The sequence below is a fragment of the Proteus sp. NMG38-2 genome, assembly GCF_020640995.1.
Classification (GTDB): Bacteria; Pseudomonadota; Gammaproteobacteria; order Enterobacterales; family Enterobacteriaceae; genus Proteus.
In genome coordinates this window covers 1-115,343 of record NZ_CP085481.1, presented here as the reverse complement: position 1 = coordinate 115,343, position 115,343 = coordinate 1, and the positions used below count along the sequence as shown (strand labels likewise).

The following is a 115,343-nucleotide window of genomic DNA, read 5'->3' as shown; positions in this document are numbered from 1 at the left end:
CCTAAATCACCGACTTTGGCAATAAGCTTACTTTCAACCCAACTATGAATATCTTCTGCATCACTTTGTAAAATAGATTGTGGGTTTGCTGTTACTTCTTCTGATAATTCATTTAAAGCTTGCTCAAGTTGAGCTTGTTCATCTTGCGATAATACACCCACTGTGACTAACGCTTTAGACCAAGCTACTGAGCCAAAGATATCCTGTTGTGCCAGTCGAAAATCAAACCGCAGTGAATCATTGAATTGTTTAAACCGTTGATCAGCTTCCTGACTAAAACGTCCACCCCAGAGTGCCATAATCGCTTCCTGTATTTATTCTGTGTAATAAAAGAGAGTAAGAGTGATGCTTGTTAGCACCACTCTATTGCCTTACGTTATTTCTTGCTCAGTGCACGAATACGTGATGGCAGGGAATACAAACGGATAAAACCTTCAGCATGACTGTGATCGTAAACTTCATCTTCACCAAAGGTTGCAAATTCCTCAGAGTACAGGCTATTTTCTGATTTTTTCTGAATGGCATTCACATGGCCTTTATAAAGCTCTAAAACCACTTCGCCATTCACATCTTTTGCCAGCGATTCCGCAGCCGCTTGTAGTGAAGCACGGATTGGCGTAAACCAACGACCGTCATAGGCTACATACGACATCTCTAAACCGAGTTGTTGACGCCATTTAAACGCATCCCTATCAAGAACTAGTTGCTCAACACCACGCAGAGCAGCCATCATGATAGTGCCCCCTGGAGTTTCATAGCAGCCACGAGATTTCATTCCCACTAAACGGTTTTCAACAATATCAATACGTCCGATACCGTGCTTAACACCTAATGTATTTAATGTATCTAAACACTCGAAAGGTGATAGTGTTTTACCGTTTACCGCGACAACTTCACCCGCTTTAACTGTAACAGTGACTAATTCTGGTGTTTCTGGTGCTTTCTTAGGATCGACAGTCCATGCCCAACAATCTTCATTTGATGCATTCCATGGGCTTTCTAATACACCACCTTCCGTTGAGATATGCCATGCGTTTTCATCGCGGCTATAAATTTTCTCAAGTGTAGCCGTAGTGGGAATATTACGGATTTTCAGATAATCCAGCAGTGCTTCACGAGAACGTAAATCCCACTCTCTCCAAGGCGCGACGACTTTTAGTTGCGGAGCAAGAGCTGCATAGGTGCTTTCAAAACGAACCTGATCGTTACCTTTACCCGTTGCGCCATGAGCAACAGCATCAGCACCTAATTTTAATGCCAATTCTACCTGAGCTTTAGCAATAACTGGACGTGCCATTGAAGTACCTAATAAATAGCTACCTTCATATAAAGCACCGGTTTTTAACACAGGATAAACATAGTCTTTGATAAACTCTTCACGTAAATCAACGACGTAACACTCAGATGCTCCTGACGCTAACGCTTTCTGTTCTACGCCAACTAAATCATCACGGCTTTGCCCAACATCAGCAACAAAAGCAACAACTTCACAGTTATCGTAATGCTCTTTTAACCAAGGAATGATCGCCGAAGTATCTAATCCGCCTGAGTACGCTAGTACGATTTTCTTAATACCTTTAGTCATAGTGATAACCTTCAATTCCTAATTTGTTTAAATTCAGCCAACTATCAAATAGTGATAAGATTTATAGAGTCATTTTTAAGCTAAAATACGGGTGCCTACTGCAACACCATTAAACAGTGCGGTTAGTTTTTCAGCATGGCGCCAACTGGCAATTTCAACGGGTCTACCAAGTGTTTTAGCCGCTTCTAACGCTGCATTTACTTTCACAATCATGCCGTCAGTGATAATGCCTTGATCAATTAATGTCTGTGCTTTTTCGGCTGACATCTCTGCTATCTTTTGACCTTTACCATCTAAAATGCCACTAACATCTGAAAGCAACACTAAATCAGCACCCAATGTTTCTGCGATAGCGGTTGCAGCTTGGTCTGCATTGACATTCATCAGCTCACCTTTCTCAGTCATACCGATAGAGCTGATAATAGGTAGATAGCCTGCCCCCAGTAATAAATTAAGTAAATCTGGAGAGCCGGGAGTTGCATTTCCTACATGGCCTAACTCTTCATTAATTTGAGTGACTTTTGCTAATTGCCCATCACCCAAAGAAAGCCCCACCCCATTAAGCCCAAACTGAGTTGCCCACGATAACAAGGTCTTATTGGCACTTCCGGCCAATGCTCCTGTGATGATATCTATCTGATCAGCGGGTGTAACACGCAGGCCTTGCTTTTTCACGACAGGTAATTGCAATTTACCCATCAATTCATCCACCAAACAGCCACCACCATGTACGATGACCAAAGGGCGAGAGTGTGTTGAACGATATTGTTGTAATGCGGTGAAAAAACGTGTTAGCGCTTCTTCGTTATCAAGGAGTACACCACCCAGTTTGATAATTAATGGTTCCATGAAACTTCCCTACTCATTATTTAAATAAGTGATTCGGTTTCAGCGAAACCAAACCGAATATTCATACATTGCACCGCCTGCGCTGCGGCCCCTTTTAACAAGTTATCTTCAACACCTACCACAATCAGATGTTCACCTTGTTGAGCAAACCCGATATCACAAAATGCAGTTCCTACCACGGCTTTTAATGCAGGTAATCCTTTGTCATAAACACGCACTAATGGCTTGTCTTGATAAGCTTCATCAAAGACTTGTCTGATTTTCTCTTGCGTCACGCCTGGTTTTAACTTACAGGTGATAGTGGCTAAGATCCCTCTGGCAAAATTGCCTAAGTGAGGGGTGAAAATCACATCAATGCCCAGATGTGTTGCAATCTCAGGTTGATGACGATGAGTAAACACACCGTAAGGTTGCAAACTCACTTCACAAAAACTGCTGGTTAAAGAGGCTTTTCTACCCGCACCACTTACACCGCTGGTGGCATTAATGACTGGCCATTGCGCGGTATCTAACAGTCCCGCTTCCGCTAAGGGTTTTAATGACAACTGAGATACCGTTGGATAACAACCCGGCACAGCAATTAATTGCGCCTGACTGATAATGTCAGCATTCCATTCAGCTAATCCATACACTGCCTGTGATAACCAATCTGTATTCTTATGCTCGAATCCATAGTATTGTTGATAAAAATGCTTGTTTTGTACTCGATAGGCACCCGATAAGTCGAACACCACACAACCTTGCTCTAAAAAAATCGGGGCAATATCATGGCTGACCTCATGGGCTGTTGCTAAAAAAACGATATCAATATTTTCAGCCGCTTTAACAACATCAACCATTGGCTCTAAAGGGAGATCTACTAAGCCACGATATTGAGGATGAAGTTCAGAAAAGCGCTTTCCTGCATCTGCACTTTGAGCTGATACCATCAGTCTGCTCAAATTCACATGAGGATGCTGCTGAAGATAGGCGGCTAATTCAGCGCCAGTGTAACCACTTGCTCCTACAATCAGAGTATTTAACATGTCATTCTTACCTTGTACTATGAACACAAACCGATTAATGTATTTTTATTCAAAAAAAGTGCATGAATATTGATACTATTATGAAGAAAGGCTGTCAACAGTGAATATTAAATTACCTACATTTATTGAGATTTATCGTCAATTAATTGCAACGCCCTCTATCAGTGCTACAGATGCTAAGAACGATCAAAGCAACGAATCGCTGATTAACTTGCTTGCTAATTGGTTGGAAACATTAGGTTTTTCAATTGAAATTCAACCTGTACCTGAAACTCGAGGAAAATTTAACCTTTTAGCAACATTAGGAACAGGAAAAGGCGGGTTATTACTCTGTGGTCATACTGACACGGTGCCATTTGATGAAGGTCGTTGGACACAAGATCCTTTTACACTGACAGAAAAAGAAAATAAGTTATACGGCTTAGGCACTGCAGATATGAAAGGCTTTTTTGCTTTTATTCTTGATGCATTACGAGATGTAGATACTAACACGTTAACTCACCCTCTTTATATTCTCGCCACGGCAGATGAAGAAACCTCTATGGCAGGTGCACGTTATTTTGCCGCCAATACAACAATCCGCCCTGATTTTGCCATTATTGGCGAACCAACATCCCTAAAGCCGATTCGTGCTCATAAAGGGCATTTATCAAATGCAATACGCATTACAGGGCAATCAGGACATTCTAGCGATCCAGAAAAAGGGGTGAATGCGATTGAGCTAATGCATGAATCCATTACTCACCTTAGTACACTGCGCGATACGCTAAAAACACGCTATAACAACCCTGCATTTGTTATCCCTTATCCGACCATGAACTTTGGTTATATTAATGGTGGTGATGCAGCAAATCGGATTTGTGCTTGCTGTGAATTACATATGGATATTCGCCCATTGCCCGGGCTTACATTGCAAGATTTAGATGATTTACTACACGAAACATTAGCGCCCGTAAAAGCACGTTGGCCGGGGCGCTTAAATGTTGAAGCACTACATGATCCTATTCCCGGTTATGAGTGCCCGACCGATCATAAAATGGTTGCAGTCATTGAAAAGTTATTAGGTGAGAAAGCACAAACGGTGAACTACTGTACTGAAGCGCCATTTATTCAAGATCTCTGTCCTACCTTAGTATTAGGCCCAGGTTCAATTGAACAAGCCCACCAACCTGATGAATTTATTGATATGGCATTTATTGAGCCAACTCGTGAATTGATGGGACAATTAATTGAAAACTTCTGTTTAACAGAAAAAACGCAATAATAAAAAACCCTATCGGCTTATGTTGATAGGGTTTTTATCTTCAATTAATACTCTAAATAATTCGAGTTACGGGTAGGCGATTAGCGTAACCAATTAGTTTTGGCTAGTTGAACAATTTCATCACCTCGACCATTAATAATCGCTTTCATCATATACAAGCTAAAACCTTTTGCCTGTTCAAACTTAATTTCAGGAGGCATAGAAAGCTCTTGTTTTGCAGTTACCACATCCACAATCACGGGGCCATCATGTTCAAAAGCCTCTTTCAGTGCCTTATCCAGATCTTCACCTTTTTCAACGCGAATACCTTTGATACCAGATGCATTAGCAATGGCAGCAAAATCAGGGTTATGCAAATCTGTTCCATCAGTTAAATAACCACCAGCTTTCATCTCCATCGCCACAAAACCTAATACGCTGTTATTAAAAATAATCACTTTCACTGGCAAATTCATTTGCGCTAACGAGATAAAATCGCCCATTAACATGGTGAATCCACCATCACCACACATTGCAACAACTTGGCGTTTTCTATCTAATGCTTGTGCACCAATAGCTTGAGCCATCGCATTTGCCATAGAGCCATGATTAAACGAGCCCAGCAAACGGCGTTTTCCATTCATTCCTACATAACGAGCCGCCCACACTGTTGGTGTTCCGACATCACAGGTAAAAATGGCATCATCATTTGCCAACTCACTCAATTTGCGTGCTAGATATTGTGGATGAATAAGTTCTCGTTCACTTGGTTGTGCAAGTGCATCCAAATCTTGTCGTGCTTTTGCGTAATGTTTCAACGAGGCATCAAGGTGAGAGGTATCTGTTTTCTCTTTTAAACGAGGCTGTATCGCATTTAGTGTTGCTTTAATATCACCAATCATTGCCATATCGACATGACAATGTGAACCGAGGCTGCTTGGATTAATATCGATTTGAATAATATTGGCTTTTGATGGATAAAACGCACGATAAGGAAATTGTGTTCCTAATAGCACCAGTGTATCTGCCTTTTCCATCGCATGATAACCTGATGAAAAACCAATTAATCCTGTCATTCCTACACTGTACGGATTTTTCCATTCAATGTGCTCTTTGCCTCGTAATGCATGTACAACAGGTGCTTTTAAAGTTTGAGCCAATTTAATCACTTCATCGTGTGCCTGAGCGCACCCTGCACCACACATTAAAGTAATATTTTTTGCGTTATTCAGTGCATCAGATAATTTTTCGATTTCAAAACGATTAGGCATAACCAGTGGAAACTGCAACGGATACCAATTTTCATGTGCATCTTCTGGAGCCGGTTTTAGCGCAACATCTCCCGGTAAAACCACAACCGCTACCCCTTTTTTCAAAATCGCGGTTCGCATAGCGATAGCGAGAATTTGCGGGATCTGCTCTGGGTTTGAGACTAATTCACAATAATGACTGCATTCACGGAAAAGCTCTTGAGGATGAGTTTCCTGAAAGTAATTGCTACCAATTTCAGCAGAAGGAATATGCGCAGCAATGGCTAGCACAGGAACATGATTACGATGGCAATCAAAAAGTCCATTGATAAGATGTAAATTTCCCGGTCCACAAGAGCCCGCACAAACCGCCAATTCTCCATTGACTGCGGCTTCTGCGCCTGCAGCAAATGCGGCCACTTCTTCATGGCGGGTTCCCATCCACTCAATCGTTCCCATCTTTCGCAAGCTATCACTTAATCCATTGAGAGAATCGCCTGTCACGCCCCAAATACGTTTTACACCTGCATTATGGAGTACTTTAGCAATATAGGTTGCAACTGTTTGCTTACTCATGGTGATGTCTTTCCTCAGTTTTGGGTGAATTGTATCTCTGTGAGCTAAGCCTATTTCCTTGTGTTTTTTGATCTCTGTCCTTCACTTACTTACAGAGAAATTTGTTTCATTAACTCAAATATAAAGAATAACACCAATCACTATAATGTCACTGTCGTGATAAAGTTAGCATCGGTAAAAAATGTAAAAATAAAATATCACTTACAAATACATTCATTAAATTTATAATAATCGCATTAAATAAGAATATATCTCATTAATAACGTATTATTATTTACTAAATAATGGACAAAAGTTATTTATAGGATTATTTTAATAATTAAAATAATTTTTAATTATAGTTTTTCACATCACATCTTTATTAACAATTAAGCTGACTCATTTCAGCCTTACCCACTGTCTTTATTAAAAAATTTAACTTTCTTCTATTTGTTAATAAATTTATCACCATTGTATTATTTCATACTCCATGAAAAAGAGGTATGAAGTAAACATGACATTGGTCACGCTACCTTTTGCTTTTTGTCCTCTAAAATAAAGCCTGATTATTTTTCGACGGAGATTAACGGATGGACAAAAGTAGAAGTCCGATAAAGGTTTTCTTTATTAGTATTCTGGCAGTCCTTTTCTTGATTTTTATTTCACAATACGTGATTGGTAAAAAAGAAATTAAGATTGGCATTGCAGTAATACCTATTCTACCAATGCTCTTTGCTGTCATTATTGGTATGTGTATATCTGCTGGATTTACCCGTAAAAAAATTAAAGTATGGGGTAAATTATTTACAGAAAAAGAAGAAGGCTTCTGCGGTAAAATGGTGGGTTTTAGCCTACTTATTTTAGGTACGCAATATGCAGGAATGATTGTTCCTAATATTAAAATGATTTTAAGTGTCGGTGTTCCTTTATTTGTTCAGGAACTCGGAAACTTATTACCTGTATTAATTGCAGTTCCATTAGCAATTAAATTTGGATTTGGTCGTCGTGCAATTGGTGCTTGTTCATCTATTAGCCGTGAACCTTCTATTGCTGTAATTCAAGGTAAGTTCGGTACAGGCTCACAAGAATATATTGGTGTATTAGCCATCTATTTATGTGGTTCTGTTATTGGTACTTTGTGGTTTAGTGTATTAGGTAGTATTGCTCCATTAACAGGATTACACCCACTTGCACTCGCTGCAGGCTCTGGCGTGGGTTCTGGTTCAATGTTAAGTGCTGCATCAGGTGCGTTAATTAATGGTCTTGATGAAGCATTAGCACAGCAAGTATTAAGTGTTGCCGCTGCATCTAACTTATTATCATCAGCACTTGGCGCACTGTCATTAACCTATTTAGGTTTACCTCTTTCAGAAAAAATTTATAAAATTTTCACCAGAGGCAAAACTGCATGAAAAATATAATTATTGATATGAAATTTGTATTCGTTGCTATTTTACTGGCAATGTTTACTCAGACGTTAACATCAGGGATCGCTCTTTATGCAATGTGGGATAGCTTTATTGCTATGTCATTAGTGGTATTTATTTCACTCGTTGCAAAACATTATTTACCTTCATCTTTACCAACATTTGCTTATGCAACAATTATTGGGATACTTATTTGTTTACCCGAAACACCAGTAAGAGATTTCTTTATTAGTTCTATTGGTAAAGTCTCTTTCTTATCTTGTTGTGTTCCTTTATTAGCATTTGCTGGTTTATCTGTTGGTGGTCAATTAGAAGAACTTAAGAAAATGTCATGGAAAGTTATTCTTATTTTCATGATTGTTTCAACATGTTGTTTCTTTGGAGCATCAATCGTCGCGCAAATTGGATTTACTATCCAGGGAGTTATCTAATGAATAATATTTATAATGTCAGTGAAAAACTCTTTCAATTAAATGACTTTAGTAAAAAAACACGACAAGACTTGCACAAAATACCTGAGTTATCAGGTGAAGAATATAAGACATCAAAGTATTGCCGTGAATTAATGGAAAGTTTTGGTTATCAAATTAGAACTTTTGATGGATATACCGGTTTTACTGCTGACTTAATTGTTAATGCTGAACTTCCATTAATTGCCATCCGTGCTGATATGGATGGATTAGAAATGCCAGACTTAACTAATAATGAACATAGCTCAATTCACCAAGGCTGTGCGCATAACTGTGGTCACGATACTCATATGACCATGGCATTAACCAGTGCAAAATATCTTGCCGAAAATAAAGAAGAGATGAGTGCGAACGTCCGCTTTATTTTCCAAATGGCTGAAGAAGATATGCGTGTTCCTGGTGCTGAAAAAATGGTTGAAATGGGTTGCATGGAAGGCGTTGATGAAACCTACGCACTTCATAATGATGCAGCTATTGAAACTGGTTGTGTACGCTTTAATGATGGCGTGATGTCATCTTATGGCTCAGCATGGACATTAGATGTTTATGGCGTTTCTGCACATGGTTCAACACCACACAAAGGTTTAGATGCCATTCGCGAAGCGACTCGCTTAATTGATTATATGGATTATGTTGTTGCGAAAAAAACAGATCCATTTAGCCCTGCAGTCTTTGGTTGTGGCATGATCAATGGGGGAACTATCCCTAACGCATTAGCTGACCACGTTCAAGCTCGCGGTACTATCCGTTCTATGGATGAAAATACTGACCAAGTACTGAAAGCAAGTTTTGATGAAATTGTGGCTCGTAGTACAGCTGGTGGATTTAAAACCACATTAAGTTATAGCGGATATCCTGCTGTTGTGAATCATCCAACTGCGCATCAGCGTTTATTAGATGCAATGCGTAAATTCTTACCTGAAGAGAATATTGAATCGAACGGTAAGCCAATGACAGGCAGTGAAGACTTTAGCTACATGGTTAACGCGACTAAAGGCAAAGTCGGAGCCATGTTCTTCTTAGGAAGTGGTAACCAAGCGAAAGGAATTAATAATTACCTTCACGCAAATCCTTATTTTGTCGATGATGATTGTTTATTAGTTGGTGCTCAGATTTTTGTTAACATTCTGACCCGCTAATCTTTTATTATTCTGCCCAAAGCCCGTTATTGCCCCCGCACAACGGGCTTTTTTCTATTCTGATCTGATGTCTATTCTGCAACGCTATTATTGATATTTACAGAGCGTAAATCAGGTAATTCTTGGTAGACCTCTTTACTATGCCATTGGCTTTCCCACTGCTCTGGCATCTGAATAATATTTTTATCAATATGAGGAGCATAAAGAGAAATAAACTCATGCATATAATCTTTCATATGCGTATGTTTACTGACACAGATATGGGTATAACTCGGTTGTACAAGATGATCGATGTTTATACATTTTAATGCACCACTATCTTCCGTTTCATCATAAGAAGCCGTTGCAATAACACCAATACCTAAATGACGCTTAACGTAATATTTAATAATCTCTGTATCCGTTGCCGTTAATGCTACTTTGGGCTTAAGATTATTTTTATAAAATACCTTGTCTAACTTCGATCCCCGAGTAAAACCAAAAACATAAGTAATTAATGGATACTCAGCCATTTGTTCAATAGTGACTTGTTCATCATCTTGTAATTCAGCAAGAGGATGGTCATAAGGAACGAGTAAACTACGTGTCCAGCGATAACAAGGCAGAGTAATTAAATCTTCATACAAGTGCATAGACTCTGTTGCTATAGCAAAATCCACATCACCATTTTTGACCATTTCCGCTAATTGAGCTGGTGCTCCTTGATGAAAATGCAAGGAAATATTAGGGTAATAACGCCGAAAATGGTCAATAACATTGGGCAATGAATAGCGAATTTGGGTATGTGTTGTCGCAATATGCAAATCAACTTTTTTATTACGATCTTCTTCAGCCACAATGCTTTTAATTCGATCAACTTGCCCGAGAATATCGCAGGCAATTTTATGCACTTCTTTACCCATTGGGCTTAATGCCAATAAATTATTATTTTTACGGACAAACAGAGACACACTGAGCTCATCTTCTAATATTTTGAGTTGTTTACTAATTGTGGGTTGAGAGGTGTAGAGTTTTTCAGCCGCATTAGTAATGTTGAAATTATTTTTTACGACTTCAACAAAGCTTTTCAGTTGATTAATGTTCATAGAGGTACCTGGGTTAATCTGCACAAATGCGCGGTTAATTATTAATTTTATAAATTTTTATTCTAAATATGAGTAATAGATAAACTATCTTTAATATCTCTATCGTGATATCTCGTCATACTATCTTGATTTAATCTTATAATAAGAATAGCGAGATCTATTCTATTATCCACACATTCACTTTAACTATTCGAAAGAATAATAAAGCAAAATAAGGTGTTATTATTTTCTACTTATCTATCAACCTTTGTATTATGCACAATACTCATACAAATGCGTTAGCCTGAATCAAAAAAATAATAAACCAGCCTAACACCATGTTATTAAAATAGAATTTTAATTTTTACTTCACGATTTTATTGCAAACACATTCCCTTCACTTAAGCTAAATTTACAATCACTAACACCATAAATTTTACAGAAAAGCAGAATTACGTTATGATAATGATCACATTTTAATACTTAGAGGCTATGTTTTGTTATATCAAAACAACAAAGAAAACTTCCTATTATCTTATTCAATCTCATCTATACTTAATAAATATTCTCTTATCTATTAGCTTAATATCACTATTTAATTTTGGTAGAAGTAAGCTGTTTTTTAGTGAATTTTTATCACTCACTCTTCTCGCTAACAAATAGTCACTTCATTTCTTTTAATTAATTGAATAACAAGAAATTACGAATACCTTAATAAAGGTCACTTAATATGAAAATGAAGAAAAAAAGAAATAAACCACTACAAATCAATGACATAACCATTATTGATGATAGTAAGCTCAAAAAAGCCATTACTGCTGCCGCATTAGGTAATGCCATGGAATGGTTCGATTTTGGTGTTTATGGCTTCCTTGCTTACGTTTTAGGTCAAGTCTTCTTCCCTGGAGCATCACCTGGCGTACAGATGATTGCGGCTCTTGCCACTTTCTCTGTACCTTTCTTGATAAGACCATTAGGGGGTGTTGTTTTTGGAATGCTAGGGGATAAATTTGGTCGTCAGAAAGTGTTATCTGTCACCATCATTATTATGGCACTCAGTACGTTTGCCATCGGTCTTATCCCTGCATATGAAACCATCGGTATTTGGGCACCAGTCTTATTATTACTTGCCAAGCTAGCACAAGGTTTCTCTATTGGTGGTGAATATTCAGGAGCAGCAATTTTCGTTGCTGAATACTCACCAGATCGTAAACGTGGATTTATGGGAAGCTGGTTAGATTTCGGTTCCATCGCCGGCTTTGTCATGGGTGCGGGTGTTGTTGTACTTATCTCAACTATTTTGGGTGAAGCCGCATTTCATGAATGGGGATGGCGTATTCCGTTCTTCTTAGCATTACCGTTAGGTCTTATTGGCTTATATTTACGTCATGCTTTAGAAGAAACACCTGCATTCCAACAACACGTTGATGCAATGAATAGCGACGACCGAAAATCTATTCAAGATCCACCTCGTGTTTCATTACGTGAAATCGCATCAAAATATTGGAAAAGTTTAACCGTATGTGTAGGTTTAGTGATTGCCACTAATGTCACCTACTATATGTTATTAACCTATATGCCGAGTTATTTATCTCATAACCTAAATTATTCGGCAGATCACGGTGTACTGATCATCATCGCGATTATGATAGGTATGTTGTTCGTACAACCTGTAATTGGGTTATTGAGTGACAAAATTGGCCGTAAACCCTTTGTTATTGGCGGTAGTATTGGCTTATTTGTCCTTGCTTACCCTGCGTTTATGATGATTAACAGTGATGAAATCGGTTTGATTTTCTTAGGATTATTAATTCTTGCGGTTTTACTTAACTGTTTTACAGGAGTAATGGCATCCATTTTACCTGCCATATTCCCGACCCATATTCGTTATAGTGCATTAGCAATCGCATTTAATATCTCAGTATTAATTGCGGGTGCAACACCAACAGCAGCTGCATGGTTAGTTGAAGCGACCGGTGATTTGTATATGCCTGCTTATTATCTGATGATTGTTGCCGTTGTCGGTTTGATCACAGGGATTAAAATGATCGAAACTGCCAACAAACCGTTACGTGGAGCAACACCGGCAGCATCTGATAAATCAGAAGCTAAAGAAATTTTATCAGAGCACTATGATAGTATTGAACACCGTGTTGAAGATATCGAAGCGGAAATTGAAGCATTGCAGAAAAAACGCCAAGCCCTTATCGATCAACATCCTAAGTTAGATTAAGAGAGGTTACATGCACCCGTCCCCTGTTCATTTAGTTTGGTTTCGTAATGATTTAAGAGTGATGGATAACAAAGCACTCTTTAACGCTTGCCAAGATAAACACGCACAGGTGCATGCCCTTTTCACTATTACGCCTGAACAATGGAAAGCCCATCATATGGCTTTGTCATGTCAGGCGTTTATTCATGATGCATTACTTAATCTTTCGATATCGCTGGCAAAACTTAATATTCCACTAACATTAGTGATTAGCGACACTTATTCAAATGCCGCCAATGAAGTCGCACACTATTGTCAACAACATCAAGTTACCGCGCTTTTTTTCAATCACCAATATGCCCTTAATGAGCAACGCCGTGATAAAAAAGTCACGGAATTACTAGAGAACAAGACAACCGTTTATGCCTATCATGACAATGTGTTTATTCCACCGGGTAATGTAGTCACCCAACAAGGAGAGATGTATAAGGTTTTTACTCCCTTTAGAAATGCGTTCTTGCGGCTCTTTTTTTCACAAGATAACGCTTCGTTACCTATTCCAGAGATCAGAACACATCAAAAAGCAGTATCACCTTTAAAAGCCCCGTTGTTTTCACTTGAAAATATAAGCTCACCCTCTTTTATCGCCACTGAAGAAGAAGCACTTAAACGCTTAAAACAATTCTGTTATGAAAGTGCCCCACATTATGCAAAATGGCGGGACATTCCTGCAGTAGATGGCACAAGTCGATTATCCCCTTATCTTTCGATTGGATTATTGTCTATTCGCCAATGTTTTAATCGCCTATACCAAACAGAGCCTGATTTTTTAGAAAACAGTGCATCAGGTGCTTTTGTGTGGTTTAACGAATTGGTTTGGCGAGAGTTTTATCAACACTTAATTGTGGCTAATCCCCATTTATGCAAACACATCGCCTTTCAGCTTTGGACAGAAAAAATTAATTGGCGCAATGATAAAGAGGAATTTAATGCTTGGGCACAGGGTTTAACCGGATTTCCTATTATTGATGCTGCCATGAGACAACTTAATCAGACAGGTTGGATGCATAACCGTTTACGTATGCTCACAGCAAGTTTTCTTATCAAAGATTTGTTAATTGATTGGCGTTGGGGTGAACGTTATTTTATGTCACGACTTATTGATGGCGATTTCGCATCAAATAATGGTGGTTGGCAATGGGCCGCGTCCACAGGAACCGATGCAGTACCTTATTTTCGAATATTCAATCCCACAACCCAAGGCCGTAAGTTTGATCCCGATGGCGAATTTATCCGTCATTGGCTTCCTGAGCTAGCCAATGTGCCTAGTCGGTATATTCACACACCTCATGAATGGGCAGCAAAAACTAATAATCCTCTTGATTATCCATTACCGATAGTTGATCACGCCAAAGCACGAATAAGAGTGATTGAGTCTTATGAAGAGGCAAAAAAAGGGTAAGATAGTAAAACTTTATTTATTGATAACTGGCTCAATCTTGTGAAAACACCCCAAATTTCTGTCATCGTTCCTATGTTTAATGAAGCGTCTCGTATTACGAGATTATTGGATAGTGTGATCACTCAAACTTTCACCGATATTGAAGTCATTATTATTAATGATGGTTCGACAGATAATAGTGCTGAAATCGCAACGTCTTATTGTCAAAAAGATGCACGTGTAAAGATTCATCATCAAACTAATCAGGGATTATCTAGCGCAAGAAATACAGGTTTAAAATATGCCCAAGGCGAATGGATAGTTTTTTTTGATAGTGATGATTTTATTAAACCTGAATTACTTGCACATTGGTATCAACTAGCCGTTACGCAACACGTTGATGTTTTAATTGGCAATGGCGAACGATTCAATCCAAGTGATCTTAAAAAGCACCAAAGACCAATCCATCAACGACAACCTTATCAAAAAGTCATCAAAGGCAGTGAGTGGATCATTTATGCCGTCACTCAACATCAATGGCCACATTTCGTTTGGTTGCAATTAATCCGGCATGACTTAATAAAAAAATACCAACTTCGATTTATTGAGGGGCTTTATCATGAAGATATTCTGTGGACAACACAATTAGCACTTTTTGCAGAGCGAATAGGTTTTGATAACCAACCTCTCTATTATTACTGTGCTAATCCTGACTCTATTACACGTAAACCCGATCCACAAAAAGAAGCCAAGCGAACACAAAGTTATTTGCAGATAATCTTACAACTATTAAAAGAAGCCGATAAACAATCTGATCAGTTATTAGCAAAAGCACTCCGCCAACAGGCCATTCGTGAGTTAGGCAGTTTTTTTATTCTTTTTCGTAAATGTTGTGATGCAAAAAATCAAAAAATAATCGCAAAACAATTTTCTAGTTGCTCTTTATTTTCCTCTCTCAATAAAGGAGTAACTGATTGGCATCAACGCTGGTTTATTTTTCGTGTTAACTGCATTTTATTTATCACATCTTTAAAATAAATAAGCATAAAAAAAACAGCGCCTAATTGAGCGCTGTTTTTAATTTTTAACTCGTGAAGTACTAACCAGTATTTCGCATACCTGCCGCAATACCAGCGATTGTAACCATTAGCGCTTGTTCAATTCGAGGATCAGACTCGCTATGAGTACGAGAGCGTTGCAATAATTCAGCCTGAAGTACGTTTAATGGATCGGTATACACATTACGTAGTGCAATAGATTCCGCAACCCATGGTAAATCAGCCATTAAGTGCTCATCTTTTGAAATTGCCAAGACACTCTTTATATCATCGGAAAGTTGTTGGCGTAATTTCGCTCCTAATGGCCATAAACGCTCTTCAACTAAACGTTGATCATAATATTCCGCTAACCATAAATCCGCTTTGGCATACACCATTTCCAACATAGCAATACGTGTATTGAAGAACGGCCAGTTTTCACACATATCGTCTAATACCGCTTGTTTTCCGCTATCAATTTCATGCTGTAATGCAGCACCAGCACCTAGCCAAGCAGGTAACATTAAGCGATTTTGTGTCCATGCGAAGATCCACGGGATAGCACGCAAAGTTTCAACACCACCCGTTGGGCGACGTTTGGCAGGACGTGAACCAAGCGGTAATTTTCCTAATTCCCCTTCAGGGGTTGCCGCCCTAAAGTAAGGCACAAAATCTTCTTGTCCTCGAACATAGTCACGATACATTGCACAAGAAACATCAGACAATGAATCCATCACTTCAATCCAAGGAGCTTTAGGCTCTGGTGGTGGCAATAAATTTGCTTCTAAAATCGCGCCTGCATAGTGAGCAAGGCTGCTGATTGTCACTTGTGGCAAACCAAACTTAAAGCGGATCATTTCACCTTGCTCAGTTACACGTAGGCCACCTTTCAGGCTTCCCGGTGGTTGAGAAAGTAATGCCGCATGAGCTGGCGCACCGCCACGACCAATAGTACCACCCCGTCCATGGAATAACGTTAATGTCACGCCTGATTTTTCACAGAGTTTGATCAACGAATCTTGAGCTCGATATTGTGCCCATGACGCAGCCATCACACCGGCATCTTTTGCAGAGTCTGAATAGCCAATCATCACCATTTGCTTGTCATCAATTAAATCGCGGTACCATGGAATATCAAACAAACGCGTCATCACGCTTTCAGCGTTATTTAAGTCTTCAAGTGTTTCAAATAACGGCGCAACAGGTAAGCGAATATCCGCACCCGCTTCTTTTAATAAAAGTTTTACTGCTAATACATCAGAAGGCACTTTTGCCATTGAGATGACATAAGAAGCGATAGAATCTTTTGGTGATTGTGCAATAACACGGCAAGTCTCAAAGACTTCTTGTGTTGGGGCGCTAGGTTGCCAATTTGTAGGAATAAGCGGACGCTTAGAGTTTAATTCTTCCAGTAAGAATGTTTGTTTTTGCTCTTCCGACCAAGCTGCATAATCCCCCAACTCTAAATATTGTGTTAATTCAGAGAGCGCTTCTGTGTGATTGGTACTTTCTTGACGAATATCCAGTTTAACCAGTTGTAAGCCAAAACAACGGATACGACGTAATGTATCTAATAGTTGCCCATTAGCAATAATACGCATACCGCACTGAGTCAGCGATTGATAACACGCATATAGCGGTTCCCAAAGCTCTGCATTATCAATTAATAACTCTTCAGGTGGCAGAGATTGTTGGCCTTTAATGCGTTGTTCTAAATAATCGCGGGTCACTTGTAAGCGAGTACGTAACTGTTTAGCAATTTCACGATAAGGCTCTGCAACTTCAGCACCACCCGCCAATTCACGTAGTTCAGGTGTACTTTCTGTCATCGAAAGTTCTGAAACAAGGACTTGGATATCATTTAAGAATAAATCAGCGGCTTTCCAACGGCTTAATAGTAAAGCGTGGCGTGTGATCTCAGCTGTCACATTTGGGTTACCATCACGATCTCCCCCCATCCATGATGTAAAACGAATAGGTGAGGCTTCTACAGGTAAGTTGTAGTCTATCGATTCTTTAAGTTGTTCATTAAATTCACGTAGGAAAGCGGGAACCCCTTCCCATAAGCTATTTTCAACAACAGCAAAACCCCATTTTGCTTCATCAATTGGCGTTGGACGAATTTTTCTAATTTCATCTGTGTGCCATGATTGAGCAACTAACTGGCGTAAGCGACGCATAATATTCGTGCGTTCATAATCGGCTAAATCATCATGATCGAGTTGAGATAAACAAGTATTAACTTCAACCAGCTTATGGATCAGTGTACGACGTGCAATTTCGGTTGGATGCGCCGTTAATACCAGCTCAATAGAGATTTGTTCTACGGCTTCTTTTAATTGTGCATCCGTAAAATTCTTATCTTTCAGTCGAGAGATTAATTTTGCCAATGCCACCGGATTACTCGCAGCTTCACCATGAGGTGAAATGCTATGGTATTGTTCGGCTACATTCGTCAGGTTCAAGAATTGATTGAATGCTCTAGCAACAGGTAATAATTCATCATTAGAGAGATTCTGTAACGTGAGTAGCAGCTTTTGTCGCTGCACTTCATTACCTGCTCGTGATGATTTAGATAGTTTTCGAATAGATTCAACCTTATCTAAAATTTCTTCACCAAGTGCTTCTTTTATCGTATCTCCAAGTAGCTTGCCAAGCATACTGACATTGCTACGCATAGCAGAATATTGTTGATTCATGAGACTCCTGACCTTGTCTTTGTGGCGGTAACAACATGCATCTTCCTATCAGAAAAGTCATGTCCTCCCAGTTGTGTAATTAACTTTCATTTCTAATGTGACTTTATTTTGATTTTTGTGATAAGCCACACTGCTTTTTTTACTTAGCCTACTATTCATATCAGAAAATAATCGTTTTGGGGGATTTTTCTGAAATTTAATTACGACTTTAGTCTTATAAGAATGGCTAATATTCGTGTTGTTTTAGCTCAATTTTGCCAAGAATAAGGACATTTTTTCGTTTCTTATCCACTAAGAAGAGTTTTTTACTAGAAAGGAGGGAATACGTGAAAATTTATCTGGCGAAAAATTTAGATGATTTTTTTTAATATTGATAATTTGTCTGGTCTATTTTTACTTTTTAGCCTACTTCTCTGATGTGTTATAACTAATAGCGCTATCTCATACCTTATTTTTCTTATCTTTTTTTACTCACTCTGTCAGATTAAGATTTTTATTATCAAACAGGTTTAACGCTTTATTTTGTTTTTTCTTTACATTTATTATCACTCAAACAAACCCAATTTTGTTTAAAAAATCAAATTCAACATCCATAACATTAAAAATGCTCAAATCGCACTATTACTATTTTGGTTATCAGACTGGGGAAGCCAATGAAAAATGAATTAATTAATGCACTTTCTATTATTAAATCTAAAAAATGGGTCGATTTAACACACAGTTTTGATAAAGATTCGCCTCACTTTTTTATGTTTGATCCCGCGCAGTTTAAAACCCTTTTTGATTATCAAGATGGCTTTTTTGCACAGCAATTTACATTTCCAGGTCAATACGGTACGCATATTGATGCACCTTGCCATTTTGTTCCTAATACTCGCTATCTGCATGAATTAGAACTGAAAGAATTGGTACTCCCATTGATTGTTATTGACCAATCAGAGCGTGCAAAAATTGACGCTAATTTCTCATTTTCAAAAAATGATATTCTTGAATTTGAAAAACAGCACGGTGAAATTGAAGCGGGTACTTTTGTCGCATTACGTACTGATTGGAGCAAGCGCTGGCCTTCACAAGAGGCAATGGATAACAAAGATGCTGAAGGAAAAAATCAAATTCCGGGTTGGGGGATTGATGCTCTCAAATTCTTATTTGAAGAGCGAAAAATAAAAGCCATTGGTCATGAAACATTTGATACAGATCCAGCAAAAGAATTCCATAAAAACAATGCGTTATTAGGTGAGTATTACGTATTGGAACAGGATACTTATCAAATTGAATTAATGACTAATTTAGATCAACTTCCCACTCGTGGGGCTGTTATTTTTAACATTGTAGCCAAACCCAATAATGCTAGTGGTTTCCCTGTACGTTCTTTTGCTATCTTGCCTTAAAAACGAATAAAGCGCTGAAAATTCAGCGCTTTAAATTAAGAATAACGAATTGTTCTTTCAGTAAATTAAATTGTCTGTTGTAAAACACGTGGTAAATCGAATTGTACTCTTAATAACGTTCAAATACGTTGTAACTGTACTTCAACTTCCACTCAAGACGCTTAAATTTCACATCATGAGCTACTGACAATAGTTCTCTTTAGCTTGATGGTTCACCTCCGTCATTTCATTTCTTAGTGGGACAATCTGTCTTACTACTTTTGACATCAATCGCTCCTTTGTGACTAGAGATGCTTCAAGTATAGCCAAAGAATTTAAAAAAATTGAGTGATATGACACAAAAATGATAAAAAGTTATCAGCATAAAATAACCTACTGATAACCTTTATAAAAAAGAAATAATTAAATTATAGTAATTGAGAAAGACGGTTTAAATCTGATTGAATTGCGCCAGCGGTCACATCTCTTCCTGCTCCCGGCCCTCTTATGACCAGTGGATTATCACGATACCAACGACTTTCAATCGCAAACAAATTATCTCCGGGTAACAATGAGGCCAGTGGATGATCTTTTCTCACTGCTTCCACACCCACTTTGGCTTTTCCATTGGCATCAAAACGCGCGATATACCGCAATACCATATCCATTTCATTTGCTGCTGCTAATCGCTGTGCCATCTGCTCATTGATCAACGCACTGTTATCAAAGAATTCTTCTAGAGAACCCGTCTCAGCTTGTACAGGCACTAAAGATTCAACTCGTACTTGCTCTGGCTCGATGTCATAACCTGCTTCACGAGCAAGAATAACCAACTTACGCATGACATCTTGTCCTGATAAATCAATTCGCGGATCTGGCTCTGTTAACCCTTGTTGCCATGCTTGTTCCACCAATTCACTAAACGGCACAGAGCCATCAAATTGTAAGAATAACCACGATAATGTACCTGAGAAAATACCACTAATTGATAAAATGGAATCGCCACTTTCACGTAAATCGCGCACTGTATGGTTAATCGGTAAACCAGCGCCTACAGTGGCATTATATAACCAGTGACGGCCAGTTTTAGAGAAAGCGTCTCGTGTGGTGCGATAGCGCAAACTTGATGCAGAGCCTGCAATTTTATTAGCGCTAATAACATGAAAACCATAGCTGGCAAAATCTTCATAAGATGCAGCAAGGGACTCATTCGCCGTAATATCAACAACCACTAAATCATCATAAGGGTGTGCTCTCATCCAAAGATAAAGTGATTCTTCAGTATGTTCTGTGGCTTCTTCATCAAAAAAAGCCAAGGCACGACTAGGATCAATGCCTTGATAATCAAGTAAACTACGACGACTATCAACGACACCCGCAAGAATAAATTCAAAATCACTGCGTGCGGATAACGGCTCTTGTTCACGAGCAAAAAGCTCTAACCAACGAGAACCAATATTTCCTTTACCAAACAGCACTAAGCCAATTTGTTTTTCAGCTCTAAATAATGTTTGGTGTAAACCTTGTAATAGATGCTCAGTATAATTGCGCAATACAGCGACTAAACTGATGTTATCTTCAGCATGCCAAATAAATTCAACTGGTTGATCTTTAAGTTGCTGATAAAAACGATGGCAATGCAGTGGATTTTTACACACACCTGCACCAACTAACGCCACTAAAGAGAACCCTTCACGTAAATGTAATTTACCCGGCAAAACCGCGTCTTGTAATACATCTAAAGCACTGTTAGCCACTTCACTGGTATAACAAAGTTGTAAAAGTTGGCTGTCTTTATCCACGCCAGTTGCTAAAGGACGAATTTGCGCACGCTTAAGTAATTCATCAACTTCTTTTGCTACTTGCTCAAAGTTTTGATGGGATGAGAGTTGTAGCTCAATTAAACAAACATCGTCGTGGCTTGTGACTATCTTCGCACCAGTTCCTGATGCTAAGACACGCTCTATGCGTGTAGAACCCTGCTCTGGTTGATAACTACAACGAAGTTGCAAATCAATGTTACTACCTGATACGGGTTGCAATGTACGTGTATGTAAAACTGGGGCGGCTAAACGCGCCAATTCACTGGCTTCATCTAAACGTAATAGAGGTAATAAGCAAGCATCTTTAACTTTACGTGGATCAGCGCTATATACCCCCGCAACATCACTCCAAATTGTCACTTTTCCAACATCAGCTAACGCACCGACTTGCGTCGCTGAATAGTCACTGCCATTACGCCCCAATAAAACCGTTTCACCTTGTTGGTTACGACTAATAAAACCAGTGACTACAAAACGGCTTTCAGGATGCTTGGCTAATAGTGATTGCAATAATGGCCGAGATAACGTTTCGTTCACTTGAGGCTGTGCGGCTCTTTCAGCACACAAAAATTCACGGGCGTCTAACCAAACACTCGGTAAACCTTGTTCAGTCAGTAATTTTGCCATTAATTTCGCAGACCAAATTTCACCATGACCGACAACTTCGGCATAAGTCGCATCTGTAATAGGTTTATCAAGCAAATAACTCAAACGTTCGAGATCAGCAATAAAGGCTTGAGAGAGAAGTTCCGCATTCTCTTTTGAAAGAAGTCCTTCAATTAATGATAATTGGTAACGTCGTAATGTTTGCTGAACCTGATGCGCTGAAATGCGATCACTTTGACTCAGTTTGAGCCAGCTAATTAGCTGATTAGTTGTTGATCCTGCTGCTGAAACCACCATAAGATCATTAGGTTGGCTATAGTTTGTCATGATATTCACGACACGTTGATAACATTTTATATCTGCAAGACTGCTACCACCGAATTTATGTAACTGGCGGCAAATCGGTTCCGCCTGTTGTTTAATTGCCACTACGCTCATGATCCATGGTTACCTTTTAGTTGCTGCATCAAACGCACTTTGCAAATCGTTAATTAAATCCTGACTATCTTCAATACCTACAGAGATCCGAAGCAATGAGGGACTGATCCCCGCTATTTTTTTCGCCTCATCTGACATACCTGCATGTGTCATCGTGGCAGGGTGACAAATTAAGGTTTCTACCCCACCTAAAGATTCTGCCAGTGTAAAGAGTGTTAATTGAGATAAAAAGAGTTTAATCACCGCCAATCCTCCTTTTAACTCAAAACTTAACATCGCACCGAAACCTTGCTGCTGTTTTTTTGCTATTTGATGGCCTGCATGATTTTCCAGTGCGGGGTAATATATTTTCTCGACTAAAGGTTGTGTCTGTAAAAAGGCCACTAATGCCTGTGCATTTTCTTGTTGAAGTCGAATTCGTGGCACGAGGGTTCTTATACCTCGTAATAATAAATAGCTATCAAACGCGCCAGATGTCACACCGATATTATTTGCCCACCAGCTTAACTCCTCAAGCAATTTCTGACTCTGACAGATAACAACACCTGCCACAATATCAGAATGCCCATTAAGATATTTTGTACAGGAATGCACAACGATATCTGCGCCTAATGTTAGCGGCTTTTGCAAAACAGGGCTCATAAAGGTGTTATCCGCCACCACTAAAGCCCCTTGTTGATGAGCCAACTCACTGATCTTTCGAATATCCGTTATTCTCAGTAATGGGTTGCTAGGTGTTTCAATAAAAACAATTTTAGGCTTGTGAGCCAAAGCTTGTTGTAATGCAACATCATCATTTTGATCAACAAAAATGACACGATAAGCTCCACGTTCTTGTTGACTATTAAACAGGCGATAACTCCCCCCATAACAGTCATGAGGTGCAACAATGACATCACCTGGTTTAAGAAAAACTGTGCAAATTAAATGAATAGCTGACATTCCACTACTTGTGACAACTGCACCTACGCCACCTTCTAGTTCTGCTAATGCTTTTTGCACCATATCGCGTGTTGGATTACCTCGGCGAGAATAATCATGGTCACGAGGTTGATTAAATTCTAAAAAATTATAGGTACTAGAAAGATAGATAGGCGGTACTACACAACCAAATTGTGAGTCTTCATTTAGCCCATTATGGATAGCAATTGTTGCTGTTTTCTTCGTCATACAGGCACCTTGTCACAGCGATAAGTGGGAAAGTCGACAACAGCATATCCAATTAGACACCAAGACGTCAATACATCTAGACATCTAAACTCCTTTACGGATAGATTAAGTAATGAAATAATAGCCAAATTAAGGATATCACCAGTGACTATTACTTTTTCTCTCACCTTCAGTCAGAACAGTCGGTGGTTTTAGAAAAGTCATGATAAACTGGTATCGCCCATCAGAATGTGGGTTAACCCTATTCTGACTTCAACTAAATGATATTAATAAAGGTAATCCATGGCTGAATGGAACGGTGAATATATCAGCCCTTACGCTGAGCATGGCAAAAAGAGTGAGCAAGTTAAGAAAATCACGGTTTCAATTCCGTTGAAAGTGTTGAAAATTTTAACCGATGAACGCACTCGCCGTCAGGTTAATAACCTAAAACATGCAACCAATAGTGAATTATTGTGTGAAGCATTTTTGCACGCATTTACCGGACAGCCTCTCCCAAATGATGAAGACTTACGTAAAGAACGTAACGATGAAATCCCTGAAGAGGCAAAAGAAATAATGCGCCAGCGCGGGGTTGATCCCGATACTTGGGAGTATTAATCAGCGTCGATTTATTGACTTATTGCTTGATTAACACGAACAAAAAAGCCCAAAGCAAAAACTTTGGGCTTTTTTTCAATTCCAAACTGTCCGCAAGATATTAGGCTTTGCTGATATCTTGTGACAACAAATATCTTATTTGCTGCCTGGGATTTTGAAGCGTTTGTTGAACAGATCAACACGACCACCGGTTGCAACATCACGTTGTTTACCAGTATAGAATGGGTGGCATTTGTCACAAACGTCCAGATTCAGGTTATGACCTGCAGTGGAGTTGATTTTCATAACGTTACCGCAAGAACAAGATGCAGTAATTTCTTCGTATTTAGGATGGATATCTTTTTGCATGGAAAACCTCTACTAAGGCCGTGTCGCCATTCAGCCCACAGCCGAACACCACACGTCGTGTTGATTGAAATTAAGTGTTTGGTAATTTATCTACCAAAGGGGGCGGATCATACAGAATATCCACTAAACGCGCAATGAAATCTGCACACTTTTTGTGATATTCTTAACGTCATCTTTTCGCTAAAACTCTCGGAAACCCTGATATGACTATAGTTCAGGTAATTTTACCTGTACCACTGTTCTCCTCTTTTGATTATCTGTTACCAGAAGGGATCGATGCGCCTGTTGTAGGTAGCCGGGTGATCGTGCCTTTTGGTAATAAACGCCGCTCTCTTGGTATTGTCAAAGGACTCAGTACACACAGTGAGTTTCCTATCGAAAAGCTAAAGCCTATTGATGAGATCCTTGATAGTGAAACACTCTTTCCAGGTGTTTTATGGGATATGTTAAATTGGGCATCGGCTTATTATCACTATCCTTTAGGGGAAGTGCTTTTTCATGCCATGCCTATTTTATTACGACAAGGTAAACCCGCTGAATTTACTCCATTATGGCAATGGTATGCCACAGAAGAAGGAGCTAATCTCGACCTTAACAGTTTAAAAGGGGCGAAAAAACAACAACAGGCCTTAGCTGCGCTTCGCCGTACACCTTTATATCGCCATCAGCTTGATGAATTCGATATCACCACTGCAACACTCAATAACCTAAAAAAGAAAGAGTTTGCAGACTTACGCCCAATACAACCCGCCCCCATACATTGGCACAATGACTTTTCAGTGCAAGGTGAACGCTTTAAATTAAATACGGAACAAGCTATAGCGGTTGGTGCCATTACAGCTCAAGCTGATCAATTCTCACCTTGGTTGTTATTAGGGATCACCGGTTCAGGCAAAACAGAAGTTTACTTAAGTGTATTAGAAAAAATTCTCGCACAAGGTAAACAAGCTTTAGTTCTAGTACCTGAAATTGGCTTAACACCTCAAACAATTCGTCGTTTTAAGGCTCGCTTTAATGCCCCAGTGGATGTTTTGCATTCCGGATTAAATGATACTGAGCGCTTAGCCGTTTGGTTACGAGCCAAACGTGGTGATAATGCGATTATTATTGGCACGCGTTCAGCACTTCTTACCCCTTTTCAACATCTTGGTATTATTATTATCGATGAAGAGCACGACAGCTCTTATAAACAACAAGATGGCTGGCGTTACCATGCTCGGGATTTAGCGGTATTCCGTGCAAAACAAGAAAATATTCCTATCGTGATGGGAACAGCAACGCCATCAATTGAAACCAGTTTTAATGTTGAACAGAAAAAATATCAGCAATTAACACTCACCCAACGAGCAGGCAATGCGAAGCCCGCAACCGAACACTTAATTGATTTAAAAGGGCAACCACTCACAACAGGGCTGTCTCCTATTCTTATTAAAGCGATAAAAGAGCATCTAAATGCAGGAAACCAAGCCATGCTCTTTTTAAATCGTCGTGGATTTTCACCCGCATTGTTATGCCATGAGTGTGGATGGATAGCAGAATGCCCTCGCTGTGATCACTATTACACGCTACATCAAAAGCATGGCATGTTGCGTTGCCATCAATGTGATAGTCAACGACGAATTCCAGCGCAATGCCCACAATGCGGTTCAACGAATTTAATGCCTGTAGGGTTGGGAACAGAGCAACTTGAACAAGGGATTGGTGAGTTATTTCCTGATACGCCTGTAACACGAATTGATAAAGATACCACCAGCCGTAAAGGGGCTTTAGAGCAACAACTTGATGATATTTACCAAGGTGGCTCTCGCATTCTTATTGGTACACAAATGCTAGCCAAAGGGCATCATTTTCCCGATGTGACTTTAGTGGCTTTACTGGATGTTGATGGCGCTCTGTTCTCCAGTGATTTCCGTGCAGCCGAACGCTTTGCCCAGCTTTATACACAAGTATCAGGCCGTGCAGGCCGAGCAGGTAAGCAAGGCGCGGTATATTTACAAACTCACCAACCTGACCACCCTCTTTTATTAACGCTATTAGAAAAAGGCTATGATGCTTTTACCAAAGAAGCCTTACAAGAGCGACAAGCCACCTTCTTACCGCCTTACTCCAGCCATATAATGATCCGTTCAGAAGATCATAATAACCAACGTGCACCTCAATTTTTACGGCAACTCAAACAGTTTTTTGAACAACATCCAATGCGAGATCCCCATTTATGGGTTATGGGGCCGGTTCCTGCTATTCAAGCTAAACGTGGAGGGAACTATCGTTGGCAATTATTGCTACAACATCCTTCGCGGGGTTATTTACAAAAACTAATGTCCGTCACTTATCCTCAAATTGTGGCTTTACCTGAGAGTAAGAAAGTGAAATGGAATATTGATGTTGACCCAACAGATTGTTAATCGTCTTTTTATATCTATTTGAATATATTTCAGTCAAATTTATGTTGAGAATAAAATTCTGATTAAATACTAGTTACAGTCCAAGACTATTTATCAATTTTGCGAACTAACTCATAAAAACGATTGGTATCACACTTTTTATGCAAACTAGGTAACAGTATCTATTTAAAAAGCGGGTAGAATAACAATTTAGAATATTTCTCGAATTAAAACCGTCGATAAAATCTTTTTTTGAGCACCGGCGGTTTTTTTGCAAATAAAAAAGCAATCGTTTAACTAAACCATCCAAAAGGGAGGTATGGGGTTTGCAACAGAATAATAAAGATAATACGCAAGCAACAATGAAAGATGTTGCCCTTGCAGCCGGCGTGTCCACAGCAACCGTGTCACGTACTTTAATGAATCCGGAAAAAGTATCCTCACAAACCCGTCAGAAAGTTGAACAGGCTGTTCTTGACGTGGGCTATTACCCACATAACCTGTCAAAAAATCTTAAGCGCAATGAGTCAAAAACGATCCTTGTGATCGTCCCTAACATCAGTGATCCTTTTTTTACTGATGTTGTGTGTGGCATTGAAGAAACTGCGGCACAACATGGTTATCTCGTTCTTATTGGTGATTGTAAACATCAGCAAAAACACGAAAATGCATTTATTAACCTCATTATCACCAAACAAATTGATGGTATGTTACTGCTTGGTTCACACATTCCTTTTGATGTTTCCAAAGAAGAGCAGAAAAACCTACCTCCAATGATCATGGCAAATGAGTTTGCACCTGAACTTGAGCTACCTACTGTTCATATTGATAATCTCACTGCCTCTTTTAGAGCAACACACTATTTACAGCAAATGGGTCATAAGCGTATTGCTTGTATTACAGGCCCAGAAGATATGCCTTTATGTCGTTATCGCTTACAAGGTTATATTCAAGCTATGCGTAGAACAGGTGTTCCTTTACGTGAAGACTATATTATTCGTGGTGATTTTACCCATGAAAGCGGTGCAGAAAGTCTGAAAAAACTGATTTCTTTACCTGAACCACCGACTGCCGTGTTCTGTCATAGTGATATTATGGCGATTGGCGTTATGTGGCAGGCGAAAAAATTAGGGTTAGAACTCCCAAAAGATCTCTCTGTTATTGGTTTTGATAATCTTGATATCACACGTTACAGCGAACCCGCACTAACAACGATGGAACAACCCCGTTATGAAATTGGACGTCAATCTATGTTGTTATTACTTGATCAATTACAAGGTAGACCTGTCGCACCGGGTTCTCGTTTATTAGATTGTGAGCTAATTATAAGAGATAGTGTCTGTCAGCTTAAAAGCTAGGCAAAACACACTATGTTAAGTAACATATCGTTCGTGATACCTATTCCTTTAATTATCAGCGAATCGAACTGTGGCACAACGAGACTATGTGGGACGAGGGCAGACATCTGCTCGTCGTAAAAAAACAACGAAAAGTAAAAAGGCTGCTAAAGGGCTGCCTTTAACAACACTTATCGCGGCAATCGCAATTGTGGCGCTGTTTATCGGCGGCCTCTATTTTATTACGCATAATAAAAAAGAAGTCGTAGAAACAGCACCAGCAATCACTGGGCAGCATCCAGCAAATAGTTTACCGCCTAAACCGCAAGAGCGTTGGCAGTACATTAAAGAACTGGAAAATCGTCAGGTGGGTACACCTTTATTGCCCGAATCTCCCTCTTCAGGTAGCCAGATTAATCCGAAAGCAACACTTTCACCTGAACAGCTGAGATTTTTACAACAAATTGAAGCAGATAAACGTCAACCTGCTGTTCAGTTACCCGAAGTCCCTTACAATGGGGAAGTTCCACGCTCGCAAGTGATAGTAACACCACCAGCAACACCCCAGCCTTCTGTTGTTCAACAACCAACACAGACTCAACCAGAGCAAGCACCTGCACCGGCTGTTGTTACACCGCCTAAACCTGCTGTTACTGAAGCAAACTTTTTAGTGCAATGTGGCTCATTTAAAAATACAGAGCAAGCCGAATCAGTAAGAGCAACTTTGGCTTTTTCTGGTGTTGAAAGCCGAGTAACAAAAGGCAATGATGGCTGGATACGCGTATTATCAGGCCCTTACAGTAAAGAACAAGCCAATTCAGTAAGTAGACAAGCCGCCGGTGCTGGCGTATCAGGTTGTATTCTTCGCTCTTCTGGGGGTTGAAAAATAAATTTTCTCCCCCACCTATAATTCTAATTCACATAACGGGCAGTGCTGTATTTCAAATATAAGCACTTCCCGTCTCATTTTTATTGATTAAACCAGGGGCTGACTCATGACTACAATCGTAAGTGTTCGCCGTAAGGGCCAAGTTGTAATCGGTGGTGATGGACAGGCAACGATGGGTAATACCGTCATGAAAGGCAATGTTCGCAAAGTACGCCGTCTTTATAACGACAAAGTCATTGCGGGATTTGCTGGCGGCACTGCTGATGCTTTTACTCTTTTTGAACTGTTTGAACGCAAATTAGAACTTCACCAAGGGCATTTAACCAAAGCTGCGGTAGAGCTAGCAAAAGATTGGCGTACAGACAGAATGCTGCGCAAATTAGAAGCACTACTTGCTGTTGCAGATGAAAACACATCACTTATCATCACAGGTAATGGTGATGTTGTTCAACCAGAAAACGATTTAATTGCAATCGGTTCTGGTGGCCCTTATGCACAAGCAGCGGCAAGAGCCATGCTAGAAAATACTGAGCTTTCTGCACGCGAGATCGCTGAAAAAGCGCTGAGCATCGCTGGAGATATCTGTATTTACACTAACCATAATGTCAACTTTGAAGAACTCTCTTCAAAAGAGTAAGGATTTGAGAGCATGTCTGAAATGACTCCTCGCGAAATAGCCAGCGAACTTGATAGATTTATTATTGGTCAAGATAAAGCGAAACGTGCTGTGGCAATTGCCCTACGTAACCGCTGGCGTCGCATGCAGCTCGACGAAGCGCTGCGCCATGAAGTAACACCTAAAAATATTCTGATGATTGGCCCTACTGGTGTGGGTAAAACTGAAATTGCACGTCGTTTAGCAAAATTAGCCAATGCACCTTTCATCAAAGTAGAAGCAACTAAATTCACAGAAGTGGGTTATGTAGGTAAAGAAGTTGATTCTATTATCCGTGACTTAACCGACTCTGCGGTCAAAATGGTGCGTAGCCAAGCGATTGATAAAAATCGTTTCCGTGCTGAGGAAATGGCTGAGGAACGCATTCTTGATGCACTTATTCCACCTGCAAAAAATAACTGGGGTGTCACAGAGCAAACCTCTGAACCTTCGGCCGCTCGTCAATCTTTCCGTAAAAAATTACGTGAAGGTCAATTAGACGATAAAGAGATTGAAATTGAATTATCTGCAACACCAATGGGTGTTGAAATCATGGCTCCTCCAGGAATGGAAGAGATGACAAATCAATTACAATCTATGTTCCAAAATTTAGCTGGGCAAAAACAAAAAGCGCGTAAGATGAAAATCAAAGATGCGTTTAAGCTGATTGTTGAAGAAGAAGCCGCTAAATTAGTTAATCCTGAAGAGCTTAAACAACAAGCTATTGATGCAGTAGAACAACACGGTATTGTCTTTATTGATGAAGTAGACAAAATCTGTAAACGTGGCGGTCAAAGTTCTGGCCCTGACGTTTCTCGTGAAGGTGTACAACGTGACCTCTTACCACTGGTTGAAGGTTGTACAGTTTCAACAAAACACGGTATGGTAAAAACAGACCATATTCTGTTTATTGCGTCAGGTGCTTTCCAAGTTTCCAGTCCTTCTGATTTAATTCCTGAGTTGCAAGGACGTCTGCCAATTCGCGTTGAACTTCAAGCGCTGACAGCAGAAGATTTTGAGCGTATTCTTACAGAGCCTAATGCATCGTTAACAAAACAGTATGAAGCTTTAATGGCAACCGAAGGGGTTTCTATTAGCTTTACTGAAGACGGTATTCGCAAAATTGCTGAATCAGCGTGGCGTGTAAATGAAACGACCGAAAATATCGGTGCTCGTCGTTTACATACTGTTTTAGAACGTTTAATGGAAGAAATTTCCTACGATGCAAGCGAACGACAAGGTCAATCTATATTGATTGATGCAGAATATGTGAAACAGCATCTGGATGAGCTTGTAGCAGATGAAGATCTGAGTCGATTTATTTTATAATCAACTTGTGCGATCCTTATCAGCAATATTTACGTGGGAGGCTTGCCTCCCATTCTTATTTTTATAATAACAACGAACATGAGTATCGAATTTCAGCATGAGCTCTCTAAATTCCACTAGCCGGACTCAAGCCTGGCTTGAAAGTTTACGACCCAAAACACTGCCTTTAGGGTTAATTGCCATTGTGACTGGCTCCGCATTAGCGTATTGGATGGGGCATTTTGAGCTACCTATTGCACTGCTTGCTATTTTGACAGCTGGCACATTACAAATTCTATCAAACCTTGCTAATGACTACGGTGATGCTGTAAAAGGTACCGATACAGAAGAGCGTTTAGGGCCACTTCGTGGAATGCAAAAAGGCGTAATAACGCCAGCTCAAATGAAAAAAGCCTTAATATTAAATGTCATCATCTCTTGTATTTCAGGTATTGCACTGATTATTGTTGCATGTAAAAAACCTGAAGATGCCATTGGCTTTTTAGTGATGGGATTACTCGCTATTGTCGCAGCCATTACCTATACCGTAGGCCGACGCCCTTATGGCTATATGGGATTAGGTGATATTTCTGTCTTAATATTCTTTGGTTGGTTAAGCGTAATCGGAACTTATTACTTACAATCTAACACCTTCGATATTGTCACCCTACTTCCGGCCACGGCCTGTGGTTTACTGTCTGTCGCCGTTCTAAACATTAATAATATGCGCGATTTAGAAAGTGATATTCAAGCGGGCAAGAATACATTAGCCGTTCGCTTAGGCCCTGCTGGCTCACGAACTTACCATACGTGTGTCATTTTTCTCTCTATTGCTTGCTTAATTATCTTCACGCTTCTGTATATGCACCGCTGGACAGCATGGCTATTCTTACTCGCAACACCGATGCTTTTATTGCATATTAAACGTGTTAATGCCGATCATTCAGGTGAAGCAATGCGCCCTTTACTTGAACATATGGTAAAAGCAGCACTACTCACTAACGTACTCTTCTCTTTAGGTTTAGTTTTAGAATAATTTAGCTCGATTGTTGATTTGACTCACTGAATTTTCAGTGAGTCTTTTGCCAACTACCCCCGTTAAGGGATATACTGGCTTTTCCTGTGGCAACCTGACGTAATCTCCTATGAAATATGATACTTCTGAACTCTGTGATATCTATCAAGAAGATATCAATGTCGTAGAACCGCTTTTCTCAAACTTTGGTGGTCAAAGTGCCTTTAGTGGGCAAATCATCACCGTGAAATGTTTTGAAGATAATGGCCTGCTTTATGACTTACTAGAAGAAAATGGCAAAGGCCGTATTCTTTTAGTTGATGGCGGTGGCTCTGTACGCAAAGCCTTAATTGATGCTGAATTGGCACAACTTGCCGTATCGAATGAATGGGAAGGCATTGTCGTTTATGGCGCAGTACGTCAAGTTGATACATTGTCAGAACTTGATTTAGGTATTCAAGCCATGGCTGCGATACCAGCGGGTTGCCCGAGTGAAGGTATTGGTGAAAGTGATATCCGCGTCAACTTTGGCGGTGTTACGTTCTTCTCTGGTGATTATCTTTATGCCGATAATACCGGGATCATCTTATCAGAAGAGCCTTTGGGCTTAGATGAAGATTTAATAGAAGAATAATTTTACTTTTATCTGCTTTCTTATGATTTAAGACACAAAAGCCACCGTCTGGTGGCTTTTGTTTTTAGGCTTTAGAGACAAAATAAAGACAATTTAAAGACAATTACTGTACGTCTTCCATTTTGCCTAACAGCGCGCGTAAACGCTCTTGCCAGCTTGATTGCTCTTGTTTTAGCTCTTCGTTTTCACGAACAAGGGCTTCGTGTGATCCTTTCGCTTCTTGAACTTCTTGGTTCAGCGCATCATTTTTTTCTTTTAACTCTTCAATTTCCATCTGTAATAACGTGATGGTATCAATAGCTTGTTGTACTTTTGATTCTAACTTTTCGAAAACTTCAAATGACATACTGTAATCCCCCATATAATCGATACTTCCGATTGTAAGTAGCCTATCAACAACTGTCTAGCATCTTCCGTGGAATTACATTCTTTTTTCAATTTATCAAAAACACTGGTCAGATCACATTACAAATGTCGATCAAGTCACTAATTAAGAGCGTTTTCACTCATTTTCTTGATGAGACACACAAATTTCAATTTCGCTTATTCTCGTTTACGCTCATTAACGATAAATTCACAGTTATCTTTTCAATTCGAAAAGAATACTAACAATAAATAACCTCTTTCAGGATAGAATATATGAGCCAGACGAAAACCTCTCTTATGGGTCAATGCATTTCTGAATTTATCGGAACTGCGTTGCTAGTCTTCTTCGGCCTTGGTTGTGTTGCTGCAGTACGTATTGCAGGAGCAGAGCTAGGACTATGGGAGATAAGTATTATCTGGGGGCTGGGTGTTGCCTTAGCCGTTTATCTTACCGCGGGCACATCTGGTGCTCACTTGAACCCGGCAGTTACCGTTGCGTTTTGGTTATTCGCTTGCTTTGAACGCAGAAAAGTTATCCCTTATATTATTGCACAAATGTTAGGTGGCTTCTTTGCCGCAGCCATTGTGTACTTTATGTACTACAGTGTTTTTCTCGACTACGAACAAGTTAATGGCATTGTCAGAGGCTCACAAGAAAGTCTCTTCACTGCCGGTGTATTCTCTACTTATCCCGCAGCTCAAATTTCCGTTGCACATGCCTTTGTTGTCGAAGTTATTATTGCCGTTATCCTTGTTGGCTTAATTTTAGCCTTAACTGATGATGGTAACGGTGTACCTAAAGGCCCATTAGCGCCTTTACTGATTGGTATCTTAATTGCCGTTATCGGTGGTGCATTTGGTCCACTAACAGGATTCGCCTTAAACCCTGCCCGTGACTTTGGTCCAAAACTGGTTGCGTACTTTGCTGGCTGGGGGGATATTGCACTGACTGGTGGACGTGATATTCCTTATTTCTTAGTTCCAATGATTGCTCCATTTATCGGTGGTATCTTGGGTGCATTGGCTTACCGTAAATTAATTGGCCGTCACTTACCTTGCGATACCTGCAAAATTGAAGACGATAAATAATACTTAGAGCAAGATTGTTGATTATCAGAACAGGTTACTAACATGACAACAGAAACAAATACATCGAATACCGAAAAAAAATACATTGTTGCACTTGATCAGGGTACAACCAGCTCACGTGCCGTAGTTATTGATCATGATGCAAATATCGTCAGTATTTCACAACGCGAATTCACTCAAATTTATCCTAAGCCAGGCTGGGTTGAACACGATCCAATGGAAATTTGGGCAACACAAAGTGCAACCCTAGTTGAAGTATTAGCAAAAGCAGATATTCCATCTGATCATGTAGCTGGTATTGGTATCACAAACCAACGTGAAACCACCATTGTATGGGATAAAGAAACGGGTAAACCTGTTTATAACGCCATTGTATGGCAATGCCGTCGTACTGCCGATTTCTGTACCCGCTTAAAAGATAAAGAAGGTGTTGAAGAATATATTCGTCAAAACACCGGTTTAATGGTTGACCCATATTTCTCTGGTACAAAATTAAAATGGATCCTCGACAACGTCGAAGGTGTTCGTGAAAAAGCAGAAAATGGCGAATTGTTATTCGGTACTGTCGATACTTGGTTAGTTTGGAAAATGACACAAGGTCGCGTTCACGTTACCGATTTCACTAACGCTTCACGTACCATGTTATTTAACATCCACTCTTTAGATTGGGATCAGAAAATCCTCGATCTGCTGGATATTCCTCGCAATATGTTACCAAAAGTTGTGCCATCTTCCGAAGTTTATGGCCAAACAAACATTGGTGGTAAAGGTGGTACACGTATTCCTATCGCGGGTATGGCGGGTGACCAACAAGCTGCACTTTATGGTCAACTTTGCGTACAAAGTGGTATGGCGAAAAATACCTATGGTACAGGCTGTTTCTTACTGATGAATACAGGTACAGAAGCCGTTCGCTCTAATCATGGTTTGTTAACAACTATCTGCTGTGGCCCTCGTGGTGAAGTGAACTATGCCTTAGAAGGTGCTGTATTCGTTGGTGGTGCGTCCATTCAATGGTTACGTGATGAATTAAAACTCATTGATGAAGCAACCGACTCTGAATACTTCGCAACTAAGGTAAACGATACGAATGGTGTCTATGTTGTTCCTGCCTTTACCGGCTTAGGCGCACCATATTGGGATCCGTATGCCCGCGGTGCTATCTTTGGTTTAACCCGTGGCGCTAACCGTAATCATATTATTCGTGCAACCTTAGAATCTATCGCTTACCAAACACGTGATGTACTTGATGCAATGCAAGCCGATTCAGGTGCGCGTTTACAATCATTGCGTGTTGATGGTGGTGCTGTTGCCAATAACTTCTTAATGCAATTCCAGTCCGATATTTTAGGCACTCGTGTTGAACGCCCTGTTGTCCGTGAAAGTACCGCACTAGGTGCCGCATTCCTTGCGGGTCTTGCTATTGGCTTCTGGAACGATTTAGAAGAAGTTAAAAATAAAGCGGCGATTGATAAAGAATTCCGCCCTGGTATTGAAACCACTGAGCGTAACTACCGTTATAACGGTTGGAAAAAAGCGGTTGCTCGTGCACAAGAGTGGGAAGATCGCGCTTAATTAATACAACGAGTTGAGAGAGAAGTAGCCTAGGCTACAAAACCAAAATGCCGAGAAATTCTATTCTCGGCATTTTTTATTTAATTGACTACACCAATAGTCTAAATAGTATGTTCTTCATGGCTAAAACGGTGAGCCAAAGGAAGCCAACAAAGCATAATAGCCACTGACATAGCGAACATAATCATACCTAAACTAAATTGATTATGTTGTGGTAATAAGGCTGAAAACCATGTTGCAACACCTGATCCCACATTTTGTAATCCACCCACCAGTGCCCCCGCAGAGCCTGCTAAATATGGAAATGGCTCCATTGCACCCGTTGTTGCTAATGGGAATAGCATACCTGCACCAAAGAAAAATAGTGCGGCAGGTACCAGAAGAGTCCAAATATTAATGATATTTAGCCAACCGGGGATCCACATTAAAATACCAGCTGATAAACAACAAAAAACAGAGTGCCACATCAGTTGTACAAAGGTTTTACCTTCACGACCAGCATACCAAGCCCCAAAGAACGCAGCAGGGATCGGTAAAATAAATAATATACTGATAGTAATACTATTTAAGCCTAATACTCCGCCCATTAAGACACCGCTTGATGCCTCAAAAACTGCAATACCTGATAATGCACAAATTAGCATAATCAAAAATGCACTGAAGGTACTATTGGAAAGCAGTAAGTAAAATGATGACAGCATTTTACGTTTCTCAACTTGTACTGGCCGAGTTTCTGGCATCCAACGATACATACAGAAAAGAACACTACTTCCCAATAATAATAAGAAGATATAACACGCATGCCAGCCAAAGAAGTGAGCCACAACACCACCAATCATCGGCGCTAATAATGGGCTAACTAAAACCCCCATGTTTAACAAACTATTAGCGTAACGTAATGCCGTACCTGTATATAAATCACGAGGTTGAGTACGCGTCATGACTCCTGCCACACCTGTTCCCATCCCTTGTAAGGTACTTGCAATAACCAGTGTGGTTAAATTTTGTGAAAAAATCGCTACCAGTGTTGATAAACAAAAAATCGTCATTCCGACTAAAATAACGGGGCGACGCCCTACTTTGTCGGAGATAGGCCCATAAATGAGCTGTGAAAAACCATAAGAAAAAAGATAAGCGCCCATTACTTGCTGTACAGCACCTGTCGGCTCACCAAAGTAAACCGCCATTTCGGCAATGACTGGAACATAGATGGTTTGTGTCATTTGACCCACAGCAACCAGTGCAATTATCAATAATAATAGATTTGCATGCTCTAACTTTCTCATTTTTTTTCTTTGCTCAGGAATTTCAAATAAATTAACGGACAGGCGTACACGACAGAGAATTTATAAAAATAAACTCTGCAAAATATACACCTTTTAAGAATGAGACTAAGTTAACAAATTTGTAGAAATTTGCGAGATAGTCAGCAATTTTTGTACATCGACTAATGTCAGAGAAAAACACCATAGTTGTCAATATAAATGTACATATTGTGTCATTCATTGACAAAAATTCAGATAAATAACATCACCACATCATCTTGATAAATAAAAAATCGCTTCCTATTTAGAATGAATAAGCGACATAAACGCATTTATCGTAAGGAGATAACCTCTATGGCAAATTGGGTGAATGGAAAAGTTATCCAAGTTAATCGCTGGACTGACACGTTAATAAGTCTTGTTGTAAATGCCCCTGTTGATAAATTTACAGCGGGGCAATTTGCAAAATTAGCATTAGATATTGATGGCGAACGAGTGCAACGTGCCTATTCTTATGTGAATGCGCCGAATGATCCTAACTTAGAATTTTATCTGGTGACTGTACCCGAAGGAAAATTAAGCCCTAAATTAAGTGCTCTAGAAATAGGGGATGAATTACTTGTCACCGAGCAAGCCAGTGGCTTTTTTGTATTAGAAGAAATTCCTAGTGCCAATACACTTTGGATGCTTTCTACAGGGACAGCCATAGGGCCTTTTTTATCGATTTTACAATTAGGCCAAGATCTGGATAGATTTGAAAATATCGTTCTTGTTCACGCGGTTCGATATGCTAATGACTTAAGTTATCTCCCATTAATGGAAAAACTTGTTGAGCGTTACCAAGGAAAATTACGTATTCAAACTATTGTTAGCCGTGAAAATCATATTAGCTCATTAACAGGTCGTATCCCTGCGTTAATTGAAAGTGGTGCCTTAGAAAAAACGGTGGGCTTAACCATTTCTCCAGAAGATAGCCATATTATGTTATGTGGCAATCCACAAATGGTAAGAGATACCCAACAACTATTAAAAGAACAACGAGAAATGCGTAAACACTTACGCCGCAAACCAGGACATATCACCAGCGAACAATATTGGTAATATGAAAAGAAAAATAAGGGCAATTTTCTCTTTTTGCCCTTATCTGATTTATTTTAATAAAAAGGATTAACGCCAGCGACGATAATCTACTTGCTCAGTGTGTTTACCAAAGTAATTTTCACTTTGATTGCCAATAAAAACACCACAATCAAGCAACATAATCATCCCGATAAAGGAAGGTAGAAAACGCCCTATCGCCCACTGCCAAAAAGGTTCTAAACTACTTGTATCAGCCAGCCCCAACATCACAGCGAGTAAAAGTAATAAAAGCCATATTCCTCTTTTATTTCTATCATGGAGTCTTTTAGTGAAAATCGCACACAAGGGATACAGAATAAAGAAGATCAATATCCACGTTACAATGGCAGGTAATGGATAAATCATGTCATTGATAATAAAAAGGCCTGAAAAAAGAGCGAAACAAACACCTAAACCTGCCCAGAAATCACGACGTCCAATTCGTCCTTTGAATGAAAATGCCCAATGTTGTAAGGTCATAAATTCTCAATAATTTACTTAATGTGTGAATTACACTGTCCATTTAGTATCAAATAATACAGACTAGCCAATAACAGCACTGACAAACGGAGGACAGATGATAAAAGAAAGTACACTTTCTACGTTATACCTGATAATCATAAGCATTGCTCTTTGTTTGCCAACTACTGTTTTTGCAACAGGGATATCTGTCGCACAAAAACAGCCCACTAAAGATGATATTGCCTATCTTAAACAGGATGCACCCGTTTTTGAGATAACTATTCCGGAGCTACGAACAAAATTCAACCAACAAAATCCGTTGCTATCACTTAATGAATATAAAATTATCACTAATCACGATATTGCTATTCCGCTTGTCAGAGCCGCAACTCGTATTACACCTTATATTTACTCTTCAGCGATATTAGAACGTGGCAGTGAAAAAATTAAAAGTCTGCAACTGACGCTTATTCATGCATCAGACTCACCTGAATTAGAAAAAATGAACCGTGAGATCACCACACAATACATTGTGACTTTGATCGCTCAATTTGACCCTTCAATAACGCCTACACAAATTCAAGAAGTTCTCGATTTGTTTGCATTTAAAAACCAAACTCCGGCTTATGTAAGCCATAATGTTGGTGCGATCCGCTATATTATTGCGCATGAAGGTGAACAATTAACGACCTTTGCAATTGAACCGATTAAGCTTTCTTTAAACAGCAAGATCGTTTCAGCTATTCCGTGATAAAAAACAAAGCTATTCTATTCATTGTTCTCTATACTGTTGTGTATCAACAGAATTCATGTTTATTAGCAAACTAAATTTAAACCACTCGGTTGGAGGAAAAGTTATGCGCCATCCATTAGTCATGGGTAACTGGAAACTCAACGGCAGCATTCATATGGTTCATGAATTAATTGCTGCACTACGTAAAGAAGTTAGCGGTGTTGCAGGTTGTGATGTTGCTATCGCACCACCCGCAGTTTACCTATGCCAAGCACGCCATGAAATTGGTGGAAGCCGTATTGCATTAGGTGCTCAAGATACAGGTGTTAACCTATCTGGTGCTTTTACTGGTGAAACTTCAGCAGAAATGCTGAAAAACGTTGATGTTAAATACGTTATCATTGGTCACTCTGAGCGTCGTACTTATCATAAAGAATCTGACGAGTTTATCGCTCAAAAATTCGGCGTGTTAAAAGAGTTAGGTTTAACGCCTGTATTATGTATTGGCGAAACCGAAGCAGAAAACGAAGCGGGTAAAACACAAGAAGTCTGTGCTCGCCAAATCGATGCTGTTTTAAATGCACATGGTGCAGCTGCATTTAAAGATGCGGTTATTGCTTATGAACCAATCTGGGCTATCGGTACTGGTAAATCTGCAACTCCAGCACAAGCACAAGCTGTCCATAAATTTATTCGTGATCATATCGCGAAAAAAGATGCCGCTATCGCTGAACAAGTTATCATCCAATATGGTGGCTCTGTGAACGACAAAAATGCAGCTGAACTGTTTGGTCAACCAGACATTGATGGCGCATTAGTTGGTGGTGCTTCACTGAAAGCTGATGCATTTGCCGTCATCGTGAAAGCAGCAGCACAAGCTAAAGCGAAAAAATAATTTTTATCTTTCTGGCTTACGCCTTTAATGGATAAAAAATAAAAAAAATCACCTTGCTGAATATAAAACCAGAAGGTGATTTTTTTGTTTTTGCTTTATGACACATCAACGACGACTTATTTCATCAAATACACCACCTGTCGCAAAATGTATTTTCTGTGCTGATTGCCAATCACCAAAAACCTCATCAATCGTAAATAGTTCGAGTTTTGGGAAACTGTTTTGGTATTTCTCAGCGAGCACTTTATCTCTAGGACGGTAATAGTTTTTTGCTGCAATCTCTTGTCCCTGTGGTGAGTAAAGATAATCTAAGTACGCGGTGGCAATTTCTCGTGTTCCTCGTTTATCGACAATTTTATCCACTACAGATACCGTAGGCTCTGCCAGAATAGAAACCGAAGGTGTAACAATTTCAAACTTATCAGCACCTAATTCATTAATTGCTAATAATGCCTCGTTTTCCCATGCAATCAATACATCACCAATACCTCGCTCAACAAATGTATTGGTTGCGCCTCGCGCTCCTGAGTCTAACACTTCAACTTGCTGATAAAGTGCTTTCACAAATGCTTTTGCTTTTTCGTTATCTTGATGATTAGCTTTTAACCCATATCCCCAAGCAGCAAGATAGTTCCATCTTGCACCACCTGAAGTTTTAGGGTTAGGTGTAATAATGGAAACACCTGGTTTTATCAGTGAATCCCAATCTGTTATCTGCTTAGGATTTCCTTTTCTCACCAGAAAAACAATCGTTGAAGTGTAAGGCGCAGAGTTATCGGGTAGTCGTGTTATCCATTGCTTATCGATACTTCCTCTTTGTGCGATCGCATCAATATCATAGGCAAGAGCTAATGTCACAACATCTGCCTCAATACCATTGATAACTGATGTCGCCTGCTTTCCTGATCCACCATGTGATTGGCGGATAGTGATCCTATCTCCCGTTTTCTGCTGCCAATACTGACTAAATGCTTGGTTATACTGTTGATAAAGTTCCCTTGTCGGATCATAAGAGACATTTAATAACTGAATATCTTTAGCCCATAAGCTATTAGAAAAAAGTAATGCGACTAAAGTCGTTGATAATAAACCCCATTGTTTAAACATATCTCTCCATCCCCTATCGTTAAATATTTAACTAGGCTGACAGAAAGTTTTATAACGATGAAATAACAAAAAGCCGATTGATATACACAACAGGAATATAACTATCTATACAAGGGATGTTAGGCAGTATTGATGGAGAATAAGATTATTAAATGAAATGTTTTCACTCGAGAAGCTACTCTGACACGCAGACAACATGTATCAGAGTAGTTCACGAATAAGGATAGTACTCAGAAAGGCTAGGGTATTACGATAACACTATTGATTAATAGAGTTTTTTCGCTGTTTCATACCAGTCAGCTTTAAAGACACGTTTCATATTCATGACCGCATCAATAATATCATGGTGAACCAGTTTTTCATTTTGAATACCAACACAACGACCGCCATAACCTTCTAATAGCAGTTGTACAGAATAAGCACCCATACGTGAGGCTAAAATACGATCGTAAGCAACAGGAGAGCCACCACGTTGAATATGACCTAACACTGTTGCACGTGTTTCATGTTTAGTTTCAGCTTCAATAAAACGAGCTAATTCATGTACATCACAAACGTGTTCTGTGATTGCGACGATTGCGTGGCGTTTACCACGTTCAATACCTGCTTTGATTTCCGCCAGCAGTTCATCGCGATCAAACGGTAATTCTGCCTCAGGCAGAACAACAAATTCACATCCACCTGCGATTGCCGCAGATAGAGTTAAGTCGCCACAATAACGGCCCATTACTTCTACGATAGAGATACGTTTGTGAGACGTTGAGGTATCACGTAAACGGTCAATTGCTTCAACTGCTGTTTCTAACGCCGTGAAATAACCAATGGTGTAGTCAGTACCTGCTACATCATTATCGATTGTGCCTGGTAAACCGATGCAAGGAAAACCCGCTTCCGTTAATTTTTTCGCACCTAAATAAGAACCGTCACCACCAATAACAACTAAAGCATCAAGCTCATTTTGTTTCATGTTTTCAATGGCAACAGCACGCACATTGTCTTCACGGAATTCAGGGAAACGAGCAGAACCAAGGAATGTACCACCACGGTTTATCATGTCTGACACGCTAAAACGGTCGAGTTTTTTCATGCGATTTTCGTATAGCCCCATATAGCCATCCATAATCCCATAAACCTCTAAACCTTCACTTAGTGCGGCACGAACAACGCCACGGATCGCGGCATTCATTCCGGGTGCATCACCACCACTTGTTAAAACCCCAATTCTTTTGATCCCATTGACCATGATTACCTCTGATTCTTATTCGATGTAATTATTGCAAAATTGTTGGAATAACTTTTTATTTCAATATCGGCTTATCTGGTGTTATTTTCCGATATCGCAAATGCTGAATTGATTCAACAATACCATTGTACGCATATTTTTTACCAGTTCATCATTATCGTACATTTTTTTTCATAAACTTGATGCGCATTAAACTAATCAGACAGCCTGTTTAAAGTTTAGACTAGTCTATCTCAAATGTGTTTCACTAATAAGTTAACACTTTTTATACAGACACTTTACTGCCTTTTTGCATTCACCTCAAAAAAACGCTATTTATGCTAAAAAATAGCATCGGCATATTTTGATAAATATTCAGTTTTTCTCTGGTACAGCATTCTATCTGACGTTTATCTCTCGATTTCGTGATGACATCCATTCAAAGAAAAAAATTATCTAAGGTACATTTGTGACCCACAACAAAGTTCTCTGGGTGATTTACCGCTTTTCAACCTAGACTGATACAGTAGAACTCACACTTAATAGGAGGTTTTATGTTTGATTTAACGGGTAAAATCGCTTTGGTTTCAGGTGGCGCAAAAGGCATTGGTAAAGGTATTGTCATCGCCCTAAAAAATAGTGGTGCTAAGGTGATTATTGCAGATATTGATGATGTTGCTGGCAATAAAACAAAACAAGAATTAAATGTTGAGTTTATGCACCTTGATGTCACTCATCAATCCGCCTGTGAAAAAGTGGTTGATGATGTCGTAAAAGAGTATGGCAAACTTGATATTCTTTGTTCCAATACTGGCATTTTCCCTCAAGCAACTATTAAAGAGATGACTGAAGCTGATTGGGATAAAATGCATACAGTAAACTTAAAAGGTATGTTCTTTTTAGTGAAAGCCGCACTTCGTGTCATGGAAAAACAAAAACAAGGTCGTGTGATTATCACGTCATCCATTACGGGAGCAATCACAGGCTATCCTGGTTGGAGCCACTACGGCGCAAGTAAAGCAGGACAACTTGGCTTTATGCGTAGTGCAGCATTAGAATATGCGCGTCATGGTATTACCATTAATGCTGTGATGCCGGGAAATATCCTCACTGAAGGCTTGCAAGCCCAAGGCGAAGCGTATTTAAATCAAATGAAGGCTTCTATCCCAACACATACTTTAGGTGAGCCAGAAGATATCGGCTACGCCGCCGCCTTCTTTGCCTCAAATGAAGCAAAATATATTACAGGCCAGACAATTATCGTCGATGGCGGACAGATTTTACCTGAATCTCCTGAGGCGTTGTTGTAGGTCAGGACAAAAAAAAGCCCCTCTCCAGAGGGGCTGCAAAAGACAGGGATGGTGTCTATGGCAAGGAAAAAACTTCGTTGTTGCTACTTACTCTCTAACTAGGTACTGCTGCACTACACTCTTACTTACTTCGTTACTGATTTTGTTGACCTTGTTGGTCAAAATCTGACATTTGCTGTTGGTAATTCTTTTCCAACTGCGCTTTCTGTTCTGGGGTTAATAACTGATACATCTGATTATGGACTTTCGCCATTTCAACATGGCGCTCAATTGCTTGTTTATCCATATCTTGCATTTGTGCTCTTACTGCTGCTTCATCAAATTGAGGTGCAGTAACTAATTTATGTATATTCTCATGACGTTGACGGTAGTTTCCGTTATATCTGTCTTGATGATGCTGGCGCATTAAATCGCGCATTTGGGTACGTTGTTGCTCAGTTAATGTGATTCCGTTAAACATATGAGATCCGCCATAATTGCGATCCATCATATGTCCACCGTTATTCATCATATGGCCACGTTGTCCGCGGTGACCTCTATAATCACGGTCGCCATGCATACCATAGCCATAACCGCAGTGATAATTACCATTATATTGTTGCTCAGTAGGCGGATTGGTATTTGCTGTTTCAGCTAATACCACTGTCGGAGCTGCTAAAAACATTGATGCTAATGCAACTACTGCTACTTTACGCATTGCTCTTACTCCTAAACTCGGTGATTAATACCGACCTAATTAATGCTACCTAAATATGTGTAATTCTTTGCTATGTGGATTACTATACCGTTGCGGCTGCAAACTAGCGTCAGAGCGTGTAAAAGAACGTAAAGTCATAGATTCGCGCTATTTATTATCGTATTTTTCTCTTGGAGGAATTGACGAATGCATAAAATCTTATTAGTGGATGACGATCGCGAATTAACATCGCTATTGAAAGAATTGCTTGAAATGGAAGGCTTTAATGTTGTAATCGCCTCTGATGGCGAACAAGCACTTAAACTTTTGGATGCTTCTATCGACTTGTTATTACTGGATATTATGATGCCACGTAAAAACGGGATTGAGACACTCAAAGAGTTACGCCAAAATTTCCAGACCCCTGTCATCATGTTAACGGCAAGAGGCAGTGATCTTGACCGAGTACTTGGCTTAGAGCTTGGTGCTGATGACTATTTACCAAAACCTTTTAATGATAGAGAGCTAGTTGCTCGTATCAGAGCTATTTTACGTCGTTCTAACTGGAGCGAACAAAAACAGACTGATAGCAATACATCTCCAACACTACAGGTTGATAAACTACAACTTAACCCAGGCCGACAAGAAGCGAGTTTTGATGACGAACCGCTAGAGTTAACAGGAACTGAGTTTACTTTGCTTTATCTACTTGCTCAGCATTTGGGGCAAGTCGTATCACGCGAACATCTAAGTCAAGAAGTGCTTGGTAAGCGCTTAACACCTTTTGATAGAGCGATTGATATGCATATTTCCAATTTACGCCGTAAATTACCAGAAAGAACAGATGGACAACCGTGGTTCAAAACGTTACGTGGCCGTGGTTATCTGATGGTTTCAATAACTTGATAAATATTCTTTATGATAAATAGTCTGTCAGCGCGTATTTTTGCAATATTCTGGCTGACGCTAGCATTAGTTCTGGTGCTAGTTATGATGGTTCCAAAGCTGGACTCGCGCCAGCTTACCCCTCTTTTAGAGAGTGAGTACCGTCAAGGTGTTATGCTAGAACAACATATCGAAGCGGAATTAGCTCAAGATCCCGCTAACGATCTCCTTTGGTGGCGTCGATTAATTCGCGCTATTGATAAATGGGCTCCACCTGGTCAGCGTTTAATTATCGTGACCAGTGAAGGACGCATTATCGGTGCTCAACGTAATGAGATGCAGGTTGTCAGAAACTTTATTGGTCAATCTGATAACGCCGATCACCCTAAAAAGAAAAAATATGGCCGTTCTGAGATGTTAGGGCCATTTTCAGTAAGAGATGGTGAAGATCATTACCAGCTTTATCTTGTTCGTCCATCAAGTAGCCCTCAATCTGACTTTATCAACTTATTATTTGATAAACCGTTATTGCTACTCATATTTACCATGCTTATCAGCACACCGTTATTAGTGTGGCTTTCTTGGAGCCTAGCAAAACCGGCAAGACAACTTAAAAATGCGGCTGATGATGTTGCGAAAGGTAATTTACGCCCTCACCCTGAACTAGAAACAGGCCCTCAAGAATTTTTGGCAGCAGGTACCAGCTTTAATCAGATGATAAGTGCTCTTGAACGCATGGTTGAGGCACAACAACGGTTAATTTCTGATATTTCTCACGAACTACGAACACCATTAACACGCTTACAATTAGCGAGTGCATTATTACGTCGTCGTAGTGGAGAAAGTAAAGAGCTAGAGCGTATAGAAACTGAAACTCAGCGTCTTGATGGCATGATTAATGATTTACTCGTTCTTTCACGCAATCAGTATAAAAACGAGTTATTACGCGAAACGGTAAAAGCCAACGAATTGTGGGATGACATTTTAGATAATGCCAAATTTGAGGCTGAACAGAGTAATAAAACCCTACAAGTCACAACACCTCCGGGAGCATGGCCTATTTACTGCAATCCATATTCTCTGGCTAGTGCATTTGAAAACATTGTTCGTAATGCCTTACGTTATTCAAATTCTCGCATTGAGGTTGCCTTTACTGAACAAAACCAAGGTATCACGATTATTGTTGATGATGATGGCCCGGGTGTTAGCCCAGAAGATAGAGAGCATATCTTCCGACCATTCTACCGAACAGATGAAGCAAGAGATCGTGAATCAGGGGGTACTGGCTTGGGGTTAGCTATTGTAGAAACAGCCGTAAGCCAACATCGAGGTCATGTTAAAGCTGATGATAGCCCATTAGGTGGGTTGAGGGTTGAGATTTGGTTGCCCAGAGCGGGTGCAAGTAATAAATAACCAATAACTTAGATAGAGTAATTAAACTATTGTATCAAAACATCATGCCATCTATTGAAGAATAGGTGGCATATTCTTTTTGTTAGCGCCTAACGATGTAATTCAGAATGATCTGGCTGAATCGACCGCTATTCCAGTATTTATATATCCTCAATCAATGCTAAAATACCCAGCTATCACTTGACCGTCTGGTTTGAAGAGTCTACTCTCAGTGCGGTTTTTAGCATATTGTTAAAGTATGCTTATATAATAAAGTCTTTATATTACAATAATATAGGGATTTTCCGAGATGAATTTTGGCGCTCTGGGGGCCGTAAACCCAGTGCGGTAGCTTTGTAGGAAAAACTATATCAAATTATAGTTTTTTTAATACAAAATATTTAATTAATACGAAATTAGTAAATATTTTATGTACATTTATTTTCTATAGAAGATAAATGTACATACCTTCTTAGGGTTTAAAAATGAAAGGTATTATTTTAGCTGGTGGTTCAGGGACAAGACTTTATCCAATAACAATGGGTGTATCTAAACAATTGTTACCTATTTACGATAAGCCTATGATTTATTATCCCTTATCTGTATTAATGCTTGCAGGAATTAGAGAAATACTGATTATTACAACACCTGAAGACCAAGATGGCTTTCAGCGTTTACTTAATAATGGTTCACAATTCGGTATTTCTATTCAATATGCAGTACAACCAAAACCTGAAGGATTAGCCCAAGCATTTATTATTGGTGAAAAATTTATTGGTAGTGATAGTGTCTGCTTAGTTTTAGGAGATAATATTTTTTATGGTCAAGCCTTTTCGCCAAAACTAAAGGAAGCTGCATCAAAAACTAATGGAGCAACTGTATTTGGTTATCAAGTAAAAGATCCCAAGAGATTTGGTGTTGTAGAATTTGATGAAAGTAAAAAAGTTATTTCGATAGAGGAAAAACCCTCAGTACCTAAATCTAATTATGCTGTAACTGGACTATATTTTTATGACAATGATGTCATTAGCCTAGCTAAAAAGATCAAACCATCAGAACGTGGTGAATTAGAAATAACAACATTAAATGAATTATATTTACATAAAAACAAACTAAATGTTGAAATGTTAGGAAGAGGATTTGCTTGGTTAGATACAGGAACATATGAAAGTCTACTTGAAGCAGCACAATTTGTTGAAACCATAGAAAAAAGACAAGGTTTTAAAGTAGCTTGCTTAGAAGAAATTGCATTTAATAATAAATGGATCACTAAAGCAGATATATTAAGGCAAGCACAATTAATGGCGAAAAACAGCTATGGTGAATATTTATTAACTTTAGTGAAATAGTCTAATGAATGACTTACAACAAAAAACAACTAATAGTTTAAAATGGAGTGCAATAGAAAGACTCTCAACACAAGCAGTACAACTCAGTGTTATGCTAATTTTAGGTCGAATGTTAGGACCTGTAGCATTCGGTTTAATTGGAATGCTGGCCATTTTTATAGCTATTTCTCAAACATTGGTTGACAGTGGTTTTAGTAATGCATTAATTCGTAAAAAAATAAAAACAGAATCTGACTACTCAACTACATTCTATTTTAATATATTTATATCATTTTTATGTTATACCACTCTCTACATTAGTGCACCCTACATTGCTGACTTTTACAAACAACCACAATTAGAGATTTTAACTAAAGTACAAGGGCTTATTGTTATAATTAATGCATTCTCTATGATTCAGAGAACAAAATTAATTATAAATATGAATTTTAAAACACAAGCAAAAGCATCTTTAATTAGTGTATTATTAAGTAGCATATTATCTATATTCACAGCATATTTAGGATTTGGAGTTTGGGCTTTAATTATACAAACATTAAGTTTTTCGATTCTTAATACTATATTACTCAACATTTATTCACCTTGGCTTCCTAAAAAAACCTTTTCAAAAAGATCATTTAAATATTTATTCAGCTTTGGCTCTAAGCTTTTACTTTCTAACTTAATAGATACAATCTATAATAATATTTATCAAATTATTATAGGCCGAATATTTTCGGCGTCTCAATTAGGGTTATTTTCTCAAGCAAAAAATTTATCCTATATCCCAGCTATGACTTTAACAAGTGTAATTCAAAGAGTTACATATCCTATGCTAAGTCATATAAACAATAGTAATAAAAATTTTGATTCTATATATCTTCTAACTTTAAAACTCACTGCTACTATTGTATTTCCACTACTTATGGGTTTAGCCATTATTTCACAACCATTAATATCAATTATTTTGGGTGAGAATTGGTCATATGCAGCGACATTACTTAGCATATTATGTGTCGGTTACATGTTATACCCCATTCATGCTATTAATCTAAATTTATTACAAGTTAAAGGTCGTTCAGATCTATTCCTAAAGTTAGAAATAATAAAAAAACTAATTGTTACAGCAGTGTTAATTGTTACGGTGCCTTTAGGCCTTGAGGCCATATGTATTGGTATTGTCGCACAATCTTATTTAGCTTTATTAATTAACACTTACTATACAGGAAAGTTGACATCTATAAATATAAAAAAACAATGCAAAAGTATATTTCCCATTTGGTTAATTACTATCATTTGTAGTTTATTAAGCTGGGGTTTATCCATCAACATTGAAAATATCCATGCCAAATTAATATTCATCCTGACTATAACACCTTTAATATACGTAATATCTATTCGTATTTTTCAATACGAATTATTTAACATTATTATCTCAAATCTTTTTAAGAAGAAAATTTAAATGGAAAAAATTACAGTTACAACTCCTTTATTTCCACCTTTAGATGAATTAACACCTTATTTAGAAGATATATGGAATAGAAAGTGGTTAACAAATAATGGACATTATCACCAATTGCTTGAGAAAGAATTATGTGAATATTTAGGTGTTAAATATATTAGCTTATATTCCAATGGAACATTGGCTTTAATTGCAGCACTACAAGCTCTGGAATTAACAGGTGAGGTTATTACTACACCATATAGCTTTGTAGCCACAAGCCATGCAATTGTTCTTAATAATTTAAAACCTGTATTTATCGATATTGATCCTATCACTTACAACTTAGATCCTAAAAAAATTGAAGAAGCAATAACAGATAAAACATCAGCAATCCTTCCTGTACATGTTTATGGAACTCCATGCGATAATGAAGCAATACAAAAAATTGCAGATAAATATAATCTAAAAGTTATCTATGATGCAGCACACGCTTTTGGCGTCAGAAAAGAAGGTGTATCTATATTAAATTGGGGTGATCTCTCAATATTAAGTTTTCATGCCACGAAAGCATACTCAACAATTGAAGGAGGTGCTATTATTTGTCATACCTCTGAAATGAAGAAGAAATTAGATCAGTTAAAGAATTTTGGTTATGAATCAGAAACTGAAATTCCCATGCTAGGTTCTAATGCTAAAGTTAATGAAGTTCAAGCTGCATATGGATTAGCTAGTTTGAAATATATCGACAGTGCAATCGCAGCTAGAAAATCAGCTGCAGAAATTTATAAAGAGAAATTATCTAAAATAAATGGTATCTCTTTTTTAAATATAGAAGATAATGTAAAATTGAATTATTCTTACTTTCCAATAATTATTGATGAAACTATATATGGTGAAGATAGGGACAGTTTATATTTTAGACTACGAGAAAATAACATTCTATCAAGACGATATTTTTATCCCTTAATTACCGATTTTGATTTTTATAAAAATCATGACTACAAAAAATATGATCTCAGTATATCTAAAAATATATCAGATAATGTTATTTGCTTGCCTATGCATCACGATTTATCTGTAGATGATATTAATTTTATTATTGATATAATTAAAGGTAGTTAAAGATAATGATTTTAGCTGTAATGCAACCATATCTATTTCCATACATAGGGTATTATCAGTTAGCTTATCATAGCGATATGTTTATATTTTATGATGATGTTAATTATATTAAAGGTGGCTATATTAACCGAAACAATATCTTAACAAAAAATGGACCTCAATTATTTACTCTTCCAGTAATCAAAGCATCTAGCTTTAAAAAAATAAATGAGCTTTTTTTTCAAGAGGATACTCGAAAAATTCTGGCATCCATATCTCAAGCATATTCTAAAGCTCCATATTTCGCCTCTGTTTTTCCTCTTATTGAAAATATACTGAATGAAAAGAATAGAAACGTTGCTCATATAGCATCTAAATCAGTAATTGAGGTATTAAATTATTTGGGTATTGATTTTAACCATACATATTCATCATTAGTAAATTATGATAATAGTAAAAATGCAAAAGAAAAATTAGTAGAGTTTTGCCAAATCTATAATTGTGGTAATTATGTAAATACTATAGGTGGTAAAAAACTTTATAATAAAGATGAATTCTTATCTAATAATATCAAGTTAAATTTTATATCTCCTGAAAAGATATATTATGACCAATATAATTGTAATCAGTTTGAAGAAAACTTATCTATTATTGATATATTAATGAATATCTCACCTAAAGAAGTAGTCAATATATTAGGAAATTATCATGTCGAATAAAAAAAACATATTAGTAATTGGTGCATCAGGAAGTTTAGGCTCTGGTATTTGCAGTGAATTAAGAAATAAATATTCAATCTATGGAACATATTGCAATAATAAAATTGAAAAAGAAAATATAACATATTTAAAATTAGATATTACAAAAAAGGAAAGTTTCAATTCAATCAAAGAGAAATTTTTTGATACTGTTGTTTTAATTGCGGGTGCTATGCCAGCAACTATGGAAGGTTATGACCCAGAAAGATACATTGACGTCAATATTTATGGCACGCTAAATGTATTAGAGTTTTGTAGAAAAAATAATGTAAAAAAAATCATCTATATAATGACATTTTCCGATCGATACGAGTATTTTTATTCGGGGATACCTATTCCTGCCGATGAGAAAGTTTCTTTAAATTATACCGGTGATCATTCAATTTACTCTATTTCAAAAGTGACAGCTTGTGAGTTGATTGAACACTATCATCAACAATATGAGCTACAAACAATCATTTTTAGAATTCCAACTGTATATTGCTACGATGATAAAATCAATTATTATGTAGATGGAGAATTATGTACAAAAGCTTATATAAAAATGATAAAAAATGTTATTCATGATAAAAAAATAGAGATTTGGGGAAATAAAGAAAACTCAAAAGATATGCCATACATAAAAGACTTTGCTGAATTGATATCATTGGCAATTGAAAATAATAATGCTCAAGGTATATATAATGCAGGAACTAGTGACCCAATATCTTTAGAAAATTTTGCTAATGCTATTATTAAAGTTTTTGGTAATAATAATCACATAGAAAAAATATATAAAGAAACTGAAATTTCACAACCGAATTTTACTTTTGACATGAAAAAAACATTTGAAACTTTCTCTTACAAACCAAAATACAAAATAGAAGATATTTTAGAAGATATCAAGAAAAATATTAAAAAAGATTTATTATACTGAGATTTGATAATGGAAAAATTGACTCCTCCAGATAATGAAAATGATATTAAAAGCTATTGGAAATATACTGACAAGATATATATTAGTTGTATTTGTATAACTTACAATCAAGAACGATATATCAAGGATACCATTGATAGTTTCCTTTCTCAAAAAACAGAATATAGATTTGAAGTAATTATACATGATGATTGTTCATCTGATTCAACACGCGATATTCTTCTAAAGTATAAGTCAAATTATCCAGATATCATTAAACTAATATTACAAAAAAAAAATCAATACTCTCAAGGAAAGAGAATCTTTGAGATTCCAGTAAAAATTTCGCAGGGTGAATATATTTGTTTATGTGAAGGTGATGACTATTGGATTGATGAATATAAAATCCAAAAACAAATAAAAGTATTAGAAGATAAAAAAAATTATAATATTTGCTTTACTCCGGCCAAGGGTCTACATACCAATATCTTTTCTGATGTATCATATTATGCATCAGAAATAAAGACCTTTACACTTAATGATGTCATTGAAGGTGGTGGAGATTTTATGCCAACAGCTTCTATTATGATCAGGAATGTTGTATTTAACAATATTCCTGAGTGGTGTTCTAAAGCTCCTGTGGGTGATTATTTTCTTCAAATATTAGCGTCACTAAATAATGGCGCTATTTATATACCAGAATTTACAACTGTGTATAGAATTAATTCTGTAGGATCATGGTCATCATCACAAAAAAAACAGACATCTAAAAAAATAATTAAATTTACAAATGATATGATGTTTTATATTGATAACTTATATGATGAAAATAAAAAAATTATTGATATAATAATCATTCGTAAAGCAAAGGCAATACAAGAAATAAATTCCTCATATCAGTTAATTTTTAATGGTCATTTTAATTTAGCAAAAAAAATGATTATTAGTTCATGGAAAAAAGAAAAAAATATAAATAAGAAACAAAGGATAATATATCGTTTTAGAAATTTTCTTTTTTTTATATATTTTGCAATGAAAATGAAAAAATACATGAAGGAAAACATAATACCTAGGTATAATAAATGATTACATCTATTCTATTTTATAATTTCATTTTGTCATTTAGTTTATTACTTTCTTTTATATCATTAAGAGTTAATCATAAATATTGTTCAATTATATTTAAATTTTCTGTATTTTTACTCTTGTTTACTCCATCGGCTTTAAGATTTAATATAGGTACAGATTATATAAATTATGAATTAATATATCAAAAAATACAAAATGGCGAAGATATAATAAACTTAGAATTTTTATATTATATGATAAATTTTATATTTTCCAAGCTTGGTCTTGGTTTCGAATATATTATTATCTTTACATCTTTTTTGTTTTGTTTACCTATAATAAAACTTATTGATAAAAGAACTTCGATATGGTTCTTCTTTTTTGTTATACTCCATTTATATTCCCCATCATTTAATATTATTCGCCAAGCAATTAGCTTGTCAATTTCTTGTTTTGCATTACACCAATTTTTTTATTTTAATCATAAGAAAAAATTTTTAATTTTAACCATTATTGCATCATTATTTCATATAAGTGCTCTATTTTCTTTAATCATACCACTTATATATAAAATACGAATTTCATTAATTCTAAGAATTATCATTATAAGTAGTAGTATAGTGTTGTCATCCATTTTAGCTAATTTTATTCTTAGGCCGGAATTTTTAAATGGAACTAAATATGCTTACTATTTATCTGAACAGTTTATGAATAAAACAGAGGTAGGAAGTGGCTTAGGAATAATTTTGCAACTATTTCCATATTTTGTTATTTCTCTATTAGGAAATTATATTTTTAGAAATCATATAAGTAAGAATGTATTAATTAATATATCTGTTCTCATCATATGTATGAAGTTTTTAATATTACAAATACAGATTTTTTCGCGACTTGAATATGTATTATATATTTTCTCTGCTATTATATTTACCGAACTAGCAAGAGTAGCAAAATATAATTTTTTAAATATGCTTTTATTCCTTATTTTTTTATTAACAGTAATATTAAGATTTGAGTCATCTTTGCTTAATGGTGAAAATGAAATCATACCTTATACTTCCATATTTGGAACTATATAATCATAGATTTAAAATGCTGAGTTCTATATCCAATGAAAATAATATACTGCATACCTTCATTACATAATTCAGGCGGAATGGAGAGAGTCCTTACTTTAAAAATAAATTATCTATTAGAAAAAAAAGATTATGATATTACTATATTAACTTATACAAATAACGAAAAAATATTTTTCGCTTTAAATAAAAATGTAAAAATAGTTAATATTAATAGCGGAAATATCATTTTAACTTACTTTAAGATGCTCTCCTTTATAAAAAAAAGTAATCCTAATTATTTTATTTCTCTAGGAGGGAAAGACAGATTTTTACTACCATTAATCAAAGATAGTCATATAAAGAAAATTCTTGAATGGCATTTTTCTTATACAACACCAATTAGAATTATTGAATCAAAAAATAGTGGTATTCTTTCACAAAAAAAAGCTTTAATAAAAATGTTTTTAAACTCCATAATTTCTAAATATAGTGATATTTTTGTTGTCCTAACAAAAAAAGATAAGGATTTATGGGCTGCTGCAGGAGTTAAAAATATAGAAGTAATTTCAAATCCATGTTCATTTAAAAACAAAAATGAATGCAAAAGAGGTCTTTCAAAAAATGATGGCAAATTAAAATTTATAAATGTTGGAAGATTGGATTATCAGAAAGGATTATTTGATTTAATTGAGATATTTTATAAATTAAAAGATATATCTTCTAGCTGGGAATTAAATATTTATGGTGATGGATCTTTATATAATTTATTAATGGAAAGAATTAACTACCTAGGTCTATCTAAAAATATAAAAATTCATAAACCAATTAAAGATATCAGTCATAAGTATGAAGACTCTGATTGTTTCGTTATGACTTCATACTATGAAGGTCTACCAATGGTACTTATTGAGTCATTATATTTTGGTCTTCCAATAGTATCTTTTGATTGTGATTGTGGACCTAGTGATATTATAAAAAATGATATAAATGGTTATTTAATAAAAGAAAGATCCATTGAAAATTATTCAAACTCTATTAGATATTTAATTAACAATAGAGCAAAACTAAGCGAACTTTCTTATAATTCAAAGATTTTATCTGATGATTATTGTATTGACCGCATTATGCCTTACTGGATTAATCTTTTGAAATAACACTTCCACTATTTAAGAAAACATATGCCAAATATTTTAATTATTGCATCAGCAGCTCGAGTAGGTGGCGCACTTACTATATTAAAAAACATATTAAATGAAGCCTTGGAGACAGAATATAATTATACGATTATTGTAGATCCAATAATCATTGAAAAATTACCTATAGACAAAAAATTTAAATATATTCCTGTTAATACTCAAAGTTGGATTACTAGAATAATTTATGATAATTTTTATTATAAAAAAATCATTAATGAAGGTGACTATTCGTTTTGTTTAAACTTACAAAATATTCCAATAAATTTTAAAGAGTTAAGACAGTTTATTTATTACCATCAACCTCTTCCATTAATTAACTATAAATTTTCACCATTTAAAATAGATGAGCTAAAACTATTTTTATACAAGCATTTCTATTTTTTATTCATTAAAATGAATAAAAAATTTGCATATAAATTCATTGTACAAACAATGTGGGTTAAAGAATCACTAGCAAAAAGATTACATTTTGATATAAATTCAATCCATATTATTAAACCCAAAATAAACCTACCTAAAATAGAGGTTAAAATTTTTAACGATGAAGTTAATTGGTTATTTTATCCAGCACAACCATTCACATATAAAAATCATAAATTCTTAATAAATATATTTCTAAAACTAGGAAAAGAATATCTAGAAAAAAATAATTTTAGATTATATCTAACTATTAGTAATACAGATTTTCCTGAACTATATCATTTAGTGAAAAAATCAAACTTGGATAAAATTATATTTTTTCTAGGTAGTTTATCTAAGGATGAAGTGATTCATTATTATGAAACGTGTAAATCTCTTATATTTACTAGTTACATCGAAACCTATGGTCTTCCTCTAGCCGAAGCAACTTATTTTGGATCATATATAATTACAGGAAATCATCCATTTTCTAACGAAATTTTAAAAGAATATCCAAATAAAATAATTTGTACTCCCGATTCTATAGATGAATGGGTTGATGCTGTAAAAAATCTAACGTCAAAAAGTAAACTCAAAAATCCTCATACATATATTCAACATGAAGGTAATGATGATATTTTAATCTCATTATTAAAAATAATTTGAAGAGTAATATTATGTTTAATCAAAAAACACTATTAATCACTGGCGGTACCGGTTCTTTTGGAAATGCTGTCTTAAATCGTTTTTTAAAAACAGATATAAAAGAAATTCGTATATTTTCTCGCGATGAAAAAAAACAAGATGATATGCGAAAAAAATATAATAATCACAAATTAAAATTCTATATTGGTGATGTTCGTGATTATTCGAGTATTTTAAATGCAACTCGTGGTGTTGATTTTATTTTTCATGCAGCAGCACTTAAACAAGTACCTTCATGTGAATTTCATCCAATTCAAGCCGTTAAAACAAATATTTTAGGCACAGAAAATGTTTTAGAAGCAGCAATTGCTAATTGTGTAAAGCGGGTCGTTTGTTTAAGCACAGATAAAGCGGTATATCCGATCAACGCAATGGGCATATCCAAAGCAATGATGGAAAAAGTCATGGTTGCTAAATCTCGTAATTTAGATAGCAATAAAACAGTTATTTGTGGAACACGCTATGGCAATGTAATGGCTTCTCGAGGTTCAGTTATTCCTTTATTTGTTGATTTAATAGGTGAAGGAAAAGCAATTACAATTACAGATCCTAATATGACACGTTTTATGATGACATTAGAAGATGCTGTTGACCTTGTATTATATGCATTCCAAAACGGAAATAATGGTGATATTTTTGTTCAAAAAGCACCTGCAGCAACAATTGAAACATTAGCAATAGCATTAAAAGAATTGTTAAATGTACCAGAGCATCCAATAAATATTATTGGCACACGCCATGGTGAGAAACTTTACGAAGCTCTTTTAAGTAGAGAAGAAATGTTAGCAGCTATTGATATGGGTGATTATTACCGTATTCCACCTGACTTGCGTGATCTTAATTACGACAAATATGTAGAACAAGGCGATTCACGTATTTCTGAAATTGAGGACTACAATTCACATAATACAACTAGATTAGATGGAGATGGAATGAAAAAGCTATTATTAAAATTACCTTTAATACAAAATTTACATACCAATAAAATTTAATTTAAGGCTATGTTCATATGAAGATCCTGGTCACTGGTGCTGATGGTTTTATTGGCAAAAATTTATGTCTCCGATTAGAAGAAAATAATTTTGAACTAATAAAAATAAACCGCAATAGTTCTAAACATGATTTAAAACTAGGTCTAATAAATGCAAACTTTATCTTCCATTTAGCTGGAGTAAATAGACCTCAAAATGAATCAGAGTTTCATGAAGGTAACGTATCTTTAACTGAAGAAATTACTCATTTTCTTATTAAAAACAATAAGAAAACACCAATAATGCTGAGTTCATCAATTCAAGCAAGTAATGATAACAAATATGGTGAAAGTAAAAAATTAGCGGAACGCCATATAGAAATGTATGGGTTAAAAACTAATGCAAACTATTATATTTATAGATTGCCGAATGTTTTTGGTAAATGGTGTAAACCAAATTATAACTCGTTTATTGCAACCTTTTGCCATAATATCACAAATGATATTGATATAACCGTAAACTCTTCAACAGCCAAAGTTTCACTGATTTATATTGGCGACCTATGTAATGAGTTAATCTCTCTATTAAATGGCAATAATAAGATAGGCTTTCAAAATATTTCACCTATTTATGAAACTACCGTCGGTGAAGTCGCTGATTTACTCTATACCTTTAAAAATAGTCGCAATACATTAGTTACAGAAGACGTAGGTAATGGTTTTGCTCGAGCACTATATTCTACTTGGTTAAGCTATCTTTCACCTCAGCAATTTACTTATTCCGTTCCTCATTATGGGGATCAAAGGGGGGTGTTCTGTGAAATGCTTAAAACAAAAAATAGTGGCCAATTTTCTTTCTTTACCGCACATCCTGGCATTACTCGCGGGGGACATTATCACCACACTAAAACAGAAAAGTTCTTAATTATTAAAGGAAAAGCTTTATTTAAATTTGAGAATATTATTACAGGTGAAAAATGCGAGTTAATTGTTTCAGATCATGATTATAAAATCGTAGAAACAGTTCCAGGATGGTCTCATGACATTACAAATATTGCCGACAGTGAATTAATTGTTATGTTATGGGCAAATGAAATCTTTAATAAAGAACTTCCAGATACAATAGCGAGACCGTTGTAATGAAAAAATTAAAAGTTGTATCCGTTGTTGGTACTCGTCCAGAAATTATTCGTCTGTCTAGGGTTTTAATAAAATTAGATCAATTTTGTGAACATATTATTGTTCATACTGGTCAAAATTATGACTACGAACTAAATGAAGTTTTTTTTACAGATTTAGGTGTTAGAAAACCCGATTATTTCTTAAATGCAGCTGGTGCTAATGCTGCAGAAACGATTGGTAATGTGATTATAAAAGTTGATCAAGTATTAGAAAAAGTCATGCCAGAAGCTGTACTTATTTTAGGTGATACAAACTCTTGTATTTCAGCCATACCTGCAAAAAGACGTAAAATACCTATTTTTCACATGGAAGCAGGTAATCGTTGCTTTGATCAACGAGTACCAGAAGAAACCAATAGACGCATTGTTGATCACACTGCTGATATCAACTTAACCTATAGCGATATTGCACGCCAATATCTTCTTTCAGAAGGGATACCCGCAGACCGTGTTATAAAAACAGGTAGTCCTATGTTTGAAGTGCTTTCTCATTATATGGAAGAAATTGATAACTCTAAGGTGTTATCTCGATTAGGTTTAGAGTCTGGAGCATTTTTTGTTGTAAGTGCTCACCGAGAAGAAAATGTTGACTCACCTAAGCATTTAATGAAATTAGTCAACATTTTAAATACTGTTGCTGAAAAATATAATTTACCAGTTATTGTATCAACACATCCAAGAACCAGAAAAAGAATTGATGACCATGGAATTACTTTCCATGATAATATTCAATTATTAAAACCATTAGGTTTTCACGATTATAATCATCTGCAAAAACATGCAAAAGCAGTTCTGTCTGACAGTGGAACTATTACAGAAGAATCATCAATTATGAACTTCCCAGCTCTTAATATCAGGGAAGCTCACGAAAGGCCAGAAGGTTTTGAAGAAGCATCAGTGATGATGGTTGGTTTAGAATGTGATCGAGTGCTTCAAGCATTAAATATACTCGCCTCACAACCAAAGGGTAATGAACGTTTATTGCGCCAAGTAGCTGATTACAGTATGCCTAATGTTTCAGACAAAGTTGTAAGAATAATTCATTCTTATACTGACTATGTGAAAAGAGTTGTTTGGAAAGAATACTAATGAAATTAGCCCTCATCATTGATGACTATTTACCCCATAGCACTCGTGTTGGGGCAAAAATGTTTCATGAGTTAGCACTAGAATTACAGTCCCATGGTCATAACATTACCCTAATTACCCCAGATAAAAACCAATCCTCTCCTTTAGTAATTGATAATTTAGATGGTATTAATATCTGGCGTTTTAAAAATGGTCCAATTAAAGATATAAAAAAAATACCTAGAGCTATTAATGAAACACTACTTTCTTATAATGCTTGGAAAGCCATTAAACATTTAATCAATAAAGATTCATTTGATGGTATAGTTTACTATTCTCCTTCTATATTTTGGGGGGGATTAGTTAATAAACTTAAAGAAAAATGCCAATGCCCTTCTTATTTAATATTAAGAGATTTATTTCCTCAATGGATTATTGATGCTGGTATGCTGAAGTCTGGCTCTCTAATCGAACGCTACTTCCGTTTTTTTGAACAATATTCTTATAAACAAGCATCTATAATTGGCTTAATGTCTAAAAAAAATCTAGATTATTTTTACCAACATAAAAATAATAAAGACTTTAAATGTGAAATTTTGAGAAATTGGGCTAATACTTGTCAATCAACCATTGTGGCTAATGGATATATTTCAATACGTAAGTCTTTAAATTTACAAAATAAGACTATTTTCTTTTATGGTGGAAACATTGGCCATGCCCAAGACATGGGTAATTTGATGCGTCTAGTAAAGAAAATGAATATATACCCTGATGCTCATTTTCTTTTTGTTGGACAAGGCGATGAAGTTGAATTAATCAAAACTTTAGCTAATAAATGGAATTTAAATAATTTCAGCTATCTACCTTCAGTTGATCAAAATAAATTTAAATTAATCCTTAAAGAAATTGACATCGGTTTATTTTCATTAGCTTCTCATCACTCCGCACATAATTTCCCAGGTAAATTACTCGGATATATGGCTAATAATATCCCTATATTAGGTAGTGTTAATATAGGAAATGACTTGCAGGAACTAGTAAATAAAGAAAATGCAGGTTTTATTCATATAAATGGTGAAGACGATAATTTATTTGAATCAGCTAAAAAGCTCCATCTTGATATAGAACTACGAAAAAAATGTGGAAATGATGCCTATAATCTGTTGTGTAAAGAGTTTTCAGTTACTTCTATTGCATCAACACTAATAGATAGGTTGAGATCTTTAAAATGAGATATATTGATAATTCATCGTTAGAGAATTTATATAAAGAAGCAAAAAAATCGGAAAGGTTACGTTCTCATTTATTATTACATAAATCCCATGAAGACAAAGTACAACGCTTACTTATTGCTTTAGTGAAAGGTAGCTATGTTGAACCTCATTATCACGAGCTACCTCATCAATGGGAAATGTTTATTATTTTGGAAGGACAAATTGAAATTACACTATATAACCATTCAGGAGAAATAAAAGAAAATTTCTTAGCTGGAGAAAATACTAATATTTCGATTGTAAACTTAGATCCAAATGAAATACATGCTCTTAAATGTATTTCTCAAAAAGCATTAATGTTAGAAGTAAAAGAGGGGCCTTTTGATCCCAATTATGCTAAAAAATTCTTAATTTAATAGATCAATTTACTATCTATAATACACCTATAAAATTAGGTTAATCTTAAAGGTCTATTTATGAAAATCACAATCTCTGGTACCGGCTATGTCGGTCTATCTAACGGAATACTTCTTTCCCAAAACAACAAAGTCGTTGCGTTAGATATCAATAAAGAAAAAGTTGAATTACTGAACAAAAAAATCTCTCCAATTACAGATAAAGAAATTGAAGAGTTTTTAGCGACCAAAGAGCTCGACTTTACGGCTACATTAGATAAAGAATTCGCTTATAAAGATGCCGATTTCGTTATCATTGCTACACCTACCGATTACGATCCTAAAACAAACTATTTTAACACCTCATCAGTAGAGTCTGTTATCTGTGATGTTTTAGAATATAATCCAAATACGACAATGATTATTAAATCAACCATTCCTGTTGGTTTTACAAAAGAAATGAGAGAGAAATATAATACGGATAATATTATTTTCTCACCTGAATTCTTACGTGAAGGTCGTGCACTTTACGATAACTTATACCCTTCTCGTATTGTCATTGGCGAGCAATCAGAAAGAGCACAAAAGTTTGCAGACCTTTTACAACAAGGTGCATTAAAGAAAGATATTGATGTTCTGTTCACTGACTCAACAGAAGCAGAAGCTATAAAATTATTTGCTAATACTTATTTAGCACTGCGTGTTGCTTACTTTAATGAACTTGATAGCTATGCTGAATCTTACGGTTTGAACTCAAAACAAATCATTGAAGGTGTTTGCTTAGATCCTCGTATCGGCAACCATTATAATAATCCATCGTTTGGTTATGGTGGTTACTGTTTACCAAAAGATACCAAACAACTGTTAGCAAACTACGACTCTGTTCCTAATAATATTATTAGTGCCATCGTTGAAGCTAACCGCACTCGTAAAGATTTTATTGCCGACTCAATTATCGCTAAATCACCAAAAATCGTAGGTGTTTATCGTTTAATTATGAAGTCTGGTTCTGATAATTTCCGCTCTTCTTCTATCCAAGGCATTATGAAACGTATTAAGGCCAAAGGTATCGAAGTTGTGATTTATGAGCCAGAAATGAAAGAAGAAACCTTCTTTAACTCAAAATTAGTTCGTGATTTAAATGAGTTTAAAGCTATGTCTGATGTCATTATTACCAATAGAATGTCATCTGTACTAAACGACGTTGAAGAAAAAGTTTATACTCGAGATCTCTTTGGTAACGACTAAACCGATTTCATATGCTCAATATCGTCTTATTTGAACCCGAAATTCCACCGAATACGGGTAATATTATTCGCCTGTGTGCTAATACAGGCTTTCATCTTCATTTGATCCAACCATTGGGCTTTACTTGGGATGATAAACGTCTGCGTCGTGCAGGGCTTGATTATCGTGAATTTGCTGATATTAAACAGCACCACGATTACTATGCTTTTTTAGAAAGTGAAGGTTTAAACCCTGATAATGCACAATCGCCAACTGGCGCACGTGTATTTGCGTTAACGACAAAAGGCACACCAGCACATAGTAATGTGAGTTATCAAGATGGAGATTATCTCCTTTTTGGGCCTGAAACCCGTGGTTTACCGCCTTATGTGTTAGACAATATGCCAACACAGCAGAAAATCAGAGTTCCAATGCTTGCTGATAGCCGTAGTATGAACCTGTCAAATACCGTTGCCGTTGTGGTTTTTGAAGCATGGCGTCAACTTGGTTATCCTGGTGCATTGTTAAGAGACTAATTATTTTTTAATCTTTGTTCCGTCCCAATAGCTAAAAGACCCTACAGTAATAATAACAATACTGTAGGGTCTTTTTTTATCTAAGATAATTTCTATTTACCATTAATATCTATAGCTGGATCAGGATGATTATTAATTAATTTTATTTTATTAAAAAGTCCATAATCATTATTATCATTAATACCATCAAAAAGATCGTAATGAATATCTAGTTGTTTACTATCAATACCTATCCAATTGGCAATACCATTGGTGAAATTTAACCCTGATTTAAATGAATGTAATTTCACCTTTTCTTTATCATCGCTTGATAATTTAATAAGAGGAATATCATAATGATATTTACTTGTATAACTTAAATTTAGTTTTATTTTATCTACTGAAAAATCATGTGATAGACCATGATCACTGAAATAAATAAGCGAAAAAGTACGTCCATTAGTTTTCATTTGCTGATCGAGTATTTTATAAACCTCTTCAATCATTCTATCAGTTTTATAAATCGATGTAACATAGCAATTTAAATAATCGTAGTTCTTATCTTCTATCTTAGTGATTAATGCGACATCAGTGATCCGTTGACATACATCAGGATGAGAGCCCATTATATGAATAACAAAAAATCTTTTTTTATTCATACTATTATCAGTTAAGAAATTTTTAAATTTTGCTAATAATTCAAAATCACTTCGATTAGATGATTCAAAACTTCCACTATTAAGAAATGATATAGCATAGCTTTTTTTAGCAATAGCAGTAACAGGTGAATCATATTTGCTAACATATCCTTGATTCGATATCCAATATGTAGATATTCCTGCTTGATTAATTAAATCAATTAAATTGAGATTATAATTTGGCGTCCAATCACTTCTATTATTTTCAGTTAACATAAGACGCAAAGAAGCAACCGTATTTGTTCCTGCAGACGTTAACCCATCAATAATAGTTGCCCGTGATTGACTAATAAATGGTGTATTATCTATTGGATAACCATACTCATGTAAATAATCTTTTCTTGCACTTTCCCCAATAATAAGCACATAATCATCATATTTAGATTTATTATAATTAAGTGTTACATCTTGCCAATTACTTTTAGGAAGCAATGTTTCTAACTGAGTAAGTTCATATTTCACTTCTTTTATGGCTATATAGAGTTTTTTAAATAATAGAAAAGGAGACTGATTAATTACCAAAATAATAACTGTAGTAATAATAAATAATTTATTTTTATAAAACTTAATATTACTTTTATTATTTAATTTATAAAACAAAAGAATACAAACTGGTATAGATAATGCATAAATCCAATTTCTTGATGGAATTAATGATAAAAATTCATTAGATTCAATTAAGTTTGTAGATAAAAAAGAAACAACGTATTGATATGAAGGATCACCGAAAGATAAACCAATAGGTGTATATATTGTATAGCAGAATATTAACATTCCACCAACTATAATAAATAGTTTTCTATATAAACTGAGCGTAATAATAAATAAAGCAAGGCTTAATATATCTAAATTTTTAGCTTGAAAACCGATACCTCTATACATCATTTTGATGGCAATAAACAAAAAAACCAGTGGTAGTAAAATTTTTATTAAAGAGATAAAAATTAATTTTAAATTAATCGAATTTTTCTTCATGCAATATTCATATTTTAGTAAATCATCACTTATTAAGAATAGGTGTTATTTGACAGTAATAAAGACACCCTTCCCCCACATCCTTTAATACCAATGCGTGAGCACCAATCACTGCATTATCACCAATCTCTATCTCACCACCAATAATCGATGAGTTACAACCAATATAAACATGGTTGCCAACTCGAATATCTGCTTTGCCATCCTTCTCTTTTACTCCAATGGTGACACCTTGCATTAACGTCACATTCTCACCTAACTGACAGTAATTAGTCAGTACGATCCCAATGGGATGAGGTAATGAAAGGCCTTTACCTATGCGCGTTCTTAATGAGATATCGTTGCAATATTTACGATTGTTTTTAGCACCAATACGAATACCTAATTTTTTAAGAAAACGATTTTTAGAAAAATAAAAGAATTGGGCGACACGCCACCAAAATAGATAACGTGAACGTTGACAGAAAAAGACGCGATGAAATAGTCTTATCCAACTAAAAGGCTTGTTATCACCAATATACTCAGCATGTAAACAAGCCTTAAGTTCAGAGAGCGTAACTTCAGTTAATGCCATTAAATGCCATCACCACATTCAAATCCCGGTACCACACCATTAAAGTGTTGATCCATATCGAGTGAAGGCTTGTCACTCGTTGGCTTACCAACAATACGGGCAGGAACACCAGCAACTGTAGTGTGTGCAGGAACTTCATGTAAAACGACTGATCCTGCGCCGATTTTGGCACCGCGACCAATCTCAATATTACCGAGTATTTTAGCACCTGCACCAATCATCACACCTTCACGTACTTTAGGATGACGATCACCACAAGTTTTACCTGTTCCACCTAAAGTCACAGATTGTAAAATAGAAACATCGTTCTCTACGATAGCCGTTTCACCAATGACAATGCCCGTTGCGTGATCAAGCATAATACCGTGACCAATACGTGCAGCAGGGTGAATATCGACACCAAAAGTCACAGAGATTTGATTTTGCAGATAAACGGCAAGCGCTTTACGATCTTGGTTCCATAACCAATGGGCTATACGATAAGCCTGTAGCGCATGAAACCCTTTTAAATAAAGTAGTGGCGTAGAGTATTTATCAACTGCAGGGTCGCGTAAACGAACGGCTGAAATATCATAAGCCGCTGATTCAATCATAGAATTATCGCTACGATATGCTTCTTCAACAATCTCACGAACAGCGATCGCAGGCATCGTCTGGGTTGCCAGCTTATTCGCCAACATATAACTTAAGGCGCTACCTAAGTTTTCATGTTTGAGTAATGTCGCATGGAAGAAACTCGCCAAAATTGGCTCACAATCTGCCAAACATCTTGCTTCATTTTTAATATGATCCCAGACTCTTTTTAGCTCTTCTAGCGACATACTCACTCTCATTCTTTTTACATTGAAGCCTAAGTAAAGACTTAGGCTTTTTATGTTTAAAACAGAAATAAATAACTATCTAAAATAGACTTAGAAAAGATTGCTGTCTATCTCATCTTTAGTGGCTCGGCCTAATAAAGATAATGCGGCTTCTTTCGCGTCTTTATGCTGATATAAAATTTGGTAGATCTGCTCTGTAATAGGCATTTCAACACCGACTTGTTCTGCTAATGCGCGAACTTCTTTGGTATTGCGATAACCTTCAACGACTTGCCCGATTTTTTCTTGGGCAGTATCAACATCAAAACCTTGACCTAGCATCATACCAAATCGACGATTACGAGATTGGTTATCGGTACAGGTTAAAACTAAATCGCCCAATCCTGCCATTCCCATAAACGTTGCAGCATCTGCACCTAATGCTTTACCTAGACGGCTCATTTCAGCAAGGCCACGAGTGATTAGTGCTGTACGTGCATTCGCACCAAACCCCATACCATCAGACATACCTGCGCCAATAGCAATCACGTTTTTTACCGCGCCACCTAATTGCACACCGATAAAGTCAGGGTTTTTATACACACGGAAACTTTTGCCACAATGGAACAACTGCTGTAACTCTTCAGAGAAGGTATTGTCCGTTGATGCAACTGAAATCGCAGTAGGCAGACCTGCTGCAAGCTCTTTGGCAAAAGTAGGGCCTGATAAAACTGCTAGCGGGATTTCATTACCTAATACTTCACGCGCTACATCTTGCAACAAGCGACCAGTATGAGCCTCAAGTCCTTTTGTCGCCCAAACAACACGTGCATCCTGACGTAAAAAGGGTTTGATCTGTTGTAATACATCACCAAAAACATGGCTTGGGATCACAACAAGAATATTACGGCTGGCTTCAATGGCTTTTTGCAAAGAAGCTTCCATGTATAAACTATCAGGAAAGGAAACATCGGGCAGAAATGCCTGATTACAGCGTGCTTGCTCTAATGCAGCAACATGCTCAGGATCATGACCCCAAAGTACAACATCATGACCATTGCGCGCTAAGGTAATCGCTAAAGCGGTGCCGTATGAACCGGCACCGATAACTGTCATAGAAGCGTTCATTAAGCTTCTTCAGCCCCTTCATTAGCGGCATCAGTTTGTTGCTGTTGTAAATAGTTCATAAACAACGCATCAAAGTTAACTGGTGCTAAGTTCAGTTGTGGGAAAGTACCACGGCTGACTAAGTTAGTGATACATTCACGAGCATAAGGGAACAGAACATTAGGGCAATATGCACCTAAGCAATGTGCTAATTGAGTGCCTTCAATACCTTCAACAGTGAAGATACCTGCTTGTTGCACTTCGCACAGGAATGCAGTTTCGTTATCCATAGTTGCAGTTACAGTGACACGCAAAATAACTTCATACACGTTTTCAGCTAAAGTATTAGAAGATGTATCTAAATCTAATTTAACTTCTGGTTGCCACTCTTTTTGGAAAACTTGTGGAGCATTAGGTGCTTCAAAAGAGATATCTTTTGTATAGATACGCTGAATTTGAAAAGTCATCTCTTGGTTTTGCTGTTCTGACATAATAATCTTACCTTTTTATATCCTTATTAATTGAATAGCAGTAAGTATAGAACTCAATCTGCTCGCTCGTTATTTTTTACCCTTAGCCAGTGGTAAATTTTCACCACTCCAGCCTGAAAGACCATCTTTTAAGATAAAGACTTTTTCAAAACCGAGTTTAATTAGGCTTTCAGCAGGTTTTGCACCTTCAATGCCTGACGGTGATACAACAATAACTGGCTGTGATTTATATTTCTCCAGCTCAGCAATATTATTATTTTTGATTTCAGAAGGCGTTAAATTGATAGAATCAATGATGTGTCCTTTACGGAATTCATCACGGCTACGGATATCAACACATACCGCATTCTCTTTATTTATCAAAGAAATCGCTTCTGTACGGGAAATATTTTTCGTCTTAGAAAAAAGCCCTTTAAAGGTCAATACAATGACCGCCACCAGCAGCGCAACCCAAACAAAACTTAACAGGGTGTGCCGGTTGAAAAATTGCATTACTTCTTGCAGCATAGGATGCAATCACTCTCGTTAGTTAAAAATAGTATCAAAGAGCCAAAGTATACCTTTGTCATGGCGCAATTACAGCCTATTCCTGCGTTTCTCTTTCAGTTTTTGCGGAAAGTTTCTCAACAATCATTTTTTTTATTGACGGATTTATGTACCATTAGCATCGGATTTATGAAAAATGATGAATTAAAAAGGTCACCCCTTTTTACTCTACAAGATCCCTCTTCAGGCAAGCTATTAATAAATCAGCATCCCTTATAATGGCTATTTACGTAGAAATCACCCTTTGCGTAAAATTCACACCTGTCTGAGAAACAACAATCTGTTATTTATTTAAAAGTATTGAGAACACGAGCATGTCGCAAACAAATCAAGTGCCTAAAATTGGATTCGTTTCGTTAGGTTGTCCTAAAAATTTAGTGGACTCTGAACGTATCCTAACCGAACTGCGTACAGAAGGTTATCAAGTTGTTCCTACCTATAATGATGCTGATTTAGTCATCGTCAACACCTGTGGGTTTATTGACAGCGCAGTACAAGAATCACTAGAAGCAATTGGTGAAGCACTCGATGAAAACGGTAAAGTCATTGTTACTGGTTGTTTAGGTGCAAAAGAGAATCAAATTCGTGAAGTGCACCCAAAGGTACTTGAAATCACAGGACCTCATAGTTACGAACAAGTTTTATCACATATTCATCACTATGTACCAAAACCTGATCACAACCCTTTTATCAGCCTTGTACCCGAACAAGGTGTCAAGTTAACACCTCGTCATTACGCCTATTTGAAAATTTCTGAAGGTTGTAATCATCGTTGTACATTCTGCATCATCCCATCAATGCGTGGTGATTTAGACAGTCGTCCAATTGGTGAAGTATTAAATGAAGCCAAAAGATTAGTCAACGCAGGGGTAAAAGAATTACTGGTTATCTCACAAGATACGTCTGCTTATGGTGTTGATACTAAGCATCAAACAGGATTTTGGGATGGAATGCCAGTTAAAACCAGTATGGTGAGTCTATGTGAACAGCTTGCAAAATTAGGGATTTGGGTTCGTTTGCATTATGTTTATCCGTATCCACATGTTGATGATGTTATTCCTTTAATGGCTGAAGGCAAAATTTTGCCTTATTTAGATATTCCATTACAACACGCAAGCCCGAAAGTTTTAAAACTGATGAAACGCCCAGGCTCTGTTGAGCGCACCTTAGAGCGTGTAAAACGCTGGCGTGAAATTTGCCCCGAATTAACCTTACGTTCTACTTTTATTGTTGGTTTTCCGGGTGAAACAGAAGAAGATTTCCAAATGTTATTGGATTTCCTCACCGAAGCACGCTTAGATCGTGTTGGTTGCTTTAAATACAGCCCTGTTGATGGCGCGAAAGCGAATGAATTAGCCGATCAAGTACCTGAAGAAGTGAAAGAAGAACGCTATCACCGTTTTATGAAACTACAACAACAAATTTCGACTGAACGCTTACAAGAGAAAATTGGTAAAGTGCTACTTGTTATGATTGATGAAGTCGATGAAGAAGGCGCTATTGGTCGAAGTATGGCTGATGCACCTGAAATTGATGGTGCGGTTTACCTTAATGAGCAGTTTGATGTTGAACCAGGACAAATCGTTCGTGTTCTTATTGAACATGCAGATGAATATGACCTTTGGGGTACTATCGTCGAATAATATCTCTCGTGGACAGCGTGATATTTTATTGCGCTGTCACACGGATTGCCTCTTTTTTCCTCTCTCCTTCTATTATTGCTTTATAATCTCTTATTAATTGAATAGATTACCTGTTAGGTATTATCTGAAATTTCGGCTTTATTTCATGTTAGCTGGTCAGTTGTTTTGTGGCATGAAATAATCTTACAAACTGTTATGAAAGGTACGTTGGTCAGATGGCAAAGAAAATGGATCTTCAAAAAAAAACACATCCGTCTTATCGTGTATTTTCTTTACCGTTAATCACGTTGCTTATTAGTACCTCGCTCTTTTCTGCCCCTCCTGTTTTTGCTAACACATTAACGGATAACCGCAATCAGCTAAAAGATCTGCAAACCACGATTGCGGAAAAAGAAAAACAGGTTCAAGAGCAACAAAAGCAACGCACAGCCCTTCTTGGTCAATTAAAAACACAAGAAACTCAAATTTCTAGTGCGGGTCGCTCTGTGCATGAAACCCAAAACCGCTTACAAACATTAGGTAAAGAGATAAAAACCATTACCGCAAATATTGCTCGCTTACAAAAACAGTATCAGTCACAGCAAGAATTATTAGCGCGTCAAATGGATGCTGCGTATCGTCAAGGTAAGCACCAAGGTATTGAGCTCTTATTTCGTGGTGAAGAAGGCCAGCGTGAAGAGCGTATTTTAGCGTATTACAGCTATATTAATGATGCTCGCAAAGAAACAATGGCAGAGCTTGCTCAAACATCAAAAGAGCTTGAAGCAGAAAAAGCAGCGCAGCAAGCAAAACAGAATGAGCAAAAGCAGGTTCTCACTAAACAGCAGCAAGAAAAACAAAAACTCGATAATGCTTTAGCTGCTCGACAAAAAACGCTGACACAACTTGAGTCAACTTTAAAAGCAGATCAGAAAAACTTAGCCACCATGCGAGCTAATGAAGCTCAATTAAGAAATAAAATTGCTCAAGCTGAGCGAGAAGCTAAAGCACGAGCAGAGCGTGAAGCCCGAGAAGCAGCACGTATTGCAGCCAAACAACGAGAAGCCCAACAGCGCGGTTCAACCTATAAACCGACAGCTGAAGAGCAGTCATTAATGTCACGTACTGGTGGTTTAGGTAAACCTGCGGGGCAAGCTATTTGGCCAATCAGGGGCTCTTTATTACACCGCTTTGGTGAGTCTATTTCTGGCTCTGGTGAATTACGTTGGAAAGGGATTGTTATACCTGCAGCTCAAGGCACCGAGGTAAAAGCCATTGCTGATGGTCGTGTATTATTAGCAGATTGGCTTCAAGGCTATGGTTTAGTTGTCGTGGTTGAACACGGTAAAGGTGATATGAGCCTTTATGGTTATAACCAAAGTGCTTTAGTGAATGTTGGTCAACAAGTTAAAGCAGGCCAATCTATTGCTTTAGTTGGTAACAGTGGTGGACAAGAGCGTTCAGCACTCTATTTTGAAATTAGACGTCAAGGAAAAGCAGTAAACCCTGTTCCTTGGCTTGGGAGGTAGGTTTGAAATTACTTGGCACATTACAACGCAAGAGTGCTTTTTTACTTAGTTTAATGTTGCTAAGTCTGGTTGTAAGTACACCTGCATTTGCAGCCAAATTAGCCATTGTAATTGATGATTTTGGTTATCGTAAAAAAGAAGATAACCAAGTTTTACAACTTCCTACTGCGGTTTCTATCGCTATTTTGCCTGATTCTCCTCATGGTAAAGAAGTGGCGACTAAAGCCCATGCACAAGGGCGTGAAATTCTTATCCATATGCCCATGGCACCCATTAGTAAACAACCTCTAGAGCGCGATACACTAAAACCGTCAATGGATCAGGCTGAAATTAACCGTATTATTCAACATGCTATTAATAATGTCCCTTACGCTGTCGGTATGAATAACCATATGGGCAGTGCGATGACATCAGATAGACAAGCGATGGATAGAGTTATTAAAGCGCTTAATCACTCAAACCTTTATTTTTTAGATAGCGTAACCATTGGTAATACACAAGCTGCCATTGCTGCTAAAGCCGCAGGAGTTCCTTCTTTGCGTCGCCATGTCTTTCTCGATAACGTACAAACAGAAGCTGAGACTCGCCAACAACTTGCTCGCGCTATTGCTTTAGCTCGAAAAAATGGCTCCGCCATTGCTATCGGACATCCTCATCCCTCGACGGTAAGAGCATTACAACAGCAGTTGCCTTTATTACCTGCTGATATTCAGCTTGTGGCACCAAGTACGCTATTAAAACCACAAATAGAAAAACCGATACAACCAGAACCGCCAAAAGTTGTGCCACCAACAGAACAACCCAAAGAGCCAAAACCTGCGTCTTGGCTAAAGCCAGCACAAGAAGCGATTATTTCGATGAAAAAAAGTACGCTAATTAATACGTTATCCAGTGGATTTAGCTCATCAGAAAAAAAGAAATTACCTGACACACCTGATCCTAATGGAATTGGTGAAGTTGAAAAATAATGCAATAAAAAAGAGCCTTAAAAGGCTCTTTTTTTGCTTAGTGATCACTCATTACTGCCAATCTAAAATAACTTTACCTGATTGACCTGAACGCATGATATCAAAGCCTTTTTGGAATTCATCGATTGGAAATTGATGAGTAATAATCGGAGAGAGATCAAGGCCAGACTGAATAAGTGCTGCCATCTTGTACCACGTTTCAAACATTTCACGACCATAGATACCTTTAATAAACAGCCCCTTAAAGATAACTTGTCCCCAATCAATTGCCATATCGGAAGGTGGAATACCTAAAAGGGCAATGCGACCGCCATGATTCATGGTGTTAAGCATGGTACGAAACGCTGGAGGTGCCCCAGACATCTCTAAACCTACGTCAAACCCTTCGGTCATACCCAATTCTTTCATAACATCAGTCAGGTTCTCTTTGCTAACATTAACGGCTCGGGTAACACCCATTTTTTTCGCGAGATCAAGGCGATATTCATTAACATCAGTGATCACCACATGACGAGCCCCAACATGTTTACAAATTGCAGCGGCCATAATTCCAATGGGGCCAGCGCCAGAGACCAGTACATCTTCACCCACTAAATCAAAAGATAACGCGGTATGTACAGCATTACCAAAAGGGTCAAAAATAGCGGCTAACTCATCAGGAATGTTGTCTGGAATTTTAAACGCATTAAAAGCAGGAATAACTAGATATTCTGCAAAACAACCTGGGCGATTAACACCGACACCAATAGTATTACGACATAAATGAGTGCGACCACCACGACAATTACGACAATGCCCGCAAGTGATATGCCCTTCACCCGAGACACGATCACCAATATTAAAGCCTTTAACTTCTTGTCCTATTGCAACAATCTCACCGATATATTCATGGCCGACGACCATCGGCACAGGAATTGTTTTTTGTGACCACTCGTCCCAGTTATAAATATGAACATCAGTGCCACAAATCGCTGTTTTACGAATTTTGATCATCACATCGTTATGACCAACTTCAGGTACTGGAACATCGGTCATCCAAATACCTTCTTGTGCTTTTAATTTTGACAATGCTTTCATATGGGAGCCTTATGCAATCACATTAAGTTGTTTACCAATTTTAATAAATGCTGCCACTGCCCGTTCAATTTGTTCAGTAGTGTGTGCTGCCGACATTTGTGTACGAATACGCGCTTGCCCTTGAGGCACAACAGGATAGAAGAATCCTGTGACATAAATTCCTTCATCAAGTAAGCGTGTTGCAAACTCTTGCGCTAATTTAGCTTCACTTAACATCACTGGAATAATGGCATGATCAGCACCCGCCAATGTAAAACCAGCGGCACTCATTTTTTCACGGAAAAGAGAGGCGTTGCGCCATAAACGAGCACGTATTTCATCTCCTGATTTCAGCATATCTAAAACAGCAATAGAGGCTGAAACAATTGCAGGGGCTAATGAATTGGAGAATAAATAAGGGCGAGAGCGTTGACGTAACCACTCAACGACTTCTTTACGTGCTGCGGTATAACCACCAGAAGCACCACCTAGCGCTTTACCTAAAGTACCCGTGATAATGTCAACTCTGCCCATTACATCGCAATATTCATGGGTGCCCCGACCTTGTGCCCCTACGAAACCCACGGCATGAGAATCATCAACCATGACGAGAGCACCAAATTCATCAGCTAAATCACAAATAGATTTTAGATCAGCAATAACACCATCCATTGAAAACACACCATCAGTGGCGATCATGATATGACGGGCATTATCTGCTTTGGCTTTTTCAAGTTGAACACGTAGTTCTGCCATATCGTTATTGGCGTAGCGATAACGTTTTGCTTTACATAAACGCACACCATCAATAATAGATGCGTGGTTTAAAGCATCAGAAATAATGGCATCTTCTGGGCCCATTAATGTTTCAAATAATCCACCATTGGCATCAAAGCAAGATGAATACAAAATGGCGTCTTCCATTCCCAAAAATTCAGCAATTTTATTTTCTAATGTTTTATGTGAATCTTGAGTACCACAAATAAAACGGACAGATGCCATACCAAATCCGTGGCTATCCATACCTGCTTTTGCGGCTTCAATTAATTTTGGATGATTAGCAAGACCTAAATAGTTATTAGCACAGAAGTTAATAACATGGCTTCCGTCAGCAACTGCGATATCTGCGCTTTGTGAAGAAGTGATGATGCGCTCATTTTTAAAGAGGCCATCTTGACGAGTTTGTTCGAGTTGTTGATTAATTTGTTGATAAAACGCGGGAGTAGACATACTTTCTCCTAAGACAGCAAGCTGAAAAGCGAAAACATAAATAGTTTGACTATAATATAGTCAATATTGTTTCTTATTCTATTCCTTTGTTCTATTAAAAACGACAAATGTAAATAAATAATGTTATTTATGTAATTAAGATCACTAATACACACTGCATTTTTTGAGAATTTCAGTCTGTTGTTCCGTGATGAATACTACCGTTAACGCTGTTCAGTGTTATTATAGACCTAGAGCTAATTTTAAGATTTTTATATGAAGGGGTAGCCACATGATTATCGTCACGGGCGGTGCAGGTTTTATCGGCAGCAATATAGTTAAAGCATTAAATGATGAAGGTTATACCGATATTTTGGTTGTTGATAACCTCAAAGATGGCACCAAATTCGTTAATTTAGTTGATCTAAACATCACTGATTATATGGATAAGGAAGATTTTATTGCGAGCGTTGTTGCTGGTGATGATTTTGGTGATATCGATGCTGTTTTCCATGAAGGTGCTTGCTCTTCTACCACTGAGTGGGATGGCAAATATATGATGGATAACAACTATCAATATTCTAAAGAGCTACTTCATTTTTGTCTTGAACGCCAAATTCCTTTCTTATATGCCTCTTCTGCTGCAACTTATGGTGGCCGCACTGATAATTTTATCGAAGATAGAAAATACGAAGCACCTTTAAATGTCTACGGCTATTCAAAATTCTTATTTGATGAATATGTACGCCAGATTTTACCTGAAGCAGATTCGATGATTTGTGGCTTCCGTTATTTTAATGTTTATGGCCCTCGAGAAGGACATAAAGGTGGCATGGCAAGTGTTGCATTCCATTTAAATAACCAAGTAAATGCGGGCCAAAATCCAAAATTATTTGAAGGTAGCGAAACCTTCCAACGTGATTTTATTTATGTTGGAGATGTGGCTGCGGTTAATTTATGGTTCTGGCGTAATAATGTATCCGGTATTTTTAACTGCGGTACAGGCCGTGCGGAATCATTCCAAGCTGTTGCCGATGCCGTTATTGCTCATCATAAAGATAAAGATCTCTCTATTGAACATATTGAGTTCCCTGAGAAATTGAAAGGTCGTTACCAAGCCTTTACTCAAGCTGATCTAACAAATTTACGTAAAGCAGGTTATTCCGCACCTTTTAAAACAGTTGCTGAAGGCGTAGAGCTTTATATGCAATGGTTAAATCAAGGTAAGTAATCACTGTTTATGAAAATCTTTGTGGTAGGGCCGTCATGGGTCGGGGATATGATGATGTCCCAAAGTCTTTATCGTACATTGAAAGCATTACATCCGGCGGCAACAATTGATGTAATGGCACCTGCATGGTGCCGTCCATTACTGGAAAAAATGCCAGAAGTTGATAATGCGATCCCAATGCCATTAGGGCACGGTGCTTTAGCCATTGGTGAACGCCGTCGCTTAGGAAAACAATTAAAAGAGAATGGTTATACTCACGCTTATGTATTACCTAACTCGTTAAAATCTGCCTTAGTCCCTTTCTTTGCAGATATTCCTAAGCGCACAGGTTGGCGTGGAGAGATGCGTTATGGGCTATTAAATGATTTGCGACCTTTAAATAAAGAAGCATTTCCTTTGATGGTTGAGCGCTATGTTGCGCTAGCTTATGACAAGCAAAAGGTGCAAAAAGCGACTGATTTACCTCAACCTTTATTATGGCCTAAGTTATCAGTTACCGAAAACGATATTGCTACCACACTAAGTCAATTTTCATTATCTACCCAACGCCCTGCGATTGGTTTTTGCCCAGGCGCTGAATTTGGCCCTGCAAAACGTTGGCCTCATTATCATTATGCTGCTTTAGCGCAAAAACTTATCACAGAGCAAGGCTATCAAATCTTCTTGTTTGGCTCTCAAAAAGATAAAGAAGCCGGTGAAGAGATAAAACAAGCTTTAACACCAGATGCTCGAGAAGCGTGTTTTAATCTTGCAGGCGAAACCAGTCTTGAGCAGGCAGTTAATTTGATTGCATCTTGTAAAGCGGTCGTCAGTAATGACTCCGGTTTAATGCATGTTGCAGCTGCGTTAGAGCGCCCGTTAGTGGCACTTTATGGCCCAAGTAGCCCTGACTTTACGCCACCTTTATCACATAAAGCGCGTGTGATCCGTTTAATTACTGGTTATCACAAAGTGCGTAAAGGGGATGCTGAACAAGGCTATCACCAAAGCTTAATCGATATTCAGCCAGAGAAGGTTTTTGCTGAGTTAGCAAATTTACTGTCAACGGAGCCATCAGCGTGAAGCGGGTATTAATCGTTAAAACCTCCTCCATGGGTGATGTCTTACACACGTTGCCAGCATTAACTGATGCAATAAATGTTTATCCTGATATTCGTTTTGATTGGGTAGTCGAAGAAGGCTTTGCACAGATCCCTAGCTGGCATCAAGCCGTTGATACGGTTATTCCTGTGGCAATACGCCGTTGGCGAAAAAACTGGTTTAGTGCCCCTATTCGTGCTGAGCGCGCGCAATTTCGTCGCGCTATTCAATCTCATCATTATGATGCCGTTATTGATGCGCAAGGGTTACTGAAAAGTGCATTCTTAGTGACTCGATACGCCAAAGGCACTAAACATGGTTATTCTCGCCAATGCGCTCGAGAGCCTTTAGCAAGTTTCTTTTACGATATTCGCCACAATGTCAGTAAAGAGATGCACGCCGTTGAGCGAATTCGCCAACTATTTGCACTAAGCTTAAATTATCCGATACCACAGTCTCAGGGGGATTATGGAATTGCACAACATTTTCTCTCACTTCCCGCCTTTGATGAGCGCCCTTATTTAGTCTTTTTACACGCAACTACGCGTGATGAGAAACATTGGCCTGAATCTCATTGGAGAGAGTTAATCGCCCTACTTGCTGATTCTGGATTACGCATTAAATTACCTTGGGGTGCAGAGCATGAACATCAACGAGCCATTCGCTTAGCAAAAGATTTTGACTACGTTGATGTATTACCGAAGATGTCATTAGCCCAAGTTGCTCAGGTTATTGCTGGTGCTAAAAGTGTCGTTTCTGTGGATACCGGATTAAGCCATTTAACGGCCGCATTAGATAAACCCAATATCACCCTATTTGGCCCTACCGATCCCGGCTTAATTGGCGGTTATGGTAAAGCCCAAACGGCTGTAAAAGCGGAAGGTGGGGATATTGGGGAGATAAGTGCGCAACAAGTTATCAATATTCTCGATATTTAGTCTTATAAGCCCTAAAAGTTATTAGTCTTTTAGGGTTTTATTGACGGCATTAAAGACTTCATCAACCGAAATAAGATCCATTGATGCTTGTATTCTCTCATCTGGATTAGGTTTCTTATTGATAATGGTATGCAAATGAAGATCTTGATAAGGCCCTGTCCATTTAGGGTTTGCTGTCGCAAATAAACTCACTGTTGGGCGTTGTAATGTAATCGCCAAATGCAGAGGCCCTGTATCCCCTGTGACTAACACATCCATTATTTTTATCTGACTTAACAAATCAGGCAATGAAGTTTTACCCACTAGATTTTCAATATTGTTATGATATTTTTCTGGCAACAATACAAAAAAGTCTTCCGGTAATTCTAACTCTCTTGGTGAACCAATTAGCTTAATCTGTAACGATGAGTCACTCTCAATAAGCTTTTGCGCTAATTCAGCAAAATATTTTACAGGCCATCTACGCTCTTGCGTTGATGCCCCCATCTGAAATCCAACAATATGATAATTTCCTTTATCTAATTGTTCTATTTTACAAGGAATTTCCATTCTTGTATCAGCACTATCTATTCCTAAATAACGAATAATATTAAGTTTACTTTGGATAACATGGCCAGATGCCGGTTTATGATCAGCAATTATCCACTTTCTAAACCACTCAGGAATGGAATCTGATGTATTACGAAAAATATATTGGGAACCAGACATAACAGCAAATAACACATCGTAAGGAAGATGTGAATGTAATATAACCGCTAATTCAGGTTTATATTTTTTTGCCTGTAGTGCGATAGGAAGTAGGTTCCTAATTTTATTATCCCAATAAACCGCACTGTCTATTTGATCGTAATTTTCAACTAATGACTTATTTTTTTCGCTAGAAACCAATGTGATATGTGCATTAGGATAGTGAGCTCTGATCGCTCTTATCGCAGGAGTATTAAACATAAAATCCCCCAGCGCAGTCGTAGAAAAAATAAGAATACTATTAAATTGAATATCAGAAGAAAATGTACCTGTTTTCTTCATTTTACCCAAAAGTGGGTTATAAATATTTAAAAAATGATGTATCCATTTAAGTTTTTTTAATTTCATAAAATATATCTTTAAATTAAAAGTATTTAATTTCAATGTATTATGTATAAAAAATCAATCTAACTATATTGATATTACTCTTTGTAGAGAAGAACGGTTACACCATCTTTCTTTGTAATCAAATGTTGGCCTACCAAAACAATATCTTAATTCTAAATTTCTTTTATTTGTATATTCAATTGCATCACGGACATTTACCCAGGCAGCTATTGTTCCTAGAGATAAATCAGGATAACTCATATCCATTCCGCTATTAATATAATCAAAACAAACCCAGTTTGGTGATTCTTTCCTTATAACATATTGCATAGCAACTGGATTATTCTCTAGCCATAATATATTACCAAAGACTAAATCAGGGAATGTATTTAATATTTCTTGTATCTCTTTTTTATTCGAATGTTCATTTCGTCTTTTGAAATAAAGTTCATCATAAATATCCGTAAATTCTTCTACTGAATATTTAGATACATTAACAACACTCCCACCTTTTTTAATAAATTTATTTAATTCTCTATTTCGAGTGCTAATTGTTTTTTTAGAAAATGATTTCACTAAACATATCTCGCGATGAGCATTAATTTTCTCAAATGCATTTATTACTTGCTCTTTATGTTTTTCGGATAAAAATTTACTTTTTGCAGGTAAAAATACTTTTTCCTCTGTCGACAATGGTAATATAATTTCATCGAAATTTAGCATATAACGATAAAGTCCTAAATTATGTGCTATTTTCTGTTCTCCCGCTAAATACTTATCATGCCAAGTACAAAAAGCACCTATAATTTGATTATTTCTATCTTTTCTTATATAAAATTTCTCATCCAAATTAAAGCGCTGATGAATAAAATTAAGCAAGTCTGGGGAAGTAATAACACTCCCCCCAAATTTAGTATATGCTTCTCGATATTCCGATTCTGAACTTTGTTGCCAACCCATCTTAAAAAACATTATAATGATGCCTTATTTTTTGTTCTATAATATTCTGCTAACGTCATTCCCTGCACTTTATCTGATAAGAAACTAAATAACGTTTCTAAATCATGATATAACCCTTCAATATCTTTTTCAGTACGGAATGTTGGACTACCACCTGGCATAAATTCAGATGAGTGCAACATAAATTCAATATGAGAGTGGCCTTGAGCTAAGGATTTTTCAGCAACCTCGATCATCTGTTGGGCATTTCCGCCTTTAGGCCGAAGCCAATTCACTGAAGGGGCTCGTTGCTTACCTCTTAACTTATCGTAGCCTTGCTTAAATTTATTCATTAAAGGCGAGTGCTTATATTGAATACTCATTGGCACTTCTAGCAATGATGAATTACCTGGTTTAGTGATATCCTCTAGATCCATAAAATAAGCATGGCTTGGAAAATGGGTATAATTTGTTCCACCTACTTGTGCCGGATCGCCTTTTGTAAAACGCCAATCTACTTTAGGCGTCACAGAGCAATCAACTTGATAACCAAACTCAACTAAAAGTTGTGCATAAATCTCATTAAATGCCCAACGCCCCGCACGGTGGCTTAACATTTTGGTTTGCAGTTTCTCTTCAAGCAATTCAGTCATTAATGCGATTTTTTCTCGCATTTGATCTTTGGGGTATTCAATTAAATAAGGCTGATAACGTAAATCATCATCTGTTAAAGGCGTTAATGGTGGGCTATTCCAAGCATGTAAGTGCATACCAATTTCACCGGTATTACGCGCAATAACATCACGAGCAAACTCAATATAGGCATCATCCATAACCATTTCATAGTTTGTTAGCCAGACAGGTTTAAAATGGAAACGCTCGCAAAGTTGCTGAAAACGGGGAAGAAAGTGCGTATTTTGAGTGGTGATCTCACCCTTATTTTCCCAAAGATTATCACCTTCGGTATCTAATGTGATAATAAATGCTGGTTTAGCCATTATATTCTTTACTCTTCATTTCAAAAAAATCCATCATATTTTTTATATATATATCACCATAAAATGGCTCAATAGATTTCTTCATTTCACAAGGATTAGGTAAATTTAATTTTTCATTGACAACGTTGTTTAATATATTCAAAAATGATGCTTCATCATTAACTGGGAATAATTGTCCATTACTTCCATTAATAATATCAGAAGGCCCAGTTAAACAATCAGAGCTAATGCAGTAAATCCCATAAGATTTAGCCTCAATTAAAACCATAGGAAGCCCCTCATGAGTTGAGGTTAATAAACATGCAGTAACTTCTTTAATATGACTTAATACATAATCCCACGCATTACTTTGCCAACCATGAAAAATAACTTTTTTATCAATTTTTAACTTTTTTGCAAGTGAAAACAAATCTGCTCTATCTTCTCCATCTCCAATTAGATGTAATTCCCAGTTTCCTTCTAATTTGCTTAGTGAACGAAACATAAATTCAAGATTTTTACTTCCCTTAGATAATAATCGCCCAACATAAAGAAATTTTGTTTTACCTTGAGGGCGAGAAATAGTTTTATCAGTTCTATCCACAGGATTGTAAACTACATTAATACTAGATTCAGGTACATTTTTACTCAATAAATATTTTTTATTACCTGAACTAATCGGTATATGATATTGTGTATTTAAAGTGTATATCGCTTTATATGCAGTCCACAGTGATGTATGTATCCAAGAAAAAACTGGAATATTTTTCAGTGAGAACTTAGATGCTAAATTAGCGATATAACACCCTATAACATCTGATCCAATAATAATATCTGGCTTTTCTTTTCTTAAAATTTTCGATAATTTCCATGAAAAGAAAAATCTTCTTACTTTATGATTTCTAATGTTACAACTAATCAATCTTACATTTAAATTTTCATGCCAATTTTCATTAATACAAATATCTCTCTCCTTCAAAAGGACAATAGATAATTCTATTTGAGGATAAAATTCTTTTAATAAATTATTTAATTTATTAAAAACAACCTCCATACCCCCTAAACCTTGCAACTCAATACCAACTATAGTTATTTTTTTTATTGACATAAATATTCGCCTACAAGAATATCTAATTTAGATTTAATTAGATCTGTTGATATCTCACTGACTTTACTATCTATTTTGTCCTGTGTTATTTGAATTGCTTTTTGATTATTTGGTGACCACAAATAATTATTTGCATATTTACCATGATAATCATTTCCATACAATGCAAGTGTAGGTTTATTAAAAGCCGTAGCAACATGAACAATAGATGTATCTGGTGTTATTACTAAATCAGCATATTTTATAATTGCTGATGCACTAATAAAGTCCCCAATAGGATTACTCAAAATATTTTCTAATGCGAGATTTTTCAAGTCATTCTGCTTTCCAATAAAGATAATATTTACTGTTTTTGTCTTTAAATAAGATATTATAAATAACAACTGCTCTCTTGATATATCTCTTTTTTCGGATGCTGAAAATGGATTTATTACTACTGTTTTTTTATATGGTAGATTATTAATAAAACTTTTTATCTTATCATCTACCCCAGAAGGGATCATAATCTCATATTTAAGTTCATCAAAAGGCACATTAAGAACATTAAGCATTTTTTTGTATCTTTCAATAACATGAGACTGATACTTACCATAAGCTATATTTAAATTATACGTTTTAATGTTAGCTTTATTAAAGCCCACAACATTCTTGGCATCAATTATTCTTATAAATAACAAGTAATATATTGGAAGCAACTCTCCCATATCAATAATTAAATCATACCTTTCTTTTCTTAACTCAAACGCTAACTTTATTATAGAAAATAATTTTTCTTCGTATGTATAATTTTTATTGTATAAATCAGAATACTCAATAACACAAAAATTATTACTTCCAGAAACGATATCTACAGAATATCCATTATTCTTTAGATGTCTTAAAATAGACGTTGAAACAACCATATCACCAATTTTATTATCATCTCTTAAAAAAAGCACTTTAGACTCTTTCTTTAAAGAAAATTTCTTCCGGGAAATAGGATCAATAAAAAACTTGGCAATTAAAAATTTTATTTTTTTTAAAAAATAATTTTTTTGTCTATTTAATCGTCTAATCGTACTGAATTTTTTATTTCCCATTATTAGTACTCTCTAGCTACTATAAGTTCAATATACTGATCAATCACTTCATCAATATCAAATTTTTGGTACATTTCTGGTGTAATTTCAGGTGGCGTAAAATAAACCAATCGCATCTTTTCGGCTAACGATGCTGCATTTAGCTCTGCTTTATAATTAGCAAGCTCACCTTCCATAATCTCACCAATACCACCAGGACAATTGGTACTCACAATCGGTGTATTACAAATCAAAGATTCAACCAATACATTGCCTAAACCTTCACTGTCAGAGCTTAAAACAACCGCTTTTGCATCATTAATAACAGCAAATGGGTTTGATAAAAAACCAATTAAACTCACCTTATCTTCTAAATTAAGCTCTGCTATTTTATTTTTAATTTTAGTTGTCACTTCAGAAGAGCCTTGTCCTGCAATAAATAATTTACAAGGTAAATCCGCTAACGCAAATGCTTCTAATAATCTGTCATGTCGTTTAACTTCATGAAAACGACCAATATGTAGTAAATAATCTTGCCCTTGATAAGAATTACTTTCTAAAGCTAAATTTCTAATTTCTTGAATATCAAACGGATTATAAATTGTTTTTAATTGTTGTGGTGATATCCCCACGTTTTGGATCAAATCCTGCCCAGCCGCATTGGAAACCGTAATAATATTTTTCCCTTGATATACTTTTTGGATCTTCTTTTGTTTTAACCAACGAGAAAAACCGGTTTTATTACCTAAATAAGATTGGGAAAATATACCATGAATGCAATACCACGTATTTTTATCTGCCAGCTCTTTAGATAAAGCAACAATCCTATCTGTCTTATGCAAATTCGAAACAACAAGTGATGGAATACCTTTACGTGCAAATAACGATTTTAGCGTATTATCCATTGATTTTGCCCGACGTTTCAGTTCAGTTTGTCGATGAAACAACCCACGGTAACTATCTGCATCAATCAATAATTCAATATTAGCGGGAATAGAATAATCACATTTTTCAGCTAAAGAGAGTAACGTAACGGTATAACCACGTTGGCTTAAACCATGACATAACCTGATAGTGACATTTTCAGCACCACCACCTGGTAATCCATCAATAATAAAAAGGATATGTTCCTTCATAAACTAAGAACCTTTTGGTAAAGCCCAATCAGTTGTTGAGATAAATGCTCTGGCGTATAAGGCAATATCTTATTTCGGGCAGCTTTAGACATTCTATTATCAAGATTATCGGCAGAAATTGTCTCTATTGCACTGACCATTGCCGAAATATCTAGTGCATCAGTGACAAAACCATTAACACCTTGCTCAATAAATTCAGAGCCACCGCAAGTATAACTAGTGATCACAGGTAAACCACATGCCATTGCTTCTAAAACAACATTAGGAAAAGGATCATATAAAGTGGGTAACAATAAACCATCTGCCATTTGATATAAAGGTAAGGTGTCTTTTTGCACACCTAAAAAATGAACTCGATCATGACTTTTTAATTGATGAGCAAGTTGCTGATATTTTTTCTGCTCTTTATCTTGTCCAACCACAATCAAATGTGCACTTGTACAACTGATTGCTTCTATGGCCGCTTTTAAGCCTTTACGTTCAAACCCAGAACCCACATAAATAAAACATTTTGCTTCAACAGGAATATGGTATTGCTGGCGTAATTGCTCACGATAAAGTGTTGTTGCTGGAAAAAATCGCTGATTATCAATCGCATTATAAATTACACTAATGCGCTCACTTTCAATTCCAAAGTCTTCCATCACTTCACGTTTTACCATCTCTGAATTACATATAACGCGTTTTAGTTCTGGTGAATGATACATCTCTTTTTCAGCCTTCATTACATAGCGGTGATAACAACTATTAAGCAATAATTGACTACGTAATGGGCTTAAAACACGCGAACGTTGTAATAACCAGCGGTGATGAACACCATCTCCTGCACGATAAATATCGCATCCTGCGATACGTTCATGGCTTTGTACTAAATCGAACTTTTCTTTTTGCCAACACTGTCTTGCTGCTCGAGCAAAGCCTTTTTCACGGCTAATTCGCCCCCATTTCATTGGGTTGACAATATGAATATGCCACTGAGGTTGTACTGCACCAATCCATGAACGCGTGATCACATTAAGTTCTACAGCTTGATTATCTAATGCTTCAAGTGCTCGAGAAACAAATCGTTCAGCGCCTCCATCAGGTCGGTATTTTTGACGCACTATAGCCAATCGGAATGAATTCATTTTAGTTGTCCCCTTACGGCATTCAGTACATCTTCGACAGGTATTAAACTGAGATAACGCGTTTGTGTGTTGGTATTGACATCATCAGGATCAGGGAGTTCACCATAATTTCCCGCCCATAACACTTCGCCAATATGTTCCCATGGTGACCAATGAAATAATTTTGAAGGCCCAAAGAGTGCAATAAGGGGGGTTTTAAGTGCTGCGGCCATATGCATGGGAACGGAATCAACCCCAATAAATAAACGAGCATGATCAATTAACGCAGCAAGTTGCGGTAAAGAGAGTTGTCCTGATAATGAAACCACACTATTTGAAGTACACCCTTTAATTATAGTTTCAACCATCTCTTGCTCTCTTGGGTCGGGGCCAGATGTTAAAACAATTTGATTTCCTTCTTGTTCTAAAGCATCAATTAATTTCGACCATTTATTTTCATCCCAACATTTAAAAAACCATCGAGATGTAGGTTGAATAACAATATAACTCCCCAATACTTTATGTACTTTTAATTTTTCGGTAACAATATATTTATCTTGTTCACTGTACGCCATTGATACTTGAGTATCTATTTTAGGTAACTGTAATGGTTGCAAGAGCGCTAAATTTTGCTCAACAATATGTTTTTCATCTACAGAGCCTAGCGGGATCAAATGGGTAAAACATTTTTTCCAGATAGGGCTTTGACGTTTATAAATATCATATCCAACACGAATTTTAGCCCCCGTAAAACGGGTTATTATTGCGCTATTCCATTGATCAGCTAAGTTTATAACAACATCATATTGTTGATTTCTTAAATCGGTTATTAACTTCCATTCATGGCGTAACCTTGCCAGCTTCCCTTCATTTTTCCATGCTTTGTCTAGTACAAAGATATGATGAATAGAGGAAAAATGCTCGATCATTGGTATCGTTTCTTTATTGATTAAGATATCAACGTCAGCATTTGGAAAGTTAGCTTTTAATGTATTAATAACAGGAGTAATCAACAAAGTATCACCATGATATCGTAACTTAATAATAAGAACCCTTTGTATTAACTTCATTTTTTCACTCATAACATTCCAAATGGACTTGAATAATTAGCAATGTGATTTGATTATAAAAAAAATTCTATCAAGTTTCCTGAATAAAGCCTGTTAAAATTAATAAAAAAGCATTATACCGCGTTGTTTAATGCCACAACGTTTGTTTTTACACACTTTCTACTACACAGTGTGATACTATAAGCGTTCGTCCAGATAAGTGAATTTGATAGCATGTTGTTGCGTTTATATCAGGTACTTCTTTACCTTATTCAACCTCTGATTTGGTTGCGTCTTTTATTACGCAGCCGTAAAGCACCCGCCTACCGAAAACGGTGGAGTGAGCGCTATGGCTTTTGCAAAGGCAAAGTCGTGCCTCAAGGGATATTATTGCATTCCGTCTCTGTGGGTGAAACTCTCGCCGCAGTACCGCTTGTTCGTGCCCTTCGCCATCACTATCCTGATTTACCTATAACAGTCACTACCATGACTCCGACAGGTTCAGAGCGTGTGCGTTCTGCGTTTGGTGATGATGTTTACCATGTCTATCTTCCTTATGATTTACCAGGCTCAGTTAATCGTTTTCTTAAAACGGTCGATCCCAAATTGGTTATCATTATGGAAACAGAATTGTGGCCTAATCTGATTTCAAAACTGCATCAACGAAAAATTCCGTTGATTATTGCCAATGCTCGTTTATCAGAACGCTCTGCTGCCGGTTATCAAAAATTAGGTAATTTTGTCAAAACAATGCTCCAAAAAATCACCTTAATCGCGGCTCAAAACCAAGAAGATGGTGAGCGTTTTATCGAATTAGGGCTTAAACGTTCACATTTGCATGTTACAGGTAGCCTAAAATTTGATATTTCTGTTACCCCTGAATTAGCAGCAAGAGCCGTTGCTTTACGTCGGCAGTGGGCAGCTCACCGCCCTGTTTGGATTGCAACCAGTACGCATGAAGGTGAAGAAACCATTATTTTAGAGACACATAAAAAGCTTCTGACACAATTTCCACAACTTTTATTAATTTTAGTTCCTCGACACCCAGAGCGTTTTCCTAAAGCTGAACAATTAACACGCGAAGCAGGGTTAAAGTATACATTAAGAAGCACTGATGCTGTTCCTGATGCACAAACTCAAGTCGTCATTGGCGACACCATGGGCGAACTGATGTTGCTCTATGGCATTGCAGATCTGGCTTTTGTGGGGGGGAGTTTAGTCGAGCGTGGTGGTCATAATCCTTTAGAGGCCGCCGCTCATGCTATCCCGGTTATTATGGGACCTCATACTTTTAATTTTAAAAATATCTGTGCCAAGCTCGATCAAGCTGAAGGATTAATTACGGTTACAGACAGTGAATCAATGGCAACCGCGATCGCCTCACTGCTTAATGATGAAGATTATCGCCGTTACTATGGTCGCCATGCTGTTGAAGTGCTTCATGAAAATCAAGGTGCATTACTACGTTTACTCACCTTACTTTCACCCTACCTTCCCCCTCGGAGTCACTAATGAGCCAGAGTAAGCGCCTTTCTGTGGTGATGATCAGTAAAAATGTTGCTGATGTCATTGGTGAATGCTTAGACTCTGTACAATGGGCGGATGAAATCATTGTGTTAGATTCGGGAAGTCAAGATGACACCTGTCATATTGCAATAGAAAAAGGGGCGAAAGTCTTTGTCAACAGTGAGTGGCCAGGATTTGGTAAGCAACGTCAATTAGCGCAACAATATGCCACGGGTGATTATATTTTTATGATCGATAGTGACGAACGTGTCACTCCTGAGCTAAAAAACAGTATCCTCGCGATATTACAACAACCTGAAGAAAATGTGGTTTATAACTGTGCTCGCCGTAACTTGTTTATGGGTCGGTTTATGAAACACAGCGGTTGGTATCCCGATAAAGTCACACGTTTATATGCTCGTGAACATTATCAATACAACAATAATTTGGTTCATGAATCGTTAGAAACTCAAGGCGCAACAGTCAAAACATTGCAAGGTGATCTTTTACATCTAACTTGCCGTGATTTAATGGAGTTTCAGCAAAAACAGCTAAAATATGCCACCGAATGGGCAAAACAGCGTTATCAACAAGGTAAAAGAACCTGTTATGGCGCTATCTTAGGTCATACATTAGGTGCTTTTTTTAAGACTTGGTTGTTAAGAATGGGGTTTTTAGATGGAAAACAGGGTTTAATATTGGCATTTGTTAATGCACAGTATACCTTTAATAAATACGCCTCTTTATGGGAACTCAGCCAGAATACTGTAAATCATGAAAAATAAAGCTATCTACCCCGGAACCTTTGATCCTATCACTTATGGTCATATCGATATTTTAACTCGTGCGGCAGGCATGTTTGATACCGTTTTATTGGCTATTGCGGATAGCGCCCGTAAAAATCCGATGTTTACCTTAGAAGAACGCGTCAATTTAGCCAGAGAAGTCACAGATCATTTACCGAATGTTGAAGTGGTGGGTTTTAGTGAGCTAATGGCAAATTTTGCTAAACAGCAACAAGCCACTATTTTAATTCGTGGTGTACGTAGCGTTTCTGACTTTGAATATGAATGGCAACTGGCAAATATGAACCGCCACTTTGCGCCTGATCTTGATAGTGTATTTTTACTGCCCTCTCAAAATCTTTCATTTGTCTCTTCATCTTTAATTAAAGATGTGGCGCGCCATGACGGTGATGTTTCTACATTTTTACCCGAAGTGGTAACCACCGCAATGCTAAAAAAATTAGGTAAACTTTAGCCCTCATTCTCACCATGTTGGCAATGTCGGCAGAAAAAAGTGCTACGTTGCCCTTGTTTAATGCTTTCAATCTGTTGCCCACAAATCAAACAAGGCTTATCTTTACGCCCATAAACAAAGAGTTCTTGAGCAAAATATCCCGGTTTGCCATCAGACTGTAAGAAGTCTTTTAGTGTTGTGCCACCTTGCTCAATGGAGCGCGTCAATACTCGTTTAATCGCAACCACCAGTACCGTACACTCTTCTTGCGTTAAGCTATTAGCTTTTCTATCAGGCATTATTCCCGATGAAAATAACGCCTCGTTAGCATAAATATTGCCGACACCAACAACTAATTTATTATCCATTAACCACGGTTTAATAGCTGTTTTTTTATTTTTCGACTGTTGATATAGATATTCGGCATTAAATTTATCAGAAAGCGGTTCAGGTCCTAAATGGGCTAATACTGAGCTGGTTGTCAAATCTTCACACCATAACCAAGCACCAAAGCGTCGTGGATCAGTATAGCGCAATACTTTACCATCCCGAAAAACCAAATCGATATGATCGTGTTTTTCCTCAGGCTGTTCCTCTAATAAAATACGCACACTTCCTGACATCCCCAAATGGATTATGATCCATCCAGTATTAAGTTCTATTAGCAAGTACTTAGCGCGACGCTTCACACTTAAAATAGGCTCATCCAGTAAGGTTTTTATTTTTTCAGAAACGGGCCAGCGTAATTTACTATTACGCACAATGGCATAGTGCAATACATTGCCCACAATGTGAGGTTCAATACCTCGGCGACTGGTTTCGACTTCTGGCAATTCAGGCACAGGTGGCTCCATTATTATCAGATAAGAGATACAGCGATAACATCATTTTTATTGTATGATCAGTTTCCCTAAAAGTAGAAAGGACGATAGCAGATTATTATGATGTTGTTTAAAGACTATAGTAAAAAATCCCTTTGGAATTTATCCATTATCGGGCTTTACATTATATTGATCTACTTACCGGATATCACCCGTTATAAAAATATTGTAATGGGATTAATCGGTGCAACGGCACTGTGGTATCTGGTGCGTGATTTTAAGGCTATCGGTAAAATATTTAAAAATAATCTGTCATTTTCACTGCTATTTTTATTGCTGGTAATTGGTTATTCCATACTAATTTCTGTCGAGCCTAATATCAGTATAAAAGAGATTAATAAGCCGATACTCAATGGATTACTACTTTTTGCCGTGACCTTCCCAATTGTGCTGTATAAAGAGAAACCTGCTGATATTGCCAAGATGGTGATGGTGGCTTTTGCGATTGGGTTGCTGGTGATTATGACAAAAGAGTTAGTACAGTATTATTTGGAGTATCAGAGAGGTATTTGGCCATTTACAATAACAAGTCAATTAATTCATAGAGAAGTATCTTATGCCCTTCTTTTCTTATTTCCTATTATATTGAGCTTATGGGCTTTAAAAAAACAAAACTCAATTATTAATTGGTTATTATTAGCTGTTGTTAGTTTATCATTTATTTTTATAATGCTAGGTACGTTAGCACGAGGTGCTTGGGTCGCATTAGCGATTAGTACATTACTTATCTTAATTATTAACCGTCAATGGTTACTGATGATAATAAGTGTATTAATTTGTGGCTTATTGCTTATAAGTGCAACAAATTTACCTATAAATCCAGCTGTAAGTAAATTACTTCAACATAAATTAACTCAAACCAATAGTGGATTACGTTTTGATAATGGCACTCAAAGCGCAGCATTAGATCTTATTTTAGAACAACCCACAAAAGGCTATGGCTACGGTAATCAGCTTTACCATAATGTTTATAATGAACGAATTAAAGATCACTCTGCTTGGATTTTTAAAAAATCAGTTGGCCCTCATAATATCTTTTTAGCTTTTTGGTTTGCAGGCGGTGTTTTAGGGCTATTTGGTATTCTTTATTTTTGCTCTTCAATAATTGCCCAAGGTATCCAACTAATAAGAAAAAGCCAAGGGATTATTCGCCAAGCCTCCTTGGTGCTACTGATGTCTTTTTTAGGAGTCTATGTATTGCGAGGGTTATTTGAAAATGCCTATATCAATCAAGTGGGTATTTTGGTGGGATTAATGCTGGCATTGCGTCATGCTTTACTCACTCATAAGCCAACAACCTAATTAGAAAATAATTAATACATTAGCCCATTGTCTTATTTAAATGGGCTTAATTCTCAATTTATTGAAAATAAAAGCATATTAACTAATCTTAGAACGCTTATCTAACGTCGATTGAATAATATTTAACGTCTCTTCCGCGCACTTATCCCAATTAAACCTTCCAAGAATAAATGAAAAGGCCTTATTCGTTTTCTCTTCTGCATGATTGGGATTATCAATTATATGTTCAATAGCATTAGCAAAACTGGCCGCACTACCACTTGTCGCAAATTCCACTAAATCATCATCAATAACACTACGAATTGAAGGTAAATCTGAAATTACAATTGGTTTTTTCATCGCCATATATTCAAACAGTTTTAAAGGTGACGTATAACGTCCTCCCATACTGCTATCCGTCAGAGGTAACACACAAATATCTGCGTTAGCAATCACTTCAAAACGTTTCACAGGCTCAATATATCCCATAAAACAAATGCGATCAGTGACACCTAATTTATTAGCAAGAGTTTCTAAAACAGCAATTTGATCAGGTTTACCACCCGCAACATAAAGACGAACAGACTTTAACAATGGTAAAGCATGAATAATAGTAGGAAGCCCTTTCCAAGGATGAAGACTGCCTAGATACAATACTCGCGTTTCATCATTGCATCTTGTTAGATCTTGTGTTTTTTCTTGTGCCTGAGCCGCTAATAAATCAACACCATTAGGAGTAACATAAATAGGAGTATCAATATGGTAAATCTTTATAATATCTTCTTTTATTAATGGTGTTTTTACAAAGACAGCAGCACAGTGGCGATAAACCATTGCTTCTATTTTTAATAACTTAGTCAGCTTTCGTTGGTTTTTAGGATTTTGTAAATCATGGGATTCACGAAAAGACTGTGAAAAAACCTCATGCCCTTCAAAGAAACAAGGAATTTGAGGGTGTTTTCGCAATAAATAGTGCGCCATTTTTAAATTACGGGTAAATATCGCATCAACAGAATTTTTTCTTAGCCATGTAGAAACCTGATGATTAAATATTTTCTGGCTATTAAATGGGAAGAACCATTTTTTTCGTATGTTTTTTAGTCCCGTAAAAGAAACATTCTTATTAATATCCCGACCCAAAAAAGTATTCGCAGTTAGTAATGAAACTGGAGATACCATATGTACCAAACAACCATTGCGAGCCATTGCATCAATCATTTGAACAACTTGTAAGGATGCGACTCGATAATCAGGTACTGGGTAAGGATCTATATAAGCAATTTTCATAATTATGACGCCAATGCCTGCAATAAACGTTGCGCAGAGTGTTGCCAAGTATAACGTGATTCTATACGCACACGCGCCTGCTCTCCCATCGCCTTACCTCTATCTGGCAACTCCCGAAGATGATTAATCGCCATCACAATTTCATCGGCATTACCTGGTGCGACGAGAACCCCAGCGGTACCTTCATTACCTACCACCTCAGGAATACCCCCGATATGGCTTGCAATAACAGGTTTTGCACACGCCATCGCTTCTGCAATCGTAATACCGAAAGCTTCATCTCCTGTACTCGGAAAAATACCTGCGTCACTTGCTGCATAAAATTCTGGTAATACGTTATGTTCGACAGGTTGATGAAAAATAACTTGTTCTGCAATGCCTTTAGAAATTGCTTTCTTTTTTAATCGTTCAAGATCATCACCAGCACCGATAATCAGAAGTTTAACATCTTCACCTTTTAACTGCTCGATGGCATCAATTGCGACACTCAAGCCCTTCCAACCCACTAACCGTCCTGCAAATGAGAGTAAAAAAGTAGACTCATTGATCCCTAATTGCTCACGCAATGACGTGGTCATAGGTTTAAACTTTTCAATATCCACACCATTATAAATCACGTTTGGAAACTGCTTAAAATGATGTTGGATTTGCCAAGCATTAAAATGGCTACATGCAACCCATGCTGAAATCTTTTTACCTAACCTGCGATCGCCTTTAAAAAAACTGGTTCCCCCACTCATATAACAAAAGCGAGTTGATGATGATTTAGGCATCATAGAGGGCCAAAAAAAATCAAAAGGCTTCGTTAAAATCACCCAATCAAAATGTTGGCTGATCACCTCTTTTTTGGCATGTCGCGCAAAAGTATAACGCTCAACAATACGACGAAAACGCCCACCAAGATCAATCACTTTATCTCTTGGGGTATAAGGGTAAGTGTGAACCTGTATTTGGCGTCCTGCCAGATTGTGTCGAATATCGCCATTTCCACCATAAAGATGAACTTCATGACCAGCATCATGCAATTGCTTAGCCAGTTCCCAAACCGCTGTTTGGATCCCGCCATAAGACATGGTGATTGTGACATCAATTATACCGATCTTCATGAATTACTTTTTCACCTTCATTCCATCAATGATATTACGCACTGCATTCCACACTTCTTCAACTGATATTTCAGCCATATTGTCTTCGCGACGAGCATTTTCCAACGAGGTTGGGTGTTGGATAACCTGACAACAAGAATGTTGTAATGGCGCTAAATAGCATCCTGGGTGATAGCTATGGTATAACGCCACCATTGGGATATCTAAAGCCCCTGCTAAATGTGTAGGCCCTGTATCTACCCCTACATAAAGCGATAAATTTGCCATAATTGCCGCATTTTGTCGCATTGAAACTCGACCAGCTAAGGCTAAACAGCGCTCTTCACCCATTTTTTCAGCTAAATCAATGGAGAGTTGTTCACTTTCCTTACTACCTAATAGCAAGAAATACGTACTCGCGTCATGGGAAATTATCTGCTTTGCTAATTGTAGAAAATTTTCCACTGGCCAATCTCTATAGGCCTTAGCCGGAAAGCTCTGTAATTGAAAACCAATAATATTCTTATTAATTAATGAATTATCTTTTAAAAATTGTTGTGCAAAAATCGCTTCTTCATCACTGATAAAGTAACGTAACTGCCAACAACTCGGATAAATCCCTAACACATTAATTAATAAGGCACGTTCTTTTTGTGCAACCATCGGCAATTTGGGACGTTCAACCCAAGTCACATCAGTTTGCTGTTGCGACTTATCAGAAAAAGCCACAGTATGGTGAGATTGGCGACGTGCATAGTTCACCAACTCACTATCATTGCCATATACTAGCGCTAAATCATAAGGCTTATGAGGTAACCAGCCTGCCCAAATAGCTCTTTTTTTAGAAAAATGTCTAATACAATCAATATCAGGATTATGCTCAAGAATGCATGCACTACGTTTATGTGCAAGCACATGAATATGAGCATTAGGCCAACGCTGTTTTAATGCATGGATAACCGGTGTGATAAGTAATGTATCACCGAAACGGGCTATCGCTATAACCAATATATTATTTGGATCCATATGCTTTTTATTTGGCTTAAATGATACATTTACTTCTCAGACTATACACTAAAAAGTATTACAAATATTCATCAATAAGATGAATACACTAAGTTATAATAGAGACTCTAAGTCATTCAAGGTGTACCTAGTACGAATAAATGTAGTCAACCATACGACAACTTAAAGTATGATGAGTAGAGATAATCGTTTCACGACTTTATTATCAACATTAATCATACTGATTTATTTTTATCGTTAATTGCCTGAATAAAGATCCTTTCCATCTTATCTAGCATATTATCCAAGCCAAATCGTGAAACAGCATGTTCAAGCGCGGCTTTTCCCATCTGTTCACGTAATTGTTCTGAGCCCATTAATTTAGCTAAATGGCTTGTTAGTGCTTCTTGTTCTTGCGGCGCCAATGTAAAACCCGTTTTACCATCAATAACAGCTTCGCTAATAGCTCCCACCGTTGTAGAAACAACCGGTAAACCACAGGCCATTGCTTGCATAATGCCTTGAGGTACACCTTCATTACCAAAAGAAGGTAATGCAAAGAGATCCATTGCATTTAAACAATCAGGCACATCATTACGATTACCTAAAAAGAAAATACTTTGCGCTAATCCCGCATTTTTAACCATTGGCTCTAAATTTTTACGCTGAGGTCCATCACCGACAAAAATTAATTGCCAATCGGGAAACTGCTGATGTAATGATTTCCATGCTTCAACTAAATATTTATGCCCTTTCCACACTCGCATAGTCGCCACTATCCCTAATGTCGGTTTATTCGGTATTCCAATTTTTTCTCTAGCTTGTTGTTTGTTTTGTGGAAAAAAACGTTGCAGATCAATTCCCGTAGGCACTGATGTCATTTTTTCTAACGGAAATAGATTATGTTGATGCAGTGTATGACGTAATTTCTCACCTGTTGTCACAACATGGGCACTAGACGAAAGATAGAGCCAGCGAGTAGGTAGTGAACGAGAAACATCCGTAGAAACATGACGAGTTCGAACAACTACGGGTGAATGACGTAATGTGGCACAAGAAGCAGCCACTAGCCATGCATCAGTAGAACTGTGAGTATTAATAACATCAAATTGTTGATGATGTAATTTCAGCCACTGACGAAGTGCTTTTAATGCAGAGAGACGTTTTTTTTCAATAGGTAATGTAAAAACATCAATGCCATAATCAGGTGCTGCTTTAGCAATTTTAGATGTTGGGCAGCACACCAGTGCAACTTTATGCCCTCTATGGATCATGCCTTGAGCTTCTGTCAGTATACGAATTTCCTGACCACCCCACCCACAAGATGATTCTGTATGTAATATTGATAACACTGACTTACTCATCCGCAATCCATTCACCTGATGATTCAAAAGAGCCACAGTATAACTAAAGAGCGAGTGAAGATCACAATAGCTTTACTTTGTTATACTTAGCAGGCTTCAGATAACAAAAAACCCGACACTAAGGTCGGGTTTTTTAAGAAAACTAAAATTATTTAATTTTAGCTTCTTTATAAAGCACATGTTGACGAACAACTGGATCGAATTTTTTCATTTCCAGTTTTTCTGGCATAGTGCGTTTGTTCTTCGTAGTGGTATAGAAGTGACCTGTACCAGCAGAAGAGACGAGTTTAATTTTCTCGCGAATACCTTTAGCCATTTTTCAGCTCCTTAGAACTTCTCACCACGGGCACGTAAATCTGCTAATACAGATTCGATGCCTTTCTTATCAATCACACGCATACCTTTAGCAGATACACGCAGAGTTACGAAACGTTTCTCAGACTCAACCCAGAAACGGTGAGAGTGCAGGTTTGGCAGAAAACGGCGTTTAGTCGCGTTTAATGCGTGAGAGCGGTTGTTTCCACTCACAGGACGCTTGCCGGTAACTTGGCAGACTCGGGACATGTCTATTCTCCAAAAATCTAATCAGCTCGAGCTTTAATATCAGGTTTGACCGCCTCGTCAGGCTTTGGAGCCCATCTCAGCAACTTTTAACGATTGAAAAACTGTGTAAACACCTCAGAAAAAACTTGCTGAGATAGGCTCTTCTCGCCAAACCCAAGATCCTCAAAGGTGGCGTAGTATACGCCCAATGGCCTCAACGCTCAAGACCCGTACAAATAAAGATTGACAATAATTACAAAAATATTTGCTACAACCAACCTCGTTCTGCGAAAGAAACACAATTATCATGCCCTATCACAAGGTGATCCAGTACATTTACACCCACTAATTGACAAGCAGCAAAAATTTTTTCTGTTATTTCTTTATCTGCGAGACTTGGTTCGCAAATACCAGAAGGGTGATTATGAGCAAGAATAATAGATGTTGCATTCTTTTTTATTGATTGACGAACAATTTCTCTGGGATGAACTTCTACTCGATTAATTGTACCTTTAAACATCTCTTCAAATGCAATCAATTGATTTTGATTATCAAGAAACAGTACCACAAACACTTCTCTGTCTCGCCAATGCAATAATTTTTGTAAGTAATGCTTTGTATCTTCTGAAGAAGATAATACATTTTTATACATAAATTGTGTTGTGGAAAAGCGCTGTGCCATCTCATTAATCGCTTGTAGCTGGGTAAATTTACCGATCCCTACACCTTTAAAGCGCCCTAACGTTTCATAATCAGCATTAATAACATGATAAAGAGAACCACACTCTTTAAGTAAAAAAGCCGCCAATTCTAATACAGATTTTTCATAAGTGCCGGTGCGTAAAAAAAGCGCAAGTAACTCAATATCCGAAAGGGATCCCACGCCATAAAGTAACAATTTCTCTCTGGGTAAAAGCGCACTAACCGATTGATTTTCCATCCTTGGGCTCCTTATTAAGTAAAGGTTTTAGGGTTAGTAATTGATTTTATTTACATTAATCGCATTATTGTTTTTTCATTGCACATCATAAAACGCCAATCATAAAACAACTGTTGTTTTATACAGTCAATTTACTATAAACTGCTTATATTGTATGAAAAAGACACATATCAAAATTGTGCGAGATGACCCACAAAAATTTAATCAATAAAACATGAAGTTACATAGAATTCCGAATTCACGGATACCTTGTGGTAAAATTGCGGACAATTATTTATGTACTTAGGCATTTCATCATGACTACACTTCACAACAAAAAGATTATTCTTGGTATTAGTGGTGGTATTGCGGCCTATAAAGCACCTGAACTTGTCCGCCGTTTACGTGATAAAGGTGCTATTGTCCGTGTTGTAATGACACCTGCGGCACATGCTTTTGTCACACCATTATCATTACAAGCCGTTTCTGGCTTCCCTGTAGCAGATGACTTACTTGATCCTGCAGCAGAAGCCGCTATGGGGCATATTGAATTAGGCAAATGGGCTGATTTAATTCTACTTGCACCCGCTACTGCCGATCTTATTGCACGTTTGCGAGTGGGTATGGCAAATGATTTACTCACCACACTCTGTTTAGCGAGTAGCGCACCGATTGCCATTGCTCCAGCAATGAACCAGCAAATGTACAGAGCCACAATTACACAAGAAAATTTATCCGCTTTAGAGCAACGTGGCTGTTTAATTTGGGGGCCTGACTCTGGTAGTCAAGCTTGTGGTGATGTAGGGCCGGGACGAATGCTCGATCCTTTAGAGCTCGTCGCATTAGCTGAAAAACAACTTACTTTACAGCAACAAGATTTGGCGGGCAAAAAAATTACAATCACCGCAGGGCCTACTCGTGAAGCGCTAGATCCGGTACGTTTTATCAGCAACCATAGCTCTGGAAAAATGGGCTTTGCAATTGCACAAGCAGCCGCACTACGTGGAGCTGATGTCACACTTATCGCAGGCCCTGTCACATTACCGACACCCGCTTGTGTTAAACGTATCGACGTTGAAAGCGCACAAGACATGTATGAACAAGTGATGATGCTAGCGCCTTCACAAGATATTTTTATTGGTTGTGCAGCCGTTGCAGATTATCGCGCTAAACTTATTGCGACTGAAAAAATTAAAAAACAAGGTGATGAAGTCACCATCACTATGGTAAAAAACCCCGATATTGTCGCCAGTGTCGGAAAAATGATTGAGCACCGTCCTTTTGTTGTTGGATTTGCAGCCGAAACCCAGAATGTGGAAGAATATGCCCGCAAAAAACGAGAACAGAAACAGCTCGATTTAATCTGTGCCAATGATGTTTCATTAGAAAATCAAGGCTTTAACAGTGACAACAATGCATTACACCTTATTTGGGCTAATGGAGAAACGCGTTTACCACACAGTAGTAAAGCACAACTTAGCCATCGCCTACTTGACGAGATAGCCAAACACTATGATGAAAAAAATTGATGTTAAAATTCTTGATGCTCGTATTGGTCAAGAATATCCACTTCCTGCTTATGCCACAACAGGCTCTGCTGGTTTAGATTTACGTGCTTGCCTTGATGCACCATTGGTACTTGAACCAGGGCAAACTGAATTATTACCGACAGGTCTCGCTGTACATATTGCCGATGAAGGTTTAGCAGCAATGGTGCTTCCTCGTTCAGGATTGGGCCATAAACACGGTGTTGTATTAGGTAACTTAGTTGGACTGATTGATTCTGACTACCAAGGTCAATTGATGGTGTCAGTTTGGAATCGTGGGCAGAAGGCGTTCACCATCGAACCAGGCGAGCGTATTGCTCAGATGGTTATCGTACCTGTCGTTCAAGCTGAATTTAATATTGTTGAAGATTTTACCGCAACGGAACGTGGTAGCGGTGGCTTTGGTCACTCCGGCCGCCAATAATAACGACGTCTTGCATTAATTATATCAATGACGATATCACTCCCTTTGCACTTAAAATTTGAGTGCAAAGGTTTACTGATTTGTTTTGCTTTTAGCAGGGGCCTTATCAGTCATGGCAGAAGAAAAAGAAACCAAAAAGAAAAGAAATAGACGGGATGAAATCTTACAATCACTTGCTCAAATGTTAGAGTCAAGTGATGGTAGCCAACGCATTACAACGGCAAAACTAGCTGCAACTGTCGGCGTATCTGAAGCGGCACTCTATCGACATTTCCCAAGTAAGACAAAAATGTTTGATAGTTTGATTGAGTTTATCGAAGATAGCTTAGTTTCTCGTATTAATTTGATCTTAAAAGATGAAAAAGAAACAATAGCCAGAATTCGCTTAATTCTCATCTTGATCCTCGGTTTTGCTGAAAAAAATCCAGGGCTATCCCGTATTTTAACGGGTCATGCTTTGATGTTTGAGCAAGACAGATTACAAGGCCGCATAAATCAACTTTATGAGCGTATTGAAGTTCAGCTTCGACAAGTTATCAAAGAGCGAAAAATTCGTGAAGGTAGTGCATTTTTACATGATGAAGCCTTACTTGCTTCACAACTACTCGCTTTTTGTGAAGGTATGTTAGCGCGTTTTGTGCGTACTGAATTTCGTTATCAACCGACCCTGGAATTTGAAGCTCGCTGGCCATTAATATTGGCACAATTACAATGAAATGATGGACTCGTGATTTAACTCAAGAATTTGAAATTGACATATATGCCGTTTTTTTCTTATTTGTGTTAACATGCGTCCTCTGGTACATAAGTACCTCAATGTATTTATCAGGAATGGCATTTGTGCAATTCCTACATTGTGGCATTAGCGAATCGCTTTGCCCCTGCTGTAAAAGTCCTTTTTATATTTCAATATCTGTGGTAATTATCACAGAAGATTCATTGTACTACTCACCCCGCCCATTATTGGGCGAGGGCTTTTTTTTACCTATAATCAACCATTTATTTATCGTATTTTTACTTTATTAATTAACGCCATAGCGCTCACGATAAGCTTTAACTGCAGGTAAATGCTCAGATAACGTTTCACTCTCACTTAGGTAGTTAATTAAATCATCTAGAGTAATAATCGAATACACTTGGCATTGATAGTCACGTTTTAACTCTTGTATTGCAGAAAGTTCTTCTCGCCCTTTTTCTTGTCTATCCAAGCTTAATAACACAGCAGAAAGCGTTGCATCATGCTGTTTAATAATTTCCATTGATTCACGAATAGCTGTACCTGCTGTGATAACATCATCAACAATCACAACATCACCTTTTAAAGGACTTCCTACTAATGTTCCCCCTTCACCATGATCTTTCGCTTCCTTACGATTAAAGCAATAAGGAATATCAATATCATGATGTTCAACTAATGCGACTGCCGTTGTAGTTGCAATGGGGATACCTTTATAAGCAGGCCCAAACAACACGTCACAAGGCACATTATTATCTAATAATGTTTGCGCATAGAATTGCCCCAGTAAAGCCAAATCACGCCCTGTATTGAATAAACCGGCATTAAAAAAGTAAGGACTCACTCGTCCTGATTTTAGTGTGAACTCACCAAATTTCAGCACATTTTTTGCTAATGCTAGTTCGATAAAGCGGCGTTGGTAGGCTTTCATTTTTTTCTCCTCTCTACGTTACTTGATGACAAATTTTAGGCATAAAAAAGGCGACTTCTCAGTCGCCTTAAATATAAAATCTATTGCTTAAGCGCCTCTTTTTGCGCTTCAAATATCTTCTCTAATCCCCCCTTCGCTAGGGCGAGTAAAGCAAGTAATTCTTCATGGCTAAATGGGGCGCCTTCTGCCGTACCTTGAACTTCAATCATACGACCATCATCAATCATCACCACATTCATATCAGTTTCTGCTGCAGAATCTTCAACATATTCAAGATCGCATAATGGTTCACCATCAACAATACCCACAGAAACTGCGGCTACCATTGATTTTAGGGGGCTTTTTTTCAGCTTACCTTCTTCAACCATTTTATTTAATGCATCAACTAATGCTACGCAAGCACCAGAGATAGACGCAGTACGTGTACCACCATCAGCTTGAATAACATCACAATCAACAGTGATGGTATATTCACCCAATGCTTTTAAATCAACCGCTGCACGTAATGAACGAGCAATTAAACGCTGAATTTCCATAGTACGGCCGGTTTGTTTACCGCGAGCCGCTTCGCGTGCATTACGGCTATTGGTTGCACGAGGCAGCATACCGTATTCTGCGGTCACCCATCCTTGCCCTTGTCCTTTAAGAAAACGTGGTACACCGTCTTCTACAGTGGCGTTACACAAGACTTTAGTATCACCAAACTCAACTAATACAGAACCTTCAGCATGTTTTGTATAATGGCGAGTTATGGTAATAGGACGTACTTGGTCTGCTTGTCTGTCTGCTGGACGCATGGTGTTATCTCCGCTTTCTCTGACATATTGGGGGCGCATTATACGACCTAAAATGGCTTATGCCTATCCTGTATCGATGCCTAGGGTTATAATCGTATCATCTTTTACACTATTGAGACCCTATTATGATCCGTAGCATGACCGCTTTTGCTCGCCGAGACATCAAAAAAGACTGGGGTAGCGCTGCATGGGAACTGCGTTCCGTAAACCAACGTTACCTTGAAACTTATATTCGTTTACCTGAGCAATTACGTAGTTTAGAACCCGTTATTCGTGAACGTCTACGTAATCGCTTAATCCGTGGTAAAATTGAATGTAATTTACGCTTTGATCTTAACGCTCGTTTTCAAGGTGAACTTAATCTTGATGAAAATTTGGCAAAACAACTGATTGTTTCTGCCAACTGGGTAAAAAGCCACAGCCATGAAGGCACTATCAGCCCATTTGATATTTTACGTTGGCCAGGTGTTATCTCAGCACAAGAGCAAGATTTAGATGCCATTGGTACTGAGCTTTTAGCTGAATTAGATTTAGCAATTGACGCATTTATTGCAAGCCGTGAAGCTGAAGGGCAATCACTAAAAGTACTTATCGAACAGCGTTTAGATGCCGTTTGCGAAGAAGTTGTTAAGGTAAGAGCACAAATGCCAGAAGTTTTACAATGGCAACGTGAACGCTTAACCAACAAATTAGAAGAAGCTCTAGTTCAAATTGATAATAATCGCTTAGAGCAAGAGTTAGTGATGTTAGCGCAACGTTTAGATGTTGCTGAAGAGCTTGATAGATTAGAAGCTCACGTTAAAGAAACACGCAAAATTCTTGTGAAAAAGGAAGCGGTAGGTCGTCGTCTTGATTTTATGATGCAAGAATTTAACCGTGAATCTAATACGTTAGCCTCAAAATCAATTAATACAGAAGTCACTAATTCAGCCATTGAATTAAAAGTTTTAATTGAACAAATGCGCGAGCAGATCCAAAACATTGAGTAAGATTTCTTAGCTGTTTACAACCCATCACCAAGCCAGTAGATACCTTGTATTTGCTGGCTTTAATCAAGAATAAAATTTAACTCTCTATTTAATAAATGAAAATCACTCACCCAATGCCTTTCTAATAAATCCTTTGTTTTGATTAAGCATCTGTGTGGCTTGCGGTGCATCTACATTTGCTAGGATCATTAAAATTGCCGTTTTACAATGACGATGACATTGTGATAACGCTTCTTCAGCGATAGTTCTTTCACACTCGGTTGCTTGCATCACAATACGAATTTGGCGTTCAACCAATTTGGCATTGGTCGCTTCAACATCCACCATTAAATTACCAAATACCTTGCCAATCTTTATCATCGCACCTGTGGTTATCATATTTAAGATAAGTTTTTGTGCTGTACCCGCTTTCATACGTGATGATCCGGTTATCACTTCAGCACCCACAACTGGTGTAATAGCAATATCAGCAAGTTTGGCAATCGGGCTTTCAGGATTACAACTAATCGCTCCCGTTATTGCCCCGAGTGATTTTGCATACTGTAAAGCGCCCATCACATAAGGTGTTCTACCACTTGCAGCAATACCCACTAAAACATCTTTCTCGTTAAAATTAAGCTGGCGTAAATCTTGTTCGCCTAATTGAATATTGTCTTCTGCATTCTCGACAGCTTGTAAAATAGCCTTGTGTCCACCCGCAATTAATCCAATCACCATTTCATGAGGAGTACCGTAGGTTGGCGGGCATTCACTGGCATCTAAAATCCCTAATCGCCCCGACGTACCCGCGCCACAATAAATAAGGCGTCCACCCTGTGTAAATGCAACAGCAACTTTATCAACCAGTTGTGCAATTTCAGGTAGCACTTTTTCTATTGCGAATGGTACTTTTTTATCTTCATTATTAATGACACTTAGCATATCCAACGTTGAAAGCGTATCGATATTCTCACTGTCATGATTCCTACTTTCAGTCACTAGATTGCTAAGATCAATAGCCATTTTGGCTCTCCCAATATTATTCATATGATTAAGTCGAAGAAATTAACTGCTTTTATACCATTATTATTGGTAAGATTTTCAAAATCATTACAAACGGTACTCTACATGACATTTATTAAATATATTTCGACTCTTATCAGCCTACTTACTCTTGTTTGCTCGTTTTCTTTACATGCTAATTTTGAAGAGCAAGATAAAAGAAAATTTGAAGATACTCGCAAAGAAGCACTAAACCATAATGCACAAGCTCAATATCAATTGGCTGAAATGTATTCGATGGGAGCCGGTGTAGAAAAAAACCTTCTTAATGCACAATTGTGGGCAAATGAAGCAATAAAAAATGATTATGCCGATGCCTACGCACTGCTTGCTGATATTTACTTATTTAATGCCGACCCTTATTTTAAAAATAATTATATCGAAGCAAAAAAATTAGCTACTCTCGCAGTAAATAAAGGAAGCATAAGAGGAAAAATAAGTTTAGCAACAGCGCTCATTGCACCATTATCTGGAGAAACAGATCACCAAAAAGCGATTGTATTATTAGAAGAAGTCGCAGCGATTCATCAACCAGAGCTTGTTTACGCTCCAATTTGGTTAGGTGTTCTTTATAGTGGGGTTGGCAATGTGCCTGTAGATACAGAAAAAGCGAATATATGGTTTGCAAAAGCTAATGAAATGACTTTTGAAGGATTCGCTCAAGCAATGGCTTCTTTTATGTTCTCTGCCCAATATCATATTATTGAGCCTAACAAGCAAAAAGCAGATGAATTAATGAAACAGGCTTGTGAAGAAGCAAAAAAAGTTGGCAATGAGTTTTATTGCCAACAAGAGTTTAATTAACCCAAAATCAAATAAATAACCCTAACTCAGAAAAGAGATGGTAAATATCGCCATCTCTTTTATACCCGGCCTGTCCTATCTAACATTCTTTTATAGCGCCATACGGTATTCAATCACACCCGGTTTTTCTGCTACCCAATTATATAAGCGCTGACCACGTAAATTAGTTTCCTGTGTATGCCAATATAGACGAGCACAATCACGCTGTTTTGCTTGTTGATGAACAAACTCAATAAGTTGCTTACCTACATGGCGACCACGTGTATCTGGTGAAACAAATAAATCTTCTAAATAACAAAAATCACTTTCAGCCCATGTTGAACGATGAAAAAGATAATGAACAAAACCCAATACCTTTTCACCTTCCATTGCTACGGCACAATAAACAGGTTCTTTTTCATCAAAAAAACGTGCCCATGTTTTTAATGTTATCTCTTCTGATAACTCAACTTTATAAAATGCTTGATAACTTAACCAATGTGGCAACCATTGAGCATAATGCTCTTGCTCAACAAACTGGATTGAAACAGTTATTGGTGTTGTGCTCATCTCTTCACTTCCTTCTACTTTCATCAATGCTATAAAAAAGTATCACCTGCCTTTAATCGTGGTCATGGTACGTTTAATTTTGGTTCTCAATAAGGTACACTTTTTGTGTTTTTATAGGATCCACTTTATGAAACAGAAAAAAACTGCGTATTTCCCTAATCTTGTTTTAGAAGAAGGACCCATTGGTTCTCAGGTTTATCACGCGATTAGAAAGGCGATTTTAGATGAGCGCTTAACATCAGGTAGCCGTCTACCATCAAGTCGCACATTAGCCGAAATGATGTCGATTTCTCGTAACTCTGTTATTGCAGGCTTTGAACGTTTAATTGATGAAGGTTATTTATTTACTCGTCGTGGTGCAGGAACTTTTGTTGCAAATACAATCCCAGATGCCATTATTTCGGATAAGTGGGCCAAAACCATCCGCTCTATTTCTTCATCACACATCAAAAACCCATTAGAAACACTAAACCCCAATATGCAAAAAGCACACGCTTTTTGGCAACAGTCACAACCCAATATCAATAGCAGTCCTATATTTCATGTTGGCGTTGGCTGTGTGGATCTTTTTCCTCATGAACTTTGGGGAAGATTATTAGGGCGGGTTTGGCGACAATCAAAAAAAGCACTCGCAACATTTAATTCGCCAACAGGCTACACTCCTTTAAAAGAGATGATATGCCAATATGTTCAATCAACTCGAGGGCTCACTTGTCAGCCTGAGCAAATCATTATTGTAAATGGTACGCAGCAAGCGATAAATCTCACCACTAGAGTACTATTACAAGAGGGAGATACCGTTTGGCTAGATGATCCTGGTTATGACAGTGCTCGGGGTATCTTCACTTCTTATGGTATAAAACCACATCCAATAAGTTCAGATATTGATGGAATGGATATTTCTCAAGGAATAGCGCAGTGCCCTGAAGCAAAACTTGTTTTTACCACACCTTCTCATCAATTCCCTTTGGGTAATACGCTCTCACTTTCACGCCGTATTGCGTTGTTAGAGTGGGCATCATCCAATAATGTATGGATCTTTGAAGATGACTATAACAGTGAGTTTCGCTATCACACTAAACCTATCCAATCCCTACAAGGGTTAGATAAATATCAGCGAGTTGTCTATGCTGGAACATTTTCAAAAATGATGTATCCCGGATTTCGTTTAGGTTTTTTAGTCGTACCTCAAGCCTTAATCGAAGCCTTTAAAGTCGCTAAATACTACACCGATTCACATTCAGGTTTTCTAGAACAAGCAACATTAGCGCTATTTATGTCTCAAGGGCATTACGCCCGCCATGTAAGAAGAATAAGAAAAACCTGCTATGAACGTTATCAAGTGTTAACTAATGCTATAAAAACACATTTATCTCATGTTTTTCATGTTGAGCCCACGGATTCGGGCATCCATATTGTCTGCTGGCTAAAATCAGGTTATACAGAAGAATATGTCGTTAAAAAAGCGCGAGAAATAGGATTAGCCATACAGCCTTTGGCGCGTTACTGTATTCAAACATATCCAAAGAAAGGTGTTTTATTAGGATATGCTGCTCATAATCCAAATGAAATTGAAAAGAGTATTATCTTGCTTGCTCAAACTTTATCTAAATAAATAACATCTATTCTTATTTGTTATTTGCAATATAAAAAGCGAGCAAGCCTTGCATTTACCCTATATTATTTTTAGGCGTGCAATAATAAACCCAAGCAGGAGGAACATTAAGCAAGACTAATTTCTTTTCTAAATGAAAATAACGAGATAACGTTTTTTCATATCGAGTAGTATATTGAAATAACACAAAACAACCTTGTGTTTTTAATAACTCTTTATGCACTCGTTTTAAAATTCTTAAGCCTGTTTTCTTTGGTATAGATAAAAAAGGTAATCCTGAAATAATCATATTATAATGACTGTCTAATTTCTCCGCAGATGCAGTGTAAACCTTTAATCGATTATCATCGATTTTATCTAATTCTGTTGCAAAACTAGGTTCTATTTCAAAAACATCTAATGAGGAACTCACCGACATTCTTTTTAAAATTTGTTGGGTAATAACCCCTGTGCCAGCACCTAATTCAGCAACTTGAATGTCCTGTTGCCAATTGAGTTTATCCAGCATTTCATAACATAACCAACGAGATGAAGGCGCGATAGTACCCATCGTGGTTGGTGAAATCACAAACCGTTTTAAATACGAGTAGTACGTAGATAATGGAATGACTGTTGATATATCCATTTCGCCTCCTAACACCACTTAATAAGCGGTAAAATAAAATTCAAATAAAATGAAGAACCTTCATCATTATTTTTTATTTATGAAAATACATCATCTATTAAACAGTAGCGTTTAGTATAAAGCTTGGAGTGACCTCTAAGTAAATACGTTTTTCTTATATATTACACTATTTTACATTTTTCTATTTTTACTCTATTTTCTTAAACAAGAATATATTTTTGTTTATCCCAAAAAACAAAATAAGATATAACAGAATATTCTTACATTTTTATGGCGAACCTATTTTCTTTTTTAACAACTCATTGATATTTGTTCGTTCTGTGGCTTTCTTTTGTTAACTCTACGAAGACTATAAGAAACACTTCTAATTCTTTGGTAAATAATCAATAAATTCACTTGCACCTATCTCTATATTTTGTCAGGTTAGTGTGAGGTCTCTCACTATTCCTACAGACAAAGACAGGGTAATTACAATGAAAAATGTTGGTTTTGTGGGCTGGCGTGGTATGGTCGGCTCCGTTTTAATGCAAAGAATGGTTGAAGAACGTGATTTTGATGGGATAAACCCTGTTTTCTTCACCACATCTCAATTAGGTGAAGCAGCACCTGCTTATGGTAATCACCGTAGCACTCTGCAAGATGCTTATGATGTTGATACGCTAGCATCACTCGATATTATTATTAGTTGCCAAGGTGGTGACTATACCAATGAAATCTATCCAAAACTGCGCCAAGCAGGTTGGCAAGGTTACTGGATTGATGCCGCATCTGCATTACGTATGAATGATGATGCTGTGATTATTCTCGATCCTGTCAACGGTCAACATATTCAAGACAGCTTAAACAAAGGCATCAAAGCTTTTGTTGGTGGTAACTGTACGGTCAGTTTAATGCTGATGTCATTAGGGGGTTTATTTACGAACAACTTAGTGGAATGGGCAAGTGTCTCCACCTATCAAGCAGCTTCTGGGGCTGGCGCTCGTCATATGAGAGAGCTACTGTCACAAATGGGTTCTCTACATAATCAAGTAGTAAAAGAGCTTGAAAACCCAGCTTCCGCCATCTTAGATATTGAACGTAAAGTCACTAACTTTACGCGCAGTGGTACGATGCCAACTGAGCAATTTGGTGTTCCTCTAGCAGGTAGCTTGATCCCTTGGATTGATAAACAATTAGAAAATGGCCAGAGCCGTGAAGAGTGGAAAGGACAAGCAGAAACCAATAAGATTTTAAACACAGGTTCAAATATTATCCCTGTTGATGGTCTTTGTGTTCGTATTGGCGCATTACGCTGCCATAGCCAAGCATTTACTCTAAAACTGAAAAAAGATTTACCTGTTGCTGAAATTGAACAATTACTTGCCAGCCATAACGACTGGGTAAAAGTCATTCCTAATGATCGTGAATTGACTATTAGAGAGTTAACACCTGCCGCAGTTACAGGTACATTGAGCACACCTGTAGGCCGTATTCGTAAACTGAATATGGGCCCTGAATTTATTTCAGCCTTTACTGTCGGTGACCAATTGTTATGGGGTGCCGCAGAGCCTTTACGCCGTATGCTGAATATTCTGCGTTAATCTTTCGATAAAATATCGTCTATAAATATAAAAAAAACCAGCTAATTAAATTAGCTGGTTTTTATTTTTCGTGATGAAATCACACGTAATTAGATATCAATATTTGCCGCTTTCAGCGCATTCTCTTCGATAAAGGCACGGCGAGGTTCAACCGCATCGCCCATTAACGTAGTAAATAGCTCATCCGTTGCAATCGCATCTTTAACGGTTACTTGCATCATACGGCGTGTATCTGGGTTCATGGTGGTTTCCCATAATTGTTCTGGGTTCATTTCCCCAAGACCTTTATAACGCTGTACAGCAAGGCCACGACGAGATTCTTTCGTTAGCCACTCAAGTGCTTCTTCAAAGCTTGAAATCACCTGACGACGCTCTCCACGCTCAATAAACGCACCCTCTTCAATTAGGTTACCAATAATGTCACCTAAATGGGTAATACGTTGATATTCGCTACTGTGGATAAAGTCATAATCCAATTTGTAGTCTGTATCTACACCGTAAGTACGAATACGTAATACAGGTTCGAATAGACGATTTTCATCGTTTTGAGCAATAGTATAGCTATAAGTACTGCCTTGATCTTCCGCTTCATTTAGACGGTTAACCAAGCCACTCATCCACTCTTCGACTTTAGCTTTATCAGATAACGCATCTTCTGTTAGCGTTGAGTGATACACCAAGCTATTTAACATACTCAGTGGATAAATACGCTCCATACGACGAATAATTTTATGTGCAGCATGGTAGTCAACAACCAGTTTTTCAAGTTGCTCACCGTGCATTGCTGGCGCATGTTCACTGATATAAAGTGCTGCACCATCAAGTGCTATCGACATCAGGTATTCGTCCATCGCGTCATCATCTTTGATGTATTGCTCTTGCTTCCCTTTCTTCACTTTGTAAAGTGGTGGTTGAGCAATAAAAATATGACCACGCTCGATAATTTCTGGCATTTGACGATAGAAGAATGTCAGTAGCAGAGTACGAATGTGAGAACCATCGACGTCGGCATCCGTCATGATGATAATGCTGTGATAACGCAGTTTATCTGGGTTATATTCATCGCGACCGATACCACAACCTAATGCTGTGATTAATGTTGCTACTTCTTGAGACGCCAGCATTTTATCAAAACGCGCTTTCTCAACGTTTAGGATTTTACCTTTTAACGGCAAAATAGCCTGCGTTTTACGGTTACGCCCCTGTTTTGCAGAACCGCCCGCAGAGTCCCCTTCCACTAAATACAGTTCAGAGAAAGCAGGATCACGTTCAGAACAGTCTGCTAATTTACCTGGTAAGCCACCTAAATCTAAAGCACCTTTACGACGAGTCATCTCGCGCGCTTTACGCGCAGCTTCACGAGCACGAGCAGCATCAATAATTTTTCCAACAACGATTTTGGCGTCATTTGGATTTTCTAACAGGTATTCCACCAGCTTCTCATTCATCAGCGTTTCTACTGCTGTTTTAACTTCAGAAGAAACCAGTTTATCTTTTGTTTGTGATGAGAATTTAGGATCAGGTACTTTAACAGAGACAACCGCAATCAGACCTTCACGAGCATCATCACCCGTTGCACTGATTTTCGATTTCTTATTAAAACCTTCTTTATCCATATAGTTGTTTAACGTACGTGTCATTGCAGTACGGAAACCAACTAAGTGTGTACCACCATCACGTTGTGGAATATTGTTGGTAAAGCAGTAAACATTCTCTTGGAAACCATCATTCCACAGCATCGCAACTTCTACACCAATATTGTCTTTCTCTGTTGAGAAGTAGAATACATTTTGGTGAATTGGCGTTTTATTACGGCTTAAGTATTCAACAAATGCCTTAATACCGCCTTCGTAGTGGAAATGATCTTCACGGTTATCACGTTTATCAATTAAACGGATAGAAACGCCTGAGTTTAAGAATGACAACTCACGAAGACGTTTTGCTAAAATTTCATACTGGAATTCAGTCTCGCCCTTAAAGGTTTCAAGACTTGGCCAGAAACGAACAAATGTTCCTGATTTTTCGGTATCGCCAATCACTTTTAAGCGATCATCAGGTACACCATGACGATAAATTTGCTGATGGATTTTTCCATCGCGATGAATAGTCAGTTCGAGTTTTTCAGACAACGCATTAACAACAGAAACCCCTACACCATGAAGTCCACCAGAGACTTTATAGGAGTTATCATCGAATTTACCCCCAGCATGCAGAACTGTCATAATAACTTCTGCTGCTGAAACACCCTCTTCTTGGTGAATGCCGGTTGGAATTCCACGACCATCATCTCGAACAGAGACGGAGTTATCTGAATGGATAGTGACAATAATCTCATCACAGAAACCCGCGAGGGCTTCGTCGATTGCGTTGTCGACCACCTCGAAGACCATGTGATGCAGACCGGTTCCATCATCTGTATCCCCGATATACATCCCCGGGCGCTTACGCACCGCATCCAGCCCTTTTAATACTTTGATACTTGAGGAGTCATATGTATTCGACATCAACGTTTCTCGCTTTATTCCTATGGTTTAACCTCTATTTTGCCACGTTCTACGCTAAATAGCCTGCTATTTACATCTAGCATATCTTTCACTTGCCCTTGTGTTATCGCACTGACAAACACCTGAGCTTGCGTAGATTTTAGACGCTCGGCTAACAACTGACGCCGACTTGCATCTAATTCGGAAGCAAAATCATCGAGCAGATACAGGCATCTTTGCCCATTCTTACGAGTGAAATATTCACCTTGTGCCAGTCTCAAAGCACACATCAATAGCTTGAGCTGACCTCGTGACAACATATCTTCTACTGGCGTGCCGTTTGCTCTAATGCGTAGATCTGCCTTATGAGCACCAAGTGAGGTATAGGCTAACATTTTATCACGTTCAAATTGACGTGCTAGCAACTCACCATAATCAGTTTCTTTATCCCAGCCCCGTTGAAAACTGACTTTCAGCGAAAATTCTGGTAAAAACAGACGACACGTTTCTTCAATATCTTTAGCGATATCTTCGGTATATTGAGCTCGCCATTCACTTATCTGTTGCGTTAATAAGATAAGTTCTTTATCCCAAGGCATTAGCTGTCGATAAGACGTTGCTTGCCTTAGTGCCGCATTACGTTGCTTTAAAACACGTTTTAAATCCGACCATGCAGCGAAAAATCGAGGTTCATTATGAAAACAACCCCAATCGATAAACGCGCGACGATATTTAGGTCCACCATTCAGTAAAGTAAAACCTTCAGGTGTAATTAATTGCATGGGTAATAATTTGGCTAATTCTGCAATTTTATGACCATCGCTTCCGTCAATGCGTACCGTGCTATTACCTTCGCGATCTTTACTCAATCCAATCGCATAGCCACGGCTCTCTTCATTAAGCCCACTTAAACGCCCATGAAGAATAAATTCATTTTCATCATGTTGGATCACGCGATTTGCTTGAGAACTACGAAATGCTCGTCCATGTCCTAAGGTGTAAATCGCTTCAAGTATACTTGTTTTACCACTCCCGTTTGGTCCAACAAGAAAATTAAAGCCATCCGCTAATGGCAGATCCGCCTGTTCTATATTTCTAAAATGGCGGATCAATAAACGGGATAAAATCATGTTAGTGACTATTATAAACGCATTGGCATAACAACATAAGCAGCCGCAGAACTTGCCACATTTTCAACTTGAACACTTGAAACGGCATCAGTTAGTAACAGCTTAACTTCTTCACATTTCAAGGTATTCAATACATCAAGGAGATAGCTGACATTAAAGCCAATTTCCATTTCTTCACCTTGATATTGAACATCAACTATCTCTTCTGCTTCTTCTTGCTCAGGGTTGTTGGCTGTAATTTTCAATTGACCGTTGGTGAGGTTTATACGCACACCACGGAATTTTTCATTGGATAAAATTGCAGCACGAGAAAATGCCTGTTTAAGAATATCACAACCCGCAGTCACTGTTTTGTTTGGGTTTTTCGGTAATACACGACGATAGTCAGGGAAACGACCATCAACCAACTTCGAGGTAAAAATAAAATCACCGACATGCGCCCGTATATTATTACTACCGATTTGCAGTTGTAGTGAACTTTCACCACCACCATCCAGTAGACGCATTAATTCAATAACACCTTTACGAGGAACAATAACCGAGTGACCCGGTAAAGATTGCCCGATATCCATCGAACATACGGCTAAACGGTGCCCATCTGTTGCAACTGTGCGTAATTCTGTATTTTCAGTTTCAAACAACATACCATTGAGGTAATAACGCACATCTTGATGTGCCATTGAAAACTGAGTGGATTCAATGAGGCGTTTTAATGTTGCTTGAGGCAAGGTAAATTCAACATCACTTTGCCAATCATCTAAGTTAGGAAAATCAGATGCTGGTAAGGTTGATAATGAAAAACGGCTACGACCTGAGCGCACTAAAAGGCGATCACCATCAAGCTCAACACTAATTTCTGCGCCTTCAGGTAACCCACGCCAAATATCAAAAAACTTACGCGCAGGAACAGTTGTGGCGCCAATTTCATGAGATTGGCTGAGGTTAACTCTTGCCACCATCTCCATTTCAAGGTCAGTTCCTGTTAGTGATAAGGTGTTTTCAGTCACCTTAAGCAATAAGTTACCTAAAATAGGTAAGGTAGGACGACCACCCAAAGGGCCACTCACTTGTTGTAGCGGCTTAAGAAGCTGTTCACGTTCAATGATAAATTTCATAGCGCTAGGATGATAATGTTCTGATTAAGTTAGAAAAATCTTCTTTGATATCGTGACTTTCTTCACGCAATTGCTCTATTTTACGACAAGCATGAAGAACAGTTGTATGATCACGACCACCAAAGGCATCCCCGATTTCAGGCAAGCTGTGGTTTGTGAGTTCCTTTGCCAGCGCCATTGCCATTTGCCTCGGACGGGCAACCGATCGGGATCTCCGCTTCGACAGTAAATCGGCCACTTTAATTTTATAATATTCAGCAACTGTTTTTTGAATATTATCGATAGTGACTAATTTTTCTTGTAGAGCGAGTAAATCACGTAATGCTTCACGTACAAAGTCGATAGTAATCGCACGACCTGTAAAATTCGCGTTAGCAATCACTCGGTTTAATGCACCTTCAAGCTCACGGACGTTAGAACGAAGTCTTTTAGCAATAAAAAAGGCCACTTCGTCAGGTAACTGAATTTGATTTTCATCCGCTTTTTTCATCAAAATCGCTACTCTGGTTTCAAGTTCTGGTGGTTCAATCGCCACCGTTAATCCCCAACCAAAGCGTGATTTTAATCTATCTTCAACACCATTAATCTCTTTAGGATAACGGTCTGAGGTTAAAATAATTTGCTGATTACCCTCTAACAATGCATTAAAGGTATGAAAAAATTCTTCTTGTGAACGCTCTTTATTGGCAAAAAATTGAATATCATCAATTAATAGTGCATCCACAGAACGGTAATAGCGTTTAAAGTCTTCTATCGCATTATTTTGTAACGCTTTTACCATATCTTGTACGAAACGTTCAGAATGCATATAAACGACTTTTGCATTCGCTTTACGTTCCATAATGCTGTTACCCACTGCGTGTAACAAGTGCGTTTTACCTAGCCCTGTTCCACCATATAAAAAGAGTGGGTTATAAGCACCACCAGGATTATCAGCAACTTGTCTTGCTGCAGCTCTCGCTAACTGGTTAGACTTACCTTCAACAAAGTTATCAAACTTATGTTTTGGGTTAACGTTAGAGCGATAATTCAGCTCAGGCAGTTGAGACGCGGGTTGATTATCCCAGCTAGGGCGAACGGACTGACTATACGTAGGTGCCGTATTTACTGTCGGATGTACGACAGCTTTAGGAACACTTTCCGGTGTACGTGTCGATGCAGGTTTATTACCCACTTCAAAACGCAAAGAAGGGACTTCAGAGCCACAAAAATCCACTAATAATGCGTTGATATTATTAATGTATTTTTCTCTTACCCAATCTAAAACAAAACGATTAGGTGCATACAGCGCCAGCGTATTATCGCTTAATTCTGCCTGCAAGGGACGTATCCACATACTAAATTCAGTGGCAGGTAACTCATCCTGCAATCGGGCAAGACAATGCTGCCAAAGCGAAAGTGACAC

106 protein-coding genes (1 of these 106 running past the window's edge) are annotated in these 115,343 nt (G+C 37.5%); 57 read left to right on the top strand and 49 right to left on the bottom strand.

The features are described from left to right. The 4 genes from argH to argC all read right to left on the bottom strand — a co-directional run. Positions 1-299 carry the beginning of an argininosuccinate lyase gene (argH, locus tag LG402_RS00530; protein WP_166539346.1) on the bottom strand. 1,084 nt of this gene lie to the left of the window's left edge, so the window shows 299 of its 1,383 coding nt (coding positions 1-299); it begins with the start codon at positions 297-299; the stop codon falls past the left edge of the window. A gap of 77 nt (positions 300-376) precedes the next feature. After that, positions 377-1,585, bottom strand: coding sequence for an argininosuccinate synthase (locus LG402_RS00525; RefSeq protein ID WP_227336282.1), 1,209 nt, complete (start codon positions 1,583-1,585; stop codon positions 377-379). Positions 1,586-1,660: 75 nt separating this feature from the next. Continuing rightward, positions 1,661-2,434, bottom strand: coding sequence for an acetylglutamate kinase (gene argB, locus LG402_RS00520; RefSeq protein WP_109409927.1), 774 nt, complete (start codon positions 2,432-2,434; stop codon positions 1,661-1,663). 20 nt (positions 2,435-2,454) lie between these two features. Continuing rightward, positions 2,455-3,459: an N-acetyl-gamma-glutamyl-phosphate reductase gene (argC, locus tag LG402_RS00515; protein WP_227336281.1), complete on the bottom strand. Its 1,005-nt coding sequence runs from the start codon at positions 3,457-3,459 to the stop codon at positions 2,455-2,457. 100 nt (positions 3,460-3,559) lie between these two features. Between argC and argE the strand changes: the two genes are divergently transcribed. Then, positions 3,560-4,723 (top strand): acetylornithine deacetylase, encoded by a 1,164-nt coding sequence (gene argE / locus LG402_RS00510; RefSeq protein ID WP_166539344.1) that lies wholly within the window; start codon positions 3,560-3,562, stop codon positions 4,721-4,723. Between the two features lie 80 nt (positions 4,724-4,803). Here the strand turns inward: argE and poxB are convergent, their stop codons facing one another. After that, positions 4,804-6,528: a ubiquinone-dependent pyruvate dehydrogenase gene (gene poxB, locus LG402_RS00505; RefSeq protein ID WP_227336280.1), complete on the bottom strand. Its 1,725-nt coding sequence runs from the start codon at positions 6,526-6,528 to the stop codon at positions 4,804-4,806. A 569-nt stretch (positions 6,529-7,097) separates the two neighbouring features. Here poxB and LG402_RS00500 point away from each other — a divergent pair. Genes LG402_RS00500 through LG402_RS00490 form a run of 3 tightly spaced genes read left to right on the top strand, consistent with a single transcriptional unit; the run spans position 7,098 to position 9,543 of the window. Beyond that, the gene (locus tag LG402_RS00500) at positions 7,098-7,919 is read left to right on the top strand and encodes a DUF3100 domain-containing protein (RefSeq protein ID WP_166539342.1); all 822 of its coding nucleotides are present in this window, start codon (positions 7,098-7,100) and stop codon (positions 7,917-7,919) included. Continuing rightward, entirely contained in the window at positions 7,916-8,365 is a 450-nt protein-coding gene (locus LG402_RS00495; RefSeq protein ID WP_006534124.1) for a hypothetical protein, read from the top strand. Before LG402_RS00500 ends, LG402_RS00495 begins: the two co-directional genes overlap by 4 nt. Continuing rightward, positions 8,365-9,543, top strand: a complete 1,179-nt coding sequence (locus tag LG402_RS00490; RefSeq protein WP_227336279.1) for a M20 metallopeptidase family protein — start codon at positions 8,365-8,367, stop codon at positions 9,541-9,543. The genes LG402_RS00495 and LG402_RS00490 overlap by 1 nt, the downstream gene beginning before the upstream one ends. Positions 9,544-9,614: 71 nt before the next feature. Here the strand turns inward: LG402_RS00490 and LG402_RS00485 are convergent, their stop codons facing one another. Continuing rightward, positions 9,615-10,628 carry a LysR substrate-binding domain-containing protein gene (locus LG402_RS00485; RefSeq protein ID WP_072070616.1) on the bottom strand — a complete coding sequence of 338 codons (1,014 nt, stop codon included), beginning with the start codon at positions 10,626-10,628 and terminating at the stop codon, positions 9,615-9,617. A gap of 709 nt (positions 10,629-11,337) precedes the next feature. Here LG402_RS00485 and proP point away from each other — a divergent pair. The 3 genes from proP to LG402_RS00470 are packed head-to-tail and all read left to right on the top strand — an operon-like array spanning position 11,338 to position 15,298. Further along, positions 11,338-12,840 carry a glycine betaine/L-proline transporter ProP gene (gene proP, locus LG402_RS00480; RefSeq protein WP_072070617.1) on the top strand — a complete coding sequence of 501 codons (1,503 nt, stop codon included), beginning with the start codon at positions 11,338-11,340 and terminating at the stop codon, positions 12,838-12,840. Positions 12,841-12,850: 10 nt separating this feature from the next. After that, positions 12,851-14,281 carry a deoxyribodipyrimidine photo-lyase gene (gene phrB / locus LG402_RS00475; protein ID WP_227336278.1) on the top strand — a complete coding sequence of 477 codons (1,431 nt, stop codon included), beginning with the start codon at positions 12,851-12,853 and terminating at the stop codon, positions 14,279-14,281. Positions 14,282-14,320: 39 nt separating this feature from the next. Then, complete coding sequence (locus LG402_RS00470) at positions 14,321-15,298, top strand: glycosyltransferase (RefSeq protein WP_227336277.1); 978 nt, start codon at positions 14,321-14,323, stop codon at positions 15,296-15,298. A 61-nt stretch (positions 15,299-15,359) separates the two neighbouring features. Here LG402_RS00470 and ppc read toward each other — a convergent pair whose 3' ends face one another. Further along, complete coding sequence (gene ppc / locus LG402_RS00465) at positions 15,360-17,996, bottom strand: phosphoenolpyruvate carboxylase (RefSeq protein ID WP_166539339.1); 2,637 nt, start codon at positions 17,994-17,996, stop codon at positions 15,360-15,362. Positions 17,997-18,649: 653 nt separating this feature from the next. On the opposite strand from ppc, the gene LG402_RS00460 reads away from it, so the two are divergent. Beyond that, on the top strand, positions 18,650-19,387 hold the full coding sequence (locus tag LG402_RS00460) for a cyclase family protein (RefSeq protein ID WP_210813129.1): 738 nt from the start codon (positions 18,650-18,652) through the stop codon (positions 19,385-19,387). A 407-nt stretch (positions 19,388-19,794) separates the two neighbouring features. Here the strand turns inward: LG402_RS00460 and LG402_RS00455 are convergent, their stop codons facing one another. Beyond that, positions 19,795-22,233 carry a bifunctional aspartate kinase/homoserine dehydrogenase II gene (locus LG402_RS00455; RefSeq protein WP_227336276.1) on the bottom strand — a complete coding sequence of 813 codons (2,439 nt, stop codon included), beginning with the start codon at positions 22,231-22,233 and terminating at the stop codon, positions 19,795-19,797. A gap of 9 nt (positions 22,234-22,242) precedes the next feature. Further along, positions 22,243-23,403 (bottom strand): cystathionine gamma-synthase, encoded by a 1,161-nt coding sequence (metB, locus tag LG402_RS00450; protein ID WP_166539337.1) that lies wholly within the window; start codon positions 23,401-23,403, stop codon positions 22,243-22,245. Between the two features lie 282 nt (positions 23,404-23,685). Here metB and metJ point away from each other — a divergent pair, with 282 nt between their 5' ends. Continuing rightward, positions 23,686-24,003: a met regulon transcriptional regulator MetJ gene (gene metJ, locus LG402_RS00445; RefSeq protein ID WP_006534139.1), complete on the top strand. Its 318-nt coding sequence runs from the start codon at positions 23,686-23,688 to the stop codon at positions 24,001-24,003. Between the two features lie 135 nt (positions 24,004-24,138). Here the strand turns inward: metJ and rpmE are convergent, their stop codons facing one another. Continuing rightward, the gene (rpmE, locus tag LG402_RS00440) at positions 24,139-24,351 is read right to left on the bottom strand and encodes a 50S ribosomal protein L31 (protein ID WP_006534140.1); all 213 of its coding nucleotides are present in this window, start codon (positions 24,349-24,351) and stop codon (positions 24,139-24,141) included. Between the two features lie 203 nt (positions 24,352-24,554). On the opposite strand from rpmE, the gene priA reads away from it, so the two are divergent. From priA to rraA, 7 genes are all read left to right on the top strand, one after another. Further along, positions 24,555-26,756: a primosomal protein N' gene (gene priA / locus LG402_RS00435; RefSeq protein WP_166539336.1), complete on the top strand. Its 2,202-nt coding sequence runs from the start codon at positions 24,555-24,557 to the stop codon at positions 26,754-26,756. A gap of 341 nt (positions 26,757-27,097) precedes the next feature. Then, on the top strand, positions 27,098-28,093 hold the full coding sequence (cytR, locus tag LG402_RS00430) for a DNA-binding transcriptional regulator CytR (RefSeq protein WP_052038541.1): 996 nt from the start codon (positions 27,098-27,100) through the stop codon (positions 28,091-28,093). Positions 28,094-28,163: 70 nt separating this feature from the next. Then, complete coding sequence (locus LG402_RS00425; RefSeq protein WP_227336275.1) at positions 28,164-28,955, top strand: SPOR domain-containing protein; 792 nt, start codon at positions 28,164-28,166, stop codon at positions 28,953-28,955. A 112-nt stretch (positions 28,956-29,067) separates the two neighbouring features. Continuing rightward, positions 29,068-29,598: an ATP-dependent protease subunit HslV gene (gene hslV, locus LG402_RS00420; protein WP_006534149.1), complete on the top strand. Its 531-nt coding sequence runs from the start codon at positions 29,068-29,070 to the stop codon at positions 29,596-29,598. A 12-nt stretch (positions 29,599-29,610) separates the two neighbouring features. Then, on the top strand, positions 29,611-30,945 hold the full coding sequence (gene hslU, locus LG402_RS00415; protein ID WP_109409911.1) for an HslU--HslV peptidase ATPase subunit: 1,335 nt from the start codon (positions 29,611-29,613) through the stop codon (positions 30,943-30,945). Between the two features lie 97 nt (positions 30,946-31,042). Then, complete coding sequence (locus tag LG402_RS00410) at positions 31,043-31,960, top strand: 1,4-dihydroxy-2-naphthoate polyprenyltransferase (protein WP_109409910.1); 918 nt, start codon at positions 31,043-31,045, stop codon at positions 31,958-31,960. A 109-nt stretch (positions 31,961-32,069) separates the two neighbouring features. Continuing rightward, positions 32,070-32,573: a ribonuclease E activity regulator RraA gene (rraA, locus tag LG402_RS00405; protein WP_166539335.1), complete on the top strand. Its 504-nt coding sequence runs from the start codon at positions 32,070-32,072 to the stop codon at positions 32,571-32,573. A 103-nt stretch (positions 32,574-32,676) separates the two neighbouring features. Here the strand turns inward: rraA and zapB are convergent, their stop codons facing one another. Next, a complete protein-coding gene (zapB, locus tag LG402_RS00400; RefSeq protein ID WP_166539334.1) occupies positions 32,677-32,919 on the bottom strand; it encodes a cell division protein ZapB in 243 nt (80 codons plus the stop codon). Between the two features lie 293 nt (positions 32,920-33,212). Between zapB and LG402_RS00395 the strand changes: the two genes are divergently transcribed. Together LG402_RS00395 and glpK are read left to right on the top strand one after the other, a co-directional pair. Beyond that, the gene (locus LG402_RS00395) at positions 33,213-34,028 is read left to right on the top strand and encodes an MIP/aquaporin family protein (protein WP_109409908.1); all 816 of its coding nucleotides are present in this window, start codon (positions 33,213-33,215) and stop codon (positions 34,026-34,028) included. A 42-nt stretch (positions 34,029-34,070) separates the two neighbouring features. Further along, positions 34,071-35,603, top strand: coding sequence for a glycerol kinase GlpK (gene glpK, locus LG402_RS00390; RefSeq protein WP_210813128.1), 1,533 nt, complete (start codon positions 34,071-34,073; stop codon positions 35,601-35,603). 101 nt (positions 35,604-35,704) lie between these two features. Here the strand turns inward: glpK and emrD are convergent, their stop codons facing one another. Beyond that, complete coding sequence (gene emrD, locus LG402_RS00385) at positions 35,705-36,889, bottom strand: multidrug efflux MFS transporter EmrD (RefSeq protein ID WP_227336274.1); 1,185 nt, start codon at positions 36,887-36,889, stop codon at positions 35,705-35,707. A gap of 333 nt (positions 36,890-37,222) precedes the next feature. On the opposite strand from emrD, the gene fpr reads away from it, so the two are divergent. Continuing rightward, a complete protein-coding gene (fpr, locus tag LG402_RS00380; protein WP_227336273.1) occupies positions 37,223-37,969 on the top strand; it encodes a ferredoxin--NADP(+) reductase in 747 nt (248 codons plus the stop codon). Between the two features lie 66 nt (positions 37,970-38,035). Here the strand turns inward: fpr and LG402_RS00375 are convergent, their stop codons facing one another. Continuing rightward, positions 38,036-38,467 carry a DUF805 domain-containing protein gene (locus LG402_RS00375; RefSeq protein ID WP_166539331.1) on the bottom strand — a complete coding sequence of 144 codons (432 nt, stop codon included), beginning with the start codon at positions 38,465-38,467 and terminating at the stop codon, positions 38,036-38,038. 97 nt (positions 38,468-38,564) lie between these two features. On the opposite strand from LG402_RS00375, the gene LG402_RS00370 reads away from it, so the two are divergent. Together LG402_RS00370 and tpiA are read left to right on the top strand one after the other, a co-directional pair. After that, complete coding sequence (locus tag LG402_RS00370) at positions 38,565-39,200, top strand: DUF1454 family protein (RefSeq protein ID WP_227336272.1); 636 nt, start codon at positions 38,565-38,567, stop codon at positions 39,198-39,200. A 106-nt stretch (positions 39,201-39,306) separates the two neighbouring features. Continuing rightward, positions 39,307-40,077, top strand: coding sequence for a triose-phosphate isomerase (gene tpiA, locus LG402_RS00365; protein ID WP_069366847.1), 771 nt, complete (start codon positions 39,307-39,309; stop codon positions 40,075-40,077). A gap of 105 nt (positions 40,078-40,182) precedes the next feature. On the opposite strand, the gene LG402_RS00360 is transcribed toward tpiA, so the two are convergent. Both LG402_RS00360 and pfkA read right to left on the bottom strand, forming a co-directional pair. Next, on the bottom strand, positions 40,183-41,184 hold the full coding sequence (locus LG402_RS00360) for a sulfate ABC transporter substrate-binding protein (RefSeq protein WP_166539329.1): 1,002 nt from the start codon (positions 41,182-41,184) through the stop codon (positions 40,183-40,185). A gap of 265 nt (positions 41,185-41,449) precedes the next feature. Continuing rightward, positions 41,450-42,427: a 6-phosphofructokinase gene (pfkA, locus tag LG402_RS00355; RefSeq protein ID WP_166539328.1), complete on the bottom strand. Its 978-nt coding sequence runs from the start codon at positions 42,425-42,427 to the stop codon at positions 41,450-41,452. Positions 42,428-42,960: 533 nt separating this feature from the next. Here pfkA and fabG point away from each other — a divergent pair. Next, positions 42,961-43,716, top strand: a complete 756-nt coding sequence (fabG, locus tag LG402_RS00350) for a 3-oxoacyl-ACP reductase FabG (protein WP_006534171.1) — start codon at positions 42,961-42,963, stop codon at positions 43,714-43,716. A gap of 133 nt (positions 43,717-43,849) precedes the next feature. Here fabG and cpxP read toward each other — a convergent pair whose 3' ends face one another. After that, complete coding sequence (gene cpxP / locus LG402_RS00345) at positions 43,850-44,413, bottom strand: cell-envelope stress modulator CpxP (protein WP_227336271.1); 564 nt, start codon at positions 44,411-44,413, stop codon at positions 43,850-43,852. A 186-nt stretch (positions 44,414-44,599) separates the two neighbouring features. Here cpxP and cpxR point away from each other — a divergent pair, with 186 nt between their 5' ends. The 18 genes from cpxR to trmL all read left to right on the top strand — a co-directional run bounded on the left by cpxR (position 44,600) and on the right by trmL (position 63,212). Continuing rightward, positions 44,600-45,298, top strand: a complete 699-nt coding sequence (gene cpxR, locus LG402_RS00340; RefSeq protein WP_109409897.1) for an envelope stress response regulator transcription factor CpxR — start codon at positions 44,600-44,602, stop codon at positions 45,296-45,298. A gap of 12 nt (positions 45,299-45,310) precedes the next feature. Beyond that, positions 45,311-46,690 carry an envelope stress sensor histidine kinase CpxA gene (gene cpxA, locus LG402_RS00335; protein ID WP_227336270.1) on the top strand — a complete coding sequence of 460 codons (1,380 nt, stop codon included), beginning with the start codon at positions 45,311-45,313 and terminating at the stop codon, positions 46,688-46,690. Positions 46,691-47,154: 464 nt separating this feature from the next. Then, on the top strand, positions 47,155-48,018 hold the full coding sequence (rfbA, locus tag LG402_RS00330) for a glucose-1-phosphate thymidylyltransferase RfbA (RefSeq protein WP_227336269.1): 864 nt from the start codon (positions 47,155-47,157) through the stop codon (positions 48,016-48,018). Positions 48,019-48,022: 4 nt separating this feature from the next. After that, positions 48,023-49,459 (top strand): lipopolysaccharide biosynthesis protein, encoded by a 1,437-nt coding sequence (locus tag LG402_RS00325; RefSeq protein ID WP_227336268.1) that lies wholly within the window; start codon positions 48,023-48,025, stop codon positions 49,457-49,459. Then, positions 49,460-50,563 (top strand): DegT/DnrJ/EryC1/StrS family aminotransferase, encoded by a 1,104-nt coding sequence (locus LG402_RS00320; protein ID WP_227336267.1) that lies wholly within the window; start codon positions 49,460-49,462, stop codon positions 50,561-50,563. It abuts the gene before it with no gap. Between the two features lie 5 nt (positions 50,564-50,568). Next, positions 50,569-51,261 (top strand): WbqC family protein, encoded by a 693-nt coding sequence (locus tag LG402_RS00315; RefSeq protein WP_227336266.1) that lies wholly within the window; start codon positions 50,569-50,571, stop codon positions 51,259-51,261. Continuing rightward, positions 51,251-52,216 carry an NAD-dependent epimerase/dehydratase family protein gene (locus tag LG402_RS00310; protein ID WP_227336265.1) on the top strand — a complete coding sequence of 322 codons (966 nt, stop codon included), beginning with the start codon at positions 51,251-51,253 and terminating at the stop codon, positions 52,214-52,216. Before LG402_RS00315 ends, LG402_RS00310 begins: the two co-directional genes overlap by 11 nt. Positions 52,217-52,225: 9 nt before the next feature. Then, a complete protein-coding gene (locus LG402_RS00305) occupies positions 52,226-53,281 on the top strand; it encodes a glycosyltransferase (RefSeq protein ID WP_227336264.1) in 1,056 nt (351 codons plus the stop codon). Next, positions 53,278-54,342: an EpsG family protein gene (locus LG402_RS00300; protein ID WP_227336263.1), complete on the top strand. Its 1,065-nt coding sequence runs from the start codon at positions 53,278-53,280 to the stop codon at positions 54,340-54,342. Before LG402_RS00305 ends, LG402_RS00300 begins: the two co-directional genes overlap by 4 nt. Before the next feature lie 32 nt (positions 54,343-54,374). Further along, positions 54,375-55,475 carry a glycosyltransferase gene (locus LG402_RS00295; protein WP_227336262.1) on the top strand — a complete coding sequence of 367 codons (1,101 nt, stop codon included), beginning with the start codon at positions 54,375-54,377 and terminating at the stop codon, positions 55,473-55,475. 24 nt (positions 55,476-55,499) lie between these two features. After that, positions 55,500-56,582 (top strand): glycosyltransferase, encoded by a 1,083-nt coding sequence (locus LG402_RS00290; RefSeq protein WP_227336261.1) that lies wholly within the window; start codon positions 55,500-55,502, stop codon positions 56,580-56,582. Between the two features lie 11 nt (positions 56,583-56,593). Then, positions 56,594-57,613, top strand: a complete 1,020-nt coding sequence (locus tag LG402_RS00285) for a polysaccharide biosynthesis protein (RefSeq protein WP_227336260.1) — start codon at positions 56,594-56,596, stop codon at positions 57,611-57,613. Between the two features lie 17 nt (positions 57,614-57,630). Beyond that, the gene (wbjC, locus tag LG402_RS00280; RefSeq protein ID WP_227336259.1) at positions 57,631-58,731 is read left to right on the top strand and encodes a UDP-2-acetamido-2,6-beta-L-arabino-hexul-4-ose reductase; all 1,101 of its coding nucleotides are present in this window, start codon (positions 57,631-57,633) and stop codon (positions 58,729-58,731) included. Further along, on the top strand, positions 58,731-59,861 hold the full coding sequence (gene wecB / locus LG402_RS00275) for a non-hydrolyzing UDP-N-acetylglucosamine 2-epimerase (protein WP_227336258.1): 1,131 nt from the start codon (positions 58,731-58,733) through the stop codon (positions 59,859-59,861). Before wbjC ends, wecB begins: the two co-directional genes overlap by 1 nt. Further along, positions 59,861-61,072, top strand: a complete 1,212-nt coding sequence (locus tag LG402_RS00270) for a glycosyltransferase family 4 protein (protein ID WP_227336257.1) — start codon at positions 59,861-59,863, stop codon at positions 61,070-61,072. The genes wecB and LG402_RS00270 overlap by 1 nt, the downstream gene beginning before the upstream one ends. Next, a complete protein-coding gene (locus LG402_RS00265) occupies positions 61,069-61,470 on the top strand; it encodes a WbuC family cupin fold metalloprotein (RefSeq protein WP_159363675.1) in 402 nt (133 codons plus the stop codon). Before LG402_RS00270 ends, LG402_RS00265 begins: the two co-directional genes overlap by 4 nt. 60 nt (positions 61,471-61,530) lie before the next feature. Continuing rightward, positions 61,531-62,697, top strand: a complete 1,167-nt coding sequence (locus LG402_RS00260) for a nucleotide sugar dehydrogenase (RefSeq protein WP_227336256.1) — start codon at positions 61,531-61,533, stop codon at positions 62,695-62,697. Positions 62,698-62,708: 11 nt separating this feature from the next. Continuing rightward, positions 62,709-63,212, top strand: coding sequence for a tRNA (uridine(34)/cytosine(34)/5-carboxymethylaminomethyluridine(34)-2'-O)-methyltransferase TrmL (trmL, locus tag LG402_RS00255; RefSeq protein WP_036933349.1), 504 nt, complete (start codon positions 62,709-62,711; stop codon positions 63,210-63,212). Positions 63,213-63,304: 92 nt separating this feature from the next. Here trmL and LG402_RS00250 read toward each other — a convergent pair whose 3' ends face one another. The 6 genes from LG402_RS00250 to LG402_RS00225 all read right to left on the bottom strand — a co-directional run bounded on the left by LG402_RS00250 (position 63,305) and on the right by LG402_RS00225 (position 68,343). Continuing rightward, on the bottom strand, positions 63,305-64,864 hold the full coding sequence (locus LG402_RS00250; RefSeq protein ID WP_227336255.1) for a phosphoethanolamine transferase: 1,560 nt from the start codon (positions 64,862-64,864) through the stop codon (positions 63,305-63,307). Positions 64,865-64,889: 25 nt separating this feature from the next. Then, positions 64,890-65,438: a serine acetyltransferase gene (locus LG402_RS00245; protein ID WP_227336254.1), complete on the bottom strand. Its 549-nt coding sequence runs from the start codon at positions 65,436-65,438 to the stop codon at positions 64,890-64,892. After that, the gene (cysE, locus tag LG402_RS00240) at positions 65,438-66,259 is read right to left on the bottom strand and encodes a serine O-acetyltransferase (RefSeq protein WP_072064676.1); all 822 of its coding nucleotides are present in this window, start codon (positions 66,257-66,259) and stop codon (positions 65,438-65,440) included. The genes LG402_RS00245 and cysE overlap by 1 nt, the downstream gene beginning before the upstream one ends. 90 nt (positions 66,260-66,349) lie before the next feature. Next, a complete protein-coding gene (gene gpsA, locus LG402_RS00235) occupies positions 66,350-67,366 on the bottom strand; it encodes an NAD(P)H-dependent glycerol-3-phosphate dehydrogenase (protein WP_088494106.1) in 1,017 nt (338 codons plus the stop codon). Beyond that, a complete protein-coding gene (gene secB, locus LG402_RS00230) occupies positions 67,366-67,836 on the bottom strand; it encodes a protein-export chaperone SecB (RefSeq protein WP_006534205.1) in 471 nt (156 codons plus the stop codon). The genes gpsA and secB overlap by 1 nt, the downstream gene beginning before the upstream one ends. A 69-nt stretch (positions 67,837-67,905) precedes the next feature. Further along, positions 67,906-68,343: a rhodanese-like domain-containing protein gene (locus LG402_RS00225; RefSeq protein WP_023583406.1), complete on the bottom strand. Its 438-nt coding sequence runs from the start codon at positions 68,341-68,343 to the stop codon at positions 67,906-67,908. Between the two features lie 353 nt (positions 68,344-68,696). On the opposite strand from LG402_RS00225, the gene rimO reads away from it, so the two are divergent. The 3 genes from rimO to LG402_RS00210 all read left to right on the top strand — a co-directional run bounded on the left by rimO (position 68,697) and on the right by LG402_RS00210 (position 72,501). Continuing rightward, entirely contained in the window at positions 68,697-70,025 is a 1,329-nt protein-coding gene (gene rimO, locus LG402_RS00220) for a 30S ribosomal protein S12 methylthiotransferase RimO (protein ID WP_072070442.1), read from the top strand. 215 nt (positions 70,026-70,240) lie between these two features. After that, positions 70,241-71,533 (top strand): murein hydrolase activator EnvC, encoded by a 1,293-nt coding sequence (gene envC / locus LG402_RS00215; RefSeq protein ID WP_227336253.1) that lies wholly within the window; start codon positions 70,241-70,243, stop codon positions 71,531-71,533. A 53-nt stretch (positions 71,534-71,586) separates the two neighbouring features. Then, positions 71,587-72,501: a divergent polysaccharide deacetylase family protein gene (locus LG402_RS00210; protein ID WP_227336987.1), complete on the top strand. Its 915-nt coding sequence runs from the start codon at positions 71,587-71,589 to the stop codon at positions 72,499-72,501. 51 nt (positions 72,502-72,552) lie between these two features. Here the strand turns inward: LG402_RS00210 and tdh are convergent, their stop codons facing one another. Beyond that, entirely contained in the window at positions 72,553-73,578 is a 1,026-nt protein-coding gene (gene tdh, locus LG402_RS00205; protein ID WP_227336252.1) for an L-threonine 3-dehydrogenase, read from the bottom strand. A 9-nt stretch (positions 73,579-73,587) separates the two neighbouring features. After that, on the bottom strand, positions 73,588-74,787 hold the full coding sequence (locus LG402_RS00200) for a glycine C-acetyltransferase (RefSeq protein ID WP_227336251.1): 1,200 nt from the start codon (positions 74,785-74,787) through the stop codon (positions 73,588-73,590). A gap of 271 nt (positions 74,788-75,058) precedes the next feature. Here LG402_RS00200 and rfaD point away from each other — a divergent pair, with 271 nt between their 5' ends. From rfaD to rfaC, 3 genes are read left to right on the top strand one after another with little or no spacing between them, the layout of a single operon-like run. Then, positions 75,059-75,997, top strand: coding sequence for an ADP-glyceromanno-heptose 6-epimerase (gene rfaD / locus LG402_RS00195; protein ID WP_109409868.1), 939 nt, complete (start codon positions 75,059-75,061; stop codon positions 75,995-75,997). Positions 75,998-76,006: 9 nt separating this feature from the next. Beyond that, positions 76,007-77,059, top strand: coding sequence for an ADP-heptose--LPS heptosyltransferase RfaF (gene rfaF / locus LG402_RS00190; protein WP_194951560.1), 1,053 nt, complete (start codon positions 76,007-76,009; stop codon positions 77,057-77,059). Then, positions 77,056-78,015, top strand: a complete 960-nt coding sequence (gene rfaC / locus LG402_RS00185; RefSeq protein ID WP_227336250.1) for a lipopolysaccharide heptosyltransferase RfaC — start codon at positions 77,056-77,058, stop codon at positions 78,013-78,015. The genes rfaF and rfaC overlap by 4 nt, the downstream gene beginning before the upstream one ends. A gap of 21 nt (positions 78,016-78,036) precedes the next feature. On the opposite strand, the gene LG402_RS00180 is transcribed toward rfaC, so the two are convergent. The 8 genes from LG402_RS00180 to rfaQ form a co-directional block, all read right to left on the bottom strand. Continuing rightward, positions 78,037-79,110 carry a glycosyltransferase family 9 protein gene (locus LG402_RS00180; protein WP_227336249.1) on the bottom strand — a complete coding sequence of 358 codons (1,074 nt, stop codon included), beginning with the start codon at positions 79,108-79,110 and terminating at the stop codon, positions 78,037-78,039. 63 nt (positions 79,111-79,173) lie between these two features. Further along, positions 79,174-80,049 carry an antimicrobial resistance protein Mig-14 gene (locus LG402_RS00175; protein ID WP_227336248.1) on the bottom strand — a complete coding sequence of 292 codons (876 nt, stop codon included), beginning with the start codon at positions 80,047-80,049 and terminating at the stop codon, positions 79,174-79,176. 11 nt (positions 80,050-80,060) lie between these two features. Next, positions 80,061-81,026, bottom strand: coding sequence for a polysaccharide deacetylase family protein (locus tag LG402_RS00170; protein WP_227336247.1), 966 nt, complete (start codon positions 81,024-81,026; stop codon positions 80,061-80,063). Next, the gene (locus LG402_RS00165; protein ID WP_227336246.1) at positions 81,019-82,113 is read right to left on the bottom strand and encodes a glycosyltransferase; all 1,095 of its coding nucleotides are present in this window, start codon (positions 82,111-82,113) and stop codon (positions 81,019-81,021) included. The genes LG402_RS00170 and LG402_RS00165 overlap by 8 nt, the downstream gene beginning before the upstream one ends. Next, entirely contained in the window at positions 82,104-83,192 is a 1,089-nt protein-coding gene (locus tag LG402_RS00160) for a glycosyltransferase family 9 protein (RefSeq protein ID WP_227336245.1), read from the bottom strand. Before LG402_RS00160 ends, LG402_RS00165 begins: the two co-directional genes overlap by 10 nt. Before the next feature lie 2 nt (positions 83,193-83,194). After that, positions 83,195-84,307, bottom strand: a complete 1,113-nt coding sequence (locus tag LG402_RS00155; RefSeq protein WP_227336244.1) for a glycosyltransferase — start codon at positions 84,305-84,307, stop codon at positions 83,195-83,197. Further along, positions 84,304-85,434, bottom strand: a complete 1,131-nt coding sequence (locus LG402_RS00150; RefSeq protein WP_210813263.1) for a glycosyltransferase family 4 protein — start codon at positions 85,432-85,434, stop codon at positions 84,304-84,306. The genes LG402_RS00155 and LG402_RS00150 overlap by 4 nt, the downstream gene beginning before the upstream one ends. Continuing rightward, positions 85,431-86,495 carry a putative lipopolysaccharide heptosyltransferase III gene (gene rfaQ, locus LG402_RS00145; RefSeq protein ID WP_227336243.1) on the bottom strand — a complete coding sequence of 355 codons (1,065 nt, stop codon included), beginning with the start codon at positions 86,493-86,495 and terminating at the stop codon, positions 85,431-85,433. The genes LG402_RS00150 and rfaQ overlap by 4 nt, the downstream gene beginning before the upstream one ends. Positions 86,496-86,696: 201 nt before the next feature. On the opposite strand from rfaQ, the gene waaA reads away from it, so the two are divergent. Genes waaA through coaD form a run of 3 tightly spaced genes read left to right on the top strand, consistent with a single transcriptional unit; the run spans position 86,697 to position 89,228 of the window. Next, positions 86,697-87,974, top strand: a complete 1,278-nt coding sequence (gene waaA, locus LG402_RS00140; RefSeq protein ID WP_227336242.1) for a lipid IV(A) 3-deoxy-D-manno-octulosonic acid transferase — start codon at positions 86,697-86,699, stop codon at positions 87,972-87,974. Next, positions 87,974-88,753, top strand: coding sequence for a glycosyltransferase family 2 protein (locus tag LG402_RS00135; RefSeq protein ID WP_227336241.1), 780 nt, complete (start codon positions 87,974-87,976; stop codon positions 88,751-88,753). Before waaA ends, LG402_RS00135 begins: the two co-directional genes overlap by 1 nt. Next, positions 88,743-89,228, top strand: coding sequence for a pantetheine-phosphate adenylyltransferase (coaD, locus tag LG402_RS00130; RefSeq protein WP_227336240.1), 486 nt, complete (start codon positions 88,743-88,745; stop codon positions 89,226-89,228). Before LG402_RS00135 ends, coaD begins: the two co-directional genes overlap by 11 nt. Here the strand turns inward: coaD and mutM are convergent. Continuing rightward, positions 89,225-90,049 (bottom strand): bifunctional DNA-formamidopyrimidine glycosylase/DNA-(apurinic or apyrimidinic site) lyase, encoded by an 825-nt coding sequence (gene mutM, locus LG402_RS00125; RefSeq protein ID WP_227336239.1) that lies wholly within the window; start codon positions 90,047-90,049, stop codon positions 89,225-89,227. The two genes, coaD and mutM, sit on opposite strands and share 4 nt — an antisense overlap. A 99-nt stretch (positions 90,050-90,148) precedes the next feature. On the opposite strand from mutM, the gene rfaL reads away from it, so the two are divergent. Further along, entirely contained in the window at positions 90,149-91,390 is a 1,242-nt protein-coding gene (gene rfaL, locus LG402_RS00120; protein ID WP_227336238.1) for an O-antigen ligase RfaL, read from the top strand. 78 nt (positions 91,391-91,468) lie between these two features. Here rfaL and LG402_RS00115 read toward each other — a convergent pair whose 3' ends face one another. From LG402_RS00115 to radC, 7 genes are all read right to left on the bottom strand, one after another. Further along, complete coding sequence (locus tag LG402_RS00115) at positions 91,469-92,656, bottom strand: glycosyltransferase family 4 protein (protein WP_227336237.1); 1,188 nt, start codon at positions 92,654-92,656, stop codon at positions 91,469-91,471. A gap of 2 nt (positions 92,657-92,658) precedes the next feature. Beyond that, positions 92,659-93,762: a glycosyltransferase family 4 protein gene (locus tag LG402_RS00110; RefSeq protein WP_227336236.1), complete on the bottom strand. Its 1,104-nt coding sequence runs from the start codon at positions 93,760-93,762 to the stop codon at positions 92,659-92,661. 3 nt (positions 93,763-93,765) lie between these two features. Continuing rightward, on the bottom strand, positions 93,766-94,767 hold the full coding sequence (locus tag LG402_RS00105) for a glycosyltransferase family 9 protein (RefSeq protein ID WP_227336235.1): 1,002 nt from the start codon (positions 94,765-94,767) through the stop codon (positions 93,766-93,768). A 215-nt stretch (positions 94,768-94,982) separates the two neighbouring features. Next, on the bottom strand, positions 94,983-96,110 hold the full coding sequence (locus LG402_RS00100) for a glycosyltransferase family 4 protein (RefSeq protein WP_227336234.1): 1,128 nt from the start codon (positions 96,108-96,110) through the stop codon (positions 94,983-94,985). A 148-nt stretch (positions 96,111-96,258) separates the two neighbouring features. After that, entirely contained in the window at positions 96,259-96,426 is a 168-nt protein-coding gene (gene rpmG, locus LG402_RS00095; RefSeq protein ID WP_006534250.1) for a 50S ribosomal protein L33, read from the bottom strand. 11 nt (positions 96,427-96,437) lie between these two features. Then, entirely contained in the window at positions 96,438-96,674 is a 237-nt protein-coding gene (gene rpmB, locus LG402_RS00090) for a 50S ribosomal protein L28 (protein ID WP_036914542.1), read from the bottom strand. Between the two features lie 247 nt (positions 96,675-96,921). Continuing rightward, a complete protein-coding gene (radC, locus tag LG402_RS00085) occupies positions 96,922-97,593 on the bottom strand; it encodes a RadC family protein (protein ID WP_166539292.1) in 672 nt (223 codons plus the stop codon). Between the two features lie 296 nt (positions 97,594-97,889). Here radC and coaBC point away from each other — a divergent pair, with 296 nt between their 5' ends. From coaBC to slmA, 3 genes are all read left to right on the top strand, one after another. Then, positions 97,890-99,101, top strand: coding sequence for a bifunctional phosphopantothenoylcysteine decarboxylase/phosphopantothenate--cysteine ligase CoaBC (coaBC, locus tag LG402_RS00080; protein ID WP_166539291.1), 1,212 nt, complete (start codon positions 97,890-97,892; stop codon positions 99,099-99,101). Then, positions 99,085-99,543 (top strand): dUTP diphosphatase, encoded by a 459-nt coding sequence (dut, locus tag LG402_RS00075; protein ID WP_109409849.1) that lies wholly within the window; start codon positions 99,085-99,087, stop codon positions 99,541-99,543. Before coaBC ends, dut begins: the two co-directional genes overlap by 17 nt. Positions 99,544-99,655: 112 nt before the next feature. Continuing rightward, complete coding sequence (slmA, locus tag LG402_RS00070) at positions 99,656-100,258, top strand: nucleoid occlusion factor SlmA (protein ID WP_166539290.1); 603 nt, start codon at positions 99,656-99,658, stop codon at positions 100,256-100,258. A gap of 307 nt (positions 100,259-100,565) precedes the next feature. On the opposite strand, the gene pyrE is transcribed toward slmA, so the two are convergent. Both pyrE and rph read right to left on the bottom strand, forming a co-directional pair. After that, entirely contained in the window at positions 100,566-101,210 is a 645-nt protein-coding gene (pyrE, locus tag LG402_RS00065; protein WP_166539289.1) for an orotate phosphoribosyltransferase, read from the bottom strand. 80 nt (positions 101,211-101,290) lie between these two features. Beyond that, complete coding sequence (rph, locus tag LG402_RS00060) at positions 101,291-102,007, bottom strand: ribonuclease PH (protein ID WP_072070469.1); 717 nt, start codon at positions 102,005-102,007, stop codon at positions 101,291-101,293. 125 nt (positions 102,008-102,132) lie between these two features. Here rph and LG402_RS00055 point away from each other — a divergent pair, with 125 nt between their 5' ends. Further along, positions 102,133-102,996 (top strand): YicC/YloC family endoribonuclease, encoded by an 864-nt coding sequence (locus LG402_RS00055; protein ID WP_227336233.1) that lies wholly within the window; start codon positions 102,133-102,135, stop codon positions 102,994-102,996. Between the two features lie 102 nt (positions 102,997-103,098). On the opposite strand, the gene murQ is transcribed toward LG402_RS00055, so the two are convergent. Further along, positions 103,099-103,998 carry an N-acetylmuramic acid 6-phosphate etherase gene (gene murQ, locus LG402_RS00050; RefSeq protein WP_227336232.1) on the bottom strand — a complete coding sequence of 300 codons (900 nt, stop codon included), beginning with the start codon at positions 103,996-103,998 and terminating at the stop codon, positions 103,099-103,101. 105 nt (positions 103,999-104,103) lie between these two features. Here murQ and LG402_RS00045 point away from each other — a divergent pair, with 105 nt between their 5' ends. Continuing rightward, the gene (locus LG402_RS00045) at positions 104,104-104,841 is read left to right on the top strand and encodes a tetratricopeptide repeat protein (RefSeq protein ID WP_227336231.1); all 738 of its coding nucleotides are present in this window, start codon (positions 104,104-104,106) and stop codon (positions 104,839-104,841) included. A gap of 90 nt (positions 104,842-104,931) precedes the next feature. On the opposite strand, the gene LG402_RS00040 is transcribed toward LG402_RS00045, so the two are convergent. Further along, complete coding sequence (locus LG402_RS00040; protein ID WP_109409873.1) at positions 104,932-105,390, bottom strand: GNAT family N-acetyltransferase; 459 nt, start codon at positions 105,388-105,390, stop codon at positions 104,932-104,934. A 127-nt stretch (positions 105,391-105,517) separates the two neighbouring features. Between LG402_RS00040 and LG402_RS00035 the strand changes: the two genes are divergently transcribed. Continuing rightward, complete coding sequence (locus LG402_RS00035) at positions 105,518-107,005, top strand: PLP-dependent aminotransferase family protein (RefSeq protein ID WP_227336230.1); 1,488 nt, start codon at positions 105,518-105,520, stop codon at positions 107,003-107,005. Positions 107,006-107,060: 55 nt separating this feature from the next. Here LG402_RS00035 and LG402_RS00030 read toward each other — a convergent pair whose 3' ends face one another. Next, complete coding sequence (locus LG402_RS00030; RefSeq protein WP_166539283.1) at positions 107,061-107,630, bottom strand: class I SAM-dependent methyltransferase; 570 nt, start codon at positions 107,628-107,630, stop codon at positions 107,061-107,063. A 473-nt stretch (positions 107,631-108,103) separates the two neighbouring features. Between LG402_RS00030 and asd the strand changes: the two genes are divergently transcribed. Beyond that, on the top strand, positions 108,104-109,210 hold the full coding sequence (asd, locus tag LG402_RS00025; RefSeq protein ID WP_227336229.1) for an aspartate-semialdehyde dehydrogenase: 1,107 nt from the start codon (positions 108,104-108,106) through the stop codon (positions 109,208-109,210). Positions 109,211-109,299: 89 nt separating this feature from the next. On the opposite strand, the gene gyrB is transcribed toward asd, so the two are convergent. The 4 genes from gyrB to dnaA are packed head-to-tail and all read right to left on the bottom strand — an operon-like array spanning position 109,300 to position 115,343. Continuing rightward, positions 109,300-111,714 (bottom strand): DNA topoisomerase (ATP-hydrolyzing) subunit B, encoded by a 2,415-nt coding sequence (gene gyrB, locus LG402_RS00020; RefSeq protein ID WP_166539282.1) that lies wholly within the window; start codon positions 111,712-111,714, stop codon positions 109,300-109,302. A 20-nt stretch (positions 111,715-111,734) separates the two neighbouring features. After that, complete coding sequence (recF, locus tag LG402_RS00015) at positions 111,735-112,823, bottom strand: DNA replication/repair protein RecF (protein WP_072070479.1); 1,089 nt, start codon at positions 112,821-112,823, stop codon at positions 111,735-111,737. Positions 112,824-112,834: 11 nt separating this feature from the next. Continuing rightward, on the bottom strand, positions 112,835-113,938 hold the full coding sequence (gene dnaN / locus LG402_RS00010; RefSeq protein ID WP_166539281.1) for a DNA polymerase III subunit beta: 1,104 nt from the start codon (positions 113,936-113,938) through the stop codon (positions 112,835-112,837). Between the two features lie 4 nt (positions 113,939-113,942). Further along, positions 113,943-115,343, bottom strand: a complete 1,401-nt coding sequence (gene dnaA, locus LG402_RS00005) for a chromosomal replication initiator protein DnaA (protein ID WP_166539280.1) — start codon at positions 115,341-115,343, stop codon at positions 113,943-113,945.

Bases quoted from the DNA above. Each gene is read 5' to 3' on its own strand.
- LG402_RS00525 (WP_227336282.1), bottom strand. From the start codon at position 1,585: ATGACTAAAGGTATTAAGAAAATCGTACTAGCGTACTCAGGCGGATTA.
- argB (WP_109409927.1), bottom strand. From the start codon at position 2,434: ATGGAACCATTAATTATCAAACTGGGTGGTGTACTCCTTGATAACGAA.
- argC (WP_227336281.1), bottom strand. From the start codon at position 3,459: ATGTTAAATACTCTGATTGTAGGAGCAAGTGGTTACACTGGCGCTGAA.
- poxB (WP_227336280.1), bottom strand. From the start codon at position 6,528: ATGAGTAAGCAAACAGTTGCAACCTATATTGCTAAAGTACTCCATAAT.
- LG402_RS00500 (WP_166539342.1), top strand. From the start codon at position 7,098: ATGGACAAAAGTAGAAGTCCGATAAAGGTTTTCTTTATTAGTATTCTG.
- LG402_RS00495 (WP_006534124.1), top strand. From the start codon at position 7,916: ATGAAAAATATAATTATTGATATGAAATTTGTATTCGTTGCTATTTTA.
- LG402_RS00490 (WP_227336279.1), top strand. From the start codon at position 8,365: ATGAATAATATTTATAATGTCAGTGAAAAACTCTTTCAATTAAATGAC.
- LG402_RS00485 (WP_072070616.1), bottom strand. From the start codon at position 10,628: ATGAACATTAATCAACTGAAAAGCTTTGTTGAAGTCGTAAAAAATAAT.
- proP (WP_072070617.1), top strand. From the start codon at position 11,338: ATGAAAATGAAGAAAAAAAGAAATAAACCACTACAAATCAATGACATA.
- phrB (WP_227336278.1), top strand. From the start codon at position 12,851: ATGCACCCGTCCCCTGTTCATTTAGTTTGGTTTCGTAATGATTTAAGA.
- ppc (WP_166539339.1), bottom strand. From the start codon at position 17,996: ATGAATCAACAATATTCTGCTATGCGTAGCAATGTCAGTATGCTTGGC.
- LG402_RS00460 (WP_210813129.1), top strand. From the start codon at position 18,650: ATGAAAAATGAATTAATTAATGCACTTTCTATTATTAAATCTAAAAAA.
- LG402_RS00455 (WP_227336276.1), bottom strand. From the start codon at position 22,233: ATGAGCGTAGTGGCAATTAAACAACAGGCGGAACCGATTTGCCGCCAG.
- metB (WP_166539337.1), bottom strand. From the start codon at position 23,403: ATGACGAAGAAAACAGCAACAATTGCTATCCATAATGGGCTAAATGAA.
- metJ (WP_006534139.1), top strand. From the start codon at position 23,686: ATGGCTGAATGGAACGGTGAATATATCAGCCCTTACGCTGAGCATGGC.
- rpmE (WP_006534140.1), bottom strand. From the start codon at position 24,351: ATGCAAAAAGATATCCATCCTAAATACGAAGAAATTACTGCATCTTGT.
- priA (WP_166539336.1), top strand. From the start codon at position 24,555: ATGACTATAGTTCAGGTAATTTTACCTGTACCACTGTTCTCCTCTTTT.
- cytR (WP_052038541.1), top strand. From the start codon at position 27,098: ATGAAAGATGTTGCCCTTGCAGCCGGCGTGTCCACAGCAACCGTGTCA.
- hslV (WP_006534149.1), top strand. From the start codon at position 29,068: ATGACTACAATCGTAAGTGTTCGCCGTAAGGGCCAAGTTGTAATCGGT.
- hslU (WP_109409911.1), top strand. From the start codon at position 29,611: ATGTCTGAAATGACTCCTCGCGAAATAGCCAGCGAACTTGATAGATTT.
- LG402_RS00410 (WP_109409910.1), top strand. From the start codon at position 31,043: ATGAGCTCTCTAAATTCCACTAGCCGGACTCAAGCCTGGCTTGAAAGT.
- rraA (WP_166539335.1), top strand. From the start codon at position 32,070: ATGAAATATGATACTTCTGAACTCTGTGATATCTATCAAGAAGATATC.
- zapB (WP_166539334.1), bottom strand. From the start codon at position 32,919: ATGTCATTTGAAGTTTTCGAAAAGTTAGAATCAAAAGTACAACAAGCT.
- LG402_RS00395 (WP_109409908.1), top strand. From the start codon at position 33,213: ATGAGCCAGACGAAAACCTCTCTTATGGGTCAATGCATTTCTGAATTT.
- glpK (WP_210813128.1), top strand. From the start codon at position 34,071: ATGACAACAGAAACAAATACATCGAATACCGAAAAAAAATACATTGTT.
- emrD (WP_227336274.1), bottom strand. From the start codon at position 36,889: ATGAGAAAGTTAGAGCATGCAAATCTATTATTATTGATAATTGCACTG.
- fpr (WP_227336273.1), top strand. From the start codon at position 37,223: ATGGCAAATTGGGTGAATGGAAAAGTTATCCAAGTTAATCGCTGGACT.
- LG402_RS00375 (WP_166539331.1), bottom strand. From the start codon at position 38,467: ATGACCTTACAACATTGGGCATTTTCATTCAAAGGACGAATTGGACGT.
- LG402_RS00370 (WP_227336272.1), top strand. From the start codon at position 38,565: ATGATAAAAGAAAGTACACTTTCTACGTTATACCTGATAATCATAAGC.
- tpiA (WP_069366847.1), top strand. From the start codon at position 39,307: ATGCGCCATCCATTAGTCATGGGTAACTGGAAACTCAACGGCAGCATT.
- LG402_RS00360 (WP_166539329.1), bottom strand. From the start codon at position 41,184: ATGTTTAAACAATGGGGTTTATTATCAACGACTTTAGTCGCATTACTT.
- pfkA (WP_166539328.1), bottom strand. From the start codon at position 42,427: ATGGTCAATGGGATCAAAAGAATTGGGGTTTTAACAAGTGGTGGTGAT.
- fabG (WP_006534171.1), top strand. From the start codon at position 42,961: ATGTTTGATTTAACGGGTAAAATCGCTTTGGTTTCAGGTGGCGCAAAA.
- cpxP (WP_227336271.1), bottom strand. From the start codon at position 44,413: ATGCGTAAAGTAGCAGTAGTTGCATTAGCATCAATGTTTTTAGCAGCT.
- cpxR (WP_109409897.1), top strand. From the start codon at position 44,600: ATGCATAAAATCTTATTAGTGGATGACGATCGCGAATTAACATCGCTA.
- cpxA (WP_227336270.1), top strand. From the start codon at position 45,311: ATGATAAATAGTCTGTCAGCGCGTATTTTTGCAATATTCTGGCTGACG.
- rfbA (WP_227336269.1), top strand. From the start codon at position 47,155: ATGAAAGGTATTATTTTAGCTGGTGGTTCAGGGACAAGACTTTATCCA.
- LG402_RS00325 (WP_227336268.1), top strand. From the start codon at position 48,023: ATGAATGACTTACAACAAAAAACAACTAATAGTTTAAAATGGAGTGCA.
- LG402_RS00320 (WP_227336267.1), top strand. From the start codon at position 49,460: ATGGAAAAAATTACAGTTACAACTCCTTTATTTCCACCTTTAGATGAA.
- LG402_RS00315 (WP_227336266.1), top strand. From the start codon at position 50,569: ATGATTTTAGCTGTAATGCAACCATATCTATTTCCATACATAGGGTAT.
- LG402_RS00310 (WP_227336265.1), top strand. From the start codon at position 51,251: ATGTCGAATAAAAAAAACATATTAGTAATTGGTGCATCAGGAAGTTTA.
- LG402_RS00305 (WP_227336264.1), top strand. From the start codon at position 52,226: ATGGAAAAATTGACTCCTCCAGATAATGAAAATGATATTAAAAGCTAT.
- LG402_RS00300 (WP_227336263.1), top strand. From the start codon at position 53,278: ATGATTACATCTATTCTATTTTATAATTTCATTTTGTCATTTAGTTTA.
- LG402_RS00295 (WP_227336262.1), top strand. From the start codon at position 54,375: ATGAAAATAATATACTGCATACCTTCATTACATAATTCAGGCGGAATG.
- LG402_RS00290 (WP_227336261.1), top strand. From the start codon at position 55,500: ATGCCAAATATTTTAATTATTGCATCAGCAGCTCGAGTAGGTGGCGCA.
- LG402_RS00285 (WP_227336260.1), top strand. From the start codon at position 56,594: ATGTTTAATCAAAAAACACTATTAATCACTGGCGGTACCGGTTCTTTT.
- wbjC (WP_227336259.1), top strand. From the start codon at position 57,631: ATGAAGATCCTGGTCACTGGTGCTGATGGTTTTATTGGCAAAAATTTA.
- wecB (WP_227336258.1), top strand. From the start codon at position 58,731: ATGAAAAAATTAAAAGTTGTATCCGTTGTTGGTACTCGTCCAGAAATT.
- LG402_RS00270 (WP_227336257.1), top strand. From the start codon at position 59,861: ATGAAATTAGCCCTCATCATTGATGACTATTTACCCCATAGCACTCGT.
- LG402_RS00265 (WP_159363675.1), top strand. From the start codon at position 61,069: ATGAGATATATTGATAATTCATCGTTAGAGAATTTATATAAAGAAGCA.
- LG402_RS00260 (WP_227336256.1), top strand. From the start codon at position 61,531: ATGAAAATCACAATCTCTGGTACCGGCTATGTCGGTCTATCTAACGGA.
- trmL (WP_036933349.1), top strand. From the start codon at position 62,709: ATGCTCAATATCGTCTTATTTGAACCCGAAATTCCACCGAATACGGGT.
- LG402_RS00250 (WP_227336255.1), bottom strand. From the start codon at position 64,864: ATGAAGAAAAATTCGATTAATTTAAAATTAATTTTTATCTCTTTAATA.
- LG402_RS00245 (WP_227336254.1), bottom strand. From the start codon at position 65,438: ATGGCATTAACTGAAGTTACGCTCTCTGAACTTAAGGCTTGTTTACAT.
- cysE (WP_072064676.1), bottom strand. From the start codon at position 66,259: ATGTCGCTAGAAGAGCTAAAAAGAGTCTGGGATCATATTAAAAATGAA.
- gpsA (WP_088494106.1), bottom strand. From the start codon at position 67,366: ATGAACGCTTCTATGACAGTTATCGGTGCCGGTTCATACGGCACCGCT.
- secB (WP_006534205.1), bottom strand. From the start codon at position 67,836: ATGTCAGAACAGCAAAACCAAGAGATGACTTTTCAAATTCAGCGTATC.
- LG402_RS00225 (WP_023583406.1), bottom strand. From the start codon at position 68,343: ATGCTGCAAGAAGTAATGCAATTTTTCAACCGGCACACCCTGTTAAGT.
- rimO (WP_072070442.1), top strand. From the start codon at position 68,697: ATGTCGCAAACAAATCAAGTGCCTAAAATTGGATTCGTTTCGTTAGGT.
- envC (WP_227336253.1), top strand. From the start codon at position 70,241: ATGGCAAAGAAAATGGATCTTCAAAAAAAAACACATCCGTCTTATCGT.
- LG402_RS00210 (WP_227336987.1), top strand. From the start codon at position 71,587: ATGTTGCTAAGTCTGGTTGTAAGTACACCTGCATTTGCAGCCAAATTA.
- tdh (WP_227336252.1), bottom strand. From the start codon at position 73,578: ATGAAAGCATTGTCAAAATTAAAAGCACAAGAAGGTATTTGGATGACC.
- LG402_RS00200 (WP_227336251.1), bottom strand. From the start codon at position 74,787: ATGTCTACTCCCGCGTTTTATCAACAAATTAATCAACAACTCGAACAA.
- rfaD (WP_109409868.1), top strand. From the start codon at position 75,059: ATGATTATCGTCACGGGCGGTGCAGGTTTTATCGGCAGCAATATAGTT.
- rfaF (WP_194951560.1), top strand. From the start codon at position 76,007: ATGAAAATCTTTGTGGTAGGGCCGTCATGGGTCGGGGATATGATGATG.
- LG402_RS00180 (WP_227336249.1), bottom strand. From the start codon at position 79,110: ATGAAATTAAAAAAACTTAAATGGATACATCATTTTTTAAATATTTAT.
- LG402_RS00175 (WP_227336248.1), bottom strand. From the start codon at position 80,049: ATGGGTTGGCAACAAAGTTCAGAATCGGAATATCGAGAAGCATATACT.
- LG402_RS00170 (WP_227336247.1), bottom strand. From the start codon at position 81,026: ATGGCTAAACCAGCATTTATTATCACATTAGATACCGAAGGTGATAAT.
- LG402_RS00165 (WP_227336246.1), bottom strand. From the start codon at position 82,113: ATGTCAATAAAAAAAATAACTATAGTTGGTATTGAGTTGCAAGGTTTA.
- LG402_RS00160 (WP_227336245.1), bottom strand. From the start codon at position 83,192: ATGGGAAATAAAAAATTCAGTACGATTAGACGATTAAATAGACAAAAA.
- LG402_RS00155 (WP_227336244.1), bottom strand. From the start codon at position 84,307: ATGAAGGAACATATCCTTTTTATTATTGATGGATTACCAGGTGGTGGT.
- LG402_RS00150 (WP_210813263.1), bottom strand. From the start codon at position 85,434: ATGAATTCATTCCGATTGGCTATAGTGCGTCAAAAATACCGACCTGAT.
- rfaQ (WP_227336243.1), bottom strand. From the start codon at position 86,495: ATGAGTGAAAAAATGAAGTTAATACAAAGGGTTCTTATTATTAAGTTA.
- waaA (WP_227336242.1), top strand. From the start codon at position 86,697: ATGTTGTTGCGTTTATATCAGGTACTTCTTTACCTTATTCAACCTCTG.
- LG402_RS00135 (WP_227336241.1), top strand. From the start codon at position 87,974: ATGAGCCAGAGTAAGCGCCTTTCTGTGGTGATGATCAGTAAAAATGTT.
- coaD (WP_227336240.1), top strand. From the start codon at position 88,743: ATGAAAAATAAAGCTATCTACCCCGGAACCTTTGATCCTATCACTTAT.
- rfaL (WP_227336238.1), top strand. From the start codon at position 90,149: ATGATGTTGTTTAAAGACTATAGTAAAAAATCCCTTTGGAATTTATCC.
- LG402_RS00115 (WP_227336237.1), bottom strand. From the start codon at position 92,656: ATGAAAATTGCTTATATAGATCCTTACCCAGTACCTGATTATCGAGTC.
- LG402_RS00110 (WP_227336236.1), bottom strand. From the start codon at position 93,762: ATGAAGATCGGTATAATTGATGTCACAATCACCATGTCTTATGGCGGG.
- LG402_RS00105 (WP_227336235.1), bottom strand. From the start codon at position 94,767: ATGGATCCAAATAATATATTGGTTATAGCGATAGCCCGTTTCGGTGAT.
- LG402_RS00100 (WP_227336234.1), bottom strand. From the start codon at position 96,110: ATGAGTAAGTCAGTGTTATCAATATTACATACAGAATCATCTTGTGGG.
- rpmG (WP_006534250.1), bottom strand. From the start codon at position 96,426: ATGGCTAAAGGTATTCGCGAGAAAATTAAACTCGTCTCTTCTGCTGGT.
- rpmB (WP_036914542.1), bottom strand. From the start codon at position 96,674: ATGTCCCGAGTCTGCCAAGTTACCGGCAAGCGTCCTGTGAGTGGAAAC.
- radC (WP_166539292.1), bottom strand. From the start codon at position 97,593: ATGGAAAATCAATCGGTTAGTGCGCTTTTACCCAGAGAGAAATTGTTA.
- coaBC (WP_166539291.1), top strand. From the start codon at position 97,890: ATGACTACACTTCACAACAAAAAGATTATTCTTGGTATTAGTGGTGGT.
- dut (WP_109409849.1), top strand. From the start codon at position 99,085: ATGATGAAAAAAATTGATGTTAAAATTCTTGATGCTCGTATTGGTCAA.
- slmA (WP_166539290.1), top strand. From the start codon at position 99,656: ATGGCAGAAGAAAAAGAAACCAAAAAGAAAAGAAATAGACGGGATGAA.
- pyrE (WP_166539289.1), bottom strand. From the start codon at position 101,210: ATGAAAGCCTACCAACGCCGCTTTATCGAACTAGCATTAGCAAAAAAT.
- rph (WP_072070469.1), bottom strand. From the start codon at position 102,007: ATGCGTCCAGCAGACAGACAAGCAGACCAAGTACGTCCTATTACCATA.
- LG402_RS00055 (WP_227336233.1), top strand. From the start codon at position 102,133: ATGATCCGTAGCATGACCGCTTTTGCTCGCCGAGACATCAAAAAAGAC.
- murQ (WP_227336232.1), bottom strand. From the start codon at position 103,998: ATGGCTATTGATCTTAGCAATCTAGTGACTGAAAGTAGGAATCATGAC.
- LG402_RS00045 (WP_227336231.1), top strand. From the start codon at position 104,104: ATGACATTTATTAAATATATTTCGACTCTTATCAGCCTACTTACTCTT.
- LG402_RS00040 (WP_109409873.1), bottom strand. From the start codon at position 105,390: ATGAGCACAACACCAATAACTGTTTCAATCCAGTTTGTTGAGCAAGAG.
- LG402_RS00035 (WP_227336230.1), top strand. From the start codon at position 105,518: ATGAAACAGAAAAAAACTGCGTATTTCCCTAATCTTGTTTTAGAAGAA.
- LG402_RS00030 (WP_166539283.1), bottom strand. From the start codon at position 107,630: ATGGATATATCAACAGTCATTCCATTATCTACGTACTACTCGTATTTA.
- asd (WP_227336229.1), top strand. From the start codon at position 108,104: ATGAAAAATGTTGGTTTTGTGGGCTGGCGTGGTATGGTCGGCTCCGTT.
- gyrB (WP_166539282.1), bottom strand. From the start codon at position 111,714: ATGTCGAATACATATGACTCCTCAAGTATCAAAGTATTAAAAGGGCTG.
- recF (WP_072070479.1), bottom strand. From the start codon at position 112,823: ATGATTTTATCCCGTTTATTGATCCGCCATTTTAGAAATATAGAACAG.
- dnaN (WP_166539281.1), bottom strand. From the start codon at position 113,938: ATGAAATTTATCATTGAACGTGAACAGCTTCTTAAGCCGCTACAACAA.